Here is a 113,633-nt window from a genome sequence, read left to right on the forward strand (position 1 = left end):
GGTTCCCGAGCAGCAAAGATGCCCTACCTTGCACAGCTTTCTGGGAAACGGCATTTACACCCACTTCTTTTTTCATAATAAATTCCATTTACAAGTAAATATCGGCACGCTGTGTGGGTGTAAGTTTCTCTGCAATCAAACGTTTCCGCACCTGACAGAAATGACAGTCATCCAGAACCTTTCGCGATAAAAAGCATGATTTTATTTAGAGAACGACCAAAAATTGCGACCCTTCAGATTTCTAAAATGCTGATCTAGATAGCAACGGCACGCTGGCGCAGATATACCCAACTACCCCTCGCCGCAAATCAAACCCAAGGGCAAGGTCGGCCCAAAGGCCGCCAAGACAAGCCAAACCCCACAAAGAAATGTTAGCGTGCTTGGCAATCTCAGAAAGAAAGCCAAAGCCGAGCCCAAGCCCAATGAAAAAAACAGTCCTGGCCTTCAGCCGCATCACCCCAGCCATGATCGAACGCCTGCAACAAGAGTTCGACGTCATCGTCCCCAACCCGAAGGCCGGTGACATCAGCGCCCAATTCAACGAAGCCCTGCCCCACGCCCATGGCCTCATCGGCGTCGGCCGCAAACTCGGCAAGGCTCAACTCGAAACCGCCGCCAAACTCGAAGTGGTCTCAAGCGTGTCGGTCGGCTACGACAACTACGACCTCGACTACTTCAACGAACGCGGGATCATGCTCACCAACACCCCGGACGTGCTCACCGAAAGCACCGCCGACCTCGCCTTCACCCTGATCATGAGCAGTGCTCGCCGCGTCGCCGAACTCGACGCCTGGACCAAGGCCGGCCAATGGCAAGCCAGCGTCGGCGCCCCGCTGTTCGGCTGTGACGTCCACGGCAAAACCCTCGGTATCGTCGGCATGGGCAACATCGGCGCCGCCGTCGCCCGCCGGGGTCGGTTCGGTTTCAACATGCCGATCATCTACAGCGGCAACAGCCGCAAGACCGAGCTTGAGCAAGAACTCGGCGCACAATTTCGCAGCCTCGACCAACTCCTGGCCGAAGCCGACTTCGTCTGCCTGGTGGTGCCACTCAGTGACAAGACCCGCCACCTGATCAGCCATCGTGAACTGTCCCTGATGAAGCCGAGCGCGATTCTGGTCAACATTTCCCGTGGCCCGGTGGTCGATGAACCGGCACTGATCGAGGCGCTGCAAAACAACCGCATCCGCGGTGCCGGCCTCGACGTCTACGAAAAAGAACCGCTGGCCGAGTCACCACTGTTCCAGCTGAAAAACGCCGTAACTTTGCCGCACATCGGTTCGGCCACCCATGAAACCCGCGAAGCCATGGCCAATCGCGCCCTCGCCAACCTGCGCAGCGCGCTGCTCGGCGAACGTCCGCAGGATCTGGTGAACCCGCAAGTCTGGCGCGGCTGAAATAACGGGCAAGTGCCGCAGGGTACTTGCCCCCTACTTCCTTACATACACAACTTGAAAATCAACAACAAACCAAATTAAACAGCCGCGTTATAAGCTCCGCATGATTATCGACCTAACGATAAACAAATGGAGAGCAAATACCGTGGACAACTTGAGCACCGAAAAACTTATTCGTTACAGCAAAGTAATATTAATGGCGTACATCAGCATCTTTGGTTTGCTGGTCATGATTCAGAACTTCACAGACTATGAATCCAACTACACCTACGTGGCTCACATCCTCAGTATGGACACCACCACTGCCAGTGAAACCATCAAGTACCGAGCCATTGAATCACCGATGATTCATCACCGAATCTACTGGTTCATCATCAATGGAAGTTACTTACACCGTGCTCTGCCTGATAGGCACCTATCAGCTTTATCGCAACATCAACGCGAGTGCGGAGGAATTCCACGAGTCAAAAAAATTCTCGATCATGGGCATACTGGCGGCAATATTCATTTATTACGTCTGCTTGCAAACGGTGGGCGTCGAATGGTTCGACATGGACACTTCGCAATCATGGAACGCCAAGGACTGGGCACGGCATATTGTTGATTTCATATTCCCGGTGATGATTTACATCACATTGAAAGTCGAGCGCTGAAGATTCAGCGCTCGGTGGTTTCACACCAACTTGCCTTGGCTCGGCATTTCCAATGTCCGGGGTTTACGGAATACCAGCACATTACCCAACATCACCAGAACCAGCCCCACCAGCGCTGGCGCTGTCCATTGATAACCTTCGGCAAAGGCCGAAACATTCAGCGCCACCACCGGGAACAATACCGTGCAATACGCTGCGCGTTCAGGGCCCATGCGCCCGACCAGCGTCAGGTACGCGGTGAAGCCAATGACCGAGCCCGGAATCACCAGATACAGTAGCGAACCGACGTAACGAGGTGACCAGTCCATGTCGAAGGGAATGCCTTTGACCAGACACCACACCGACAGCATCGCGGCACCGTAAGCCATGCCCCAGGCGTTGGTGGTCAGCGGTTTGAGCCCGGCCTTCTGTTGCAGGCTCGAGAGCATGTTACCCGCCGAGAAACACAACGTACCGCACAGTGCCAGGCCAAGACCGAGCAAGGTTTGCGGCGTAGCCTGATGGCCGGCCAGTTCCGGCCAGAACAACAGGCCCAGGCCGAACAACCCCAATCCCCCACCCATCAACACATTGCGGGCAATGCGCTGACCGAAGAACACCCGTGCATTGAGCGCATTCCACAAGGTGGCGGTGGAAAACACCACCGCCACCAGACCGCTGGGAATCCACTGGCTGGCGGTCAAAAAGCACATGAAGTTGACGCAGAACAGACACACGCCCTGCGCCACACAGATCAGGTGCCCGCGCCGGTTCATCGGTTGCAACCGGCGGCTGAGCAGCAACAGCGCAAACAGCACCAGCGCGGCCAGGCCAAAGCGATAGACGATCGACACTGGAATCTCCACCACGCCCAATTGCCATTTCAAGGCAATCCAGGTGGTGCCCCAGATCAGCACGGTCAGCAGATACAACGACAGGTTCATGATGGACACTCCTCAATTGGATTTCAGTGTCCGCTGCGGCCTGAAGACCACGCTTGCATAAACTTGCGCTTTTGTCGGCCGACTGGCTGGCAGCGCGAAGGCGACGGAGTAGGATGCAAGTCGTTGAAGAGAACCGATCATGGCCGCCATCGAAAACCTGCAAGTCTTCCAGGCACTTAACCGCTCGCCGAACGCATGCCTTGTGCACAGCGCCGAGCTCGGTGACGGTTTGTCTGCGGCCCTGTGGACCAATCACCACGACGCCCAGGAATACGAAGCGCCGAGCCATCACACCCTCTCGTGCTATATCGCCGGTGGCACTGGCACGTTTCGTCGCGGTCAGCCGGGCCACAAGGGCGGGCCGGACAAGCTGTGCATCCTGCCGGCGGATCACGAATCAGGCTGGGTGATCAATGGCGATATCCGCCTGGCACACCTGTATTTCAGCGCCGAACAATTTGCCCTCGGTTGCGTGACGTTGCTCGATCGCGAGCCGCGCGAGATGCAACTGCGCGAGCAGACCTTCCTCGAAGATCCGCAGCAAGCGCAGCGCTTTCGGCAATTGCTGAACCTGAACTGGGACGAGCCGGCCGAACGTTTGCTGACCAGCAGCATTGCCCATGAATTGATCAGCCATACCTTGCTCAGTCAGGTCGGTGCGCGGCAGGGTTTACGTTTGAAAGGCGGGCTGGCACCGCACCAACGCCGGCAACTGGTGGACTTCATCGACAGTCAGTTGGCCGAGCCGATCAGCCTCGGGCAACTGGCCGGGTTGTGTGCGTTGTCGGAGTATCACTTTGCGCGAATGTTTCGCGTGAGCTTCGGGCTGCCGCCGCATCAATACGTGCTGGCCCGGCGTTTGAGTCGGGCGCGGGAGTTGTTGCGCGGGACGGCGTTGCCACTGGGAGAGATTGCACTGGCGTGCGGATTTGCCAGTGCGAGTCATTTCACCAATCGTTTCAAGCAGGTGTTGGGTGGGACGCCCGGCGAATATCGGCAGGCGTTTTTGCGTTAGATCAGTGATTTTCGCTGTCTGTCAGGGCCTCATCGCTGGCAAGCCAGCTCCCACAAAGTCTTCAGTCGCTCAAGAAATATGTGCTCGACCCAGATCCTTGTGGGAGCTGGCTTGCCAGCGATGAACGATGACGCGGTTGCGGATCAGAACTCCAGGGTGCTCGACAACGAAACCTGCCGCGAATCCCCCATCGACACAAAGAACCGGCTCGCCGACGAGGTGTAATAAGTGCGGTCGAACAGGTTCTTCACATTGAGCTGAAACTTGACCTTCTGCCCTTCGATTTTGGTGTCGTAAGTGGCGAACGCGTCGGCCACGGTGTAGCTCGGCAGATCGAAATCATTCACCGCATTACCCGCCCGCTCGCCGACGTAGCGCGCCCCGGCGCCAACGCGCAACTGATCGCCGCCGATCACGCTGCCGAAGTCATACACCGCCGACAATGAGCCGCTGTTCTTCGCCACGTTTTGCAAACGCTTGCCCTTGTATTCCGGGTCTTCGGTGACTTCGGCATCGGTGTAGGCGTAGCTGCCGATCATGCTCCAGCGGTCGCTCAACTGACCGGTCATGTCCACTTCCAGACCCCGGGAGCGCACTTCACCGACTGCGCTGTAAATCGTTGTCGGGCCTTCGGAATTGGCCACCAGCACGTTGCGTTTCTTGATGTCGAACAGCGCGATATTGCCGGTGATGCGCCCCGGCATGTCCAGCCGCGCACCCAGCTCCCACGACTTCGCTTCTTCCGGCGCGATGCTGCCGTCGAGCACGGTGCTGCTGCCGCTCAGCGGAGCAATGGTCGAGTTGGGTTTGAACGATTCGGTGTAGCTGCCGTAGAACGACAACTCGTCGGTGTAGCGATACACCAGACCTGCGCGCGGCACCCATTTCTGGCCATTGCTGTCGGTGTTGGCCTTGAACGGCACGCCTTTGCCGGCGTACTGGTCGTACTCTTGAAAACGTCCGCCGGCGACCAGAATCCACTGGTCGTTGAGGTGGATGGAGTCCTGCAAAAAGACCGAGTCGCTGCGCAGTTCATCGGTCTGTGCGCTGTCGGCGGCGCTGACCGTGGAGCCCTCGACTTCACGACCGTACACCGGGTTGGTGTAGCTGAAGGTGCTCAGGCTTTTCTGGCGGATCAGGTCGACGCGGTAGATCTTGCGGTACTCGTCATCGACGCCGAACACCAGGTCATGCTGCATGCCCAGCACGTTGACCTTGCCTTCGAGGCTGGCGGTGGTGAAACGGTCGGTGCTGATCGCGCCGTGGGTGCCGTCCATGTTGCGGGTCAGCGTGCCGTTTTGGGTGTTTATGGCGGTCACGCGGACCTGGCTGGCGTCGTAGGTTTCGCGGTTCCAGCTGTAGCCGAAGTGGGCTTTCCAGTCGTCGTTGAGTTCGTGATCGGCTTCGAAGTGATACAGATCCGAACGCCCTTCCATGTCGTTGAACGGCTCGTCGAGACGTTGCTTGCGCGAGATGTCCAACGGGTGATTGGTGCGCGGATCGATCAGCGTGCCACGGTCGAACGGGGAGAGAAACTCGCGATGTTCATAAGCGAATAACAGCTGGGTACGTTCGCCATACCAGGCCAGCGAAGGGGCGATCAACGTTTCCCGATGAGTGCCGAAATTGCGCCAATAATCTTCGTCGACATGATCCACCACCATGCGATAGGCCAGCCCGGAATCGCCTAGTGCGCCCGTGCTGTCGAAGGTGCCGCCGCTGCCGTTCTTGCCGTCGCCGTAGGTCGACCCGGTGTAGGTCAACGCATTGTATTGCGTCAGTTCAGGTTTCTTGCTGACCAGATTGACCACGCCGCCCGGGTCCTGAATACCGTACAGCAAGGAGGCCGGGCCTTTGAGCACTTCGACGCGATCGACCGTGGCGTTCATGCCACGCCCCTGCACGATCGGCATGCCGTCGCGCATGATCGAGCCGTTGCGGTTATCACCGAAGCCGCGGGTCATCACCGAATCCTGGGTGCTGCCCAGCGTGTTGCCCTGGGTGATGCCGCTGACGTTGGCCAGCGCGTCGTCGAGATTGCGCGGCGCCTGATCGCGAATGACCTGCGCCGGGATGACATTGACGGTCTGCGGGATTTCCTGAAGCGAGGCCGAGGAACGCATCACCGAGCTGGTTGGCGGCGGCTGGTAACTCGTCGACTCATTGCGCATCGAGGTGATGGTGGTGGCGCCCAGATTCAGCGCGCCTTCGGTGGGCTGCGGCTCAAGTGCCAGGGTGTGACTGTCGGTGCGGCGGAAGCTCAGGCCGGAACCGGCAAGCAGGCGTTGCAGCGCTTGTTCTGCATTCATCTGTCCATTGACGGCTGGCGCGGTGAGGCCGTACGGCGCTTCATCGGTGTAGACCACGCTTTGCCCGGTGACGCGGCTGAAGTCGCTCAGGGCTTGCGGCAACGGTTTGGCAACCAATGCGAAATTGAATTGCTTTTGCGCCTGGCTGTTGACGGTTTCAGCGGCGAGCGCGACGCTCATTGGCAACAGCGCCAATGCCGAAAAACTTAATGCCGAAACGCCCAACCATTGTTTGACCGAACCCGATTTTGCCCTGGACTTCATTGCTCAATGACCTGTGTAGAACCGCAACGGATGCGAATGACTCGCAGTTTCAGTCACTACACGGATGGGGCTCGGGTTTACCTCACTATATTTCTGAAATTATTTTTCGAGAGATGTGTGTCTGGTCTGACGCCTTCGCGAGCAGGCTCGCTCCCACAGGGGATCGCATTTCAAAATGTGGGGAGGTGTGTTGTCTGGTCTGACGCCCGCACGAGCAGGCTCGCTCCCACAGGGGATCGCATTTCAAAATGTGGGGAGGTGTGTTGTTTGGTCTGACGCCTTCGCGAGCAGGCTCGCTCCCACAGCGGATCGCATTTCAAAATGTGGGAGCGAGCCTGCTCGCGAAGGGGCCGGCAACGTCAGCGCAAAATAATCATCTGCCCAAAAACCCGATGCTGCTCAAACCCCAAGACTCCTTGCAGGGAATTGAGCACTGCCTGCGGATCCTTGCTCGGAAAACTGCCGCTGACCCTGCGCGCCGCCAGCTCATCGTTGAGCAAGACGATCCGCCCCGGGTAATAGCGGCGAAGATCCTGCACCACATCCGCCAGCGTCGATTTGTAGTAAGTCAGCCAGCCTTTGCGCCAGGCCAGTTGCGCCTCGCTGTCCACGACATGCAGTTTTTCCGCAGTCCCATCACCGTAAGCCACTTGCTGGCCGGCGGTGAGAATCTGCTGCTCGCCCCCTTGATCCGCTGTCACGCCGACGCGCCCGGACAACACCGTCACCTGCGCTCCATGGGGTTGCAGACGCACTTCGAATTGCGTCCCGAGCACCCGCGCCTGGCCCTTCTCGGCCTCGACCACAAAGGGATCGCCCGTGTGCGTGACGCTGAAAAACCCGGCGCCGCGACGCAACTGCACATGGCGCTCGCCCTGGCTGAAATCCACGGCAATGGCACTGTCGGCGTCCAGCGTCACTTGCGATTGATCGGCGAGAGTTACGGTGCGGACTTCGCCCGGTGCAGAAACATAGTCGGCATTGAGATCATCCAGCCAACGCTGCGGTTGCCAGCCCGTTCCGAGGCTGATCATCAGCACCAGACACGCGGCCATCGCCAACCCGCCGGACCAGCGCAAGAGCGGCGGACGACGCGGGCGATCCATGGCGTTGAGATAGCCTTGCAGCGCGAAAGCCTCTTCATCGGCCAACGTTTTCGCCGGGCCTTCACTCAATTCCCAGATTACCTGCGCCTGGGCGTAGGCCTCGGCGTGGGCGGGGTCGGCGCGCAGCCATTGGCTAAACGTGAGTTGATCCCCTGCTCTGGGCCGATCATGCAACAGGCTCAGCCAGGCGAAAGCGGCCTGTTCCTGGGCGGGCGTCGGAGTGACGCGGTCGGTATGCTTCACGTTGCTTTCCCTGGCGTGCGTGGCGCGGGTTCGCGCAGGCTGGCCTTACAGGCCTCGAGGGCGCGCATCATATGTTTTTCCACGGCGCTCTGGGACAGGCCCATGGCTTTGGCGATGTCCGCGTACTTGCGGCCGTGTATTCGATTGAGCAAAAAGATCTGCCGGGTGCGTTCGGGCAAGGCGCGCAACGCCGCTTCGACATGGCGCAGATCATTACCGGCTTCGAGCGCGGCTTGTGGTTCACTGCCGTGGCTGTCCGGCTCGTCGGGTTGCCAGCCTTCGTTGACGCGCACCCGCGTGCCTTCACTGCGCAAATGGTCGATGGCGATGTTGCCGGCGCAGCGCAACAGGTAGGTGCTGAGTTCCTCGACCTGTACCAGCGGCCGACGCCAGAAACGCAGAAACAGATCCTGCACCAGATCCGCCGCCGTCGCCCGGCAGCCAACGCGGCGGCTCACCAGCGCTTCCATCTGTGAACGCTGGGAGAGGAACACCTGAAGAAAATGCGCACGCGCGCCAAGCGGCTCGTCGTCGCGCGATTCCGGGGGATGGCCGATCAGCACGTCAGCACTGCGCCCAGGCTGCGACCGGACTGGCCAACAGACTCAAACCGGCCAGCGCCAAAGCCAGACGCGGGCGATACGGCAGCAACAGCACCAACGCCAAGCCGCTGAGCATCAGCACCGCGAACCAATCGACCAGACCCAGACTCCAGCCGTTGGCTGTGACGGCCGCCCAAAGCGACAAACCCAGCAGCAGCCACCCCGCCAGCTTCAGGGCCTGACCCCGTCGCGTCGACGGTTTATGCCCGAGCAATTCATCGTGGTGCCGAGGCATGGACAAACACAATGCCGTGAACCCGGCGTAGCACAGTAAAAGCGCCAGCAGCATCAGTTTGTCCCTTGCTCGAGCGTGACGGGCCGAGGCATTTCGCGGCGAGTTTTTTTCACGCTGACGGTGTTGCCGACGCGCTGCATTTTCCACGCGGCCCACGCCAGAAAAACGCCTGTCCCCAGACAGGTCAGGTCGAAACCGGCGAGCACCCAATCGCCCTGCGCAAGCGTTACGCCAAGGTTCCACGGCGTGGTCAGCGCATTGATCAAAGGCACCGCAATAAACAGCAAGGCGCCCAACGCCAGCTGTTCAACCCAGGCTTTGCGTCCAGGGCGCAACAACGCATGCGCGACGCTCAAACCCCAGGCGATAAAGAATGCATTCACTTCCCAATCGGCGCGCCCGGCCAGACTCACGGGCAACAGCCGATTGGCCAGGAAGAACACCGCCACCGCCGTCACCAACCCGGCCATGCTGGCAATGTTCAGCACTTCCACCAGCCGCAATTCGAACGGTATGACGCCGCTCTTGGCGTGTTTGAGCTGACGCTTGCCGAGCCAGATCACCAGCCCGGTGCCGATCATCGCCGTGCCGGCCAGACCACAGATGAAATACAGCCAGCGCAATACCGGCCCGGCGAAATGGCCCATGTGCAAACCGTAAAATGCGCCACCGACGGCCATCGCCACAGGTTGCTCCGGCGTGCTGCCGAGCATCTGCCCAGTGACACCGTTGAAGGTCACCGCGCGACCGAAATCGTGCACCACTCGGTCGCCCGCGCGGGACAACACTACCGTGGCATTTGCATTGCCCGGATTGCTCACGGACAGTCGTGCGGTGGTGCCACCCGACCATTGCTCACTGGCCTTGGCCAGCAATGGCGCCATCGGTGCCAGTGCAGCAGGAATGTTGGCCCGTTCCGGGGTTTTCGACGCAGGAAAAACCTCATCGTAGAACTTGCGAACGTCGCCACCATAAGACGCCACGATGCTCGCGGGCATGACCATCGACATGAAAATCACCAGACTGCTGTAGGTGATCATCAAGTGAAACGGCAGCACCAGAACGCCCACCGCGTTATGCCCATCGAGCCAGGAACGCTGGCCTTTGCGCGGGCGGAACGTGAAGAAGTCCTTGAAGATTTTTTTGTGGGTGATGATCCCGGTGATCAGCGCGACAAACATCACCATGGCGGCAATCGTCGCCAGCCAGCGGCCCCATGGATAAGGCATTTGCAGCTGGAAATGGAAGCGGTAGAAGAACTCGCCGCCCATGCTTTCGCGCCCCTGCACCTCGTCACCGGTTTGCGCGTCGAGGGTTTTCGATTCGAAGCGGCCACGCTCGCCGGGTTTGGCTGGCGCCTGTTGCCAACGCACGGTCAGGCCGGGATCACGGGCATTGGGCAAGTCGATCAGCCAACGCGTGGCGCCGGCCGCATGTTGTTGCAGGTAATCCTGCGCCAGCGTCAGGCTCGCCTCGGCATTGATTGGCCATGCGGGAATTTCCGGCTGCATCCAGTGACTGGTTTCGTCGTTGAAGTAAGCCAGGGTTCCGGTCAGGAAAATCGCAAACAGCAACCAGCCGAACACCAGCCCGGTCCAGGTGTGCAGCCATGCCATGGCCTGGCGGAAACCCTCTTTCATGCGAAACCCAACCCCCGCGCCGCGCCGGAAATGGTCGCCAGAATCACACTCGGCACCAGCAAACCGACCCATGCCGACCACGCCGTGCGACAGGCAAAACACCAAAGCACCGCGACCAGATAGACCAGAAAGGAAACGGTCATGCCCGTCACTACGGCTTCGGCGCGGCTCAATGGCAGCCACATCGTCAGGGTGACACTGGCCAGTGCGGCCACCAGATAGCCGCCAAACACCGCCGCCAGCACCCGCGAGGTAACGGCCAGACGATAGGACAGCGGGAGTGTGGCGAGTTTGGCTTTCATGTTTCGACCCTGAAACGAAAAACGTCCGGCCGACAAGCCGGACCAACAGGCGATCGAGTTTAATGATAAATATTCTCATATGCAAAAGCATCTGATTGCCGGCAAGCCACCTGCGCCCCTACAATGCGAACCATTCTTGTTCTCTAACGCATGCTTTCTGCCGCAGAGCGAAAGCGCCCGGAGCACTACCGTTGCCATCCGCCCATCCCGTCGAATCGCTTTATCAGGCTCACCACAGCTGGCTTACCGGCTGGCTGCGGCGCAAGCTCGGCTGCCCGGACAGCGCGGCGGATCTGGCGCAGGACACCTTTATCAAAGTGCTCACCGCGCGCGAGCCACCGGTGATCATCGAACCACGCGCCTTCCTCACCACTCTCGCCAAACGGGTTTTGTTCAATCACTACCGCCGCCAGGATCTGGAGCGCGCCTATCTGGAAACATTGGCGCAGATGCCGGACGTGGTGGCGCCGTCGGAAGAAGACAAAGCAATCATCCTGCAAACCCTGATCGAGCTGGATCAGTTGCTCGATGGTCTGCCACGTCAGGTCAAACGCGCATTTCTATTGGCGCAGATCGATGGCCTGACCTACCCGCAGATCGCCGCCGAACTGGATATTTCCGTGGCCACGGTCAAACGTCATCTGAACAAAGCGGCGCTGCGCTGCTATTTCGCGCTATGAATCAAGCGCCGGATTTTTCCTCGCAAGTGGCTGAGCAAGCGGTGCACTGGCTGATGGAAGTGCAGCAAGGCACGCTGACCGCGCGCCAGCAACTGGCGTTGCAGCAGTGGCTGGATGCCCACAGTGAGCACCGCCGCGCGTGGGAACACATTCAACGAGTCAACCAGCGTTTACGCGGTGTTTCTTCACCGCTGGCGCATGCGGCATTGAACAGGCCGAAGTCCGGCAGCCGACGTCAGGCACTGAAACTGCTGCTGATTCTCGGCGCCGGTTCTGCCGCCACCTGGGGCCTGCGCGAGCACAATCCGCTGCCTCCGCTGCTCGCCGATTACCGCAGCCCGATTGGCCAGCGTCGCAAGATCGGGCTGGGGGCGGACGATCAGTTGCAACTGAACACGGGCAGTGCGGCAGACGTGCGCGTCGATCAACGGTTGATCCGCTTGCTGGAAGGCGAAATCCTCCTGACGGCCGCGCAACCGTTCGAAATACACACCGCGCAGGGCATTCTGAAAACCCGGGGCGCAAGGCTCAATGTGCGGCAATTTGCCGACCGCACACAGGTTGCGCTGTTTGCAGGTCAAGTCGAACTGGCCACCAGCGAACGCGCGCCGATGCTGCTGCCCGTCGCTCGCCAACTGAGTTTCACCACGACTGCCGCCAGCGACGCCAAACCACTGGACGCCAACAGCGGCGCCTGGGCGGACGGCATGTTGGTGGCCGCGCATATGCGCCTCGGCGACTTCCTCGAAGAACTGGGCCGCTACCGGCGCGGGCAGCTCAATTGCGATGCCAAGGTTGCCGGGTTGCTGATCTCCGGGACGTATCCGCTGGACGACAGTGAGCGGATTCTCGATCTGCTGGAAATCAGCTTGCCGGTGAAGGTGAAGCGCTTTACCCGCTATTGGGTCAGCGTCGAGGCGCGGGTGTAACCGCAGGCTGCGATCTTTTGATCTTGAAAATAAATGAGCCGTTTTTCAGATCTGGCGTGACAGAGAAGGAAAGCCCCTTGATTCAACCTTCTCAGGATCATCCACCATGCACCCCACCCGCCTCACGCCACTGGCCCGCTGCCTGCGCAATCTCATCCTCGGCGCCAGCCTGAGCTTCAGCGCCCTGCCCGCTGCAATGGCCAGCGATGCCAAGGCGTTTCACATCGCACCGTCTTCGCTGGAAAACGCCCTTAATCAATTCGGCCGTGAAGCCGGGGTGCTGATTTCTTTCGGTTCGCAAGTCACCAGCGGCGTGCAAAGCCGTGGTCTGGAAGGTAATTACACGACCGAGCAAGGTCTGGATGCATTACTCGAGGGCACCGGTTTGCAAGCCCGCGCCGAGGGCAACAACGCTTTCAGCCTGCAACCGGTCAATGATGCAGCGCTGGAGCTGGACACCTCGAAAGTCGTCGGCGACTGGCTCGGCGACGCCGCGCAGATCAACGTGTTTGAACATCCCGGCGCCCGCGACGTGATCCGCCGCGAAGAGTTCGAACGCCAGGGTGCAACTCAGGCACGCGATGTGCTCAACCGTATCCCCGGCGTCAACGCTCCGGAAAACAACGGCACCGGCAGCCATGACATGGCGCTGAATTTCGGCATCCGTGGTTTGAACCCGCGCTTGGCGGCACGCTCGACCGTGTTGATGGACGGCATCCCGGTGCCGTTCGCGCCTTACGGTCAGCCGCAGTTGTCGTTCGCGCCCATCAGCATGGGCAACATGGACGCCGTGGACGTGGTGCGCGGCGGCGGTGCAGTACGTTACGGCCCGCAGAACGTCGGCGGCGTCGTCAACTTCGTCACTCGCGCGATTCCTGACGAGCCGACGGTCAAGGGGGGCTTTCAGACCGAGACCAGCCCTTCGTCGAGCCACGACGGCTTCAAGACCAGCGCCAATCTGCTGGCCGGCGGCACCAACGCCAACGGTCTGGGCGGCGCCCTTCTGTATTCCGGCACCCGCGGTGGCGACTGGCGCGAACACAGCGACACTGAAATCGACGACCTGATCCTCAAGGGCAAATATCAGCTCGACGATGCCAACAGCTTCAACGCCATGGCCCAGTATTACGAAGGTAAAGCAGACATGCCCGGCGGTTTGAACGTCGCTGATTACGATGCCGATCCGTACCAATCGACGCGCCCGAAAGACCAGTTCTGGGGCCGTCGCACGATGTTCAACTTCGGTTATCGCTATCAGGAAGATCGCCGCGAATTCACCGCCAACACGTTCTTTACCAAAACCCTGCGCAGCGGTTATCTGGATCAGGGCACATTCCTGTCGCTGTCGCCACGCGAGTATTGGGTGCGCGGTTTCGAAACCCGTTTCGCCCAAGGCTTCGACCTCGGCCCGACCAGCCATGAAGTCGGCGTCGGCTACCGCTACATCAACGAGGCCGGCCACGAATTGCGCTATCGCACGCCGATCGCCAGCAACGAATACCCGACCACCAACAGCCGTAACGACCGCGACACTCGGGGCGGCACCGAGGCCAATGCATTCTTCGTCGACGACCGTATCGACATCGGCAAATGGACGATCACCCCGGGCGTGCGCTACGAGATGATCGAATCCCGGCAGACCAACAACCTGACCAACGTCAAATACAAGGGCGACTACAACACCGCACTGCCGGCGTTGAACGTGCTTTATCACCTGACGGATAGCTGGAATCTGTACGCCAACACCGAAGGCTCGTTCGGCAGCGTGCAGTACAGCCAGATGCCCAACCGCGTGACCAGTGGTGAGGTCAAACCCGAGAAGGCCCGCACCTGGGAACTCGGCACTCGCTATGACAACGGCGCATTGCGCGCGGAAATCGGTGCGTTCCTGATCAACTTCGACAACCAGTACGAAAGCAACCAAACCAACGATTCGGTGATCGCCCGTGGTGAAACTCGCCATCAAGGCATCGAGACCAGCATCAATTACGCGCTCGATGACTTGAGCCCGGCACTGGCCGGCTTCGACGTCTATGCCTCCTACGCCTATGTTGACGCGTCCATCCGCGAAGATGGACCGAACAAGGGTAATCGCGTGCCGTTCTCTTCCAAACACAAAGGCACGGTTGGCGTCGGTTATACCGAAGGGCCGTGGAAGTTGAATCTGGACAGCAGCTTCCAAAGCGACCAGTTCGCCGACAACGCCAACACCTCAAAAGAAAGCGCTGACGGCAGCACCGGCAAGATCCCGGGCTACATGCTGTTCAGCAGCCGTGCGGGTTACGACTTCGGGCCGCAACTGTCGGATTTGAATGTGGCGGTGGGCGTGAAGAACATCTTCAACACGCAGTACTTCACGCGGTCGTTCGATGACAACAACAAAGGGAAGTATGTGGGTGAGCCGCGCACGGTTTATGTGCAGACATCTGTGGCGTTCTGATGTTTTGAAAAGCCCCTCACCCTAACCCTCTCCCAGAGGGAGAGGGGACTGATTGGGGGATGCTGCAGAGATACGCCGACCTGATAATGCTTCACCGAATCCGTAATCGACGCGGTATTTCAGGTCGAAGCAATAAACCAGACACCTCGATCGGCCCCCTCTCCCTCCGGGAGAGAGGGCTGATTGGGGGATGCTGCAGACATACGCCGATCTGATAATGCTTCGCCGAATCCGTAATCGACGCGGTATTTCAGGTCGAAGCAATAAACCAGACACCTCGATCGGCCCCCTCTCCCTCCGGGAGAGGGCTGGGGTGAGGGTTTGGAGCCTGAGCCGTGCACAACCTCCAGCAACACCACAAACAAAAACGGGCCTGCATCAGCAGGCCCGTTCTCATTGGGTGACTTGAATAATCAGCGCATCAACTGTTGATCGCTGCCTGTTCGTTCTCTAGAAACTCTTCTTCCAGCAGCGAATCGTTCGCTTTGCTGAACGGCACCACAGCGGCGCGTGGTTTACCTCGCAGTTTGCCAAAAAGGTGTTCCAGCGCGTGCTCGAGTTTTTCGGCAGCGCCATCGATCGCCAGTTCCAGCGAATCGGCTTTATGGGTAACGGAAACCGGTTGATGGCCTTTTGGCCGCGCTTCCAGTTGGCAGCGCAAGTCATGGGGACCTGGTTTGTCACCGTTCTCGTCGCTCAGATGGACTTCGACACGGGTAAGGTCTTCTTCATAACGTTCGAGCGTGCTCTCAATGGTGGTGCGTACCCACTCCTCCAGTCGTTGACTACTTTGAATATGGTTATCGCTGTTGACTTGGATTTGCATAGTTCATCCCTTATTTCAGCTAGCTCGCGAGGGGCCTCGAATTGAATTTCCTGACCCCTTGGTTACAACAATCGGCCCGACCGTCGAACATTTCAACCCCTGAAAAAAGATAAATATTCATTCGCAGAAAAAGCCGGACAACCGGACAAAGCACTGGTAAGGTCGGGAGTTGGGTCGCCATGCCTTCCTGCAAAATCTGCTCACAATTGCCCGTCGTTCAACGGGTGCAAGCTGCGAAAAATCCCTGCCTCCTCTACCAGCCAGTCATGCACTGCACGCACGCCCGGATGACTCAACGCGCCCGGCGCATACAGCAACACGTAACGTTTGTGATTGGGCACCGATAGCCCGAACGGCACGATCAACGCGCCCCGCTCCAGCTCATCATTGAGCAATGTGCGCCGCGCAATCGCGACGCCCATGCCGGCAATTGCCGCTTCGATGGTCAGGTGATTGCGATTGAAGGTATGCCCACGCCGCACGTCGGCGCCTTCGAAGCCGATCGCATTCAAATAAAATTCCCATTCCGCATATTCATAACTGCCGCGCCAGGCGGTGATGTCGTGCAACAAGGGGAAATGCACCAGGTCCACCGGCCCGTGCAGCGGCGGGCGACCGCGCAAGAGGCTTGGCGCGCACACCGGGAAAATCTGCTCATCGAGCAACGCTGTGGATAACAAACCCGGATAACTGCCGTCGTTCAGGTCGATGGCCAAATCGAAATCGCCCTCATGCAACGGCACGCTGCTGTCCTCGGCCACCAGTCGCAACTGGATGTCCGGGTAACGCTGCTGTAAACGCGGCAAACGCGGCGTCAGCCATTTGCTGAGGAACGATGGAATGGAACGCACCCGCAGGATCCCGCTGATCATCCCGGCATCCAGTCGACGCAATTCGGCGTCGATGCTGCCGTACGCCTCATTCACCGTGATCGCCAGCCGCTGGCCTTCCGCACTCAATTCCACGCCCCGCGCACGCCGGTGAAACAGCCGAAAGCCGAGGCGCTCTTCCAGTTGGCGGATTTGCTGGCTGACCGCGCCCGGCGTGATGTGCAGCTCTTCAGCACAACGGGTGAAGGAAAGGTGCCGCGCGGCACAGGAAAACACCTGCAGCCAGACGTAGGTCTGCGCATGCAATTGACGACTCATCGTTTAGTCCTGCTAAAGGCTGTCTTAGGAAGTTTCGTTGGTCACGTCCGACCGAGCGAGGCAGTATCGCCGACATTGCGCTTGTCCGACAAAAAATGGCAGCGATTCCTCCTCCATTGCTTGTAAGGGTTTAGCATGGCTATCAGTGTTTTCGATCTATTCAAAGTGGGCATCGGCCCGTCCAGTTCCCACACCGTCGGCCCGATGCGCGCGGCCGCGACCTTTGCTCAAGCGCTGAGCGATCAACGTCTGCTCAATGATGTGTACCGCGTTGAAATCCGTTTATACGGGTCGCTGTCGGCCACCGGCGTGGGTCACGCCACCGACCGCGCCACGATCATGGGCCTGATGGGCGAATGGCCGGACAGCATCGACCCGACGACCATCGATGCGCGCATCGAGCAACTGCGCCACACCGGGCAACTGCCCCTCGCCGACGGACGGTCGATTGCCTTCGACTGGCAACGCGATCTCCTGCTGCTGGACGAGAGCCTGCCCTACCACCCCAATGCCATGTCGCTGACAGCCTTTGGCGAATCTGCCGAGCTGTTCACGCAGACGTACTACTCGGTCGGCGGCGGCTTCATCATCGAAGCGGCGGAAGCTGAATCAGGTGTCGCGCCGTCGGGTGACGTAGTGTTGCCTTACGATTTTTCCAGCGCCGCCGAGCTGTTGTCGCTGTGCAAGCAGCACAACCTGCGGGTGTCCGAGCTGATGATGGCCAATGAACGTGCCTGGCGCAGCGATGCGGACATCCGTCAGGGTTTGCTGCATATCTGGTCGGTGATGCGCGAGTGCGTCGAGCAGGGCCTGCGCCACGAAGGCATCCTCCCCGGCGGTCTGAAGGTGCCGCGCCGTGCAGCAAAACTGCATCGCAGCCTGCTGGAAATCGGCAAACCGAATGTGATCAGCTCGACGCTGTCGGCGATGGAATGGGTCAACCTGTTCGCCCTCGCCGTCAACGAAGAAAACGCTGCCGGCGGGCGCATGGTCACCGCGCCGACCAACGGCGCGGCGGGGATCATTCCGGCGGTTTTGCACTACTACATGAAATTCAACCCGGACGCGTCTGACGATGACGTCGTCGCTTTCTTCCTGTCCGCGGCCGCCGTCGGCATTCTGTGCAAGAAAAATGCGTCGATCTCTGGTGCCGAAGTCGGTTGTCAGGGCGAAGTCGGCTCGGCCTGCGCCATGGCTGCCGCCGGCCTGGCCGAAATACTCGGCGCCACTCCCGAGCAACTGGAAAACGCAGCCGAAATCGGCCTGGAACACAATCTTGGCCTGACCTGCGACCCGGTCGGCGGCCTCGTGCAAGTGCCGTGCATCGAACGCAATGCGATCGCTGCGGTGAAGGCCATCAATGCCACACAAATGGCCCTGCGTGGCGACGGTAACCACTTCATCTCACTCGACCGGGTGATCCGCACCATGCGCGATACCGGCGCCGACATGCATGACAAATACAAAGAGACTTCACGGGGCGGTCTGGCGGTGAACTGGGTGGAGTGCTGATCCGCCTGACTGCACTGTCTGCGCTCACCTGCCCGAAAATAGACCAGAAATGAACAAGGCGAGCCCAGTGCTCGCCTTGTTCTTGCCGGATTCATTGTTCGACAATTTTCCCGGCATGCACCTTGCTAACGCTACAGGAGCAATTTCGCGAAATGGCCACGGAATGGCCGATGGTCTGGTTGGGAGAACCAACCCGATGACGGCCGGTCAACAACTGCACGTTCAATCAGGCGGTGACGCATCATGGACAATCCTTTTCAGATCATTACCGATGCCTTCGCGCCGGACTATCAGATCAACCTGAGCATTCAGGGCCTGGACGGCAGCATCATGCTGACCCTGTCCAACAGCGGCCGGATCGTGGCCAAGCGGATGATCAGCGCCGAACAGCGCAATGACCCTAAACGCCTCAAGCTGCTGGTGCAAAGCATTCAGTTCGGTATCGCCATCGAACAGGGCCACAGCGCCATGGCGATTCTCGAAGCCATGACCAGCGGCGACGGGCTGACCCCGCCACCGCCACAGATCAAAGGCCAGCCTCGGCCATCGGCCGGTCTTTAGAGTTCGCCCTTCTCGACATCGGGATGCTCACTCGAACCCGTACCGACTTTGCGTTGCGGGTATTCGATCTTCACCGAAGGAAATTGCGACGACGCGTAACGCACCACCAGAATCGAAAATGCCAGCAGCAGAATGCCGCCGCACAGGTAGATGATGCCCATGTCCGGCGGATTGTGGTGCGAGACATTGGAGATCAGCAGTCGCGTCAGCGCAGTGATCGCCACGTAGATCAGGAAGCGCACCGGCATGTGGTTGGTCTTGAAATAAATCCCGACCATCGCCCCCAGTTCCAGATAGATGAACAGCAACAGAATGTCATCGATCTTGATGTGCCCGACTTCGAGCATCCCGAGAAACTCCATCACCGCGGCATACGCGGTCACCGCACCAATGGCGAACAGCGCCAGGTAGTGGAAAGTCTCGACGAACAGGTTGCCCAGGGACTCGGCCAGTTGATGCACTTGTTGCCGCAGTTTCTCGGCCCAGTTGATTTTCACGATGATGTTCCTTAGCCCGATTCGAGCGGATGATGCGTGTTGGACGTGACGGTTTTCTGCACGTGCCTGATTTCATGCAGAAACAGGGCCACGCATCATGGCGATGTGCCGCAAAACCCGCGCTGTGGCGTTTGGTCGCACATGCCCTGCTCAGGTGGGGTGAGCCTGCTTGCGAATCGCAGTCACGCGGCTCGGCTGACAAACCCTGAATTCGGTCTACATTGAAATGCCACTACCCAAAGCGCAGGGATTCGCTTATCCTTTTCGCTGTATATAGATACAGTAGTCGCAAAGACAACTAAATGTGAAGGCATGTGAGGTGGTGAATGGCCGTCGAAGTGGTATACCGCAGCAGCCGAGATCTGGAGCGCTTGTTCATGGATAAAGCCGAAGCTGACCGTCATGACAAAATGCTCGAACTGGCCGAATATCTGGCCGATGTGTTGCAAAAAGCCGTTCCGTCCCTGACTGAACAGCAAGTGGAAGAAGCCGGGATCTACATGGCGAAGAACCGTGATGTATTCGCCCGGGCCTTCAAGAGCCAGCCTGATGCACTGTCGGAGCTGATCAATGCGCCGGCCGAGCCGGTCGAAAAAGCCGAGGCGGAAGAATCTGCCGAAGCGCCGGTCAAGCCAGCCAAAGCGGCGAAAGCTGCAAAGTAGTTGATGCCCGAATTGAATAGGCCCTGAGTCAAATGGCTCAGGGCCTTTTTCATGCCTGCGAAACTCAGCGATACAAAACTCTTTCCGCCAACTCATCCGCCACCCGCGCCGGTGAACGTTTCTCCGCCTGCGCATGGGCAAAAACTTCAGTCAGCCGCGAGCTGATTTTCGACAGGTGCGCGGTAATGGTGGTCAATTCCTCACCGCGATGTTTCAGCGAGACGTAAATCAGCCCACCCGCATTGATCACATAATCCGGCGCATAAAGAATGCCGCGCCGTTCCAGTTGATCGGCCACATCCAGATGCGTCAGCTGATTGTTCGCCGAGCCCGCCACCGCCGCGCAGCGCAGTTGCGCCACCGAATGGCTATTGAGCACACCGCCCAGACCACACGGCGCAAGGATGTCGCACGGCGTGCTGAGCAACGCATCGTTGGCGACAGGGTGAGCATTAAGCTGTTCCATCGCCAGTTGCACCTTGCCGTGGTCGATGTCGCTGACCAGCAACTCGGCGCCGGCGGCGTGCAGTTGCTCGGCCAATGCATAACCGACATTGCCCAGGCCCTGAATCGCCACGCGCAAGCCTTCGAGGTTGTCACTGCCCAGGCGCGCCATCGCCGTGGCACGAATGCCGGCGAACACACCCATCGCCGCGTGCGGCGCCGGATCGCCGGCCGAGGTGGTGCTGGTGACGTGTTGGGTCTGTTGGGCGATGCAATCCATGTCCGCCACCGAAGTGCCGCTGTCGATGGCGGTGATGTAGCGACCGTCGAGCTGGTCGATGCAACGACCGAAGGCTTCGAACAGCGCTGCACGATTTTCAACATGAATCGGGCGCACGATGACCGCAACCCCACCGCCCTGCGGCAAACCCGCCAACGCGGCCTTGTAGCTCATGCCCTGAGCGAGGCGAATGGCGTCCTCGACGGCGGAGTCGTCGTTAGGGTAGGCAAGATAACGACACCCGCCCAAGGCTGGGCCCAGGCGGCTGTTATGGATGGCAATGACCGCCTTCAACCCGCAAACCGGGTCGACGCTAAGGTGCAGCGATTCCAGGCGAGTGCTTTGCATGAGCGCAAACATCGTTGGGCTCCCGAATCACTTCTTGTAGAACGCCAGTATAGGCTTGCGCCTGAAAATTGCTGGAGCGCACCGGAATAAGCAGGCGTGCCGACGAAGGCTTTACGGCATATCTCTCAACCTGTTCACCGAGCCACTGGACGAATGCCACGGACGGGGCTAAAACGAGGCATTCCACGGAGATTTCGATGAGCCCGCGCCAACGCTTTTTCGAGTGCCTGCACCGTTCACCTCCCGCGCTGTTCGAAGCCGCGCTGTGGATGGCCGCCGAGCACGAAAAAGCAGTCGACCCCGAGGCGCTGCTTGTGGAGTTCAAGGATCTGCAACAGCGTGTCAGCTACGGTTTGCCGATGTTGCCAGTCAGCGAGTTGGCGCAGCCGTTATTGCGGCGCATGAATGATCTGGGCTTTGCCATGGATGACTTCACCCCGCTCCGTCCGCAGGCCGCTTTAATACATAAAGTCTTGCAGACCCGTCGCGGGCAGCCGCTGGCGTTGGCATTGATTGCACTGGAACTGGCGCGTGGTCTGGAGATTCCCCTGGTCGGGGTCAACTTCCCCGGGCACTTCCTGTTGCGCGTGCCCGGTGCCGATCATCTGCTCGATCCATGCGGCGGTCGCCGCTTGTACCCCAACGACTGTCGTGAGCTGTTGCAGCGCCAGTACGGGCCCAACATGAAACTCAATGCCGAGCATTTGTTGACTGCCACGCCGGTGCAGATGCTGCAGCGCCTGTCGCGCAATTTGCGCCAGCTTCACCTGACTCAGGATGACTTCATCGCCGCGCTGATTGATGCCGAACGCGTGCTTGAACTGGGCGATGCCGGCGCCGCCGATTATCTGGCCCGGGCCAGCCTGTATCAGCGGCTCGACTGCCCGAACGCCGAGCGGTTTGATCTGGAACACGCGTTGTTGCTCAGCGATGACCCGATCCAACGGCTGCGCCTGACCGAACGACTCGGGCATCTGCCGCCGAACTCAGTCGTCCACTGACAGCAAAAGATCTTCAGCTTTTCAGTGCTTGCTCCACCACCGACTGCCCGACGGTTTCCGAGGGCGAACGCACCTGGATGATCAGCAATGCGGCGATGACGGCCGGAATCGCGCAGAAGAAGAAAATCTGCTGCACCGGAATGTGCATCGCCAGCAACAGGCTGCCGAACAATGGCCCGAGAATCGAACCAAATCGCCCCACACCCAATGCCCAACCAGTGCCGGTGGCGCGCACATGCGCCGGGTAGAAGTTACTGGCGAAAGCGTTCAGCGTCAGTTGCCCGCCAATGATGCAGAACCCGGCGGCACGCAGGCCACCAGATAACGCGGATTGTCGTGGTTAAGCCCCAGCACAATCGTGCACAGCGCAGCGCCTGCAAGCACGCCGGACAACAGTCGCACCTTGCGTTTCAAACGGTCGGCGAACCAGGCCATGCAAATCGCACCCAGGGTGCCGGCGAACAGGAACATCGACGTCACCAGATTGGCTTCGTTAAGTTTCAGGCCACTTTCCAGTAGCAGCGACGGCAACCAACTGATCATGAAGTACAGCAAGATCAGGCTGACGAAGAACGTCGCCCAAATCAGTAAGGTTGGCCGCGCATAACCATTGCGGAACAGTTCGACCACGGTCAGTTTACTGCCCTGCTCGCGTTGATTCTGTTCGACCGAGGCCAGCGGAGGTTGCCAGTCCGGCAACATTCGCCCGGTAACTCTGCGCAGCCGCGCATAAGGTGGCTGATCACGCAGCAGGCGCGGCAAGGATTCGGGCAGCACCCACCAGAGAAACGGAAACAGCAGCAGCGGGGTCACACCGCCGGCGAGGAACACTGCCTGCCAACCGAACTGATCGATGAAACCGGCGGCAACAAAACCACCTGCCGCACCACCAAACGAGAAGCCACAAGCCGCCAGCGTGACCATCAAGGTGCGTAAACGTGGTGGCGAATAATCCGACATCAGCGCCATCGCGCTAGGCATTGCACCGCCCATGCCGATGCCGCAGATAAAGCGAGCGACCATCAGGGAGTTCAGGGAGTCGGCGAACACCATCAGCAGGGTCAAACTGGCGTAGATCAGCACGCAAGCAAGCAGAATTCGCCGCACACCAAAACGGTCGGCCAGCGGTGTCACTGCGAGGGAGCCAATGGTGAGGCCTAGCAGGTTGGCACTGAATACAGGTCCGAAGGCGGATTTTTCCAGCCCCCAATCCTGCGCCAGCGCCGGCACCACGTAGCCCAGCACCTGGGCGTCATAACCATCGGTGACCAGCAACAAGGCGAGCAGGATCAAGAGCAACCACTGATATCGGGACACAGGACGGGCGTCGAGTGCCGCCCGGAAGCTGGCAATCTGGTTGTGCATCGCGAGGTACCTTTTTGTTTTTATGGTTTGGTGGTTCACCGCCGAACCTTGTGGGAGCGAGCCTGCTCGCGAATGCGGCGTGTCAGCTATATGAATGGAGACTGACACTCAGCCTTCGCGAGCAGGCTCGCGCCCACACGGGGGCTTACGGTGTATCTGGCTGGTTTGACGGGTGAGCCTGGATGAACGCTGGATGTTCGGCCGCCAATTCCGAAACACGGCAAATCCGCGGATAAGCCTCAAGCGAAACATTGAAGCGCTCGGCCGCGTACAACTGCGGAATCAGATACACGTCCGCCACGCACGGCCACTCACCGAAACAGAATCCGCTATCGCCAATCAACTGTTCCACCGTCGTCAGCCCCTGGCTGATCCAATGACTGATCCACTCCATGACCTGCGGTTCGTCATGCCCCGACTGCCGCAGTCGATTGAGCACGCTGACGTTGTGCAACGGATGCACATCGCAACCGATCACCGCCGCCACGCCGCGCACATGGGCGCGGGCAGCGAGGTCTTCGGGGAGTAGCGGCACCTGTGGATAACGTTCCTCCAGGTACTCGATGATCGCCGGTGACTGAATAAGCAGCTCGCCGTCATCGGTGCGCAAGGCCGGCACGCGGCCCTGTGGATTGATCGCCAGATACGCCGGCTGCCGATGTTCGCCACCGGGCGCCGCGATCAAGTTGACCGGCAACGCCTGATAGTCGAGACCTTTTAGCGCCAGTGCGATTCGCACCCGATACGACGAGGTCGAGCGGTAATAGGTGTAGAGATCCATGAGCCGCTCCTGTCAGCGCGCCGCCAGCACTTTGCCGCGGCATTCGCCAAAGCCGATCGAGGCGAAACCGTCACGGGCACAACGCGCGCGCAGAATGATTTCGTCGCCATCTTCAAGGAATTTGCGCACTTCGCCGGACGCCAGTTCGATCGGCTTTTTACCACCCTCGGTGATTTCCAGCAGGCTGCCGAACTGACCGTTTTCAGGACCGGACAGCGTGCCCGAACCGAACAGGTCACCGGCCTGCAACTGGCAACCGTTGACGCTGTGATGCGCGACCATTTGCGCGACGGTCCAGTACATGTAGCGGGTGTTGCTCAGGGTCAGGCGATGAGCCGGCAGATTCTGCTCGCGCATGGTTTCGGTGAGCAGCAGCACTTCCAGTTCGATGTCGAATGCACCGCCGTCCTGATCGCGCTTGTCGAACAGATAAGGCAGTGGCTGCGGATCGCCTTGCGGACGTGCCGGTTGTGCGGTGCGGAACGGCTCCAGCGCTTCGGCAGTGACGACCCACGGCGAGACGCTGGTGATGAAACTCTTGGACAAGAACGGCCCCAGCGGCTGGTATTCCCAGGCCTGGATGTCGCGAGCCGACCAGTCGTTGAGCAGGCAGAAACCGGCGATGTGTTCGGCCGCATCACCGATGGCGATCGAGTCGCCCATCTCGTTGCCCTGACCGATCCAGATGCCCAGTTCCAGCTCATAGTCCAGACGCGCGCATGGGCCAAAAGTCGGCTCGGTAGCACCGGCCGGCAGGGTCTGGCCTTTAGGACGACGGACGTCGGTGCCGGACGCACGCACAGTGGACGCGCGACCGTGATAGCCGATTGGCACGTGCTTGTAGTTCGGCAGCAGCGGGTTGTCCGGACGGAACAGTTTGCCGACGTTCTGCGCGTGCTCGATGCCGACGTAGAAGTCGGTGTAATCGCTGATGCGCGCCGGCAGATGCATTTGGCAATCGGCGGCCAATGGCAGCAGCTTCGCACCTTGAGCTTCGATGTCGCCGCGCTGGGTGCTGGTTTCGCTGAACAGTTCCAGCAAACGTTCACGCAGGGCAACCCGCGCCTCACGACCGAGGTCGAAGAAGGCATTCAACTGGCCGCCACGGGTGGCTTCGACAGCGCTGCGAGCGGCGCCATCGAACAGGCCCGCTTCAAGGGCAACATGCAGATCGAAGATGTGGTCGCCAATGGCCACACCGCTGCGCGGTTCTGAACCGTTGATGCTGAACACACCCAGTGGCAGGTTCTGCAGCGGGAAATCGGTGTGGCCGTTGGCCGACGCAACCCAGCTGCGGGTGATGGAATTCTGAGTCATGGGTTATCTCCGGGTCGGGTCGAACGTGGCGGGCAATGTGGCCCAGCAAGCGTCGTAATGGGGTTGCAGTTGTGGGCAGTCGAGGGCGAAGCGGCTAGGGCGCAACACTTGGCTGGTCTCGAACATGAAGGCCATGGTGTTGTCGATTTTCGCGGGTGCAAGCTCGGCGTTGATCGCTTTGGTGCAGGTCTCGCCGTCCGGGCCGTGAGCACTCATGCAGCTGTGCAGCGAGGCGCCGCCGGGCACAAAGCCTTCGGCCTTGGCGTCGTATTCGCCCTGGATCAGGCCCATGAATTCGTTCATCAGATTGCGGTGGAACCACGGTGGACGGAAGGTGTTCTCGGCCACCATCCAGCGTGGCGGGAAGATCACGAAGTCGAGGTTGGCCAGGCCATGCACGCTGGTCGGCGAGGTCAACACGGTGAAGATCGACGGGTCGGGGTGATCAAAACTGACCGTACCGATGGTGTTGAATCGGCGCAGATCATATTTATACGGCACGTTATTACCGTGCCAGGCCACTACGTTCAGCGGCGAATGATTGAGCTCGGTGGCCCACAACTGGCCGAGGAATTTCTGCACCAGCGTGGTGGGTTGTTGCAGGTTTTCGTAGGCGGCGACCGGGGTGAGGAAATCGCGCGGATTGGCCAGACCGTTGCTGCCGATCGGCCCCAGGTCCGGCAGGCGCAGCGGCGCGCCATGGTTCTCGGCAACATAGCCGCGCGCTTGCGGATCGAGCAGTTCGATGCGGAATTTCAGACCCCGTGGCAGCACGGCAATTTCCAGCGGCGAGACTTCCAGCACGCCCAACTCAGTGGCAATGCGCAGACGCCCCAGTTGCGGCACCAGCAGCAGTTCGCCGTCAGCATTGAAAAACACCCGCTCCATCGAGCGGTTGGCCGCGTAGTTATAGATGCTGATGCCCGAAGGTTTCTCGGCGCCGGAATTGGCCGCCATGCTGACCAGTCCATCGATGAAATCGGTCGGTTCGGCCGGCATGTCCAGCGGATTCCAGCGCAGGCGATTGGGGGTTACTTCACCCAAAGGCCCACCGGCCAGTTGCCGCTCCAGTTTGACGAACGCCGGGTGATTGGCCGACGGCTGAATGCGGTACATCCAGGTGCGCCGCGCTTCGCTGCGGGTCATGGTGAACGCGGTGCCGGAAAACAATTCGGTGTACAGGCCGTAGGGGGCTTTTTGCGGGGAGTTCTGGCCGACGGGCAGCGCGCCGGGCAACGCTTCAGTACTGAATTCGTTGCCGAAACCGGACTGATAAACCAGCGTCGACGCGATTGAATCGAGGTTCATGGAGCCTCCTGAACAGGGAGTCGGCAGTGGCCCATCGCTCTGGCTCAGAGGTTTCGGCACGCCGGGGTTGTTATTATCGTAATTCGATTACGCATAACGTAATTTGCTCGCTATCCAGCGTCAAGCTATAAAGACGCCCATTCGTATTGGAACCCGGCCGCACCATGGAAAAAACCAGCGACAGTAACGGCAAACAGAAAGTCCGCTCCGCCGAGGTCGGCACCGACATCCTCAAGGCTTTGGCCGAGTTGTCGCCGTCCACCTCGCTGTCGCGCCTGGCCGAACACGTGCAGATGCCGGCGAGCAAGGTTCACCGCTACTTGCAGGCGTTGATTGCCAGCGGCTTCGCCGAGCAAAACCCGGCGACCAACCACTACGGTCTGGGCCGCGAAGCCCTGCGCGTGGGCCTGGCGGCACTCAACAGTATGGACGTGCTGAAAGTAGCCGCCCTGCCCCTGTCGGAACTGCGCGACGAACTCAACGAAACCTGTTTCCTCGCGGTGTGGGGCAATCAGGGAGCAACCGTGGTGCACATCGAACCGGCGGTGCGAGCAGTGACGGTGGTCACGCAACTGGGTTCGGTGCTGCCGCTGCTCAGTTCCTCGACAGGACTGGTGTTCAGCGCCTACCTGCCGCATCGGGAAACCGACGAATTGCGCGAGCGGGAAATCGCCGTCGCCGAGCATCCGCTGAAGGACGAAACCGCCTACGCGACGTTGTGCGAACAGATCCGCGCGCGCGGCCTGCATCATGTCCACGGCTTGCTGATGCCGGGTGTGGATGCCTTGTCGGCACCGGTGTTCAATGCCGTCGGACAAGTGGCGGCGGTACTGACCATCGTCGGCCCGACCTCGTTGTTCCATGCCGACGAAAACGGCCCGGCGGCGCAGCGGTTGTTGGCTGCGACGCGGGCCGTGAGTTGGCGGATGGGGTTTGACGCCTAGGCGTATTCGTTGATCCGCTAGTCAGCGACTTTCGGATGGGTTACAGCAACACAGTTTTGCTGTCGCCCGCCGCTTGCTCTTCCAGAATCTGTTTAATAACTTCTAGCAAACGTTCATGGCTGAGGGACTGCTGGGTTACCGATGCGACCAGGCCAACAATTGTATTGCCGTCCCCGATCAGTTGAATCAAGGTTTTCTGGGCTTTGGTGGCTTCTTTACCGCCCGGCACCAGAGAGGCTAGACCCAACAGTGCATCCTTGATGCTATTGAACGCCGCTGCTCGATCGCCATATCGATAAGCTGTCGCACCTTCCACCACGTTCTTGGTGATCTGCACCACCGTGAGCGCCAGGCCCACTGGCGGAACAACGAGGCTGACTACGCTAGCAGCCGCTACCACCGCGTCATACACCAACTTGCCGATGATTTCGTTGAGGCTGGTGGTCTGCGCATCAACATCGGAAATGATCCGTTCGATGCGCTCGTCATAGGTCGCCCGCATTGACAACACGCGACTGTTGTTCTCAAGTACAGGGAGTCTTTCGTTTATATTGTTGAACTCAACATTGTTAATGAACGTCCCCATAATTTGCTGATCCATGTACTTCACTCGATCGTAGAAATACTGACCCAGCCCGTTTTCCTTGATCGCATTGAAGAACTGGTTCAACGGACGAAAATGGACGCCATCCGGTGCATTAGGCGTATATAAAATTTCCTTAATGACGCGACCTTGTACAAGTCGAAAAACATAGACCCCTTCAACCATACATCTTTTCACATAAAACTTGAACATAGCACTGTACTGGACACTAGAGGGAGCCTCTCCGAATGGCGGGAAATCTAACGCCGAGTCAATATTATAATTTTCAATCAGAGCAAAAATCTGATCACTCTCACTACTTGCCAATGTGCCCGCGTAAGAACTCATCAAAAGCGCACGTTTCATTTCTGCTTGCTGTGTTTTTAAATGAGCTTCTCGCCTGAGCGCATAATCCTTATGTTGCTTGTTCAAATAAGCGGCGCGAAGCATGGCAATATATTTTTCTCCGGGACGTAGCGCCCGCGACCACGCCGCCAAGTAACGTATATCGAGCATCGGCAGCGCAGGATGCTCCGCAGCCACACTGAAACGCGGATATCCAAGGACGTGCCTCCCCCATTGCTCGGGGACCTCAAACGATGTTTCCTTGATGATGAGCTGGCTGAGCGAAACCTTTTTACCTTCGCTCAGCTCAATGAAAATCTGATCCGGGTTTACCTGCACTGTTTGCCCGAGAGCTTTTAAATGTTCCTCGATTTTTTGCTTTATCAGGTCGTAACTAAAACGCTCATAAGCCAGAATGCTGGTTTCGCGAGTTCCTAAAGTGTAGAGCGCTTTGATTTCGGTGTTCAAGCGAGCGAACTGCTGGTGCGATTCAACACGCGCGTTTCGCCACGCCGTAGGGTGGGCGAGATCTTCCTGCGCCTGATCCCAAGCAATCTGATGAAAAACTGCCTCTCCAAGAATTCCTTCGGGAGCAACAGGCCACTCGGTAAGCGTCGCTCCTTTCCAGGCGCTGGGAAGTTCACGCAACGTGGCGATGTACTTCGCCAAAGTGCCTCGTTCCGCCGGATGCGCCTGCGCAGTCAGGTAGCTGATGCCTTCTACGGTTCTTACCCAACCCGCCACGTGAAATTGCAGTTCGCGGATATTAGGGAATTCAAACCAGTCCTGGCCCTCAGGTGAGCCCGGCGCGTAAAGAACGCAGGCGCCGAACAGATTGGCTTTTTGCTGGTAAACAATCAGATCCCTGAAACCGAAGCGGTAGCCATTCATCACGAAAGCAGACGCCGAAATACTCCTGTCACCCTGCATGAAGCGTTCAACCATCGCCATACTGGATTGACTGAGATGCCCCTGCAAGGTGGCAGCAAACACACTGTAGGCAATGCGCGTTCCGAGAACTTCCAACAGCGCGATTTGCACGTTGTAGTCGTTAAATACCTTACGACGCCCTGCCCAGAAGTCTGCACGGAGGTTAATGTTCGAGAGCCAGCTCTCCACGCGCGACTGAGTCAAGCCCGATGGAACCGGCCCTTCGAAGATCATCTCAAAGCGTTGATTACGATCATGTAATCCGAACAATACCAACTCGGTAAACGTGCGCTTGTCTTCTTGGACTAGTGTACGCTGAGCAATCTTCAACTTATAACGGCATACCAGCTTAATAGTGTCAGGATCAAGCGAAACGCCCAAGGCGCTATTGAGCCACGCTTTAGCACGTGCCGAGGCGAAAGCTTTCAATGATGCCTTATCGCCGAGTAACTGGTCACGCCGAGACTCTTGGGCGACCATGTTTTCCATTAAGCTCTCATGCCGCTGTCGCTGCTGTTGACTGACGCCAGACAACCACGCCGGCACACCGACTTCAGACTCTTTCATAACGCTCATGCTCAACTCCTTGTTTTCAGCATTAATTAAATGACAACTCGTCATTTATCGAATGCAGCGAAGTTATCAAACACAAGCCTTTAATAAAATCGAACTTACGTTACTTTATAAGTAAAAAGACAACCAAACATCTCCGCAAAAAAATCACATAAAACCCGTACCACACCTATAACAAAGCCACTATAGCTCAAGCCCGAGCAACTTGGCACTTGCGACCGCTTGAGTTCTTCGCTCTACGCCCAACTTTCCATGTATCCGCCTGGCATGAGTCTTTACTGTATGCAAAGAAATAAACAGCTCATCTGCAATTTGTTGATTGGAATGGCCCTTGGCAATCAAGCGCAAAACCTCCAGCTCACGCTGACTGAGCAAACCACTGCCGCTCGCCACTTCAACAGTGGCCGGCTCCGAAACCGTGTTTGCCAATAGTTGCGACAGCCCCGGGTGGCGCAGCTGCTGCTCACGCAACGCCTGATGCAGCCCATATTGACGACTCAGCTCCAGACCCTGCTGCAGGCTGGCGCGCGCCGAAGCCTGATCACCCAGGGAAAAGGCAACTTCTGCCATCGCCAGATGCAAGTCGGTTTCCAGAATGAGCATCCTGCAGCGCTGCGCCGTTTCGAGCAGACGCTGTAACCGGCCCATCGGGTTGTGCGCCGATCCTGAACCTACCTCGGCAAGGATCAACAAGTACTCGACGCGGGGTATCAACTCAAGAGTCGCCGGAGGCGCCTGCAAGGCATCCGCTCCTTGGTAGTGCCGTAACAGGCGTGTCATCGCCTCGCACGCCAGCTCATGACGGCCCTGCTGCAGCCAGAACAGACTGCTGACTTGCAACACCACGCCACGATAAACCGTGTCTGGAATCTGCCGCTGTTGCATCAGCCGTTCCGCATCGCGCAGCCACACGAACGCTTTCTCGTAATCCGCCTGATTGGCAGCCAGTTGCGCCAGCCCCAGATAGCCGTAGAGGGCACGCTTGTCATGGTTGCGCCCGCAACCGTCCAGACCGGACTGGAAAAAATTTGCCGCCAATACATCCTGGCCCTGACTCAGCGCAAGACGCCCGCGACGCAGCGCAATCCGTCCCAACAGCGGGGTCAGGCGGATCGGTTGCCGGACGAGTAAATCATGCACGCCTGCCAAAAGACTTTCAGCCCGAGGTGCCGCGCCGCGTTGTTCGAGCAATTGCCCGTGATCAAGCTCCAGCAGAGCTTCGAAAACCAGCGAGCCTTGCGCCCTTGCCAGACACAGTGCCTGGCGATTACGGGCGTGGGCGGCGTCCAGCTCGCCACGCAACAAAGCCTGCTGGGTCAACCCTGACAAACACATCACCCGAGCGATCCAGTTATCGAAATCGAGTGCCTCCAACGCTTGCGAAAAGTATTCGTGAGCGCCCTCCATTCGCCCTTCCAAATGCAGCAACCACCCCTTCAACGTTTGCCAACGCGCAATCAACTGCCGCTCATGAGCTGGCGAAGGCTGCGGCATGAACCGCCCCAAATGCTCGATGCATTGCGCCGCCTGTTCAAAACGACCGGCGAAGAGCAATGCAGCGGTAATCAGACCGACCAGCTGCGGCGTGCTCAGGGTCAGCTCTTCATCCTGATGCTCATGCAATTGCAGTAACAGGACCACGGTTTGCTCTTCAAACAAATGCTCGAAGCTGAAGTGCTGCAACAGGCTGACGGCGATTTCATGTTCTTCGGCGAGCAAGGCTTGCTCGAAGGCCGAACGCCAATCCTGCCGCCAGGAAAACCACTGACACGCCCTTCGATGCCAGGAACGACCTGCGGGCCATTGTTCGTCGCGCATCACCCGCGACAACGGTGGAAAAACCTGCAGCCAGTCGGCCGAGTCGTGCCATGGCTCGATAAAGCAGCCCAGTGTTTGCAACGTGCGCAGGCACTGTGCGCCCTCCCCGGCACCAAACAGATGCTCACACAGCTCGGCATTGAAGCGCGGCAGATGCGCGAGCACGCGCCAGTTCTCGGCCAGCTCCGGTGTGAGGCTATTGAAGAGTTCGTGTTGCAGATAATCCAGCAGCGTATCGACCCGTTGCTGCGGCTGATTACTTTGCGACCAGTCACACTTTTGCAGCAGCGCCATGCGCACCCCGGCGCACCAACCGCCGGTACGCTGGACGATACGTGCAGCAACACTGCCAGCCTGCTCGGGCGACAGATGTCGCAGCGCCTGGGCGATTTCGTCCGGGGTCAGGGCTAGCGTCGGGGATTCGCATTCGTACAGTTCGTCGTCGAGCAACAGCCGCGGCCAGTTGCATTGCGGCCGTCGGCGGGTGCCGATCCACCAGGTGAGCGCCGGACTACTGACCGTCAGCAAGCGGTCGAGCAACGCATCCAGCGCTGGATCCGGCAGCCGACAGTAGTCATCGATAAACAGCCAGGTCGGCAACGACCAGCGACTCAGCGCAGCCACCAGGCCGGACTCCGTTGTGTCTGCCAGTCCCAACGCCCGTGCCAATCGCAGACAAAATTCGTCGACCCTGATTGCGGCACCCGCCAGCGGTAGCCAGCACACTTCGCAGTGTGGCGGCGCCTGAAGCAGGCACTCGGCGAGCAACGCGCTCTTGCCGCTGCCGGCGGGCGCACAAATGAGCCTGACCCGTGCCACCGACTCCAGCAATGGCTCGCTCAATCGCGTGCGTTTCTGGTGATGGGAGGACAGTCTGGGGAGAAAACCAGGGCGATCCAGACAAGCTGTCATGGCGGTCATCGGATGAGCCTTTTTATAGTTGTGAGCTCACCCTAGCCCTCTCCCGACAGCTTGTTGACAAGTATTCAGCACGCTGATTGGCGGCCATAAAAAAGGCGACCATGCGGTCGCCTTTTGTTCAGCCGATGTATCAGAACCGTTACCGCACACCCTCTGTACGCAGGGCCGATGGTGTGTAGTCGGCAGCCTTGGCTTCGAAGCCGAATTCATAGCTGTGCTTCTCTTCGTTCTTCATCCCCAGCGCGATGTAGCGGCCGGCAATAATGTCGTAGAGCGCTTCGAGGGTGTAGGCCTGAGCCTGGTGATCGTAGTAGTACTCAGCGTGACCTTCGGCGACGCGCCACAGTTGCCCGCGACCGTCGTAGTGATCGGCGAGCGCGACTTGCCAGCTGTCCTCGTCGATGTACATGTGGCGCTTGGCGTAGATGTGCCGCTCGTTCGCCTTGACCGTGCCGATCACTTCCCAGACGCGGTGCAGCTCATAACGCGTCAGGTCCTGATTGATGTGCCCGGCCTTGACGATGTCGTCGTACTTGAGCTTCGGCGAGTCGAGTTTGTAGCTGTTGTACGGAATGTACATTTCCTTTTTGCCGACCAGTTTCCAGTCGTAACGATCCGGCGCACCGGAGAACATGTCGAAGTTGTCCGAAGTGCGCAGGCCATCGGCGGCGGTGCCCGGGCCGTCGTAGGCCACTTGCGGCGCGCGACGTACGCGCCGCTGACCGGCGTTGTAAATCCACGCCAGGCGCGGCTCCTTCACCTGATCGAGGGTTTCGTGCACCAGCAGCACGTTACCGGCCAGCCGCGCTGGAGCCGTCACCGACTGCTTGAAGAAGGTCAGCACGTTGGCGGCTTTTTCCGGGTCGATATCTTTCATCAGTTGCGGCACGGCGATCTCTTCTTCGAAGCGGATCGGCGTGTAGCTGCCGTTGGTTTGCGGCGTCACTTGGGTGATGATCCGCTTCACGTTGCCGCCGTGATAACGGGTGATGTGGTTCCACAAGACTTCCACGCCATTCTTCGGAATCGGGAAGGCGTAGTAGCGATTGCCGGTGAAGTTGGCCAGGCCGTTACCGTCGTTGATGGTGGTGACGTTAAGGGCGCTGCGCTTGGCCGATTCGTAGATTTCCGGTGGTGCGGCGACGGTACGATGGGTCGGGTAGACCGGGATCTTGTAGGTCTGCGGATAGCGTTTGAACATCGCCACCTGACCTTCAGACAGTTTGTTCTTGTACTGATCGACGTTGGCGGCGGTGATGGTGAACAGCGGTTTTTCATTGGCGAACGGATCGGCAAGAAAGCCTTTACTGTCTACCGCTCCGGCGTTTTTCGCGAGGCCGCCCGTCCATGCCGGGATCGAGCCGTCGGCGTTGCCGGCCTTCTCGGCGCCGAGCGGGGTCAGGCTGGAGCCTAGTTTGTTCGCCTCATCCGGCGACACCGCCGCCATCACGTTGGCCGCCAACAGACTCAGGGCCAGCACACCGCATTGCAGAATCATTTTGCGCATTGCTTTCATCCTTCTCGGGCAGATCAGAAGTTCACACCGAAGCTCAGAGCGACGAAGTCACGGTCTTCGAGGACGTTGTAGTCGCCACCGAAAAAGTCGGTGTAGCTGAGGCTCGCGGTGTAGGTGTTGCGGTAGTCGGCATCGACGCCGACGCTGATCGCTTTGGCGCCTTCGTTGAACAGGCCGTTGGGGCCATAACCGGCGACGTCGTGCGACCACGACAGGTTGGGTTTGAGGTTGATCCCGCCAATCACGTTGGCGTAATCGAGGATGGCGCGGCCACGGTAGCCCCACGAAGTCGAGGTGACGAAGCCGTCCGTGTCGCCACCAAACCCGTACTGGCCGTACACCGAATCGCGGCCATAACGCAGCTTGCTGCGCGACTCCAGACCACCGACCCGCACCACCGCCGCTTCACCGACCAGGGTCAGGCGTTGGGCGCCCAGCACTTGGTCGAAGAAGTGCGTCAGGGTGCTTTGGATCTGCGTCACTTCCTTGCGACGATATCCTGTGTTGTCCGAACCCGGCGAGGTGGTGATCGGCGAAGCTGCGCCGCCGGCGATCGGGTTGAGCAATGCCAGCGTCAGGTCATTGGTGCTGACTTGCACCGGAGCGTTCGGCCGGTAGCTGATCTCGCCGGTCCATGCGGTGCCGGTGGACAGCGTGGTAGAGAAACTCGCGCCGTACAGGCGAATGTCTTCCGGGTATTCGAGGTAGTAGCCACCGCGCCCGAGCATCACACTTTGCGCCAGGCCCGAACCGCTGCCGGGTGTCAACTGGTTGGCGATGCCGACCATGCCCGGCAATGCCGCGAGCGTCGACAGGCCTGCGGTGGTGGTGCCGACTGTTGGCGTGCGGCTGTGGTAGTTCATGAAATAGAGGCCGTACTCGGTGTCGTCGCCGAGCCAGCGCAACGCCGTGCCCCACTGCCCGGAATCCCGCGCATCGCGGTCGCCGCCACGCGGGATGACCACGCCTTCGCGGGTGACCTGAATGCCCTGGCCAAACGCGGTAGTCAACGGCACCAACGGCGCAATGGCCGGGTTGCCGACGGTATAGCCGCTGGTGCAGCCGTCCGCCACCACGTCGACGCCGAAGAACGTCCCGCAATTGTCGACAACGGTCTGGTCCCACTCCAGTTGATAGAAGCCTTCGATGCTCAACTGGTCAGTCAAGCCCTGAGAGCCGAACAACATGTTCACCGGAATCAAGCCTTCCTTGATCTCCGCACCGGGGCGACGGAATGCCGACACGTCGATCGGGTTGATGCTGTTGATGGAGTTGCCGATGAAAGTACTTTCGCCCCAACTGACCACTTGTTTACCGGCGCGCACGGTGCCCGGCAGATCGCCGATGGAATAGTTGTGATAGACGAACGCATCGAGAATCTGCGCGCCGGACGACTTGGCGCCTTCCTTGCGGCCACTGTCGCTGATCTGCTTGAACTCGCGGTCTTCGTCCTTGAGCTCGAAGTCGTACCAATATTTGCCACGCACGAACACACCGGTATCACCGTACTTGAGTTCGAGGTCGTGAATGCCTTTGACGATTTTCGAGAAGGTCTCGCCCTTCTTGAAGTTCAAACGCCCGTCATCACCGGTCGAGGATTGCCCGGTCCCACCGTTGACCGTACCGACCAGCGACTTGTCGGCATCGCGCATGCCCCAACTCGCACCGACCGACAACGACGAATCGAACGTGCCTTCGATTTCTCCGATATTAAAAGCGACCGCGTGCGCTTGGGCGCAGCAACCCAAAGCCACCGCGGCTGCCAGCGCCTGCGGTGTGAAGATGGCGCGCATTGTTTTTGTTGTCATGCGTCTTCCCCGGTGAGTGACAGAAGGCCTCACCCTACTGCCGCGTGACCGGGTCGATAAGCGCACCAAGGAGGTATTCGCGCTGTCGCTCGAAAGGATGAACGCCCATGCAATACGCGGCTTTGCATCGACCATGGATCGGCTGGATAGAGGATCATCAGTGCCGCGCATGGTGCACATCAGCCTTTGCAGACTGTTGCATGCCCCGTAACAGTGCATGTCTGGAATCGGTATTTTTCCTACAGGGCTGAAACCGTATTCTGAGCGGGCTTTCACGGCATGCGCCGAAAGCCCCCAGCCTTGGCTACTGAGCAATTCAGGCCACTGTTGACAGATTTCAGATGAATCGATGATTCGGTTTATCGCCCCGGTGTTCACTGACGTTGATTTGTAGCTCCTTGATCCAACGTCTTACCTTGGCCGCTGCGTTTGCAGCGGCCTTTTTTATGGCTGTTGAAAAAGGCATCCCTACGAACTGTAAAAATATTCCGAGAAAAGCGTCGGACCTTTCCTGCTGCGCAGAAGAATCCTCCTCACTTCGTTATTAGTCTGCGAAAAACCTCTCAAAACAACGCCTTGTTACTTACGAGCTTCTCGGATTTTGCAACAGCAATTCTGATGTAACTTGAAACACCTCAAATATTCGCCGGTGACACGGAAGTCACTATCGCCCGCGCCTACTTTCCAGCGAGCTGCCACGTAATTCAAAAGGACATGAATATGCAAAGGCCTCCACCCTTGATACTTGATGCAACACATATTAATGCACCCGCCCCTGATCATTACGACCCTTTCAAGGAAAGCAATCAGGGCTATTCCTATAGCGGCATGTTTGGGCCGGCAGGCGCCAACCATAAAACCCGCGAACTAATGTACGAAACTCAAGTCGCTCTGGAACAGGAGTTCAGCGCGAAGTCCATCTCATTGCCTCAATCCATTGAGAATGAACTCGCTGCAACACGGCTGGAACGGTCAACCAGTCCACTACCACCCGCGGCAGCCATAGTCCGCGAACTGGATGTAAGAAATACCCTCATTCAACGCAAGTCCGCTCAACTTCACGAGCAGATCAATATTGCCAATCGTTTTTTTGGAAGTGATCCGCTGGGTAAAAACTTCAATGATTTTCTGAATCAGGCCTCGGCTATCCGGCGAACGAACCGCACAGGCCCGCCCGTGCGAGAGCTATGGAGTCAGTCCTATCGGGCGGCCCATGAAGCGAGGCTGCTAAATCAGACTGTCCAGCTTCTCAATCAACAGCAAATCAATGTGCAGAACTGGCTGTCCGCCGTGCTGGCCAATGATCAGGCGCAAGCGGCTGCCGCTGCGCAAGAAGCCCAGCGATTGGCTGCAGAACATGCGCGGATCGCAGCCGAACAACAACGGCAGAGAGAACTTGCCGAAGCAGTACACCGAGAGCAAGAGCAAGCCCGCGCTCGGGAACAGGCAAGGCTGGCCGCACTCGCAGAGAAACAACGCCGGGATGTTGAACAGGCTCGCCTGGCCGCTGAAGTGGCGCGGATCAATGCCGATGCTGAAGCTCGGGAAAGAGAGCGGATTGCGCAATTGAGGATCGCATTGGCTGAAGCACAAGCCAACGCTGAAACAGCCGCACGGGTGTTCGCCGCTGAGCAGGCTCGCCTTCAAGCGGAAATGGAACTGCGCATTGAGGCGATACAAAAGCAGGTTCAAGCAGATAAAAAGAGCATGGAACTTCGCCACAAAGTCCTTGATACCGCGACCGCCTTAGCCAAACGCCAAGCTCATCTGGCGACATTAGAGAACCAGCAGCAATTGGGAAATGAATCAGGGCTGCACGACATTGAACCGGACTTTACGACTGAGGCTGACGCTCAAAATCTGGGGCACCATTCGCCAGAGATTCAACGTGTTTATGCTGCGTCAGGAGTGGTGGCTTCAACCAGCCCGCATTTCTCCTTTGCTTCGACAGCCATACGTCTTCCACCGGCGACGTCTTCCGCAATTCTCAATGCACTGCGCTCAGGTTTACTGACCGTGAAAGCATCTGGCGCCGCGCTGTTCGGCAGCCCGGTGTTGATAGGTTTCGCGGCTTTATTGATGCCGTCACGCCTGGGAAACGGCGAGCGGTTTGCCATGAGCGTTCCATTTTCCGAGTTGTCGTCGGAGTCTGCGCAGACACTGCGCGATATAGCCGACCGACAAGGCACGCTGGAGATGCCGGTAGGGTTGGGCGTCCGGCCACTCGGCGCTGGCGCGGAAGTATTCGTCGCCTCGACCGATGACTTTCATATTCGCTCGAGCGTGCTGGTTCTGAATGCGGCTTACGACTTGCTGAATGATGTTTACGAGGCCGCGCTCCCGGATTCGCCAACCGACTTCCTGACCTGGACACCCGCCATCTCTCCGGGTAACAGCTCGACCGAATCGCCAATGGTCGAAACCGAGTCGACCGCATATTCCGGCGCACCGATTGTCCCGGTTGAAGGGCGTCTGGATCTGCATCCTATTCTGGTCGAGGGCTGGGAACGATTCATCATTGTGTTTCCGGATGACTCGGGGATTGCGCCGCTTTATGTGGTGTTTAGCTGTCCTTATGCGGGGGCAACCGTCAAGGGTAAATACAGTGGCCGTGATTTCAACCCTGACCAAATCGGGGGGGAAATTTTAGATTTGCAGTGGGTACCGGAAACCATTTCAGCGGAGGGAACAATTATCGTGAAATTACACATTTCGAAATTTCTGCAATCAGACGCCAATGAAATAATGCTTGATCGGCTGGAGCGTATTGCTCGTGGAGAACTTGAAGCCACTGACACTGACAAACGTTTCTACACTCATGAAATAAGAGAGTTCGAACGATTTAAAGCTTTAGGCTTTGGTGATACCGAGAGACCAGATATCGGTTCTCCGATCTGGAATAACGTTCACACTGCGACTTTGGAGGATTTCCAGCTAAAAGATGACCCAACTCTTCTTTATACCCCCGAAGCACTAAATGCTGCACTCGAGCAGGGAGAGCGTAATTATCAAAAACTGTTGAAGGAGATGTGGCAATGAGCACCGTCGAGATGATTGTTAAAAATGAATCCTTGGATGATATCGTCACCGTGTTTGCTTTAATTAAAGCAACACCGCATCTGGACATGATGATAAGAATCCACAATCGCGAACTTCTCAAAGAATATGGTGCGCTTGAAAACGCCTATACGCGGCTGATCAATGCCGGCGTGCTGGCAAACGGGGAAAATGGGCTCGCAGTAAAAGGGCCTAACTGGGCCCCGCCCGCTTATATGACAGAAAGAAGATACGTTTGAAATCGGGAGCCACCAAGCGCGAACGTCTTGGCGGCTCCGTACACTTTCAGAGCGAATACTTCTGCAAATTCGCCATCATTTCCTTCAGCGCTTCAATATTGTCCTTCGGATGCGCCGCCCCTTCGAAATCACAAATCTGCTGCCAATGTGCTGCGACATCTTCCGGCGAGAATCCTTCGCGCGGGTCGAACCCGGCGCCCAGGCTGCGCTCCCAACGCACCTTGCCCATCCAGCCACCGCCGACTTCGAACAACCCGGAAGTCTCCTGGCACTGCTCACTGGCCAGGTACACCACCAACGGGCTGACCAGTTCCGGTTTCAGTTGCTCGAACACTTGCGGCGGAATCAGTCCTTCGGTCATGCGCGTGCCGCCGGTTGGCGCGATGGCGTTGACCAGAATGTTGTTCTTGCGGCCCTCGATGGCCAAGGTGCGGGTCAGGCCGTAGAGGCCGAGTTTCGCCATGCCGTAGTTGGACTGGCCGAAGTTGCCGTAGATGCCGGAGGTCGAGGCGGTGAAGATCACCCGGCCGTAGTTTTGCTCGCGCAAGTGCGGCCACGCGGCGCGGGTGACTTTGTAGGCGCCTTCGACGTGCACGCGGTAGACCAGATCCCAATCGGCGTCGTCCATTTTGTGGAAGGTCTTGTCGCGCAGGATCCCGGCGTTGTTGACCACGACGTCGACGCGACCGAAAACATCCAGCGCGTTCTGCACCAGTTTGTCGCCGTCGGTGACCGAGTCGTGGTTGGCTTCGGCGATGCCGCCGGCTTCGCGAATTTCAGCGACCACGCGGTCGGCGGCGGAAGCGTTGGCACCTTCGCCCTGAGTCGAGCCGCCGAGGTCGTTGACCAGCACCTTGGCGTCCTGTTTGGCGAACAGCAAAGCGTGCGCCCGTCCGAGGCCGCCACCGGCTCCGGTGACAATCACGACTTTATCTTCGAAACGCACAGACTCATTCATCGCGGCAACTCCAGCAGGCCAAGGACAGTGACCCCGAGTGTCAGGCACCGGGCTTTCGGTCACAACGAACACGGCTGGGGCTGAATGGTGCGCGATAAGGCTGGGGGATGATGTGCAGCGCAATCAAAAGATCAAAAGATCGCAGCCCGAACCTGCGGCAGCTCCTACATGGTATGGGTGTAGGAGCTGCCGAATGTTCGGGCCGCGTTCGGACGATCTTTTGATCTGTCAGGAGCACGCCACTTTGCGCGGCGGCAGCGCAAAACGGTCACGAAACGCCAGGTAGTGCTTGAGCACCTGTACCGGCGCTTCGATCTGCGGATAGTGGCCAATATTCGGCAACAGCACGGTGTCGGCATCCGGTATCAACTCCCGGTAGCGCTCGACCATGTGCGCACCCGAGATCGGATCGACTTCACCATCGATCACCCGCATCGGCACTTCGCCGCGCTGCATCGCCGCCACCCAACGATCACGCTGCACTCGCCGTTCGGGGATGTAGTTAATCAGCTTGTGCATGATGCGCGGGCCGTGATTGCTGTCGACCAGGCTCCAGAAATCGTCCAGTTCGCTCTCGGTCGGCCCGGTCTGCGGACCGAAAATCTGGCGAAAGCTTTTCACCAGTGCATCGCGGGTAAAGGCACGGCCGATCATCCAGCCCAACGGGCTGAGCAACAGCTTTTGCATCAGTACCGGACGATGGGTTTCCGGAAACAGACCGCCGTTGAGGAACACGCAACTGGCGACTTCGATCTTGTCTTCGTAGTGCCGGGCTAGCAGCTCCTGCGCGACGCTGTCGCCATAATCGTGAGCGAGGATGTGAACAGGCTGCTCGACCTGCAAATGCGCGAGCAACGCCTGTTGCAGATCGGCCTGCTCAAGCAGGCTGTAGCGGTGATTGGCCGGTTTGGCCGAATCGCCGAAACCCAGCATGTCGCAAGCGATCACCCGATAACGCTGGGCCAGTGGTTGCCACAGGTAATGCCAATCCCAACTGGCGGTCGGGAAGCCATGGATCAGCAGCAGCGGCTCACCCTGCCCCGTCGTCCAGTAGCGGATCGACTGGCCCCGAAAGACAAACGTCTGGCTGCGTTTACGCCAGACACACAGTGGAATCTCGGCAAGAGGCATTAGAGTTTATATCCGGGGTCTTGTTTATCGAGTTTGCGCAGCAGCGCCGGCCAGGCCAGCGCGCCACCCATGCCTTGAGCACTTTTGGTCACGCCGGCAATCATCGCCTTGGCGCCTGCCAGAATCTGCGGTTCGATGGCGATCAGTTCAGCGCCGCCGGTTTGGGCCATCACCTGGATGTCGCAGGCGCGCTGGAAGGTGAACATCATCAGGAAGGTATCGGCGATGGTGCCGCCACAGGTCAGCAGACCGTGGTTATGCAGCATGAGGAAATTGTTCTCGCCGAGGTCGGCCTGCAAGCGCGCCTTCTCTTCGTGGTTCAGCGCCACGCCCTCATAGCCGTGATACGCCAGGCTCGACAGCACGAACAGCGACTGCTGGCTGATCGGCAACACGCCTTGCCTTTGCGCCGACACCGCCACGCCCGAAGCGGTGTGTGTATGCAGCACGCAAACCACATCGTGCCGAACTTCATGCACGGCGCTGTGGATGGTGTAGCCGGCCGGATTGATTTCGTATGGGCTGTCCATGAGTTTGTTGCCGGCCTGATCGACTTTCACCAGGCTCGACGCGGTGATTTCGTGGAACATCAGGCCGAACGGATTGATCAGAAAATCTTCGGTGCCCGGCACCTTGGCAGAAATGTGCGTGAAGATCAGATCGTCCCAGCCATGCGAAGCGACCAGACGATAGCAAGCGGCGAGATCGACGCGGGTCTGCCACTCGGCGGCGCTGACCTGCTCTTTGACATCAAGGGACGACTGGACGGGGGCTACGCTCACTGTGTGCACCTCTGCGTTCTTATTGTTCTGCTCGTGTCAGCAGTCTAGTCGGCGCAGTCGATCGCGTAGTTGCATTGCCAGCCAGCTTGATGACTGAACGGGTCAGCCATGCAAACTCCTTGGATCCATGTCAAAGCAACGACGCCAACAAAGGTGCGGCGAACAGATTGAGCAAGCCGGTCAAGACCATCACCAGCCCCGCCACGGAGCCTTCTTCGCCGCCCACTTCATGGGCCCGGCTGACACCGGCGCCGTGCGCACCGACACCAAACAGCGCGCCGCGCGCCAAGGCACTGCGCAACGGCAGCCACTTCAGCAACACGCCACCGAGCATCGCGCCAAACACGCCAGTGAACATCACGAACACTGCGGTCAGTTCCGGCACGCCCCCCAGATCCTGGGCCATAGGCATGGCAAACGGCGTGGTAATCGAGCGCGGCACCAGTGACATCGTCACCGAACTGTCGAGCGCCAGCGCTTTGGCCAGGCCGAACGAGGTCGCGATCGACGCAGCACTGCCGGCCAGCATGCCCAGCAGCAACGCCGACCAGTGCCGCATCAACAGGCGCCGCTGCTGCCAGATCGGCACGGCGAAGGCGACGGTAACAGGCCCGAGCACCAGCATCAGCCAGTGGGTGTTGCTCGAGTACTCGGCGTAAGCGGTGTGCAGCGGCACGGCGAGCGCCAGCAGCAGCGCCGGCACCAGAATCAGCGGCGACAACAGATAACGCCCGGTGCGGCGATAAATCCAGCGGCTGAACAGGTAAGCCAACAGCGTGAAGGCCAGCCAGAACATCGGCATCAGTTCAAGTTTCATGGGAATGCCTCATGCGCACGGCCAATTCCACGGTGAACGCGGTCACCAACATCACCATCAACGTGCTGGCAGCAATGACCAGCAGGATCCGCCAGCCGTCATTGCGCAGCAAAGTGCCGTAATCAAGCAGACTCATCAGCGCAGGAATGAAAAACAGCAGCATCTCGGCCATCAGCAAGCCAGCGCCCAATTGCAATGCCGCCGGTTTGACCCAACCGAACGCGAAAGCGAGCAGCAACAGCACCATGCCGATCACACCCCCGGGAACGGGCCAGGCCAACCATGCCGCCAGTTGACAGCCGAGCAGGTAAAGACCGAGCAGCACGGCGAGTTCGGTCACCAGGCGGGAAAGGTACTTGAGGGTAGCGGCGTTCATGATCAGCTCCTTACAGAGGCTCATTTTACGAAGCGCTCTACCATCCCTAAAGCGAATTGTTAGACTCACGACCATTCCAAAATGGAATCCGCTTATGGAATTCAAACAGCTGCGCAGTTTTGTCGAAGTCATGCATCAGGGCGGTTTCACTCAGGCCGCAAAAACCTTGCACATCAGCCAGTCGGCCGTGAGCAAACAGGTCGCACAACTGGAGCAAAGCATTGGCACGCCACTGCTTGAGCGCCTTGGCTCACAACTGCGCCTGACGGCCGCCGGCAGCGTGGTATTGCAACGCGCCGAAGGCATGCTGCGCCTGCGTAATGAGTTGCTCAGTGAACTGGATGACCTGAGTCAGCTGGCGCGTGGGGAACTGCGCCTCGGTTTGCCGTTGCTGGGCAGTGATGCGCTGTTCGCCGGAGCATTCGCCGAATACCGACGGCGCTATCCGAACATCAGCATTCAGTTGCTTGAGGGCGGCAGTCGCAACATCGAGCAAGCGGTGTTGAGTGGCGAACTGGAGTTGGGCGGCAGCCTGATGCCGAAGGATGCGCAGTTCGACTGTCAGCCGTTTTGCGACGAAAAACTCGACGCCCTGCTACCAGTGGATCATCCACTGGCGAATCGGGGCGAGATCGGGCTGGAGGAGTTGGCCGACACGCCGTTCCTGCTCTATCAACGCAGCTTCGTGCTCAATGACCGCTTGCTCCAGGCGTGTCAGCAAATGGGCTTTACGCCCAAGGAAGGCGGGCGCAGTGGTCAGGCGGATTTTCTCGCGGCGCTGGTCGCCGCCGGGCAAGGCGTGGTCCTGTTGCCCAGCGTCGTGGCGCGCGGTCTGGTGCGACCAGGCGTCGTACGCCTGGCCTTGCGAGCGCCGGATTATTTGCGCTGGGACATCGCTTTCATCTGGCGCCACGGCGCCTATCTGTCGAAGGCCGCGCAAGCCTGGCTGGCGCTGCTGCGCGAGCGGGCGATCAGCCCTTGAGCGCGCCGATCAGATCCGCCAGCCACGGCTCGGCGTCGGTTTCCGGGGTGACGCTTTCGCTGGCATCGAGGCGCAGCATGTCTTGCACTTCACGCAGGCCGAGCTCGCTGAAAAACAGTTCGCGCATTTGCTCACCGCCACCGCAGAAGGTGTCGCCGTAACTCGCATCGCCCAACGCAATCACCGCACCGGGCAAACCACGCCAGGCGGCCGGCAATTGATCGCGGATCATCGAATACAACGGTTGCAGGTTGTCCGGCAACTCGCCCATGCCGGTGGTCGAGGTCACGGCGAGAAACGCTTCAGGCGCGAAAGCCTGAACCTCGGCCAGGCTGGCGCGTGAGCTGTAGAAGGTTTCAAAGCCAGCGGCTTTCAGCAGGTTCTGGGCGTGGCGGGCGACTTCTTCGGCGGTGCCGTAGACCGAACCGGAGAGGATGGCGACTTTCATCAATCTGATCCTGAAGCTGAAAAAAAGAGCGGCGATAGTAACAGCCTCAGCCGTGAAGTTGCGATTCGCTCTCAATGAGCGCTGATGCCCTATGGACAGGCACCGCCGATCTTCTAGAATGCGTGCCACTGACAGCTCTGAGGGGAATCACGGGATGATCAGCGCCAGTTTGCTGCAAATGATGATCAACGCGTCGAACGACGGGATTACGGTCGCGGAGAGAGAGGGCGAGCAGGACAACATCCTGATTTACGTCAACCCGGCCTTCGAACGCATGACCGGTTACACCAGCGAAGAAGTCCTCTATCAGGACTGCCGCTTTCTTCAGGCCGGAGACCGTGACCAGGAGAGCCTGAAGCTCATCCGCGAAGCATTGCGTACCAACGGCTCGTGCCGGGAGATATTGCGCAACTACCGCAAGGACGGAACGCCGTTCTGGAGTGAATTGTCGCTTTCAACGGTAGAAAATGCCGATGACGGGCAGACGTACTTCATCGGCGTGCAAAAGGATGTGACGATTCAGGTCAGGGCTCAGCAACGTGTCGCGCAGCTTGAAGCCAAGGTCGCTGCCCTGGAAGCAGAACTCGCCGCCTTGAAAGCGACAAACGGTTAAAACAAAACATCGAACTGGTTGTCATTAACTACAATCACCAATGACTTTGTAACTATTCCTTTCGAGTTAGCCATGCAACGCGACGCACTCCTGACCCAGGATGAGCTGGATTTTATCCAGACCATGCAGCACAACCCGCAGCTCAATGTGCGGGATGCGACGTCGAGCCTGCTGGTTAACGGCGGTTCGCAGATCCGTGATTTGCTCACGCGTCTGGCCGCTCACGAGCAAGTGACTATTCAGGCCAACTTCGAAAACCAGCAAATGACGTTTCCGCTGCATCTAGTGGAAGACGAGTTTCATGCGCTGCACCTGCGTCTCGGTGTGCCAAGCATCTACGAAGATGGCCCGATGGTTCGTCCGTGGCGGCTGACACTTGAAGAGCCGGTGGCGCTGGAGAATGCCAAAGGCCAGGCGGGCACGCTGTGGGTTCACGAGGTTTCACATAAAGGTGTATTGCTGGAAGTGCGCAACAAGACCAAACCGCCCAAGCACTTCGCGCTGTGGTTCAGCCCTTCGGGTTATGAGCGGATCGCATTGCGCGGCAGTTTCGAGCGCGAAACCGAAAGTGGTTTCTACGCCTACGAGCTCAGCCAGACAGACAGCGACGAAACCGAGCGTCTTCGACAATTCATCCTGCAGCAACATCGTTTGACACACCCTGCCCTGCACACCTGATTCTCAGGTATCAAGCTTCCCTGCCAGAAACTGCATCATGCGCAGACGCATGTTCGCCCCTTCATTACCCAGGCACGCCACTGATGTTCCGGCCAAGCTCTCTTGCACCAGATCAGACGCATCGCCGGCGAGCATCAGCTGACAATCAAGACTCAAGGCGAGTCGATTCAGACGCCGGGGCAAATCGGCACTCGGGGCGTGGTTGGAAAACAGCACCAGTGCGTCAGGTTTGGTCTTTTCGCAAATGAGGGTCAGCTCATCGAGCGGCTGGCCGGTGGTCAACACCCGAACGCCCGAGTCATTGCCACTCAGAAACAACGCCGCCACCAGCAACTCAAGCTCCCGGCATTGCCCGGCCAGTGCACTGACGATCACCCGTCGCGGTTGCGAGCCACGCAGGGTGATGATCCGATGCAACACACGCGCCCGAAGAAACCCGTCGAAGAACAGCCATTCGCTGGTCTGCCCGAAGCCATCCTGACGCTGCAACAATTGCAGCCACAACGGCATCAGGATGTCTTGAAACACAACGGGCAACGCATAAGAAGAAAAGATCTGACCATAGACCTGGTCCAGTAGCTGATCATCGAAAGAGCTGATCGCTTGCTGGAGTTGCACCTGCCATTGCAGATAGTCGGCTAGCACCAGTTCATCAGGAATGATGTGCGCGAGGACTTTCAGCGGTTCGGTCTTGGCGAGGATCTTGCCGATCTTGCTGACCGCCACACCGCGATCAATCCAGTCGACGATGCTGCGAACACGCTCGATTTCGGTCATCGAATACAGCCGATGCCCACTGTCGGTGCGCACCGGCTGGATCAAGCCATAGCGACGTTCCCAAGCGCGCAGGGTCACAGGGTTGACCCCTGTCAGCCGTGCGACTTCACGGATAGGGAACAGCTCCTCGCTCTGGAGCGCAACAGATGTCTGAGAAACAGCGTGCGCATCTGTCATGACAGGCATTTGGCCTCAACTTCCGGGCTGGTGAATTGGATCCCATTCTAACCCCGATGCCCCGATTGCGTTCAAGTGCAGAAATGCGACGAAAGTCTCTGGTTTGAACACAAAAATCAGGAATAATCCTTGCTTGCTGAAAAGCGCAGGCCTCCACCCCGGCCTTGCGTCAGGCGAAACTCCTACCCGGAGTGACGCAATCGAGATACGGAGATACACAATGTCTACTTCCCCCGTCACGCTGATGGTTGCGCGTCGCGTCGCCGATGGCCGCTATCAGGATCTGATCGCCTGGCTGCGAGAAGGCGAACAACTGGCCACCGATTTCCCCGGTTATCTGGGCTCCGGCGTGCTCGCACCGCCGCCTGGCGATAACGAATTCCAGATTATATTCCGTTTTGTCGATGAACAGACTTTGCATGCCTGGGAGCATTCAGCCTCGCGTACCGCCTGGCTGGATCGTGGCAGCGATCTGTTTGCCCATCCCAAAGAGCATCGTGTCAGTGGCATCGAAGGCTGGTTCGGTACAAGCGTAGTCGGCCAGCGCCCGCCGCGCTGGAAACAGGCGATTGCGATCTGGCTGGCATTCTTCCCGGTGTCGCTGTTGTTCAATTTTGTCGTGGGCCCGTTGCTCGCTGACATGAGCCTTTTGCCGAAAGTGTTGATCAGCACGGCGTGCCTGACGCCGCTGATGGTTTATTTCTTTATCCCGTTGTCGACGCGGTTGCTGGCGAACTGGTTGAACAGCACGCCAGCGCGTCCGTTGCCGGTTACGCCGTCCGCGCAAAACCGCTAAAAGATCGCAGCCTCGTCGCACTCGAGTGCTGCTGCACAGCTGCAACATTGACGCAGTGCAGGAGCTGGCGAAGGCTGCGATCTTTTCAGGCGCGCCGCTGTTATAGTTTTTGCACCCACCGCGACGCGAGCCGTTCATGACTACAAACTCCGCCCCGATCCTGATCACTGGCGCCGGCCAACGCGTCGGTCTGCACTGCGCGCAGCGTTTGCTCGAAGACGGCTACAGCATCATTTTCACCTACCGCAGCGCTCGTCCCGGGGTGCAAACGCTGCGTGATCTGGGCGCCATCGGGGTATTCGCGGACTTTTCCAGCGAAGCCGGCATCCTCGCGTTCATCGCCGAACTGCACACCCACACCGACAGCCTGCGGGCGATCGTGCATAACGCCTCCGACTGGGTCGCGGAAACTCCGGGCAGCGAAGCCGAAGCGTTCAACCGCATGGTCAACATCCACATGCTCGCGCCCTATCTGATCAACCTGCACTGCGCCGACCTGCTCAAGCAGTCGACACCCGCCGACATCATCCACATCAGCGACGATGTCACCCGCAAAGGCAGCAGCAAACACATCGCCTATTGCGCCAGCAAAGCCGGGCTCGACAGCCTGACCCTGTCGTTCGCCGCCCGTTATGCGCCGGCGATCAAGGTCAACGGCATTGCGCCGGCCCTGCTATTGTTCAATCCCGACGACGACGCGGCCTACCGCGCCAAGGCCTTGGCCAAATCCGCGCTGGGCATCGAACCCGGCAGCGAAGTGATCTACCAGAGCCTGCGCTACCTGCTCGACAACCCTTACGTCACCGGCACGACCCTGACCGTCAATGGCGGAAGGCACGTCAAATAACGCTGTCCCGCGAGGATGTTCGATGACCCGCTCCCTGCCCGAGAACTACCGTGAAATCCTCATTGGCCTCGGCGAAGATCCCGACCGTGAAGGATTGCTCGATACGCCGGCTCGGGCGGCCAAGGCCATGCAATACCTGTGTCACGGTTACGAGCAGAGCGTGGACACTATCGTCAATGGCGCGCTGTTTGCCTCTGACAGCGACGAGATGATCATCGTCGCCGACATCGAGTTGTACTCATTATGCGAACATCACCTGCTGCCCTTCATCGGCAAGGCCCATGTGGCTTATATTCCCACTGGCAAAGTGCTGGGGCTGTCGAAGATCGCGCGACTGGTGGACATGTTCGCCAGACGCCTGCAAATTCAGGAAAACCTCACCCGGCAAATTGCCGATGCGGTGCAACAGGTTACCGATGCCGCCGGTGTTGCGGTGGTCATCGAGGCCAGACACATGTGCATGATGATGCGCGGTGTCGAAAAACAGAATTCGACCATGAACACCTCGGTCATGCTCGGCGCCTTCCGCGACTCGAGCAGCACCCGTCAGGAGTTCCTGCAATTGATTGGACGGAGCAAGTAAATGCCACAACTTCAGCCGGGAATGGCGCGTATCCGGGTCAAGGATCTGCGCTTGCGCACCTTTATCGGGATCAACGAGGACGAAATCCTTAACAAGCAGGATGTGCTGATCAACCTGACCATCCTGTACGCCGCGCAAGAAGCGGTGCGTGACAATGACATCGACCACGCGCTCAATTACCGCACCATCACCAAGGCAATCATCGCCCACGTCGAGGGCAATCGTTTTGCCCTGCTCGAGCGCCTGACCCAGGAGTTGCTCGATCTGGTGATGACCAACGCATCGGTGCTTTACGCCGAAGTCGAAGTCGACAAGCCGCACGCGCTGCGATTTGCCGAGTCGGTGTCAATCACGCTTGCAGCGAGCCGCTAGCTTCAAGCTTCAAGCGCCAAGCTGTAAACTTCGTATCACCGCCAACCATCTTGCAGCTTGAAGCTCGTCGCTTGAAGCTGTCTCGCAGAGACTCCCATGAACGAGCAACAACGCCTCGAACTCGAAGCCGCCGCCTTCCGCCGACTGGTCGCGCACCTAGACAGCCGCAAGGACGTGCAAAACATCGACCTGATGAACCTCGCCGGGTTCTGCCGCAACTGCCTGTCGAAGTGGTACAAGGCCGAAGCCGACGAGCGCCAGATCGAGGTCAGCCTCGACGACGCCCGCGAAGTGGTTTACGGCATGCCGTACGCCGAGTGGAAAGCCCAATTTCAGCAAGAAGCCAGCGCTGAGCAACAAGCGGCGTTCGCCAAAGGAAAAACCCATGAGTGACCTGAACACCCTGCGCGCCAGCCTCAAGAGCGGCGAACACGCTTTCGCCGACACCTTGGCTTTCATCGCCGCGGGCTATGACTACCAGCCTCAGGCGTTCAACAACGGTGGCGTGGAAAACGCCGCCGGGCAGAACGAAGGCTCGTGCAAGACCCTGGGTCTGGCGCTGCTGGAAGGCTTGAGTGACGAAGAAGCGCTGCTGGCGTTCGGCGAACATTACCGCTCGGTAGTGGCCACGCCTGAGGGCAGTGATCACGGCAATATTCGTGCACTGATCCAGCATGGCCTGGCCGGCGTGAAATTCACCGCCCAGCCCCTGACCCGCCGCTAACTTCAGCTGCAAACCCAATTCCTGTGGGAGCGAGCCTGCTCGCGAATACGGACTGACATTCGACATTGATGTCGACTGAAGCACCGCATTCGCGAGCAGGCTCGCTCCCACACAGGAACTGTGTTGAACCTGAAACTCGAGCACAAAAAAACCGGCCAATCGGCCGGTTTTTTTATGTCTGCGATTTAGAACGAAGCGTTCTGCAGACCGTCCAGGTAACGCTCGGTGTCCAGTGCCGCCATGCAACCGGCGCCGGCCGAGGTGATGGCCTGACGGTAAACATGGTCGGCCACGTCGCCGGCGGCGAAGATGCCTTCTACGCTGGTCGCAGTGGCGTTGCCGTCGCGGCCGCCCTGCACTACCAGATAACCGTCTTTCAAGGTCAACTGGCCTTCGAACAACGAGGTGTTCGGAGTGTGGCCAATGGCGATGAACACGCCGTCGACGGTGATTTCGTCGAAGCTGCCGTCATTGTTCTTCAGACGTGCACCGGTCACACCCATGTTGTCGCCCAACACTTCGTCGAGGGTGGCGTTGAGCTTGAGGATGATCTTGCCTTCAGCCACGCGAGCGTTGAGCTTGTCGATCAGGATCTTCTCGGCGCGGAAGGTTTCGCGACGGTGGATCAGGGTCACGGTGCTGGCGATGTTGGCCAGGTACAGGGCCTCTTCAACAGCGGTGTTGCCGCCGCCAACCACTGCAACCGGTTTGTTGCGGTAGAAGAAACCGTCGCAGGTCGCGCAGGCCGAAACGCCTTTGCCCATGAACGCTTCTTCCGACGGCAGGCCCAGGTAACGAGCGCTGGCACCGGTGGCGATGATCAGGGCGTCGCAGGTGTAAGTCGCGCTGTCGCCGGTCAGGCTGTAAGGCTTGGAAGCGAAGTCGACGGCATTGATGTGATCGAAAACGATCTCGGTTTCAAAACGCTCGGCGTGCTCGCGCATGCGCTCCATCAGCACCGGACCGGTCAGACCGTGGACGTCGCCCGGCCAGTTGTCGACTTCGGTGGTGGTGGTCAGTTGACCGCCAGCCTGCATGCCGGTGATCAGCAGTGGCTTGAGGTTGGCACGCGCGGCATACACCGCAGCGCTGTAACCGGCAGGGCCGGAACCGAGAATGATCACTCGCGAATGACGGACTTCAGACATGAATCTGCTCCTGTTGACCGGCCAATACTGCTGGCGCGGACGCCGGACTGCCGGCGGAATAAAAAAGGACTGTGGATAACCTTGGGGAAGGCATGAGCTCGACAGTCCTGTAAAAAGTTGGGTGCAGCGTATCGAGGGGGGCAAGATTAAGGAAATACGGTTTAACAATCCAGCTCATAGGTGGTCTCTATGCCGAGACACTGACGAGATGGACGTCTTTGTTACAGTGAATGTCGATCGCTCTGCCGCGCTTTCGGACGTGGTGCAAAGTCGGTAAGGTCGGCGCGTTTTCCCTTGCTCGGAGCACCCTATGCCCGCCCCTGTTCTGTCTGGCCCGCAATACCTGCGCGAAGGCCTCAAACTGGTTCTCAGTCCCGGCCTGCGCCTGTTCGTGTTGCTGCCGCTGGCGATCAACCTTGTGCTGTTCGTCGGATTGATCTATCTGGCCGGCCACCAGTTCAGTCTGTGGGTCGACACGCTGATGCCATCGCTGCCCGAGTGGCTGAGTTTCCTCAGTTATATCCTGTGGCCGCTGTTCGTGGTGCTGGTGGCGTTGATGGTGTTTTTCACGTTCACCATGCTGGCCAATATCATTGCTGCGCCGTTCAACGGTTTCCTCGCGGAAAAAGTCGAAGTGGTGGTGCGTGGCACCGACGACTTCCCGGCCTTCAGCTGGGGTGAGCTGGTCGCCATGGTCCCGCGTACCCTGGCCCGGGAAATGCGCAAACTCGGCTACTTCCTGCCTCGGGCGATCGGCCTGTTCATTCTCTCGTTCATCCCCGTGGTAAACATCATCGCCGCGCCGCTGTGGCTGTTGTTCGGCGTGTGGATGATGGCGATCCAGTACATCGACTACCCGGCAGACAACCACAAACTGGGCTGGAACGAGATGCTCGCCTGGCTGCGCGAGAAGCGCTGGCAGAGCATGAGTTTCGGCGGGATCGTCTATCTGGTGCTGCTGATTCCGGTGGTCAACATCCTGATGATGCCGGCCGCGGTGGCTGGGGCAACGTTGTTCTGGGTACGTGAGCGCGGTGCCGAAAATCTCGTGACTCAGCGCTGAAGCGCTCAAAAACAGCCCGTCACAAATCCATCATCCGAACGTCACAAGCACGACATGGCCTCAGCCGACACTGAGGTCATGACGACAGCTCTACATATCACTCTGATCAGCGAAACTTTCCCACCGGAAATCAACGGCGTGGCCAATACCCTTGGCCGCTTGTGCGATGGACTGCGCGCGCGTGGACATCGGGTCGACCTGATACGCCCACGTCAGGCCGACGATCCGCAGCGTACTGAAGACGATGGCTTGCTCTTGTGCCGGGGCTGGCCGCTGCCGGGCTATCCCGGATTGCAATGGGGCCAGTCGTCGATGCACAAGTTGCTGCGGCGCTGGAAGCACCAGCGTCCGGACGTGCTGTACATCGCCACTGAAGGCCCGCTCGGTCTGTCGGCGTTGCGAGCGGCGCGGCGCCTGGGGATTTCGGTGGTCAGTGGTTTCCATACCAATTTCCAGCAATACACCAGCCAATACGGCCTCGGTTTGTTGACGCGGCTCCTGACGCATTATTTGCGCTGGTTCCACAACCGTTCGGCGCTGACACTGGTGCCGAGTATCAGTCAGCGACTGGAACTGGAGCGGCGGCATTTCGAACGACTGGCGTTGTTGTCCCGAGGTGTGGACAGCCAGTTGTTTCATCCCGCCAAACGCCTGAATGCCCTGCGTGAGCAATGGGGACTGGGCGAGCGCGATATTGCGGTGATTCACGTAGGAAGGCTCGCGCCAGAGAAAAACCTCGGTTTGCTCAAACGCTGCTTTGAAAAGCTGCGCGACACTTATCCACAGCGCACTCTGAAGCTGATCGTGATCGGCGACGGGCCGCAACGCATGGCGCTGGAAAAAGATCTGCCCGAGGCGATTTTCTGCGGGTCGCAGCGCGGTGAAGCGCTGGCCGCGCACTATGCGTCCGGCGATGTGTTTCTGTTTCCGAGCCTGACCGAAACCTTTGGCAATGTCGTGCTCGAAGCGCTGGCGTCAGGGCTTGGTGTGGTGGCCTACGATCAGGCAGCGGCGGCGCAGCATATTCGCCACGGCTACAGCGGCGTGCTGGCGATGCCGGGCGATGAAGAGGCGTTTTGCGATGCGGCGGCGTGGTTGCTGGAGAAGTACGAAACGTTGCGCTGCGTGCGCCTGAATGCGCGCCAGCATGCGAGCCGCCAGGGGTGGGCGGCGATTATCGAGCAGTTTGAAGGGCATTTGCGCGGGGCGTGCGTTGGGGAGCAGATTGTCCCCAATGCACAGACATTGCCATAGATCTTTACTGGTCTTGAAGCCACCTTCGCGAGCAGGCTCGCTCCCACAAGGGATCTCCAGTGAACACAGGATTTGTGAATACCGGAGAAACCTGTGGGAGCGAGCCTGCTCGCGAAGGGGTCAGTAATGGCGCCGCTTAAACCAGCGTCATCAACGCCTCACGGCTGAACGGCAGAATGTCCTGCTCACGCCCTTCGCGCACTTTCAGTGCCCAATCCGGATCGACCAGCAGTGCGCGCCCCACCGCGACCAGATCGAATTCCTCTTTGTTCAGACGCTCGAGCAGGTTCTCCAGACTGGCCGGTTCTGCGACCTTGTCAGTGTTGACCATGAACTGCAGGAACTCGCCATCCAGGCCTACGCTGCCAACGGTGATGGTCGGTTTGCCGGTCAGCTTGCGCGTCCAGCCAGCCAGGTTCAGCTCGGAGCCGTCGAATTCCGGCTCCCAGAAACGCCGCGTCGAGCAGTGGAAAATGTCCACGCCAGCGTCGGACAGCGGCTTGAGGAATTCACCCAAGGCTTCCGGAGTTTGCACCAGCCGTGCGGCGTAATCCTGCTGTTTCCATTGCGAGAAACGGAAGATGATCGGGAAACCCTCGCCGACGGCTGCACGCACAGCCTGAATCAGCTCAATGGCAAAGCGCGAACGGTTGGCCAGACTGCCGCCGTATTCGTCAGTGCGCTGGTTGCTGCCTTCCCAGAAGAACTGGTCGACCAGATAACCATGGGCGCCGTGGATTTCCACGCCGTCCATGCCGATGCCTTGGGCATCCTTGGCCGCTTGGGCGAAGGCGCCGATCACGTCCTGGATGTCCTGCTTGGTCATGCCGTGCACTACGACCTGACCGTCCTTGAGTTTTTCCGACGGGCCATAAGCCGGCACGCTGGCGTCCGGTTCAGTGCCGATGCGGCGCACGCTACCGACGTGCCACAGTTGCGGAACGATCTTGCCGCCCTCGGCATGTACCGCGTCGACGACTTTTTTCCAACCGGCCAAGGGTGCTTCACCAAAGAACTGCGGCACATTCGGGTAACCGTTGGACGCAATATGGCCGACGGTGGTGCCTTCGGTGATGATCAGGCCGACGCCAGCAGCAGCGCGACGACGGTAGTACTCGATGACTTTGGAGTTCGGCACGCCACCCGGAGAAAACGAGCGGGTCATCGGTGCCATGACTACACGCGTCGGCAGTTCGAGAGTGCCGAGGTGGAACGGTTTGAACAAGGCTTGAACCGGCATGGGAAGACTCCGCAGGGAATGACTTTATGACGGCGATAATATTGATCGGAGAGCGCCTTGAACAGCACTATTGATCTGAATGATTAAGGGATAGAAACGAAAAGATCGCAGCCCCAGCAGTCCCTTGCAGGCGCTGCCGAAGGCTCGGGCCGCGATCGGACGATCTCTTGATCGTGATGGGTTAGCCCAGCGCTTTCTCGATTGCAGCAATCACGGTCGGATCATCCGGCACCGTGCGCGGCGAGAACCGGGCCAGCACGCGACCGTCCTTGCCAAGCAGGAACTTCTCGAAATTCCAGGTGATGTCACCAGGAAACTCCGCGCCCTCGCCCGCCAGCAGCCGATAGAGCTGATGACGCTCGTGACCATTGACTTCGAGCTTGCTCGACAAAGGGAACGTCACGCCGTAGTTGAGGCTGCAGAAATCCTGGATTTCCTGTTCGGTGCCTGGCTCCTGACCGGCAAACTGGTTGCACGGCAGGCCCAATACACTGAAGCCTTTACCCTTGAATTGCTGGTAGAGGTTTTCCAGCGCCGCGTACTGAGGGGTCAACCCGCATTTGGAGGCGACGTTGACCACCAGCACCACTTGGCCCTTGAAGGGCGCCAGCGGTAGCTCCTGACCATCCAGGGCTGTCAACTTAAGGTCGTGAAAAGCACTCATGACGAACTCCAGATTCCCGTGTTCTACTCGAAACAGCCACTTGGCGAGACCACCAAGGACAGCCGCGGACTAAAAAAGGCGCCCGCAGGCGCCTCTCCAGTACTCGAAGCTTAGCGCAGAAAATCAGTGCTGATGGCCACCTTCGCCATGGACGTGACCATGAGCGACTTCTTCCTGGCTGGCGTCACGGATAGCAACGATCTTCACTTTGAAGTTCAGGCGCTGACCGGCCAATGGGTGGTTGCCGTCGACAGTGACGTCGTCGCCGTCCAGGTCACGGATGGTGACGATTTGCATCTGGCCGTCCGGCGCCGAAGCGTGGAACTGCATGCCAACTTCCAGCTCGTCAACGCCTTCGAACATGCTGCGGCTCAGGGTGCTGACCAGTTCGGCAGCGTATTCGCCGTAAGCGTCTTCCGGTTCAACGGAAACTTCCAGTTCGTCACCAACAGCTTTGCCATCCAGGGCTTTTTCCAGGCCCGGGATGATGTTGCCTGCGCCTTGCAGGTAGACCAGCGGAGCGCCGCCGGCGGAGCTGTCGATGACCTCACCAGCGTCGTTGGTCAGGGTATAGTCGATGGAGACAGCCTTATTGGCGGCGATCAGCATGGGGCGAGACCTTTTGCAGAAGAATATAGAAAGACCAAGTTTAGCGAAGCAAACGCGCGAAAGCGAACACAACCCGGACAAACGGGATTCGACGATTACCGGCTTCCATCGGGACGAGGACGGTCACTGGGTGGCCGAGCTTTCCTGTGGCCACACTCAGCACCTGCGCCACCAGCCACCGTGGCAATCGCGCGCGTGGGTGCTGGACCCGGCGCAACGTATTGAAAAAATAGGCCAACCCTTTGCCTGCGGTTGGTGCGCTCAAGGCTCGGTTAGCGATAACCTTGGCGACTGAATTTCGGTAGGCAGTCACTTATAGATCGCCACCATTGCCATGCACCCTTAGAGAATTCGCATGCAAACTTTTTTTATCGCACCCACCGATTTTGGTGTGGGTCTGACCTCCATCAGCCTCGGGCTGGTGCGTACGCTGGAGCGGGCCGGGCTGAAAGTCGGTTTCTTCAAACCAATCGCCCAACCGCATCCGGGCGACACCGGCCCTGAGCGCTCCACCGAACTGATGGCGCGCACCCACGGCCTGAAACCACCACAGCCGCTGGGTCTGGCCCATGTCGAGCGGATGCTGGGCGATGGCCAGCTCGATGAGCTGCTCGAAGAAATCATCACCCTGTATCAGCAAGCAGCCGTCGGCAAAGACGTGCTGGTGGTTGAAGGCATGGTGCCGACCCGCAGCGCCAGTTACGCCGCACGGGTCAATCTGCATCTGGCTAAAAGTCTGGACGCCGAAGTGATTCTGGTCTCGGCGCCGGAAAACGAAGTGCTCGCCGAACTCTCCGGCCGCGTCGAATTGCAGGCGCAATTGTTCGGGGGTCCGAAGGACCCGAAAGTCCTCGGCGTGATCCTCAACAAGGTCAAGACCGACGAGAGCATGGAAGCGTTTGCCGCACGTCTGAAGGAGCACTCGCCGTTGCTGCGCAGCGGTGATTTCCGTCTGCTCGGCTGCATCCCGTTCCAGCCTGAACTCAATGCACCGCGGACCCGCGACGTCGCCGACCTGATGGGCGCACAAGTGCTCAACGCCGGCGACTATGAAACCCGCCGGATGACCAAAATCATCATTTGCGCACGCACCATGCGCAACACCGTCGAGCTGCTCAAGCCCGGCGTGCTGGTGGTGACGCCGGGGGATCGTGACGACATCATCCTTGCGGTCAGCCTCGCGGCGATCAACGGCGTACCGCTGGCCGGCCTGTTGCTGACCAGCGACACCCTGCCCGATCCGCGCATCATGGACTTGTGCCGTGGCGCCTTGCAGGCCGGATTGCCGGTGTTGTCGGTGAGCACGGGCTCCTACGACACCGCCAACCTGCTCAACGGCTTGAACAAGGAAATCCCGATTGACGACCGCGAGCGCGCGGAGATCATCACCGATTTCGTCGCCAGCCACCTCGACGCCAACTGGCTGCACCAGCGCTGCGGTACACCACGCGAGATGCGCCTGTCGCCGGCGGTGTTCCGTTATCAACTGATTCAGCGCGCCCAGGCCGCCAACAAACGCATCGTCCTGCCTGAAGGCAGCGAGCCATTCACCGTGCAAGCGGCGGCGATTTGTCAGGAACGCGGGATAGCCCGTTGTGTGTTGCTGGCCAAACCCGAAGACGTCGAAGCGGTCGCCCGCGCCCAAGGCATCGTATTGCCGCCTGGGCTGGAGATTCTCGATCCGGATCTGATCCGCGAGCGCTACGTCGAGCCGATGGTTGCCCTGCGCAAGACCAAAAGCCTCAACGCGCCAATGGCCGAGCAGCAACTGGAAGACACCGTGGTGATCGGCACCATGATGCTCGCGCTGGATGAAGTCGACGGCCTGGTTTCCGGCGTGATCAACACCACCGCCAATACCATCCGTCCGGCCCTGCAACTGATCAAGACCGCGCCGGGCTGCACGCTGGTGTCGTCGGTGTTCTTCATGCTGTTCCCGGAGGAAGTGCTGGTCTACGGCGACTGCGTGATGAACCCGCACCCGAGCGCCACCGAACTGGCAGAGATCGCCCTGCAAAGCGCCGACTCGGCCGCAGCATTCGGCATCACCCCGCGCGTGGCGATGATCAGTTACTCCAGCGGCGAATCGGCCACTGGCGAGGAAGTCGAGAAAGTCCGCGAGGCCACCCTGCTCGCCCACGAACAACAGCACTCGCTGCTGATCGATGGCCCGCTGCAATACGACGCCGCCGCCAACGAAACCGTCGCTCGGCAACTGGCACCGAACAGTCCGGTGGCCGGTCGCGCCACAGTGTTTGTGTTCCCCGATCTGAACACCGGCAACACCACACACAAAGCTGTGCAGCGCAGCGCCGACTGCGTCAGCCTCGGCCCGATGCTCCAAGGCCTGCGCAAACCGGTGAACGACCTGCCGCGCGGCGCGCAAGTCGACGACATCGTCTACACCATCGCCCTCACCGCGATTCAAGCCGCCAACCGACCTATGGATGTGTAAATGCTGGATTTCCTCCCTGCGCCGCTGCGCGGCGTGATCGCCTCACTGTTGTTGGCGCTCAACACGATTCTGCTGTGTTCGTTTCTGTTCTGCGTGGCGCTGATCAAGGCCTTGCCGTTCGCCTTCACCCAGCGCATCGCCGGTTGGCTGATGAGCCACACCCACGAAGCGTGGATCAGCAATAACAAGGGCTGGATGAACCTGGTGCGCCGCACGCGCTGGCACATCAGCGGCCTGCAAGGTCTCGACTACAACCACTCCTATCTGATTACCAGCAACCATCAGAGCTGGGTCGACATTCTGGTGCTGCAATACGTGCTCAACCGTCGCATCCAGCCGCTGAAGTTCTTCCTCAAGCAAGAACTGATCTGGGTGCCGGTGATCGGTCTGGCGTGGTGGGCACTGGGCTTCCCGTTCATGAAGCGCTACTCCAAGGCCTATCTGGAAAAACACCCGGAGAAAAAAGGCAAAGACCTCGAAACCACCCGCAAGACCTGCGCGAAATTTCGCAACAATCCGGTGGGAATCTTCAACTTCGTCGAAGGCACGCGCTTCACCACTGGCAAGCATGCACAGCAACAGTCGCCGTTCAAATACCTGCTCAAGCCGAAGGCTGGTGGCATTGCGTTCGTGCTGGATGCGATGGGCGAACAGTTGGAGTCGATCGTCAACGTGACCATCCACTACCCAGCCGGGCGCCCGGGATTCTGGGATTTACTGTGCGGCAACGTGCGAGACGTAGTGGTGCACTTTGAAGAGCTGAAGATTCCTCGGCAGTTCATCGGCAAGAATTACGATCAGGACGGTGAGTATCGTTTGCAGTTCCAGGGCTGGATCAATCAGCTGTGGCTGGATAAAGACGCGCTGCTCGAACAGATGCATCGCGAGTATCCAGCGAAGTCTTGAAGCGTCTGTTCTGACCTCATCGCTGGCAAGCCAGCTCCCACAGGTTTCTCTGCCTTACACAATATTTGTGTGCGCTGAAAATCCCTGTGGGAGCTGGCTTGCCAGCGATAGCCATCTTAAGGTCAAAAAAAAAGCCCGCCGATGATTGCACATCGGCGGGCTTTTTCTTGCGCTTGAAACTGGAAGCTTGCAGCTGCTTTATCGCTTAAATCGCGCCACGTTGACGCAGCAGATCCAGCACTTGCTTGACGCTCTCTTCCAGCGACAGCGCCTGAGTGTCGATCACCAGGTCAGCATTCAACGGCACGTCATACGGGAAGGACTCACCCGGAATATTATCGCCGCCCGCCGCATACAACCCCTGCGGATCACGCTCTGCACATACCGTCGGCGAAGCCTGCACATAGACCGTCAGCAAACGATCCTTGCCAATCAGGTCCTTGGCCTGCTCGCGCCCTTCAGCACTCGGCGCCACGAACGCCGCCAGAGTCAGCAAACCAGCCTCGTTAAACTGACGCGCCACATGCGCGGCACGACGCCAGTTCTCGGTACGGCCAGCGCGGTCCTGCGGCAGACCTTTATTGAGATCGTGACGCAGATTCTGGCCATCCAGCACAAACACCGCACGACCGAGGTCGAACAACTTGCGCTCGACCGCATAAGCCAGCGTGCTCTTGCCCGCGCCCGACAGACCGCTGAACAGCACGGTGGCCGGTTGCTGACCAAAGCGCTGCGCACGTTCTTCAGTTGCCACATGCGCCAGTTTGCCGTGGTGTGTCGTGGTGCCATGGGAAACAGGCTGAGCGACGATCATGCCAGCGCCAACGGTGCCGTTGGTCAAGCGGTCGATGATGATGAACGCGCCGGTGGTGCGGTTGCTTTCGTAACCGTCCAGGGCAATCGGCGCATCAAGCGCGATCCTGACCTTGCCGATTTCGTTGAGCTGCAAAGCGCTCGCCGGGCCTTCTTCCAGCGTGTTCACGTCGACCTTGTTGATGATGCTGGCAATCGAGCCCGGCACGTAACTGGTCGCCCGTTTGATGTCGTACTTCTTGCCTGGCAGCATCGGCTCTTCAGCCATCCACACCAGCATCGCTTCGAAGCTGTCGGTGACCGGCGGCACGTTGTCGGCATGCACCAACAGGTCGCCGCGAGAGATGTCGATTTCGTCTTCCATGGTCAGCGTGACAGCCTGGCCAGGCCCTGCATGCTCCAGCTCACCTTCGAAGGTGACGATGGATTTCACGCGGCTGCTCTTGCCCGACGGCAGCACCACGACCTCGTCACCCTTCTTGACGATGCCGCTGGCGAGGGTGCCGGCGAAACCGCGGAAGTTCAGGTTTGGACGATTGACGTACTGCACCGGGAAACGCAGATCGGTGAAGTTGCGGTCGCCCGCCACTTCCACGGTCTCGAGAATTTCCATCAGCGACTGACCGGTGTACCAAGGCGAGCGCTCGGATTTGCTCACCACGTTGTCGCCTTTCAGGGCAGACATCGGCACGAAGTGCATGCTGGTCGGCTTCATCTTCAAGCCTTCAGCGAACTTCAGGTAATCAGCCTTGATCGACTCGAACACGCCTTCATCGAAGTCTTTCAAGTCCATCTTGTTGATGGCGACAACGATGTGTTTGATCCCCAGTAAGGACGCGATGAAGCTGTGGCGACGGGTCTGGGTCTGCACACCGTAACGGGCGTCGACCAGGATGATCGCCAGGTCACAGGTGGACGCACCGGTGGCCATGTTGCGGGTGTACTGCTCATGGCCGGGGGTGTCGGCGATGATGAATTTGCGCTTGGCGGTGGAGAAATAGCGGTAGGCGACATCAATGGTGATGCCCTGCTCACGCTCGGCCTGCAGGCCGTCGACCAACAATGCCAGGTCGATGTCATCGCCAGTGGTGCCGACTTTCTTCGAATCGCGAGTGATGGCTTCCAGATGATCTTCGTAGATCATCTTGGAGTCGTGCAGCAGGCGCCCGATCAGGGTGCTCTTGCCGTCATCGACGTTACCGCAGGTCAAAAAGCGCAGCAGCTCTTTACGTTCGTGCTGGCCCAGGTAGGCGAGGATGTCCTCGCTGATCAAATCAGATACGTGCGACATGACAACCCCTTAGAAATAACCCTGACGTTTTTTGTCTTCCATGGAGCCTGCGCCATCGTGGTCGATGACCCGGCCCTGGCGCTCGGAAGTTCGCGTCAGGAGCATTTCCTGAATGATGTCCGTGAGGCTTTCGGCCTCGGACTCCACCGCGCCCGTCAACGGGTAGCAACCAAGGGTACGGAAACGCACTTTCTTTTTGACGATGCGCGCTTTGTCTTCGTCGGACAGGTGTTCAAGGATGCGCTCGTCGTCGATCATGATCAGCGTGCCGTTCTTCTCGATCACTTCACGCTCGGCGGCGAAGTACAGCGGCACAATCGGGATGCCTTCGAGGTAGATGTACTGCCAGATGTCCAGCTCGGTCCAGTTCGACAACGGGAACACACGAATGGATTCGCCCTTGTTGACCTTGCCGTTGTAGACGTTCCACAGCTCCGGGCGCTGATTTTTCGGGTCCCAGCGGTGTTTGCTGTCGCGGAACGAATACACACGCTCTTTGGCGCGGGATTTCTCTTCATCGCGACGTGCGCCGCCGAACGCTGCGTCGAAACCATGCTTGTCGAGCGCCTGTTTCAGGCCCTCGGTTTTCATGATGTCGGTGTGCTTGGCGCTGCCGTGGGTGAACGGGTTGATGTTCTGCGCCACGCCATCCGGGTTGATGTGCGTGATCAGGTCCAGGCCAAGCTCTTCGACCATCTTGTCGCGGAACTTGTACATTTCCTGGAATTTCCAGCGGGTGTCGACGTGCATCACCGGAAACGGCAGTTTGCCCGGGAAGAACGCCTTGCGTGCCAGGTGCAGCATCACGGCGGAGTCTTTACCGATGGAGTACAGCATCACCGGGTTATCGAACTCGGCGGCCACCTCGCGGATGATGTGGATGCTTTCCGCCTCCAGCTGTTTCAGATGCGTCAGTTTGTCGACCATGGCTACTCACGAAAGCTTTCTTATGAACGGCCAGCGGGCCGTGTTCGAGCGAGGAATCCTAGCACAGCGACATCTTCTAATCAGGACGCCAACTAGAACGAAAGGACATATGAATATGCCCACTCGTTTGGGCGAAGGCATTCAATGTGGGAGCGAGCCTGCTCGCGAAAGCGTCGTGTCAGGCAGCGCTGTATTGAAGCGTAAATCGTATTCGCGAGCAGGCCCGCTCCCACCAGGATTTGTGCTGGATTCAAATGGGATTCGGGCAGTCGATGAAGATGTGCTCGAGAGCGAAGCGTTTTGCCAAATAGTCACCCAGAGCCTGCACGCCGTAACGCTCGGTGGCGTGGTGGCCGGCGGCGATAAAGCTGATGTCGTTTTCCCGGGCGCTGTGAAATGTCTGCTCGGAAGCTTCACCGCTGAGAAACAGATCGACACCCGCCGCCACGCCGTGATCGATGTAGCCCTGACCACCGCCAGTGCACCAGCCTACCCGGCGGATCATCCCGCTGCCTTCAACCAGCAGCGGTTCACGGCCCATCACTTCCTGGACCTTGCGGGCGAAATCGCGCGGGGTCATTGGCTCGTTCAGCGAACCGACAAGCCCGACTATTTTCAGATTATCCGGATCCAGCGGCCCTTCAACGGTGATGTCCAACTGACGCGCCAACTGCACGTTGTTGCCGACATCCGGGTGCAGATCCAGCGGCAAGTGATAGGCGAGCAGGCTGATGTCGTGCTTGAGCAACGTCTTCAAACGACGCTGCTTCATGCCCGTGACGCAGGGGTTTTCGCCCTTCCAGAAGTAACCGTGGTGCACCAGCACCAGATCGGCCTCGGCCTCGACGGCGGCATCGAGCAACGCCTGGCTCGCAGTGACGCCGCTGACGATGCGCATCACTTGCGGACGGCCTTCGACCTGCAAGCCGTTGGGGCAATAATCGGCAATTTTTGCACTGGCCAGGTATCGGTCGGCTTCTTCGACGAGGGTGCTGAGGGCAACGGCCATGAAAGACTCCTAAATATCCCGTTCAGAGGCACGCGCGGCCTCGTATAATGCGCGACATTATGGGCGGTCTGACTTCGCCTGCAACTTTTCCAGGACGTGTTTAATGTTCAAGGCGCTGCGTTTTTTTGGCTGGCCATTGTTGGCCGGTGTGCTTATCGCACTGTTGATTATTCAGCGATACCCGCAGTGGGTCGGGTTGCCGAGCCTCGACGTCAACCTGCAACAGGCGCCGCAGACCACCCTCGTGCAACAGGGGCCGGTGTCCTATGCCGACGCGGTGACGATCGCCGCGCCCTCGGTGGTCAACCTGTACACCACCAAAGTCATCAACAAGCCGGCGCATCCTTTATTCGAGGATCCACAGTTCCGCCGTTTCTTTGGTGACAACTCGCCGAAGCAGAAGCGCATGGAGTCGAGCCTCGGTTCCGGCGTGATCATGAGCCCGGAAGGCTACATCCTGACCAACAACCACGTTACCAGCGGCGCCGACCAGATCGTCGTAGCACTCAAGGATGGCCGGGAAACCCTGGCCCGAGTGATCGGCAGCGACCCGGAAACCGATCTCGCCGTCCTGAAAATCGACTTGAAAAACCTGCCAGCGATCACCGTCGGCCGTTCCGACAGCATCCGCATCGGCGATGTTGCGCTGGCCATCGGCAACCCGTTCGGCGTCGGCCAGACGGTGACCATGGGCATCATCAGCGCCACCGGGCGTAATCAGTTGGGCCTGAACAACTACGAAGATTTCATCCAGACCGACGCGGCTATCAACCCGGGTAACTCCGGCGGTGCACTGGTGGATGCCAACGGCAACCTCACCGGCATCAACACGGCGATTTTCTCCAAGTCCGGTGGCTCGCAGGGCATCGGTTTTGCCATCCCGGTGAAACTGGCGATGGAAGTGATGAAGTCGATTATCGAGCACGGGCAGGTAATTCGCGGCTGGCTCGGCATCGAAGTGCAGCCGCTGACTCAGGAACTGGCCGAATCGTTTGGTCTGTCCGGGCGTCCGGGCATTGTCGTCGCCGGGATCTTCCGCGATGGCCCGGCACAGAAGGCCGGCCTGCAATTGGGCGACGTGATTCTCAGCATTGATGGCGAACCGGCCGGCGATGGTCGTCGCTCGATGAACCAGGTCGCGCGCATCAAACCGACCGACAAGGTCACGATTCAAGTGATGCGTAACGGCAAGGAGATCAAGCTCTCGGCGGAAATCGGCCTGCGCCCACCGCCGGCACCGGTGCAGGAAAAACGAGAGTAAAAATTTATTCGCGTCAACGGCGCGAATAAAAGACATTCTCAAAAGGCATGTTATATTGTTTCAATCTGACAATTGGAACAACATAACATGTCGTCTCGAACAAAGGCCTCACTGCTTGGCCTGACTCTCGGTCTACCCCTTGCCTTGCTGGGCGATGCGGCCTTTGCCGAAGAGCCGCCACCGCTCGAACTGGACGCGATCAGCGTCACCTCCGATTACGAATCCCCCACCGGTCCAGTCAAGGGCTACCGTGCCACGCGCTCATCCAGTGCGACTAAAACCGACACGGCGATCCGCGATATTCCTCAGGCAATCAGCGTGGTGCCAGCCAGCGTGCTCAAGGATCTGGGCAGCACCAGCGTCGAGCGCGCGCTGGATTTCGCCGGCGGCGTATCGAAGCAAAACAACTTCGGCGGCCTGACGCTCTACGAATACAGCGTGCGCGGTTTCACCACCTCGGAGTTCTACAAGGACGGCTTCAGCGCCAATCGCGGTTACCCGAGCACACCGGACGCAGCCAATATCGAGCGTATCGAAGTGCTCAAAGGCCCGGCGGCCAGCCTTTATGGCCGTGGCGACCCGGGTGGCACGGTGAACATCGTCACCAAAAAACCACAGCCCGAAGCCTTTACCACGTTGCAGACCAGCGCTGGCAGTTGGGATCGTTACCGCACGGCGCTGGACGTCAACACGCCGCTCGATGAGCAGGGTGACGTGCTCTCGCGGATCAACCTTGCAGTCGAGGACAACCACAGCTTTCGCGATCACGTCGACAGCAAACGCGTATTCGTCGCGCCCTCGATCAGCTGGCAACTGAACCCGGATACGTCGCTGTTGGTGGAAAGCGAAATCGTCCGCCACAGCTCGACGTTCGACCGTGGCATCGTCGCGCCTGGCAATAAATGGAGCGGTGTTTCTCGTTCGACGTTCCTCGGTGAACCCAACGACGGCAACATCGACAACCACAACAATCTGCTTCAGGCGACGCTCGAGCATCATCTTAACGACAGCTGGAAACTGCGTCTGGCCAGCCATTACAAGGAAGGCAAATTGTGGGGCGACGCTTCCGAAAGTCGCCCGCTGAATACTGACGGTCATACCGTCAACCGCCGTTACCGCGAGCGCGATACCAACTGGCACGACAGCATCACCCAACTGGAATTGCGTGGTTTGTTCGACCTCGGCCCATGGCAGCACGAACTGCTGATCGGCACCGAATACGAGAACTTCCGCAAGAACGAGCGCGTCACCACCATCGCCGGCGGCCCCTACGCCATCGACATCTACAAGCCAATCTACGGCCAGCCGAAACCCAACGGCGCACGCTCGGGCACTGACACTTTCGAGCACCTCGAAAGCCACGCGCTGAACCTGCAGGATCAAATCGTCTTTACCGACAAATTGCGCGGGATGATCGGCGCACGCTTCGAACACTTCGAACAAAACATCGATGACCACAGCCGCAACGCCAGCAGCCGCCAGACCCACGACGCCCTCACTCAGCGCGCCGGCCTGCTCTATCAACTGACGCCCGACACCGGCCTGTTCGCCAACGCCTCGACCTCGTTCAAACCAAACAACGGCCTCGATGCGGCCGGCAAATCCTTCGATCCGGAGGAAGGTGTCGGCTACGAAATCGGCATCAAAAACGAACTGTTCGACGAACGTCTGAGCAGCACCCTCGCCTTCTTTCACATCGACAAGGAAAACGTCCTCGCGCTCGACCCTGCCACCGACACCAACCGCGCGATGGGCAAGGCACGCAGTCGCGGCTTCGATCTGCAGGTGACCGGCCAAGTCACCGATGCCCTGCGGGTGATTGGCGCCTTCGCCTACATCGACGCCGAAGTGACTCAGGGTGACGCCGTGATTCCCACCGGCAGCCGCATCCTCGGCGTGGCCAAACGCAGCGGCAGTCTGCTGGGTGTTTATGAATTTCAGGACGGGCATCTGCGCGGCTCGGACGTTGGCGCAGCGTTCACTTACGTCGGTGATCGCTCGGGCGAATCCGGCAGCGATTTCGAATTGCCGGCGTATCACACCGTCGACCTGCTGGCCCATTACAAGGCCAGCGACAACGTCACCGTCGGCCTGAACCTGAACAACGTATTCGACGAAAAATACTACGAGCGCTCTTACAGCAATTACTGGGTCAACCCCGGCGAGCCGCGCAATTTCACCGTCAGCCTGTCACTCAATCTGTAAAAGGAAGTCACCATGCAATACGGCAAAACCCTGCTGGTCATCGCCGCGCTGTTCGCCGGACAAGCCTCGGCCCATGGCCTGTGGACCGAACAACGGCGCGGCAACATCGAAGTGATCTACGGTCACGGCGCCGAAGACAACGCCTTCAAGGCCCAGAAAATCAGTGGCGCGTGGGCTTATGACGCGGGCGGCAAGATGATCCCGGTGAGCGTCGAGCGCCTGCCCGATCACGCCCGTCTCAAGCCGCTGAAAACACCCGCGGTCATGGCCGTGGCGTTGAATAACGGGATGTGGTCGCAAACCGCTGACAAGAAGTGGATCAACGAAGGGCGCAGCAAAGTGCCGGGCGCCGTCGAGGCGACGCAGACGTTCAAGTACAGCCTGGCGATCTATCAACCGGGGGCGAAGTTGCCCAAGCTGGATCAGATCAAGTTGCTGATTCTGCCGGAAGTTGATCCGCTGACGGTCGGGCCGGGCAAGTCATTGCCGGTGCGCGTGTTGCTTGATGGCAAACCGGCGGCGGGCGTCAAGTTGATCGGCGATTACCGCAGCGCACCCAATACCCTGAGCACCGAGACCGACAAGGACGGCCGTGCGCAGGTGCTGGTGCGAAATGAAGGGTTGAATGTGATTGCGGCACAGGTTGAGGTGCCGGTGAAGGACAGCGCTGATGTGGATAGTCGCGGGTTGTTTAGTTCGCTTACGTTTTTGGGTGAACCGCATCACGAATAAAAGCCCCCCTCATCGGAAACGCCGCCCGCCCAGCCCTCTCCCAGAGGGAGAGGGAGCCGACCGAGGTGTCTGGCGCCATACATCGACCTGCAAAACCGGGTCGATCGTGGATTCGGTAAAGAATTCCCCAGGGTCGGTGTAACGCTGAAGCATCCCCCAATCAGTCCCCTCTCCCTCCGGGAGAGGGTTAGGGTGAGGGGCTTTTGCTTTTAGAGATCACCAAGCCCATCGATCAGCGCCTGATTCTGCTCCGGCGTGCCAATCGAAATCCGCAGGAACTGCGCAATCCGCTCTTGCTTGAAGTGCCGCACAATCACGCCCTGCTCGCGCAACTTCGCCGCCAGCCCTGCTGCATCATGTTGCGGGTGACGGGCAAAAATGAAGTTCGCCGCCGACGGCAACACCTCAAAACCCTTGCCCTGCAATTGCGCGACAACCCACTCGCGGCTTTCGATGACCAAACGGCAAGTCTTGTCGAAATACTCACGATCCTCGAATGCCGCCGCCGCGCCGACGTTCGCCAGGCGATCCAGCGGATAAGAGTTGAAGCTGTTCTTGATGCGCTCCAGCGCCTCGATCAAATCCGGATGCCCCACCGCCAAGCCAACCCGCAGGCCTGCCAGAGATCGGGATTTGGACAGGGTCTGCGTCACCAGCAGGTTCGGATAACGATCCACCAGGCTGATCGCCGTTTCACCACCGAAGTCGATGTACGCCTCATCCACCACAACTACCGAGTTCGGGCTGGCGATGAGAATCCGCTCAACCGCATCCAGCGCCAACAGGCAGCCAGTCGGGGCGTTCGGGTTAGGGAAAATGATCCCGCCGTTTGGCTTGGCGTAATCCGCCGGGTTGATCTGGAACTGCGCATCCAGCGGCACCGCGTCGAAATTGATGCCGTACAAACCGCAATACACCGGATAAAAGCTGTAGCTGATGTCCGGGAACAGAATCGGCTGATCGTGTTGCAGCAAACCATGGAAAATGTGCGCGAGCACTTCGTCCGAACCGTTGCCCAGGAACACTTGATTGGTCTGCACGCCGTAATAAGTGGCGACGGCGTTTTTCAGCAAATCGCTGTTCGGGTCCGGGTACAGGCGCAGGTTGTCGTTGAGTTCGGTCTGCATTGCCGCCAAGGCTTTTGGCGACGGGCCGTAAGGGTTTTCGTTGGTGTTGAGCTTGACCAGTCTGGTCAGCTTCGGCTGCTCGCCCGGCACATAAGGCACCAGATCCTTGACGAACGGGCTCCAGAATTTGCTCATGTTCAGTTCCCCTTCGTTTCGTCTTTGATGCGGTATTCGGCGCTACGTGCGTGAGCGCTCAGCGACTCACCACGGGCCAGGACCGAAGCAGTTTTGCCCAGCTCGGACGCACCGGCCTCGGAGCAGAAAATGATCGAGGAACGTTTCTGGAAGTCGTACACACCCAGCGGCGAAGAGAATCGCGCGGTGCCGGAGGTCGGCAGCACGTGGTTCGGGCCTGCGCAGTAATCACCCAGCGCTTCGGAGGTGTGGCGCCCCATGAAGATCGCACCGGCGTGGCGGATCTGCGGCAACCAGGCCTGCGGGTCGGCGACCGACAGCTCAAGGTGTTCTGGCGCAATGCGGTTGGCGACTTCGATGGCCTGGGCCATGTCACGCACGTGAATCAGCGCACCGCGGCCATTGATCGAGGTTTCGATGATGGCTGCGCGATCCATGGTCGGCAGCAGCTTGTCGATGCTCGCGGCGACCTTGTCGAGGAACTCGGCGTCGGGGCTGACCAGAATCGCTTGCGCGTCTTCGTCGTGCTCGGCCTGGGAGAACAGGTCCATGGCGATCCAGTCCGGGTCGGTCTGACCATCGCACACCACGAGGATTTCCGAGGGGCCGGCGATCATGTCGATGCCGACCTGGCCGAACACGTGGCGCTTGGCAGTGGCGACATAGATGTTGCCAGGGCCGACGACCTTGTCCACTTTCGGCACGCTTTCGGTGCCATAGGCCAGCGCGGCAACGGCTTGGGCGCCACCGATGGTGAACACGCGGTCAACGCCGGCAATGCACGCGGCAGCCAGCACCAGCTCGTTGATTTCACCGCGCGGGGTCGGCACGACCATGACCACTTCGGTCACGCCGGCAACCTTGGCCGGAATCGCGTTCATCAGCACCGACGACGGGTACGACGCCTTGCCGCCCGGCACATAAAGACCGGCGCGATCCAGCGGCGTGACCTTCTGGCCCAGCACCGTGCCGTCGGCCTCGGTGTAGCTCCAGGAGTCCTGTTTCTGTTTTTCGTGGTAGCTGCGCACGCGGGCCGCGGCTTTTTCCAGCGCCTCACGTTGCGCTACGGTGATGCGGGTCAGGGCCAGTTCCAGGCGTTCGCGCGGCAGGATCAGGTCCGCCATCGAGGCGACGTCGAGACCGTCGAACTTCTTGGTGAACTCGACCAGCGCCGCGTCGCCACGCTCGCGCACAGCCTTGATGATGTCGAGCACGCGCTGATTGACCGAGTCGTCAGACACACTTTCCCAGCTCAGCAGATGATCCAGATGATGCGCGAAATCCGGGTCAGCAGCGTTGAGTCGGCGAATTGCAGTCGGTGCGGTCATAGCGAGAGCCTCATAGGATTGGCAAAAACTCAGGCGCCCGAAACTACCATTCGATCCGCTTGGGCACCTGAGAATTCTGGCTATGAGGCGGATAGACGGCGCGACCTGAGGTCGCGCAAGTAAATCAGCCGCGGTGTCGCGATTCCACTGCGTTGCGCAGGGTATCGATCAACGCCTGGATACGGGCGTGTTGCATTTTCATCGAAGCCTTGTTGACCACCAGGCGCGAGCTGATCGTGGCGATCAGTTCCTGAGGTTCCAGACCGTTGGCGCGCAGGGTGTTGCCGGTGTCGACCACGTCAATGATCTTGTCGGCCAGGCCAATCAGCGGAGCCAGCTCCATCGAACCGTACAGTTTGATGATGTCGACCTGGCGGCCCTGCTCGGCGTAATAACGCTTGGCAACGTTGACGAACTTGGTCGCCACACGCAGGCGGCCCTTTGGCTCGGCGGCGCCGATCTTGCCTGCGGTCATCAGTTTGCACTGAGCGATCTGCAGGTCCAGTGGCTCGTACAAACCCTGGCCGGTGTATTCCATCAACACGTCTTTACCGGCCACGCCGAGGTCGGCCGCGCCATGCTCGACATAGGTCGGCACGTCGGTGGCGCGCACGATCAGCAGGCGTACGTCTGGCTGCGTCGTGGGGATGATCAGCTTGCGGCTCTTGTCCGGATTCTCGGTCGGCACGATGCCCGCTTCAGCGAGAAGCGGCAGGGTGTCGTCAAGGATGCGGCCCTTGGACAGTGCGATGGTCAACATGGGAAACGTCAGTCCTTATCAAGGTACTCATGTCCGGTCGCAATCGGCGCCGGACACACATCGAGGTTTTCACGGATGAAAACCTCGATTCGAAACGAATTCAACGGACACGTCCCTGTGTCCACATGCAGTTATCAGCCCGGAACGCGACGGATCTTGGCGCCCAGCATCTGCAGTTTTTCTTCGATGCACTCGTAACCACGGTCGATGTGGTAGATGCGGTCGATCAGCGTATCGCCTTCGGCAACCAGTGCCGAGATCACCAGGCTGGCCGAAGCACGCAGGTCGGTTGCCATCACTGGCGCGCCCTTGAGCTTTTCGATACCGGTAACAATGGCCGTGTTGCCTTCAACCTGGATATGCGCGCCCATGCGGTGCAGTTCGTAAACGTGCATGAAACGGTTTTCGAAGATCGTCTCGATCACTGCACCAGTGCCTTCGGCAATGGCGTTGAGCGAGATGAACTGCGCCTGCATGTCGGTCGGGAACGCCGGATACGGCGCAGTGCGCACGTTGACTGCTTTCGGACGCTTGCCGTGCATGTCCAGCTCGATCCAGTCTTCACCGCAGGTGATTTCTGCACCGGCTTCGCGGAGTTTTTCCAGAACGGCTTCGAGGATGGTCGGATCGGTGTCCTTGACCTTGACGCGGCCACCGGTCACGGCAGCGGCGACCAGATAAGTGCCGGTTTCGATACGGTCAGGCATGACTTTGTAGAAAGCCGAACCCAGACGCTCGACGCCATCAATGGTGATGGTGTCGGTGCCGGCGCCGGAAACCTTGGCGCCCATGGCGTTCAGGAAGTTCGCCAGGTCAACCACTTCAGGCTCGCGGGCGGCGTTCTGCAACACGCTGCGGCCCCTGGCCAAAGCGGCGGCCATCATGATGTTTTCGGTACCGGTCACACTGACGGTATCGAAGAAGAAGCTTGCACCGCGCAGACCGCCCTCAGGCGCCTTGGCCTTGATGTAGCCGCCTTCGACGTCGATCACTGCGCCCATGGCTTCGAGGCCACGGATGTGCAGGTCAACCGGACGCGAACCGATCGCGCAACCGCCAGGCAGTGCGACTTCGGCTTCACCGAAGCGCGCAACCATCGGGCCGAGCACCAGGATCGACGCACGCATGGTTTTCACCAGTTCGTACGGAGCGATCAGGGTCTTGATGGTGCGCGGGTCGATTTCGACGCTGAGCTTCTCGTCGATCACCGGCTCGATGCCCATGCGACCGAACAGTTCGATCATGGTGGTGATGTCGTGCAGGTGCGGCAGGTTAGCCACCGTTACCGGGCCATCGCACAACAAGGTGGCGGCCAGGATCGGCAGGGCAGAGTTCTTTGCCCCGGAAATGCGGATCTCGCCATCAAGACGAGCGCCACCGGTAATAATCAATTTATCCATAAGAATCTCGACGCCCTTAGGCTCAGGTGCGCTCGGCCCAGGCCGCGCTGCTGAAAAATTTCATAGTAACCGCATGGATGCTGCCATCGGTGATCCATGGGTTCAAATGGGCATAGATCTGCTGCTGACGCTTCACCGGGCTCAACGCCGCCAGTTCATCGCTAATCACGTTCAGCTGGAAATTGCAGCCTTCGCCCTCAACTTCTACCAACGTTCCGGGCAGCTTTCCTTCTAGGAAGCTCTTCACTTCTACGGCCTGCATGCTCAACCTCAATCGGCGCCCTGTGCGCACGGGTCGGACATCATACAAAAAAGCCCCGCGCCTGCGAACCCCGCATGGCAGGACTCTGACGGGGGGCTTCTTTAATGATGCGGGTTCAGGGTTGCGCCAAGAGTTCGGTCAGCTCACTGACCTGAGCAATTTCGCGCATGTCTTCGGGCATCGCGCGGATGCTGACAGCCTTGCCGGCTGCCTGTGCATCGCGCATGAAACACAGCAGCAACGACAAGCCGACGCTGCTGGATTTCTTTACGGCCGAGCAGTCGATGACCAGCGAAGACGCCTTGCTGGACTTGATCAGCGCCTGACCTTCCTTGCGCAGATCAGGCCCGGTGCGGTAATCCAGCACTCCGCTGAGCAAGAGCTCGTCTACATCACTCATACGAACTGCGGCCTCATTCATTGCGCTGGCTTCTCGGCAGCTTTTTCGGTGGTTTCCTTGGCCTTGGCCACTTCCCCGGCCCAACCGTTGATGGTCGCGTCCAGATTGTTGCCATTGCGCTGCATCGCGTCAGCGAACTGATCACGGAACAGCTTGCCGATGTTGATACCGTTGATGATCACGTTGCGCAGTTTCCACTCGCCGTTGATCTTCTCCAGCGTGTACTGCACAGGGTAGACCGCGCCACTGCTGCCCTTGACGGTCATGTTGACGCTGGTGCGATCGCCCGACTCATCCTTGGCAGGTTCAACGGTGATGCCCTGGTTGTTGTACTCGAGCAAGGCGTTGCCGTAGAACTGGAACAGACCTTTCTTGAAGTTTTCCTGGAAGGTTTGCATCTGCGCCGGCGTGGCCTTGCGCGAATACTTCACCGTCATGATGCTTTTCGAAATGCCCTCGGCATCCACCACCGGCCCGACAATATTGTTGAGCGCCGCGTAGAAGTCGGTCGGATCCTGCTTGTATTTCTCTTTGTTGGCAGCCAGATCGGCCAGCAACCGGGTGGTTGTGTCCTGAACCAGTTCATGGGCCGACGTTGCAGCCACAGCGTTACCCATCAAAGGCAGAGCCGCCAGTAACACCAACAGGCTGCGTCGCAAGATAGAGATCATTCAAAAGCTCCTCATTTGGCGTCTTTGCTAACGGTATTGAGCAGGAATTTACCGATCAGGTCTTCCAGTACCAGAGACGACTGCGTGTCGTGAATGGTTCCACCATCCTTCAGAACGGTGTCTTCCCCGCCTACGCTGATACCGATGTACTTCTCGCCCAGCAGACCAGCGGTCAGGATAGACGCTGTGGAGTCGGTCGGCAGATTGTCGACTTTCTTGTCCACTTGCAGTGTCACCCGACCGGTGAAGCTGTCGCGGTCCAGATCGATTGCCGTGACTTTGCCGATGGTGACACCGGCCATGGTCACTTTGGCTCTGACCGTCAGACCGGCGATATTGTCGAAGTAGGCATACAGCTTATAAGTGTCGGTGGTCGAAGTCGGAGACAGGCCACTGACCCGCAACGCAAGCAGCAACAAGGCCAGGATCCCTGCCAGCAGGAACAGGCCGACACCGATTTCCAGGGTGCGGTTTTGCATCAGAAATCTCCAAACATCAAAGCGGTCAGAATAAAGTCCAGACCCAGTACTGCCAGCGAGGCAAACACTACGGTCTTGGTGGTGGCACGACTGATCCCCTCGGAAGTGGGCTCACAGTCATAGCCTTGGAATACGGCAATCCAGGTGACGACGAAGGCGAAAACAATACTTTTGATGACGCCGTTGAGCACGTCACTGGTGAAGGTCACGCTGTTTTGCATGTTCGACCAGTAAGACCCTTCATAAACACCCAGCCAGTCGACAGCGACCCACGAACCGCCCCAGATGCCCACCACGCTGAAAATCATTGCCAGCACCGGCAGGGAAATGAAACCGGCCCACAGACGCGGGGCAATAATGTATTTGAGCGGGTCGACACCGATCATTTCCAGGCTGGAAAGCTGTTCGGTGGACTTCATGTTGCCGATTTCCGCGGTCAACGCCGAACCGGCGCGCCCGGCAAACAACAGTGCGGTCACCACCGGACCCAGCTCACGCAGCAGTGTCAGCGCAACCATCTGCCCTACCGCCTGCTCCGAACCGTAGCTCGAGAGGATACTGAACCCCTGCAAGGCCAGAACCATGCCGATGAAAACCCCGGAGACCACAATGATCACCAGCGACATGACGCCGACCGAATGCAGTTGCTTGACCAGCAGGCCAAATCCGCCACTGATGCCGCCACGTCCAACCAAAGCGTGAAACAGGAACAGCGTCGCCCGACCGAACACCGCAATGGCGTCGATCGCCGCTTCGCCGAACCGGCGCACGCGTTCTATTAATGAAATTCTGCGCATCAGCGCTTCCCCAGAAGATCTGCGCGGTAGTCCGTCGCTGGAAAATGGTACGGCACCGGGCCATCGGGATTACCGGACATGAACTGACGGATACGCGGCTCATCCGAGTTCATCAACTCGTCCGGCGTACCCTGCCCCAGCACCTGACCGTCACCCACTACATAGATGTAGTCGGCAATGCTCGCGGTTTCAGCCAGATCGTGGGACACCACAATACTGGTGATGCCCAACGCATCATTGAGCAGACGGATCAGACGTACCAATACGCCCATGGCGATCGGGTCCTGACCGACGAACGGCTCGTCGTAAAACAGGATCTGCGGATCCAGCGCAATGGCACGGGCCAGAGCCACGCGACGCTTCATGCCACCGGACAGTTCATCGGGCATCAGCTCGATGGCACCGCGCAACCCCACCGCCTGCAATTTCAGCAAGACGATGTCGCGGATCATTTCTTCCGGCAACTGAGTATGAACGCGCAGGGGAAAAGCGACGTTCTCGAAAACATCGAGATCGGTGAACAGTGCGCCGCTCTGGAACAGCACACCCATATGCTTGCGCGCATCGAACAGATCGCTGCGCGACAGCGTAGGCAGGTTCTGGCCGTTGACCCAGACTTCGCCGCTGGCAGGGCGCAACTGAGCCCCCATCAACCGCAGCAGCGTGGTCTTGCCACACCCGGAAGGTCCCATGATGCCGGTGACCTTGCCGCGCGGGATGCGAATATCGACGTTATTGAAAATGCTGCGCGCACCGCGCTTGAAGGAAACTCCCTTCAGCTCGACCGCGTAGGCGTTATCGGCACTCATCTAAACTCCTTGCGATGCAGCCTCTCACTCGGACGCCTGGCTTTAGTGAAAAAGCACGTACGTCCCGGGCAGGCCGAACTGGCGGCGAACTATATCACTGCAAAGGCCAAGCGCCCAAGGCTTGTGCCGGCCCGTATTCAGCGAGATGACAGGTGCGGAGGCGCTTTTGCCGGGTTTTGGTAACGCGGGATGACAAAGCATGACGAACTTGCGTGAGGCTTTGCTACATAACCGCTATAATCGCCGCCTTTTCATCGGGCTATACGATTTCTGACATGAGCCAATCCAGCGACCTGATTCAATCGGCACAACGCACCATTCGCCTCGAAGTGGAAGCCGTACAAGGCTTGTTACCCCATATCGACGCCGATTTCGTACGCGCCTGCGAGATGATTCTGGCCAGCAAGGGCCGTGTGGTCGTGGTCGGCATGGGCAAATCAGGGCACGTCGGCAACAAGATCGCCGCGACTCTGGCCAGTACCGGCACCCCGGCCTTTTTCGTTCACCCGGCCGAAGCCAGTCATGGCGACATGGGCATGATCACCCGCGACGACGTGATCCTGGCCCTCTCAAACTCCGGCTCGACCAACGAAATCGTCACCCTGCTGCCGTTGATCAAGCGTCTGGGCATCCAGTTGATCAGCGTCACCGGCAATCCGGCCTCGCCGCTGGCCAAAGCCGCCGAAGTGAACCTCAACGTTCACGTCGAGCACGAAGCCTGCCCGCTGAACCTGGCGCCAACCTCGTCGACCACTGCAGCCCTGGTCATGGGCGATGCCCTGGCCGTCGCATTGCTGGAGGCTCGAGGGTTTACTGCTGAAGACTTCGCCTTCTCCCATCCAGGTGGCGCCCTTGGCCGCCGCCTGTTGCTGAAAGTGGAAAACGTCATGCACGCCGGGCAGGAGTTGCCGCAGGTTCAACGCGGCACGCTGCTCAAGGACGCGCTGATGGAAATGACTCGCAAGGGTCTGGGCATGACCGTCATTCTTGAAACCGACGGCAAACTCGCCGGGATCTTCACCGACGGCGATTTGCGCCGCACCCTTGATCGCAGCATCGATATCCGCAGTGCGACCATCGACCAGGTGATGACAGCCCACGGCAAGACCGCCCGGCCCGAGATGCTCGCCGCCGAAGCCCTGAAAATCATGGAAGACCACCGAATCAATGCGCTGGTAGTGGTCGACGAGGAGGATCGCCCGGTCGGCGCCTTCAACCTCTCCGATCTGCTGCGCGCAGGAGTCATGTAAATGAGCACCGATCTGCTGCAACGCGGCAAAGCCATCAAACTGGCAGTTTTCGACGTCGATGGCGTCCTGACTGACGGACGCCTGTACTTTCTTGAAGACGGTAGCGAGTTCAAGACCTTCAACACCCTCGACGGCCAAGGCATCAAGATGCTCATGAACGCCGGCGTGCAGACCGCCATCATCAGCGGCCGCAAGACACCCGTGGTCGAACGCCGGGCGAAAAACCTCGGCATCCCACACCTGTTTCAGGGACGCGAAGACAAATTGGTGGTTCTGGACGGTCTACTTGAGCAACTGGGCCTAAGCTATGAACAAGTCGCCTATCTGGGCGACGATTTGCCTGACCTGCCGGTGATCCGCCGCGTCGGGCTGGGCATGGCCGTCGCCAACGCCGCTGATTTCGTCCGCGAACACGCCCATGGCGTTACCCGCGCCCGAGGCGGTGAAGGTGCTGCCCGCGAATTCTGCGAATTGATCCTGCGCGCCCAGGGCCGCCTCGATGCGGCCAACGCCGCGTACCTGTGAGCCAAACCATGTTTAGCAAAAAATTTCGTAACTTCCTGCTGTTCGGCTGCATCGCTGCACTATTTGCAGCCGTCGGCTACTGGAACATCAGCCCGGAACGCTTCCTCGACAAGCCTCCGACCACGTCCGTGGAAAACCCTATCGACTGGTATGCGACCAACACGCATACCGTGCAATACCTGCCGGATGGCAAAGTGCAGTATGAAATGACATCCGACAAGGCCGAACACGTCAAGGCGACCGATGTCACGCTGGTTACCAAGCCCGACCTGAACATGTACCGCGGAACGGATTTCCCGTGGCACGTGACCAGCGAACGTGGCGAAGTGAATTCGGGCGGCACTGAAGTCGAATTGATCGATTCGGTACGCATCAAGCGCACCGATGAAAAGAACCGCGACACGCTGATCACTTCCACTCGCATGACAGTGTTCCCACAGCGGGAATATGCGCAGACCGAGCAACCCGTTAGAATCGAGGGCGCTGGCGGTGTATCGACTGGCGTAGGAATGAAAGCGTACCTGAAGGAAAGCAGGATACACCTGCAATCGAACGTAAGAGGACAGTATGAGGCTCGTTAAAACCCTCCCTATTTTGCTCAGTCTGGGCGCAGCACTGGGAAGCGTGAGCGCCTGGGCTCTGCCGAACGATCAAGAGCAGCCAATCCGCATTCAGGCCGACGATGCCCAGCTGGACGACAAGAACGGCGTAGCCACCTATAAAGGTGACGTGATCATCACTCAGGGCTCGATGATCGTAAAAGGCAACACCGTGACCATCACCCGCACCTCGACCGGTGATATCGACGTTGTGACGTCGGTCGGCAACCTCGCCTACTTCGAACAACTGCAGACTGCCGGCGACACCAAGCCCGTTCAGGGCTGGGGCGTGACGATTCAGTATCACGCCGCGCAAAATCGCGTCGTACTGATCGACAAGGCCAAGGTTGTCGATAAAGACAGCAACACCACCCAAGGCGAGAAAATCGTCTACGACACCGTGAAGAAACTGGCCAGCGCCGGTCGCGCTACCGGCAGCAAAGTCACCGAAGCGCGTCCGCGCATCGACATGGTGATCCAGCCGAAGAAGAAATCCGAAGAGAAAAACCAGTAATGGCAACTCTGAAAGCTCAGCACCTGGCCAAGGCCTATAAAAGCCGCCAGGTCGTGCGTGACGTCAGCCTGTCGATCGACAGCGGTCAAATCGTCGGCCTGCTCGGCCCCAATGGTGCCGGCAAGACCACATGTTTCTACATGATCGTCGGGCTGGTTCAGGCTGATCAGGGCCGTGTGCTGATCGACGATCTGGACGTCAGCCACCAGCCAATGCACGGTCGTGCAAAGGCCGGTATCGGCTATCTGCCGCAAGAAGCGTCGATCTTCCGCAAACTGTCGGTAGCCGACAACATCATGGCCATCCTCGAGACCCGTCAGGAACTCGACAAGGCCGGTCGTCGCAAGGAGCTGGAAAGCCTGTTGCAGGAGTTCCACATCAGCCACATCCGCGACAACCTCGGCATGAGCCTGTCCGGTGGCGAACGCCGCCGCGTGGAAATCGCTCGCGCGCTGGCGACTGCACCAAAATTCATCCTGCTCGACGAACCGTTCGCCGGTGTCGATCCGATTTCGGTCGGCGACATCAAGCAGATCATCCACCATCTCAAAGCCAAGGGCATCGGTGTTCTGATCACCGACCACAACGTGCGCGAGACGCTGGATATCTGCGAAACCGCTTACATCGTCAACGACGGTCAACTGATCGCCGAAGGTGACTCCGCTACCATCCTGGCCAACGATCTGGTCAAAGAAGTGTATCTGGGCCACGAGTTCCGCCTGTAAGCGCAAAGGTGCCCGGTGAGCCGCCCGGGCGCTGTATCGATTCAAGCAGAATTTAATACGCTTTAATTGTTACAGCGCTCTAGGCAAACACTTCAGTTTCAGGCATATAATTTGCTTAAGTTTGGCGCTTCGGCGCCCTGTAGTGGATGGCGCATCGCGCCGGCGAATAAGGTGTTAAGCCCCTGCCATGAAACCATCGCTAGTCTTGAGAATGGGCCAGCAGCTGACGATGACACCGCAGCTGCAACAGGCTATCCGTCTGCTCCAATTGTCGACCCTGGACCTGCAACAGGAAATTCAGGAGGCTCTGGAATCCAATCCGATGCTCGAACGCCAGGAAGAAGGCGAAGACTTCGACAACACCGATCCCTTGGCTGACAACGCCGAACAGAAGCCCAACACCGATATCCAGGAACCCTCCTACCAGGAAACCGCCCCAACGGTGGATAACCTCGAGGAAAGCGACTGGAGCGAGCGCATCCCCAACGAACTCCCGGTCGACACTGCCTGGGAAGATGTCTACCAGACCAGCGCCAGCAGCCTGCCGAGCAGCGATGATGACGAGTGGGACTTCACCACGCGCACTTCAGTGGGCGAAAGCCTGCAAAGCCACCTGCTGTGGCAACTGAATCTGGCACCCATGTCCGACACCGATCGACTGATCGCCGTGACCCTGATCGATTGCATCAACAATCAGGGCTACCTGGACGAAACCCTCGAAGAAATTCTCGAAGCGTTTGATCCGGAACTGGACATCGAACTGGACGAGATCGAAGCCGTTCTGCACCGCATCCAGCAATTCGAGCCTGCCGGCATCGGCGCCCGCAATCTCAGCGAATGCCTGCTGCTGCAATTGCGCCAGCTATCGGCCAAGACGCCCTGGCTGGCTGAAGCGAAACGTCTGGTCAGCGATTACATCGACTTGCTCGGCAGCCGCGATTACAGCCAGTTGATGCGCCGCATGAAGCTCAAGGAAGATGAGTTGCGCCAGGTCATCGAGCTGGTACAGAGCCTCAATCCACGACCGGGCTCACAGATCGAATCGACGGAAGCCGAATACGTCGTTCCGGACGTCATTGTGCGCAAGGACAATGAACGCTGGCTGGTCGAGCTGAATCAGGAGTCGGTACCTCGTCTGCGAGTCAACGCCCAGTACGCAGGCTTTGTGCGTCGCGCCGATACCAGCGCCGACAATACGTTCATGCGCAATCAGTTGCAGGAAGCCCGCTGGTTCATCAAGAGCCTGCAAAGCCGCAACGAAACCCTGATGAAAGTGGCCACCCAGATCGTCGAGCATCAGCGCGGCTTTCTTGAATATGGCGACGAAGCCATGAAGCCGCTGGTGCTGCATGACATCGCCGAGGCGGTCGGCATGCACGAGTCGACCATCTCCCGGGTGACCACGCAAAAATTCATGCATACCCCGCGCGGTATTTATGAACTGAAATACTTTTTCTCCAGCCACGTCAGCACCTCCGAGGGCGGCGAATGCTCGTCCACGGCGATCCGCGCGATCATCAAAAAACTGGTTGCCGCGGAAAATCAGAAAAAGCCGTTGAGTGACAGCAAGATCGCTGGTTTACTGGAGGCACAAGGCATTCAGGTGGCTCGCCGCACCGTCGCCAAGTACCGCGAATCCCTCGGGATCGCGCCTTCGAGCGAACGCAAGCGGTTGATGTAAGCCACGTTACAGCGTTCCAGTGGCAGGCTTTTCGGCCTGCCGCTTTATGCACTGGCAACGAAGGAGAAGCTGTATGCAAGTCAACATCAGTGGACACCAACTGGAAGTGACCGAACCTCTGCGCGACTACATCAATGAGAAACTTCAACGATTAGAGCGACATTTCGACAAGATCACCAACGTGCAAGTCACGATGTGCGTCGAAAAGCTGAAGCAGAAAATCGAAGCCACCTTGCATATCCCCGGCAGTGAAGTGGTCGCCAACGCAGAACATACCGATATGTATGCCGCGATCGACGCCTTGACCGACAAGCTGGACAAACAACTCAAAAAGCATAAGGAAAAGACCCAGAGCCTGCTCCAGGGCGCGACCGGTCGATAACCCCCTACCCCATGATCCGACTTGAAAGTATCCTGACCCCCGGCCGTTCCCTCGTGAACGTGCCGGGCGGCAGTAAAAAGAAAGCCCTCGAACAGATTGCCAACCTGATCGCCCGCGAAGTGCCGGATCTGGAGATGCAAGATGTCTTCGAGGCTCTGATTGCCCGTGAAAAACTCGGTTCTACCGGTTTTGGTAACGGCATCGCTATTCCTCACTGTCGCCTCAAGGGTTGCCAGTCGCCGATCAGCGCTCTGATGCACCTTGAAGCCCCTATCGATTTCGACGCCATCGACGGTGCGCCGGTTGACCTGCTGTTCGTACTGCTGGTCCCCGAAGCCGCCACCGATGCGCATCTGGAGTTGCTACGCCAGATCGCCAGCATGCTGGATCGCAAAGATGTGCGCGATAAACTGCGCAGCGCTTCAAGCAATGAAGCCTTGTACCAGGTTGTAGTGGACGAGCAGAGCGGGCAGTAATCATGCGCTTGATCATCGTCAGTGGCCGTTCCGGCTCAGGTAAAAGTACCGCGCTGAATGTCCTTGAGGACAACGGTTACTATTGCATCGACAATCTGCCGGCAGGCTTGCTGCCGGAACTCGCTGAGCGCGCACTGATCCACACTGAACTGGCGCAACCGCTGGTGGCGGTGTCGATCGATGCGCGCAACCTGCCAAGTCATCTCTCGCGTTTTCCCGAACTGCTTGAAGAAGTGCGCAGCCGCCATATCCAGTGCGATGTGCTGTATCTGGATGCCGACGAAGAGACCCTGCTCAAGCGTTTTTCGGAAACCCGTCGGCGCCACCCGCTGAGCAACGCCAATCGTTCGCTGGCCGAAGCGATCCAGGATGAAACTGCCCTGTTGGGGCCCATCGCCGACCTGGCCGATCTGAAGATCAATACCACCAATCTGAACCTGTACCAGTTGCGCGACACCATAAAGCTGCGTCTGCTGAGTCAGCCGGAGTCGGGCACGGCATTTCTGGTTGAGTCATTTGGCTTCAAACGCGGCATGCCGGTGGATGCGGATCTGGTGTTTGACGTGCGCTGCCTGCCCAATCCGTACTGGAAGCCTGAGCTGCGTGCGCAATCGGGGCTCGATGAGCCGGTGGCCGAATACCTGGCAGCGCAGCCCGAGATTGAAGAAATGTTCCAGGACATTTTCAGCTACCTGCACAAATGGCTACCGCGCTTCGCCGCGAGCAATCGCGCCTACGTTACTGTTGCCATTGGCTGCACCGGCGGGCACCACCGCTCCGTCTACCTGACCGAACGCCTGGGTCAGACTCTGCAGAAAACACTGAAGAACGTCCAGGTCCGCCACCGCGACCTCACCTAAAGGATTCACACCGCGATGCCTGCTCTGGAAATCGAAATCATCAACAAACTGGGTTTGCATGCCCGAGCGTCGGCGAAGTTTGTCGGGGTTGCCGGTCAGTATTCCGACTGCACGATCAGAGTAGGCCGCACACCAGAGACAACGGTTGATGGCAAAAGCATCATGGCAATGATGATGCTGGCAGCTGGCAAAGGCACCAAAATCTATCTGAGCACCGAAGGCCATCAGGAACAGGAAGCGCTGGATGCGCTGGTGGCGTTGATCAACAACTACTTCGACGAAGGCGGCTGACAGCCAAAATCAAAAGATCGCAGCCTGCGGCAGCTCCTACATTGGAATGCGTTTCCTGTAGGAGCTGCCGCAGGCTGCGATCTTTTGATCTTCAACCCAGCGCCGTATCCATCACCATCATCAAACAGAACCCGATCAGCAAACCAAGGCTGGCCAGCTTGTCATGACCATTGCGTCGCGACTCCGGAATCACTTCGTGGGTCACCACCAGCAACATCGCCCCGGCCGCCAGCGCCAGGCCTAACGGCAACAGCACCTGCGCCAGACTGACCAGCCACGCACACAACAGCGCAAACACCGGTTCGACCAGCCCTGACGCCGCGCCGATCAAGAACGCCTTGACCCGTGACATCCCCGCCCCAGCCAATACCAACGCAATTACCAGTCCTTCCGGTACGTCCTGCAAGGCGATGCCCATGGCCAGACTGTCCGCGTCCGGCATGCCGCCGCCGGCCGATACCCCGACGGCCATTCCCTCAGGGATGTTATGAGCAATGATGGCGAACACGAACAGCCAGATCCGCGGTGGAATCACCGGGTGCTCGACGCTGCCCACGAGCATTTCCGGTGACGCACCGGACACCTTGCGATCCACCAGATACAGGCAGAACGCACCGAGCATGATGCCGAAGCAGATCAGGCCACTCGCCGCCCACGGTGTCAGACCCAGGCTCTCTGCGGCTGCAATGCCCGGGACAATCAGCGAAAACGCCGTCGCCGCCAGCATCACCCCGGCACCAAACCCCAGCAGCGTATCGCTGAGCGCCTGTGGCATGCGCCGAATCACCAACACCGGCACCGCTCCGAGCGCGGTGCCGAGCGCGCAGAGTGCGCCACCCTGCAACGCCCGCGACAGCCTCGGTTCCAGATTCAGCCATTCCAGTCCGTGAGCTGCCAGTAAGGTCATGCCCGCCAGCAGCAACAGCGATCCCACTGCGTAACGAAACATACGCCCGCTTCCGACCGCCAGTGTCTCAGTGCCCATAGTCAGCCTTGAATTGTTTTTTTAGAAGACTTAAACCAGTGCAGCCTGATAGCGCGCAGCCACTTCAGGCCAATTGATCACGTTGTAGAACGCGTTGATGTATTCCGGCCGACGGTTCTGGTAGCGCAGGTAGTAGGCGTGCTCCCAAACGTCGAGGCCGAGAATCGGTGTGTTGCCGTTCATCAACGGACTGTCCTGATTACCGCTGCTTTCCACGACCAGTTTTTTCTCCGGGGTCACGCTCAGCCAGGCCCAGCCACTGCCGAACCGGGTCAGCGCAGCTTTGGTGAATGCCTCTTTGAAACTGTCGAGGCCACCCAGCTGTTCGTCGATGGCCTCGGCCAGCGCCCCGTCCGGTTTGCCGCCGCCGTTGGGTACCATGACTTCCCAGAACAGCGAGTGGTTGGCATGGCCGCCGCCCTGATTGATCACCGCCGCGCGAAGTTTTTCCGGCAACTGTTGAACGCTGGCCACCAGTTTTTCTACTGGCCATCCGGCATATTCAGTGCCTTCCACCGCAGCGTTGAGGTTGTTGATGTAGGTCTGGTGATGCTTGGTGTAATGGATTTCCATGGTCTGCGCATCGATGTGCGGCTCCAGGGCATCGTAGGCATAAGGCAAGGCAGGCAAGGTAAAAGCCATTTCAATGGACTCCATGGTGATGTGGGGCTGGTGCGCGGCGCGCATTGCCGGTATCCGGACGCAACAGACGCTGGGTGCGTGGGTATTCGCCGTGGTCGCTGATGAAATTCAGCAGCTCGACGTACGTTTTGCTGCTCTGACGCAACGCCGCTTCACGCAGCGCGAGGCGCTGACGTTCGTCCTGCATCGTCTGCAACAGCCGTTGATGAATGGCGCAAAGGTATTCGGCGCTTTCTTCCGGCTGATTCAGGCGCAAGTGCAGATCCGCCAGGTTGTGATGGGAGATGACGCAGGCCGCCACCGCTTCGTCGGCATCGGCCCAGCGTTCGAACAGCACTTGCGCCAGGGCCAGCGCCTGCAGATAAGCCTCACGGGCATCGATCAGCTCGCCCAACATGAAGCAGCGATTGGCCCGTTCGATCGTGCGTTTCCAGTGCTCCATGGTGAGCCTCCAAAGCGGTTGCGGGGATTACACGCCGCCAGCGGTGAGTTTCTCGGGGTTGAGCAACTCTTCCAGCTGACTGCGCGACAGGTCGGTGTGCTCCAGCGCAACGTCGATCACCGGGCGACCCTGTTTGTAGGCCTGCTTGGCGATTTCGGCGGCTTTCTGGTAACCGATGATCGGGTTGAGTGCGGTGACCAGAATCGGATTGCGCGACAGCGCTTCCTTGAGCCGCGACTCGTTGACCTTGAAGCTGGCGATGGCTTTGTCAGCCAACAGGCGACTGGAGTTGGCCAGCAACTCGATGCTGCTCAACAGGTTCTGGGCAATGATTGGTAGCATCACGTTCAGCTCGAAATTGCCCGACTGGCCGGCGATGGTGATCACCGAATCGTTGCCGATCACTTGGGCGGCGACCATGGCGGTCGCTTCCGGGATCACCGGGTTGACCTTGCCCGGCATGATCGACGAACCCGGCTGCAGGGCTTCGAGTTCGATTTCGCCGAGACCGGCCAAGGGCCCTGAGTTCATCCAGCGCAGGTCATTGGCGATTTTCATCAGCGACACAGCGATGGCCTTGAGCTGTCCGGAGACCGCTACGGCGGTGTCTTGCGAGCCGATCAGCGCGAACAGGTCTTTGCCTTGGGTGAACTGCACATGGGTCAACTGGCTGAGTTGACGGCTGAACCGCGCGGCGAACTCCGGATGTGCGTTGATTCCGGTACCGACCGCCGTCCCGCCCTGCGCGAGGGATTGCAGGCTTGGCAGCAGGTCCTGCAAATGACCGATGTTGGCCTTCAGTTGTTGCGCCCAGCCGTTGAGCACCTGGCTCATACGCACCGGCATCGCATCCATCAAATGCGTACGCCCGGTTTTGACGTGGTGATGCACTTGCTCGGCTTTGTGCTCGATGACCTGCACCAGGTGCAACATCGCCGGCAGCAGTTGTTCGTGCAGGGCCAGCGCAGCACTGACGTGGATGGTGGTCGGGATGATGTCGTTGCTGCTCTGGCCACAGTTGACGTGATCGTTGGCATTGACCGGCTCGCCAAGCAGGCGGCTGGCCAGGGTGGCGATCACCTCGTTGGCGTTCATGTTGGAACTGGTGCCAGAGCCGGTCTGGAAAATATCCACCGGGAAATGCCGCATGAAATCGCCTTCAAGCAAGCCTTGCGCGGCGTCGCTGATGGCTTTGCCCTGAGCGGCGCTGATCTGGTTGAGTTCGACGTTGGCCCGGGCTGCGGCGGCTTTGGCCAGGATCAATGCGCGGATGAATTGCGTCGGCATCGGTTTGCCGCTGATCGGGAAGTTATCCACTGCGCGCTGGGTTTGCGCGCCGTAGAGAGCGTCCACCGGCACCTGCAATTCGCCCATGCTGTCGCGCTCAATACGAGTGTTAGGGTCTGCCATCAGTAAATCCTTGGACTAATTCAATAAGTGGAATCGAGGGTTGCAACTCGCAGGTCGCCAGTTGCCAGGTGTAGCGTTGCCAGCGTTTAAGCCGGCATTTGCACAGCGACAGGCGCTCCATTTCACGCAAGGGACGCCAGGCTTGATCGAGACAGAGGCTGCGCCAGTGCCACGGCAACGCGATGTCGGTGGCCGTGTCGAGCAGCAATCGGAAGGAAGTTTCAGCGACGGTCCAGGGCGAGGTCGCCGTGCAACAGGACAGATACCGGCCCTCGGCCAGGTAATGTTCGATCAGGCGCGGTTCGTCAGGATCCATCGCGCATCGGATCTGACGACTCATCCAGCGCCAGCTTTCGAGGTACGGCTGCTCGTGCAAGGCAGAACTCATGATCCACGGCTCATTCGATAATGAGATTTATTATTAGATGATAATGAGAACCAACACAAGAGCGCTCTTTGTAGGGGCTGCCGCAGGCTGCGATCTTTTGATTTTGATTTTTAGAAACAAGATCGATCAGTCACAGCCATCGGCAGCGCCTACAAAAGCAGGCATAAAAAAGGCGCGCCACCCGATGGGGTGGCGCGCCTTTTTGCGTAGCAGATGGACGTTTAGCTGCCCGCCACCGTCATTCGCTCGATCAACACCGAGCCAGTGCGGATGTTGCTGCGCAGTTCCAGATCATTACCCACTGCGACGATCTGCTTGAACATGTCGCGCATGTTGCCGGCGATGGTCACTTCCTGCACCGCGAACTGAATTTCGCCATTCTCGACCCAGAAACCCGCCGCCCCGCGCGAATAGTCGCCGGTGACCATGTTCAATCCATGGCCCATCAACTCGGTGACCAACAACCCGCGACCCATGCGCCGCAACAATGCCGCTTGGTCTTCGTCGCCATGGGTGACGAACAGGTTGTGCACGCCGCCAGCGTTGGCGGTGCTCGGCATGCCGAGTTTACGGCCGGAGTAAGTACCGAGGATGTACGACACCAACTCGCCTTTCTCGACGAACGGTTTGGCGTAGGTCGCCAGACCATCACCATCGTAGGAGGCGCTGCCCATGGCGCGCATCAGGTGAGGACGCTCATCGATGGTCAGCCACTCCGGGAACAGTTTCTGGCCCAGCGTGCCTTCCAGGAACGACGATTTTCGATACAGGCTGCCACCGGAAACCGCCGAGAGGAAACTGCCGAACAACCCGCCCGCCAGTTCGGCGGAAAACAGCACCGGCACTTCACAGGTCGGCACCGGACGCGCGCCCAAGCGACCCGCCGCCCGCTGCGCGGCACGTTGGCCGATGCTCACCGGGTCGGCCAGCAACTCGCCCTGACGGCTCACGTCGTACCAGTAATCGCGCTGCATCTGGCCATCGGCTTCGGCGATCATCACGCAACTCAGGCTGTGTCGTGTCGACGCATAGCCACCGATGAAACCGTGGCTGTTGCCATACACGCGGCAGCCCTGGTGGGTGCTGAGTGTGGTGCCGTCGGCGTTTTTGATCCGCGCATCGGCATCGAAAGCGGCCGCTTCACAGAGCAACGCTTTCTCGATGGCCTGTTCCGGGGTGATGTCCCATTCGTGGAACAAGTCGAAATCCTGCTGATCCCTGGCCATCAACGCCGCATCGGCCAAGCCTGAGGCTTCATCCTCGGATGTGTGCCTGGCGATCGCCAGTGCGGCAGCCACCGTCTCGCGAATCGCATCCGGCCCGGTGGCGGAGGTGCTGGCAGAGCCTTTGCGCTGGCCGACATACAACGTGATGCCAAAGCCCTGATCGCGGTTGAACTCGACTGTTTCGACCTCGCGCTGACGCACGGATGTCGACAGGCCCTGCTCCAGCGACACCGCGACTTCACAGGCACTGGCGCCCTGGCGCTTGGCTTCGGCGATGATCTGCTCGACTTGTTCCTGCAGTGCCGGCAATGCCTGCGGGCCGACGCTTTGAACTGCACTCATGCTCATCTCCACTCAAATTCTGCTTTCGGCTGGGGTCATCGAGCGACCGGGCCGGACAAGCGGCCCCCGACTGGTTATCATGGCGGCGTTTCTTTGCGGACTGCCACCATGGTTGATTCTTACGACGACTCCCTCGATACGGGAGAAAAAAGCAAATCTCAGGTCAAACGCGAGCTGCATGCTCTGGTTGACCTTGGCGAGCGCCTTACAACACTCAAGCCTGACTTGGTGGCAAAACTGCCACTGACCGACGCGATGCGCCGTGCCTTGGCCGATGCGCCGAAGCACACCGCGAATATTGCGCGGAAACGGCATTTGCAGTTCATCGGCAAACTGATGCGCGATCAGGACACTGACGCGATCCTCATTTTGCTCGATCAACTCGATGCCTCCACTCGTCAGTACAACGAGCGTTTCCACAATCTCGAACGCTGGCGTGACCGCCTGATCGCCGGTGATGATGCCGTGCTGGAGAAATTCGTCCTGGAGTACCCGGACGCCGATCGCCAGCAACTGCGTTCCCTGATCCGTCAGGCTCAGCATGAGGTTGCGCAAAACAAAGCGCCTGCCTCAAGCCGTAAAATCTTCAAGTACATCCGTGAGCTGGACGAGACTCAACGCGGTCTGCGTTGATATTCGCCACCGGGTGGCCGCCCTGCGCGCCACCCGAAGCTCCATCCCTTCCTATGCGCCCGTGCCACTCACGGTGATCGCATCGATTTTCAGCGTCGGCTGGCCAACACCCACTGGTACCGACTGCCCATCCTTGCCACACGTTCCCACACCGCTATCGAGCGAAAGATCGTTACCGACCATCGACACCCGGCTCATCGCCTCAGGGCCGTTGCCGATCAACGTCGCACCTTTGACCGGCGCGGTGATCTTGCCGTCTTCGATCAGATACGCCTCGCTGGTGGAGAACACGAATTTGCCGCTGGTAATGTCGACCTGACCGCCGCCAAGGTTGGCGCAGTAGATGCCTTTCTTCACCGAGGCGATGATTTCGGCCGGATCGCTTTCGCCGCCAAGCATGTAGGTGTTGGTCATCCGCGGCATCGGCAGGTGTGCATAGGATTCACGACGACCGTTGCCGGTACGGGCTACGCCCATCAAGCGCGCGTTGAGCTTGTCCTGCATGTAGCCCTTGAGCACGCCGTTTTCGATCAGCGTGGTGCACTCGGTCGGGGTGCCTTCGTCGTCGACGCTCAGCGAGCCGCGACGGCCGCTCAAGGTGCCGTCATCGACGATGGTGCAGAGCTTGGAAGCAACCATTTCGCCCATACGGCCGCTGTAGGCGGAGCTGCCCTTGCGGTTGAAGTCGCCTTCCAGACCGTGGCCAACCGCTTCATGCAGCAGCACACCGGACCAGCCCGAACCCAGCACCACCGGCAGCGTCCCGGCCGGTGCCGGAATCGCTTCCAGGTTCACCAGCGCCTGACGCAGCGCTTCACGGGCATAACCCATGGCGCGGTCTTCAGCGAGGAAATAACGGTAGTCGGTACGCCCGCCGCCGCCATGGCCGCCGCGCTCACGACGACCGTTCTGCTCGACAATAACGCTGACATTGAAACGCACCAGCGGTCGAACATCCGCCGCCAGACCGCCGTCGGTGGAAGCCACCAGAATGCGCTCCCAGACCCCGGCCATGCTCACGCTGACTTGCTGGATACGCGGATCGAGCGCGCGCGTGGCGACGTCGATACGCTTGAGCAGTTCGACTTTCTCGGCACGGCTCATTACTTCCAGCGGATTGTCCGGCGCATACAACTGGGCGACGTCCTGAGTGGTGAACGCCTGCACCGTGCCGTTCTGCCCGGCTCGGGAAATCGAACGGGCCGCACGCGCCGCCGCACCCAGGGCTTCAAGGGTGATCGCGTTGCTGTAGGCGAAACCGGTTTTCTCACCGGACTGCGCACGCACACCGACACCTTGGTCGAGATTGAAACTGCCTTCCTTGACGATGCCGTCTTCCAGCGCCCAGGACTCGGAGATCTGGCCCTGGAAATACAGGTCGGCAGCATCGATGCCCGGGCCCGCCAGATCGCCGAGTACGCTTTGCAGGCTCTCGATCGTCACGCCGCCGGGCGCCAAAAGGTGATCACTGACTGAGGACAACAACTCGCTCATGGTTTAGGCCTTAAATTCGTGTTCTGAAGCAGGTCGCTGTGCGCCCTGCGAGAAAAACCGCCGATGACTCGTCACCGGCATCCGCGCCCTGATGGACGCTTGTTCATTACTATCGCGTTCGGCCAGCAACACCGCTTCGCCTTGATCCTGACTCGCCAGCACTCGGCCCCATGGGTCGATGATCGCCGCGTGCCCGAAAGTTTCTCGCGGTCCCGGATGGGTTCCGCCCTGCGCAGCCGCCAGCACATAACACTGTGTTTCGATGGCCCGCGCACGAATCAATACGTCCCAATGCGCCGCGCCGGTCACGGCGGTAAAGGCCGATGGGGCGGTAATCAACTCGGCACCGGCAGCGCGCAATTCGCTGTACAGCTCCGGAAAGCGCAGGTCGTAACATACGGTCAGGCCCACTTTGCCGACCGGTGTCTGCGCAACCACCACACCACTGCCATAAGCATAGTCATCGGATTCGCGGTAACGGCCTCGATTGTCCGCTACATCCACATCAAACAGATGCAACTTGTCATACCGTGCAACGGTTTCGCCCTGATCGTCGACCAGCAGCGAACACGCGTGTGATTTGCCCGTCGGTTGATCAACCGGAGGCAACGGCAATGTGCCGGCCACTATCCATAACTTGAGGTCGCGGGCGGTCTGTTTCAACCATGGCAGGATCGGTCCTTCGCCAAGGGCTTCAGCGCGGCCGATATCGGCGATGTCGCGACGGCCCATGGCGGCGAAGTTTTCCGGCAGTACCGCCAGCTTCGCGCCACCGGCCGCTGCCTGCTCAAGCAAGCGCCGGGCCTGGGCCAGATTGGCCAGCACGTCACTCTGGCTGACCATTTGAATCACCGCTAAAGACATGGCCGCTCCTGGCTGGAATGAATGACGACCTGTAGGAGCTGCCGCAGGCTGCGATCTTTTGATCTGGCTCTTATAAAACAAAAGCAAAGATCGCAGCCTTCGGCAGCGCCTACACGGGCGCTTGCCTCATGCTACTCAAAAAGGCTTGTCGAAAGTGATTTTCGGCTCTTTCCACGGACCTTTGACGGTGTATTTCACACTGGCAAAGCGTGACACACGGTCGCCGATGAGCTTGTCGATCAGGAACAGCGCCCCGCCGACCGCCGGAGCACCCACAAGCAACGCGGCAATCGGCAGGTTATTGGTCACCGGCAGCGTCACCAGCAACTTGGCGTCGACCTGTTCAGCCACCAGGTCCAACTTGCCGTTGAGCTCAATATTACTCGATGGCCCGGTCAGGCGAATTGGCTCTTTGGTATCGTAAACACCGTTCGTCGCCACCAGCAGGCCTTTGACCCGGTCATAGCTCAGCCCTTTGCCGAACAGGTCGGAAAAGTCCAGGCGCAAACGGCGGCCAATGGAGTTGAAATTGAGCAGGCCGAACACTCGCAAAGCCTGCGCGCCACCTTCCACCTCGACAAACTGGCCCTTGTTCAGCGACGCATCGAGGGTGCCGGAGAAACGCTTGGTCGCCAGCCACGCCGGCGAACCCGGCCAGCGACCATCGACATCCATGTGGAATTCTTCGCTGGTCACACTCGGTGCGAAGCCCCAGCCTTTGAGGACATCGGCGAGGTTCTTGCCGCCGATCCGGCCCTTGAACCAGCTAGTGCTGGAACCCGGTGCACCTTCCCAGCCGCCATTGCCCTGCAACAGGATGCCTTTGAGCCCCATGTCGAGATTGTTCATGGCGATCCCATTGCTGGTCGGGCGGATCTTCAGCGACCAGCCACCGACCAGATCCTGGCCCAGGAACAGTTGATTGATGATGATATCCAGCGCCGGGATTTTCGTCGGGTCGACAGACGCCAACGGATCAGGTGAATTCTCGTCAGCCTGCACCGTCGGATCCGGCGCCGGCAGTCGCACGTATTGCAGGTTCACCGCAATCGGCGCGTTTTTGGCGTCTGGCAGGCCAGCAGTGCCTTTGGCCTGCTGACTGTCGAGCGCCAGATTCCACGCCCCCGGTTTGCGGTTCAGCTGAACCGAGGCCTGATCCAGCGTCGTGCCGAATGCCGTCAGTTTGCCAATCTTGAAATCGGCACTGCTCAACAGTTGCTTGGCATTGCCACCCGGATCCTGTCCGGCGTATTTGCCAACCAGATCCTGCCAAGGTGCGACGTCCAGCTCCGACAGCACACCGCGAACCCGCAAACCCTTGGCGCCCGGCAATACGGCTTCGCCCGCCCCGAGGAACAACTCACCGCGCCCCTGGGCAAAATCAGTCGGCGGCGCAGCAAAGGTAAAACTGGCCAGTTGACCGTAACTGACCCAATAACGCCGCTCCTGCCCTTGCAGGGTCATGCGGAAAACGGTGTCTCGACCGACATCCGCCGTCATGCCAAACGGTGCTGGCAGATCGATCGCCACACCTTTGAGATTGGAGCTGACCATCAACTGGCTGTCGTTACCGTCCAGGTTCAGTTGCAACTGATAGGGAATCGTCCCGGACGCTGGCAACGGTTGGGTGACGCCGAGCCAGTCAGTCAGTTTCTTGACTTCGACCTGCCCCGACGCAGCGACACGGGTCTTGAGCTGGTTGGCGCTGCCATCAGCGAAAATCTGCGCAGTAACCGGCTTGTCGAACGCTCGGGCAGCGATATTCTGCCCGCTGAGACCCTTGGCGCTGTCGAAGCGGAAATCACCCTTGAGTTGCGTCAGCTCCAGTTTCGGCTCCGCCAGTTTCAGCCGCGCGTTGGCGGTCTTGAAGTCGACGACGATTTTCGGCTGATCGCCGCCCTTGTCCAGCGGCACGTCGAGCTTGAGCTTGCCTTGCAGATCGCCCGCGCCTTCCCAACCGGCAAAGGTTTCACCGGTACCGATCGGTGCAGCCTGAAGAATCTTCAAACCGTCACCCAGACCACCCGCAAACGCGCCGTCGAGGTACATATGGGTATGTTGTCCGGCCGGGACATGGGGAATGTTGACGAAGACGTTGCTGACCTGGGTGTCGAGCAATTGGCCTTTGCTGGCCCAGATCCGCACGCCGCTGTCCTCGATGAACACGTCGCCACTGACCTTGCTCACATGCGGCCAACCCGGCTGGAAAGCCAGTTCGGCGTCATGCACCTTGAAGAACAGACTGATGCTGCGATCAGCCTCCCCGGCGTTCTTGCTCAGCGAGCCTTGATACTGGAAGAAACCCTGATCCACCGCGCCCTTGAGAATTGCCGTACGCAGCCATTCATCCAGCGCCGGGCTCAACACTTCGGGCAAGTACTTGGCGGTATATCGGCCGTCGCCATCAACCAGACCGACCCGCAGGTCCATGTAGTCTTCCTGGCTGTGATCGAAATGCAGGCGAATCAGGAAGTCACCGGCAATCTTGCCCTCTTCGCCCAGCACCTTCAGGTACGGTGCGATCAGGGTGAAGCCATCCTTATCAAGCTTCCATGTGAGGCGGGCGTTGGCCTGAATGTACTGCCATGGCTTGGCGAAAATCGGATCGAGGTGCAGGACGAAATCCTTGCTGTCCATGCGCAACTCACCCCCATCGAGGTTGCCGCTGAGGCTACCGCTGACATTCCGCGCCGCCGGAGCGCCGTGATAGGCATCAAAACCTACGGAATCGAGGTTGGCAGCAAAGCCGAATTTGGTTCCGTCCGTGGCATTCGGGCGGAAATCCAGCAGGACATTGCGCAGGCCGCCGGTGACCTTCAGGCGCTCCACGGCTGTGGCGACACCCTGCGGCAATGGCCCCAACGCGTTGAGCAATGGGGTGATGGGGGTCAGGTCGAGGCGATCAGCCTGTAAGTGCCAGAGCTCCTCGACCTTGTCAGTGGCGCGGGTCTGCTGCACTTGCACTCGCGATTCCCAGCGGGTTTCACCGAAATTCATCGCCAGCGAATCGAAAGTGACCGTCGCGCCTTTGGCACTGGTTTCGTAATAGGCGTTGAGCGCCAGATTGTTGATCTGGATCGGCTTGCGCTCGGCGTAAGCACCGGTCAGTTGCGGGGCATTCAAACGAATCGCGGCACTTTGCAAAGTGCCCTCGGCCCAGTTCACCCATAGCTCGCCGCCGGCTTTGATCTCGGAGAAATTCCACTGCTGGGTCAGGCGCTCCGGCAGCCACTTCGACCAGTCGCTTTGCGGCAGGCTGGCGTAGCCCTCCACCGTGCTGTCGCGTAACTGACTGGGGCGAATCCGCGTGCGCAGGCTCAACGCGACAGGTTGGCCGTCAGGCAAGGTCAAGCGTGCATCAAGGCGTTGCCGACTGGCACCGGTCTTCAGATTGAGGCCGACATAGGTGAGCGTCATCGGCGGGTGATCCAGCGGCTGCAAGGTCACCTGGCTTTCGAGCACCGACAATTGCTGAATCATCTGCGAACGGTTGAACAGTTGCTCGGGATCCAGCGGTTGATCCTTCTGCACCGGCAAACCTTCCAGCGCCCAGGTGCCGTCCTCGGCTTCCTTGAGGCTGATTTTCAGGCCATTGAGTTCCAGATGAGCGATGCGCACTTGGCGGGCCAACAGGCTGGCCCAAAGATCGGGCACTGCCCGCACACGATCGAGGCGCAAGGCATTGGCGCCGTCGCCGACCATCACATCGTGGGCCAACAGGATTGGCGCAAAACCGCTCCAGCTGCCTTCCAGTTCGCCAATCTGCAACGGCATGCCGAGGGCGGCGCTGGCCTTGTCTTCGATGTCGGCTCGATATTCGGCCACCAACGGCGTCAGTTCGCGGCCGAGACTGACGTACAACGCCATCAACACCAGAACCAACGCGCACAGGCCCAGCCCCCAACGGGTGAGTGCGGCCAAAATGCGTGTCAGACGGTCCATGTCAGTTGGCTCCCATGGCAAAAATACTGCGAAAAGCTGAGGCCAGCCGCTGTGAAAAAAGGGTGATGCAGGGGTTCAGAGCAGCACCACGTCATATTGTTCCTGGGAATACATGGTTTCCACCTGGAAGCGTATGGTGCGGCCGATGAACCCTTCAAGTTCGGCGACATTACCGGATTCTTCATCAAGCAGCCGGTCCACCACTTTCTGGTTCGCCAGCACCCGATAACCCTCGGCCTGATAGGCCCGGGCCTCACGAAGGATCTCGCGGAAGATCTCGTAACAGATGGTTTCCGCAGTCTTCAATTTGCCGCGCCCCTGACAGCAACTGCACGGTTCGCACAGCACTTGCTCAAGGCTTTCGCGGGTGCGCTTGCGGGTCATCTGCACCAGGCCCAACTCGGTAATACCGATGATGTTGGTCTTGGCGTGATCGCGCTCCAGCTGTTTTTCCAGGGTTCGCAGAACCTGGCGCCGGTGTTCCTCATCTTCCATGTCGATGAAGTCGATGATGATGATCCCGCCCAGATTGCGCAGGCGCATCTGCCGGGCTATCGCGGTCGCCGCTTCGAGGTTGGTCTTGAAGATGGTTTCTTCGAGATTGCGATGACCAACGAAAGCGCCGGTGTTGACGTCAATGGTGGTCATGGCTTCGGCCGGATCAACCACCAGATAGCCACCGGATTTCAGCGGCACTTTGCGCTCGAGCGCTCTCTGGATTTCGTCCTCGACACCGTACAGATCGAAAATCGGCCGCTCGCCCGGATAATGTTCCAGTCGATCGGCGATTTCCGGCATCAGTTCGGCGACAAACTGCGTGGTTTTCTGGAAAGTTTCCCGGGAATCGATGCGGATCTTCTCGATTTTCGGATTGACCAGATCACGCAACGTGCGCAAGGCCAGGCCAAGGTCTTCGTAGATCACGCTCGGCGCGGCGATGGTTTTGATCTGTTCGTTGATCTGGTCCCACAGGCGCCGCAGGTAGCGGATGTCCATGAGGATCTCATCGGCCCCGGCACCTTCGGCGGCGGTCCGCAGAATGAAGCCGCCGGCCTCCTTGATGCCTTCTTTGGCGACACAATCGGTGACCACCTGCTTGAGGCGCTCGCGCTCGGCTTCGTCTTCGATTTTCAGGGAAATGCCAACGTGGGCGGTGCGCGGCATGTACACCAGATAGCGCGATGGAATCGACAATTGCGTCGTCAATCGCGCACCTTTGGAGCCGATCGGATCCTTGGTGACTTGCACTACCAGGCTCTGGCCTTCGTGCACCAGCGAGCTGATGCTTTCCACCGCCGGGCCTTCGCGCAGAGAGATTTCGGCGGCATGAATGAACGCCGCACGATCGAGGCCGATGTCGACGAAGGCTGCCTGCATACCCGGCAGTACCCGGACAATCTTGCCCTTATAGATGTTGCCGACGATCCCGCGCTTTTGCGTGCGCTCGACGTGGACTTCTTGCAGCACACCGTTTTCGACCACCGCCACGCGCGATTCCATCGGCGTTATGTTGATCAGAATCTCTTCACTCATGGCAGGATCTCGTTCAGGCGTGTTCACGATAATGGCCGCATCTTGTTCGTACGACGCTTATTGCGCGTTCAGGTTTTGCCAACAGGGTATGCCGAAATGGCCCAACAGTTCTGCGGTTTCGCAAACAGGCAGCCCGACCACCGCCGAATAGCTGCCATTGAGCCCCGCGACAAACACCGCGCCGAGCCCTTGAATGCCATAACCACCGGCCTTGTCCCGGGGTTCACCGCTGGCCCAGTAGGCAGCGGCCTCCTCGCGGCTGATCGGCCGGAACCGTACCAGACTGCGCACCACCCGCGACTCGCAGCGCTCGCCTTCGAGCACAGCGATGGCGGTCAGCACTTCATGTTCTTTGCCGGACAACATCATCAGCATGGCGCATGCATCGGCTTCGTCCACCGGTTTGCCAAGAATTTTGCCATCGAGCACCACCGCAGTGTCGGCGCCCAGAACGCAAAACGGCGCAGCCGATACAAGCGTGCGCCGCCCCGCCTCGGCCTTGCCGCGCGCGAGGCGTTCGACGTAAGCCGCAGGTGATTCTTCGGGGAATGGCGTTTCATCGATGTCCGCGCTGATGGCGGAAAAAGGAACGCCGATCTGCGTGAGTAACTCACGTCGACGCGGCGATCCGGAGGCGAGGTAAAGCAGTTTCATCAAAACATCCCCTGTTCAGTGCCCTGCTTCACCGGCTCAATTGATTTTGTAGCGGCGGCGTAATCCACGCAAAGCGAAGCTGATCCAGGGCCAGAGCAAGGCACTGGTCAGTGCCGGCAGCACCAGCGCCAGGGTCGGCTGACGGTTACCGGTCAAGGCACTGAGCCACAACTGCACCAGTTGCGCGAGCCCGAAAATCACCAGAATCACCAGGCACTGTTGCCACATCGGGAACATGCGCAGGCGCTGCTGCAATGACAGCACCAGGAAAGTAATCAATGTAAGAACGAGCGCGTTCTGCCCAAACAGATCGCCTTGCAACACGTCTTCGGCCAGGCCCAGGCAGAATGCCGTGACCATACCGACCGCGTGCGGCATGTAGAGCGCCCAGAACGTCAGCAGCAAGGCCAGCCACAGCGGACGCAGGATTTCCATGAAGATCGGTAACGGCGAAACGCTGAGCAATAGACCGACAACGAAGGTCAGCCAGATGATCCAGCCATTTCGGGAAGCTTTGACACCGACCATTATTCTCGTCCCCCAGTGGTGGCTGGCGCGGTTGCCGGCGGTTTGGCAGGTGGTTTGCTGGCGGCAGGAGAAGACGCCGGGGGTTTGGTCGCCGCCGGTGCGGCCGCAGGCGGCTTGCTCGCGGCAGGTTTGACCGGGGTCGCAGCAGGCGTCGTAGCCGCCGGCACTGGCTCGGTAGCCGGAGCAGCAGGCGCCGGCATGACCAACGGTCGGGAAACCACTGAGGCCGGCATCGGACCGCCGCCATGGGCATCCAGCTCTTCTTGAGCTTGCGCGGCGTCGTTGGCGCGCTCCTCGGCGGTGCGCGAGTCGCTGAACACCAGCAGCAGGTAGCGGCTGCGGTTCAAAGCAGCAGTCGGCACGGCACGGACGATCGCGAACGGTTGGCCCGAGTCATGGATCACTTCCTTGACCGTCGCCACCGGGTAACCGGCCGGGAAGCGCTGGCCAAGACCGGAGCTGACCAGCAAATCGCCTTCCTTGATATCCGCCGTGTCGGCGACATGCCGCAGTTCCAGGCGTTCAGGGTTGCCGGTGCCGCTGGCAATCGCCCGCAGACCGTTACGATTCACCTGCACAGGAATGCTGTGAGTGGTGTCGGTCAGCAGCAGTACACGGGAGGTGTAAGGCATCAACTCGACCACCTGCCCCATCAAACCGCGCGCATCGAGCACCGGTTGACCGAGCACCACGCCGTCGCGCTCACCTTTATTGATGATGATGCGATGGGTGAAAGGGTTGGGGTCCATGCCGATCAACTCGGCCACTTCGACCTTTTCGTTGACCAGCGCAGAAGAATTGAGCAACTCGCGCAGCCGAACGTTCTGCTCGGTCAGCGCGGCAAGCTTTTGCATGCGGCCCTGATACAGCAGGTTTTCGGTCTTGAGTTTTTCGTTTTCGGCGACAAGCTCGGTGCGACTGCCGAACTGACTGGCGATACCGTCCCACAGCCGTCCGGGCAGGTCGGTGATCCAGTAGGCGTCCATCAACACCAGCGACGCTTGTTTGCGCGCGGGCTTGAGCAGGTCGAAGCGGGCATCGACCACCATCAGTGCGACCGACAGCACGGCCAGCACCAGCAGGCGCACACCCAGCGAAGGGCCTTTGGCGAAAAGCGGTTTAATAAGCCGCTCCTCCCAGGCAAATGTTCTGTTTATTCATACGGCATCAAACCGGCCTGGATGAAGACTGACAGAAGATAAACGCCAACAGGCAGCACTGCAAAGTGCTGCCTGTGCGCTCACCCACGTATTGCCTCAGCGACTTATTCGCTCGAGAGCAGATCCATGGTGTGCTTATCCATCATTTCCAATGCACGGCCACCGCCGCGAGCAACACAGGTCAGCGGATCTTCGGCAACGATCACCGGCAGACCGGTTTCCTGGGCCAGCAACTTGTCGAGGTCACGCAACAGCGCGCCACCACCGGTCAGCACCAAACCACGCTCGGCGATGTCGGAAGCCAGTTCCGGCGGCGATTGCTCCAGAGCACTCTTCACTGCCTGAACGATGGTGGCCAGGGACTCTTGCAGAGCCTCCAGCACTTCGTTGGAGTTCAGGGTGAATGCGCGTGGAACGCCTTCGGCCAGGTTACGACCGCGAACGTCGACTTCGCGAACTTCGCCGCCCGGGTAAGCCGTACCGATTTCCTGCTTGATGCGCTCTGCGGTGGATTCACCGATCAGGCTGCCGTAGTTACGGCGCACATAAGTGATGATCGCTTCGTCGAAGCGGTCGCCACCCACGCGCACGGATTCGGCGTAGACCACACCGTTCAGGGAGATCAGGGCGATTTCAGTGGTACCACCACCGATATCGACGACCATCGAACCGCGCGCCTCTTCTACCGGAAGGCCGGCACCGATCGCTGCAGCCATCGGCTCTTCGATCAGGAACACTTCACGGGCACCGGCACCGAGGGCCGATTCACGGATGGCACGACGCTCAACCTGGGTGGATTTGCATGGAACGCAGATCAGCACACGAGGGCTAGGCTGCAGAAAGCTGTTTTCGTGAACCTTGTTGATGAAGTATTGCAGCATCTTTTCGCAGACGCTGAAGTCGGCGATCACGCCGTCTTTCATCGGACGAATGGCAGCAATATTGCCCGGCGTACGACCGAGCATGCGCTTGGCCTCGGTGCCGACAGCAACGACACTTTTCTGATTACCGTGTGTCCGAATGGCCACAACCGATGGCTCATTCAGAACGATACCGCGCTCGCGCACGTAAATAAGGGTGTTGGCAGTGCCCAGGTCAATGGAAAGATCGCTGGAAAACATGCCACGCAGTTTCTTGAACATGGGAAAGGGACCCTAGGCAACGCGTGGGTAAAAAAGTGCGGCAAACTCTAACAACGACAGGGATTTTGGGCAAGGCGCCAATATGTTAAATTGGCCGCTTTTCTGTGCACCAAGCCCCACAATCGCGGCCTTATGACCGTAGAAGTGCGGTAGTGTTCCGACAATCTAACACACGGACGCCGTCCGTTCTGTTTTCCACTGGAGAATCCCGATGGCACTAGAACGCTCCGACGTGGAAAAAATCGCGCATTTGGCCTGCCTTGGCCTTAATGATGCCGATCTTCCGCACATCACCTCGGCCCTCAACAGCATTCTCGGTCTGGTCGACGAAATGCAGGCTGTTAATACCGACGGTATCGAGCCATTGGCCCACCCGCTGGAAGCCAGTCAGCGCCTGCGCGCCGATGTCGTGACCGAAACCAATCACCGCGAGGCCTACCAGTCCATCGCACCAGCGGTCGAAAACGGCCTGTATCTGGTTCCGAAAGTCATCGACTAAAGGGAATGAGCCTGCAATGCATCAAATGACTCTGGCCGAGATCGCTCGTGGTCTTGCCGATAAAAAGTTTTCCTCCGAAGAGCTGACCAAAGTCCTGCTGGCGCGTATTTCCCAGCTCGATCCGCAGCTCAACAGTTTCATCAGCCTCACCGAAGAGCTGGCCCTCGAGCAGGCGAAAGCCGCTGATGCACGCCGGGCCAATGGTGAGAGCGGCGCCCTGCTGGGCGCGCCGATCGCCCACAAAGACCTGTTCTGCACCCAGGGCATTCGCACCAGTTGCGGCTCGAAGATGCTCGACAACTTCAAGGCTCCGTACGACGCCACCGTGGTCGCCAAACTGGCCGCTGCCGGCGCCGTGACCCTGGGCAAGACCAACATGGACGAGTTCGCCATGGGTTCGGCCAACGAGTCGAGCTGGTACGGCGCGGTAAAAAACCCGTGGAATCTGGAACACGTGCCGGGCGGCTCGTCCGGTGGTTCGGCGGCGGCCGTTGCCGCTCGTCTGTTGCCAGCGGCCACCGCCACTGACACCGGTGGCTCGATCCGTCAGCCAGCCGCGTTCACCAACCTCACCGGCCTGAAACCGACGTACGGTCGTGTTTCGCGCTGGGGCATGATCGCCTACGCCTCCAGCCTCGATCAGGGCGGGCCGTTGGCGCGCACTGCCGAAGACTGCGCAATTATGTTGCAAGGTATGGCCGGCTTCGATCAGAACGACTCCACCAGCATCGATGAGCCCGTGCCGGATTACTCCGCCAGCCTGAACGAATCGCTGCAAGGCTTGCGCATCGGTGTGCCGAAGGAATACTTCAGCGCCGGTCTCGACCCGCGCATTGCCGAGCTGATCCAGAACAGCATCAAAGAGCTGCAGAAGCTCGGTGCCGTGATCAAGGAAATCAGCCTGCCGAACATGCAGCACGCGATTCCTGCGTACTACGTGATCGCGCCGGCAGAAGCCTCCTCGAACCTGTCGCGTTTCGACGGCGTGCGTTTCGGCCATCGCTGCGAGAACCCGGAAAACCTCATCGATCTGTACAAGCGCTCCCGTGGCGAAGGCTTCGGGCCTGAAGTACAGCGCCGGATCATGGTCGGTGCCTACGCGCTGTCCGCCGGTTACTACGATGCCTACTACCTCAAGGCGCAGAAGATTCGCCGCTTGGTGAAGAACGATTTCATGACTGCCTTTAATGAAGTCGACATCATCCTCGGCCCAACCACGCCGAACCCGGCCTGGAAACTCGGCGCCAAGAACAGCGACCCGGTCGCTGCCTATCTGGAAGACGTCTACACCATCACCGCCAACCTCGCGGGCCTGCCGGGCCTGTCGATGCCGGCCGGTTTTGTCGACGGTCTGCCGGTCGGCGTGCAGCTGCTCGCTCCGTATTTCCAGGAAGGCCGTTTGCTCAACGTTGCGCATCAGTACCAGTTGAACACCGACTGGCACACCCGCACCCCAACCGGCTTCTGAGGAGACACACATGCAATGGGAAGTCGTGATCGGGCTGGAGATTCATACCCAGCTCACCACCCGGTCGAAAATCTTTTCCGGTAGTTCGACCACGTTCGGCTCCGAGCCGAACACTCAGGCGAGCCTGATCGATCTGGGCATGCCCGGCGTATTGCCGGTGCTGAACCAGGAAGCAGTGCGCATGGCGGTGATGTTCGGTCTGGCGATTGACGCCGAGATCGGTCAGCACAACGTGTTCGCGCGTAAAAACTACTTCTACCCGGATCTGCCGAAGGGCTACCAGATCAGCCAGATGGAATTGCCGATCGTCGGCAAGGGCCACCTGGACATCGCGCTGGAAGACGGCACGGTCAAACGTGTCGGCATCACCCGCGCGCACCTGGAAGAAGACGCCGGCAAGAGCCTGCACGAAGAATTCAACGGTGCCACCGGCATCGACCTGAACCGTGCCGGCACGCCGCTGCTGGAAATCGTTTCCGAGCCGGACATGCGCAGCGCCAAGGAAGCCGTGGCTTACGTCAAGGCAATCCACGCGCTGGTCCGTTATCTGGGCATCTGCGACGGCAACATGGCCGAAGGTTCGCTGCGTTGCGACTGCAACGTGTCGATCCGTCCGAAAGGCCAGGTTGAATTCGGCACGCGCTGCGAAATCAAGAACGTCAACTCGTTCCGTTTCATCGAGAAGGCGATCAACTCCGAGATCCAGCGTCAGATCGAGCTGATCGAAGACGGCGGCAAAGTGATCCAGCAGACCCGTCTGTACGATCCGAACAAGGACGAAACCCGTCCGATGCGTTCCAAAGAGGAAGCCAACGACTACCGTTACTTCCCCGATCCGGACCTGCTGCCAGTGGTCATCGAAGAGTCGTTCCTCGGCGAGGTGCGCGCCACCCTGCCGGAACTGCCTCCACAGAAACGCGAGCGCTTCCAGGAGCAATTCGGTCTGTCGGTCTATGACGCCAGCGTCTTGGCCACCAGCCGCGAACAAGCTGATTACTTCGAGAAAGTCGCCACCATCGGCGGCGACGCCAAACTGGCGGCGAACTGGGTGATGGTCGAGTTGGGCAGCCTGCTCAACAAGCAAGGCCTGGACATCGACGAGTCACCGGTTTCGGCCGAGCAATTGGGCGGCATGCTGCAGCGCATCAAAGACAACACCATCTCTGGCAAGATCGCCAAGGTTGTGTTCGAAGCGATGGCCAACGGTGAAGGCAGCGCAGACGAGATCATCGAAAAGCGTGGCCTGAAGCAAGTCACCGACAGCGGCGCGATCTCGGCGGTGCTGGACGAAATGCTCGCGGCCAACGCCGAGCAGGTCGAGCAATACCGCTCGGCAGACGAAGCCAAACGCGGCAAGATGTTCGGCTTCTTCGTCGGTCAGGCCATGAAAGCCTCCAAAGGCAAGGCCAACCCGCAGCAAGTGAACGAACTGCTGAAAAGCAAGCTCGAAGGCTGACCACAATGGAGCCAGAGCCAAAGTCTGGCTCCGATCCCTGTGGGGGCGAGCCTGCTCGCGAAAGCGTCATGACATCCGATAGAGATATTGAATGTGATGGCCTCTTCGCGAGCAGGCTCGCTCCCACATTGTTAATTGGGAGCTTTCGAATGAAACACCTGCTAGGCGCCTGCGCCCTGCTCTCCTTACTCGCCGGTTGCGCCAGCACTGACATCATCGACCCGCACGGTTACGACAAGACCGGCGTCGCCTCCTATTACGGAGCCAAACACCACGGTAAACGCACCGCCAGTGGCGAAGCGTTCAACCAGAATGCCCTGACTGCCGCCCATCGCCAGCTACCCTTCGGTACCCGGGTGAAAGTCACCAACCTGAAAAACGATGAATCCGTCGTGGTCCGTATCAACGATCGCGGCCCACACACCCGTGGACGCTTGATCGATGTGTCCCGCAAAGCCGCCGAACAACTCGGTATGCTGCGCAGCGGCACTGCACGGGTTCGCGTGCAGGCCCTCGACTGATGGAGCGCCGACCATTTTTGCCCTAGCCGATTTGCCGCTGATCAGCCTTATCGAATTGTTCGCCGGGCTGTGCCTGCTGATCTTCGGTGCAGAACTGATGGTACGCGCGGCAGTGCGCCTGGCTGCTCGCCTGCATGTGCGGCCGCTGATCATCGGCCTCACCGTGGTCGCGTTTGGCAGCAGTGCGCCGCAAATGGCCGTCAGCCTGCAAGCGGCACAGGCGCATACCCCGGACATCGCGGTCGGCAGTGTGATCGGCAGCAGTATCTTCAATATTCTGGTGACCCTCGGCCTGTCGGCGCTGATCATTCCGTTGCGGGTGTCGCGGCAGTTGGTGCGCCTCGACATTCCGCTGATGATCGGCGCCAGTCTGCTAGTGTTCTTGCTGGCCTGGAATAAAGAGCTCGGGCGCCTCGACGGCATTCTGTTGCTGAGCGCACTGGCGCTGTACCTCGGTTTGCTGCTGCGCCAGTCGCGGCATTCGGCACGACCGCATGCGGAACACCCTGAAACTGCGCCGGCATCGTGGTTCGTCAGTGCGCTGATGATCATTGTCGGCCTGGCCATGCTGGTGTTCGCTGGACGTCTGTTACTGGGCGCCGCCGTCGTGGTGGCCACTGACCTTGGATTCTCCGAGCGAGTGATCGGCCTGACCGTCGTTGCTGTCGGCACTTCGCTGCCAGAACTCGCGACGTCGCTGATTGCGGCTCTGCGCGGGCAGCGGGACATCGCCGTGGGCAACGTGATCGGCGCCAATCTGTTCAATCTGCTTGGGGTGCTTGGGCTTACTGCACTGATCGCACCGATGCCTTTGTCTGTCTCGCCCAATGCGCTGGATTTCGACCTGCCGGTGATGCTCGGTGTCGCCGTGTTGTGCCTGCCAGTGTTCTATTCCGGCTACCGCGTGACCCGCGTCGAAGGTCTGCTGCTGCTCGGTTTGTATCTGGTGTATGGGCTGCACGTGGTGTCGTTCACCACCGGCATGCCGCTGGCCGGCAAACTGGAACAGCTGATGCTGTTTTATGTTCTGCCGCCGCTGCTGGCGTTTCTGCTGTTCACGTCCGTACGCGCCTGGCGCCGCCAACACCACAAGAGGGATATGCCATGACCGAATCGAAGAAGTCCGGGGTTGAAGTCCGCCGTCAGGTAATGGGCGATGTGTTCGTTGATCGCGCCTTGGGCAATGCCACCGAATTCACCCAGCCGTTGCAGGATTTCGTCAACGAACATGCCTGGGGTGGTGTGTGGAATCGCGAAGGTCTGCCGCTGAAAACCCGCAGCCTGATTACCCTCGCCGCGCTGACTGCGTTGAAGTGCCCGCAAGAGCTGAAGGGACATGTGCGCGGTGCACTGAACAATGGCTGCACCGTGGAAGAGATTCGCGAAGCGCTGCTGCATTGCGCGGTGTACGCCGGGGTCCCGGCGGCGATTGATGCGTTTCGGGCGGCGCAGGAAGTGATCGACAGTTACCAGAAAAGCTAAAAGCTCGCAGCCTTCGGCAGCTCCTACAGTGAAATGCGCTCCCCTGTAGGAGCTGCCGAAGGCTGCGATCCTTTGATCTTGCCCTTCAGATCCACCCACCCCACTGCAAAATGAAGATCCCGAGATTGGTGGTGATCGCCGCCATCAACGTGGTCAGCACAATAATCGCCGCCGCCAGTTCATGATTACCCTGCGCCGCCCGGGCCATGACAAAACTGGCTGCCGCCGTCGGGCTGCCGAAGTACAGAAACAGAATTCCCAGTTCCGCCCCGCGAAAACCACATAACCATGCGCCAAGGGTCGCGAGCACCGGCAAGCCGATCATCTTCACCAGACTTGAGCTGAGCGCCATGTTGCCGCTCTTGCGCAGCGCCGCCAGCGACAGCGTGCCGCCAATGCAGATCAACGCCAGCGGCAAGGTGGTTTGCGCCAGATACTGGCCAGAGGTTTCCAGCCATCCCGGCAGACTGATCTTGAAGTAGGCAAACGGCGCCGCCGCAATCACGCTGATGATCAGCGGATTGCTGAACACACTTTTGCAGATGCTCCACGGGTCGGATTTGATCACCGGGCTGTAGACCGCCAGCACAATGGTCGAGAGCGTGTTGTAGAACAGGATCACCAGCGCCGCGAGAATCGCCCCAAGCGAAATGCCGTAATCGCCATACATGCTCGCGGCGAGCGCCAGGCCGATCACCCCGTTATTGCCGCGAAACGCGCCTTGGGTATAGATGCCGCGATCTTCGCGCGGACACTTGAAAATCGCCCAGCCCCACGCGACGGCGAAACTCACCAGCGTGGCAATCGAGAAGTAGATCAGCAGCGCCGGTTGCAACGCGGCGTGCAGGTCGGCATGCAGAATGCCGAGGAACAGCAGCGCCGGCATGGTGACGTTGAACACCAGCGACGATGCCGTGTGGATAAAGTTGTCGTTGATCCAGTCGATGCGCTTGAGCAGCACACCGAGAAACAGCATGGCAAACACCGGCGCGGTAATGTTCAGGGTTTCGAGGAAGATTGCCAGCATGCCGGGGAGCCTTGGGTGAGCGTCGTTAGGGGCCTAATGATAAGCCACAAGTCCCCCGGCGTCTGTGGGATCGCCTTCGCGAGCAGGCTCGCTCCCACACTAGATCGGCGATCGAATGTGGGAGCGAGCCTGCTCGCGAAGAACGATAACCCGGTCTCAGGTAATCGGCGCCGGATTAAACAACGTAATGTCGTTATGCAGCTTGTGCTTCTCAGCCCACGTCTGCTGTTTGCCGCTGGCAACATCCAGGTAGTAGTGGAACAACTCCCAACCCAGCTCCTCGATAGTCGCCCTTCCGGTCGCAATCCGCCCGGCATCGATATCGATCAGATCAGGCCAGCGCTGCGCCAGCTCAGTACGTGTCGACACCTTCACCACCGGCGCCATCGCCAGCCCGTAAGGCGTGCCGCGCCCGGTCGTGAACACATGCAGGTTCATCCCCGCCGCCAGTTGCAACGTGCCGCAGACAAAATCACTGGCTGGGGTCGCGCAGAAAATCAAACCCTTCTGCTTGAAACGCTCGCCCGGACCAAGGACACCATTGATCGCGCTGCTGCCGGATTTAACGATCGAACCCAGCGACTTCTCGACGATGTTCGACAACCCGCCCTTCTTGTTGCCTGGCGTGGTGTTGGCACTGCGATCCGCTTCACCCTTGGCCAGATAGCGGTCGTACCAATCCATTTCGCGCACCAGTTCCTCGGCGACGGTTTTGGTTTGCGCCCGAGAGGTCAGCAGATAAATCGCGTCGCGCACTTCGGTGACTTCGGAAAACATCACCGTTGCCCCCGCCCGCAACAGCAGGTCCGAGGCATAACCCAGCGCCGGATTAGCGGTGATCCCGGAAAACGCATCACTGCCGCCGCACTGCATCCCCAGGATCAGTTCAGAAGCCGGCACGGTTTCGCGGCGGCGCTGGTCGAGTTTCTTCAAACGCACCTCCGCCAACGCCATGATCTGCTCGATCATCTCGGTAAAACCGTGACTGGAATCCTGCAAGCGATACAGCCACGGATCGCTGAGATCGACCGAGGCATCGTCCTCGTGCATCACCTGCCCGGCCTGCAATTTCTCGCAGCCCAGACTGATCACCAGCGCCTCGCCGCCCAGATTCGGGTTGCGCGCCAGATTGCGCACGGTACGGATCGGGATGTAGGCGTCGGTGGCAGTGATCGCCACACCACAGCCGTAACTGTGGGTCAGCGCCACCACGTCATCGACGTGCGGATACTTCGGCAGCAGCTCGTCCTTGATGCGTTTTACCGCGTGATCGAGCACGCCAGTCACGCACTGCACGGTGGTAGTAATGCCGAGAATGTTGCGCGTGCCGACGGTGCCGTCGGCGTTGCGGTAACCCTCGAAGGTGAAACCTTCCAGCGGCGCCTGCGCCTCTGGCACCTCGGTGGACAATGGCAAGCTGTCCAGCGGTGGCGCGGTCGGCATGCGCAGTTGATCTTCCTTGACCCAACTGCCACGGGGAATCGGCTGCAACGCGTAGCCGATGGTCTGACCGTAGCGAATCACCTGGCCGCCCTCGGGAATCTCCTCGAGGGTGACCTTATGGCTCTGCGGCACAAAATCCACGGTCACCAGACCGTCCGGGAACTCGGTGCCGGCCGGTACGCCCTGGTCGTTGACCACAATTACTACGTTGTCCCGCTCGTGCAGGCGGATGTAGCGCGGCGAGTCGGAATGTTCAATCAACTGCATGACACCGCTCCTCAGGAATGCGCTTGAGACAATTTACCGCTGGCTTCAACACCGCCAGTGGTTGGCGGCTCTTTGAGCACCACACGTTTGATCGGGCCGACGATCACCAGATAGCTGAACACCGCTACCAGTGCGTTGGCACCCACGAACACCAGCGCCCATTTGAACGAACCGGTGGAGCTGATGATGTAGCCAATCACGATCGGCGTGGTGATCGAAGCGATGTTGCCGAAAGTGTTGAACAGGCCACCGCTCAGACCGGCGATCTGTTTTGGCGACGTGTCGGAAACCACTGCCCAGCCCAATGCGCCAACGCCTTTGCCGAAGAAAGCCAGCGCCATGAAGCCCACGACCATCCACTCAACATCAACATAGTTGCAGGCGACGATGCTGCTGGAAACCAGCAGGCCCGCGATGATCGGTGCCTTGCGGGCGAAGGTCAGCGAGTGGCCCTTGCGCAGCAGGTAATCGGAAATCACCCCGCCGAGGACACCACCGATAAAGCCGCAGATCGCCGGCAACGAAGCGATGAAACCAGCCTTGAGGATGGTCATGCCACGTTCCTGCACCAGGTAAACCGGGAACCAGGTCAGGAAGAAGTAGGTGATGCCGTTGATGCAGTACTGGCCCAGATACACGCCGAGCATCATGCGGTTGGTCAGCAACTGGCGGATGTAGTCCCACTTCGGGCCGTCGGATTTTTTGCCGCGCTGGTCCATGTCGACCATCCCGCCGTTATCAGCGATGTGCTTGAACTCGGCATCGTTGATGCTCGGGTGTTCCCGCGGGCTGTGGATAACCTTCAGCCAGATCAGCGAGAAGACGATGCCGAGGATACCCATGACGATGAACACGTGTTCCCAGCCGAAGCTGTAGACGATCCAGCCCATCAGCGGTGCGAACAACACAGTGGCGAAATATTGCGCCGAGTTGAAGATCGCCGAAGCGGTGCCGCGTTCAGCGGTCGGGAACCAGGCCGCGACGATGCGTGCGTTGCCGGGGAAGGACGGCGCCTCGGCCAGGCCCACCAGAAAGCGCAGCATGAACAGCGCAACAATCGCCGTGGACATGCCGAACTCACCGACAAAGCCTTGCAGCACGGTGAACAGCGACCAGGTGAAAATGCTCAGGGCATAGACTTTTTTCGAGCCGAAGCGATCAAGCAGCCAGCCACCGGGAATTTGCCCGGCCACGTAGGCCCAACCGAATGCGGAGAAGATATAGCCGAGGGTGACCGCGTCGATACCGAGGTCTTTTTGCAGGCTGGAACCGGCGATCGCAATGGTCGCGCGGTCGGCATAGTTGATCGTGGTCACCAGAAACAGCATGAGCAGGATCAAATAGCGGACGTGAGTCGGCTTTTGAGTCGGTTGCATGTAGATGTACTCCCACTGATTATTTTTATGCGCGGGTGAATCTTCTTTGGTCTGGCTTTTGTGGGAGCTGGCTTGCCAGCGATGCAGGCGACGTGGTGTATCAGTCACTCCGCGATGATGCTATCGCTGGCAAGCCAGCTCCCACAGGTATTGCTGGATCAGGAGCCGATGTAGCTGGTTTTCACGACCGTGTAGAACTCCTGCGCATAGCGACCTTGCTCACGTGATCCATAGGACGAACCCTTACGGCCACCGAACGGAACGTGGTAATCCACGCCGGCAGTCGGCAGGTTGACCATCACCATCCCGGCCTGGGAATGACGTTTGAAGTGGTTGGCGTACTTCAGCGACGTGGTGGCGATACCGGCCGACAGGCCGAACTCGGTGTCGTTGGCCATGGACAGCGCAGCGTCGTAATCGGCCACGCGGACGATGTTGGCCACCGGGCCGAAAATCTCTTCGCGGCTGATGCGCATCGATGCTTCGCTGTCGGCAAACAGCGTTGGCGCGAGGAAGTAGCCCTCGGTGTCACAGGTCACCAGACCACCGCCGCTGACCAGACGCGCACCTTCGGACTGGCCGATGTCGATGTACTTCATGTCCTGTTCAAGCTGTGCCTGCGATACCACCGGACCGATATCGGTGCCGGATTTCAGCGCGTGGCCGACCTTGATCGACTTCATACGCTCGGCCATGGCTTCGACGAATTTGTCGTGAATCCCGGCGGTGACGATCAAGCGGCTCGACGCTGTGCAGCGCTGGCCGGTGGAGTAGAACGCACTTTGCACCGACAACTCGACCGCTTGCTTGAGGTCGGCGTCGTCGAGAATGATCTGCGGATTCTTGCCGCCCATTTCCAGCTGGACCTTGGCCTGACGCGACACACAGTTGACCGCGATCTGACGGCCAACACCGACAGAACCCGTGAAGCTGATGCCATCGACTTTCGGGCTGTTGACCAATGCTTCGCCGACCACACGGCCGCTGCCCATCACCAGGTTGAACACGCCGGCCGGGAAGCCTGCGCGGGAGATGATTTCGGCCAGCGCCCAAGCGCAGCCCGGTACCAGATCGGCAGGTTTCAAAACCACGCAGTTGCCGTAGGCCAGGGCCGGAGCGATCTTCCACGATGGAATGGCAATCGGGAAATTCCACGGGGTGATCAGACCGACCACGCCCAGTGCTTCGCGAGTAACTTCGACGTTAACGCCCGGGCGCACCGACGGCACGTAATCGCCGGACAAACGCAGGCACTCCCCCGCGAAGAACTTGAAGATGTTACCGGCGCGGGTCACTTCGCCGATGGCTTCGGGCAGGGTCTTGCCCTCTTCCCGGGCCAGCAACGTACCGAGCTCTTCGCGACGAGCGAGAATTTCCGAGCCGACCTTATCCAGCGAATCGTGACGAGCCTGAATACCCGAAGTCGACCAGGCCGGGAACGCTGCGCGCGCAGCGTCGATGGCGGCGTTGACCTGAGCCAGATCTGCCTTGGCGTAGTCGCCGATGGTGTCACTCAACTCGGACGGGTTGATGTTGGCCGAGTAATCGGAACCGGCGACCCATTCACCGTTGATGTAGTTGTCGTAGCGTTTTGAATCAGTCACTGAAGTCGCTCCTCACGCAAAAGGCCGCTGATTGCTCGGCGGCCTCGGTTTTATCGGGTGTTATTGCGCGCCTTGCTTGTCGATCAGCGCGGCGAGCATTTCGTACTCTTCGCCAGTCAGATCGGTCAGCGGCGCCCGCACCGGGCCCGCGTCATAGCCGGCGATTTTTGCGCCTGCCTTGACGATGCTCACGGCGTAACCGGCCTTGCGGTTACGGATGTCGAGGTATGGCAGGAAGAAGTCGTCGATGATCTTGCCGACAGTGGCGTGATCTTCGCGGGCAATGGCGTGGTAGAAATCCATCGCGGTTTTCGGAATGAAGTTGAACACCGCCGAGGAGTAAACCGGCACGCCCAGCGCCTTGTAGGCGGCGGCGTAGACTTCGGCGGTCGGCAACCCCCCCAGGTAGCTGAAGCGATCACCGAGGCGGCGACGAATCGACACCATCAACTCGATATCACCCAGGCCATCCTTGTAACCGATCAGGTTCGGGCAGCGCTCGGCCAGACGCTCCAGCAGCGGCGCGGTCAGACGGCAGACATTACGGTTGTAGACCACCACGCCGATCTTCACCGATTTGCACACGGCTTCAACGTGAGCGGCGACACCGTCCTGGCTGGCTTCGGTCAGGTAATGCGGCAGCAGCAACAGACCTTTGGCACCCAGACGCTCGGCTTCCTGTGCGTATTCGATGGCTTGACGAGTCGAACCGCCCACGCCCGCCAGAATCGGCACGCTGGTTTCGCAGGTGTCGACGGCAGTCTTGATGATTTCCGAGTATTCGCTGGCGGCCAGGGAGAAGAACTCACCGGTGCCACCGGCGGCGAACAGGGCCGAAGCGCCATACGGGGCCAGCCATTCCAGACGCTTGATATAGCCCGCGCGGTTGAAATCGCCTTGCGCGTTGAAATCGGTCACCGGGAAAGACAGCAGGCCGGCAGAGAGGATGGACTTCAGTTCTTGTGGATTCATTATTCGAACACCCTGGTAGCAACGTTTTTTGTGATTGGATCGTTCAGCTATTCGCCGAGGTTGTAGGTCATCGTACAACTTAAAAAATAACCGTCAACTGCATTTCATCGTTGTGAGGGCTTTTTTGTCGGACAAGATTGTTTTCGATAGCTCCTACAGGTGGCTTTGCAATGAATGGAAATAGACGGTTTAAAACGAGACAGGCGGGATTTTCGTACCGTGCCAACCCGCCGTGAATGGATCACGGCAAACCTCGCATGGAGAGCGCCCCGATGGATTTTGCCCCACCCGAACTCCCGCAATTTCTGCCTCATTCGCCTGAAACGGCAACCGTGAACCTGTCGGCATTAAGCGACGAACTGATCGTGCAAGTGCCCGATTCCAGCGATTTCGCGGCGAATTGGAGCGTCTACGCGATTCTGGGCGATGACCCCGAGGAGCCCGAATGGGCGAGCGAAGAAGTCAACACTGGCACCTGGGAAGACGCCGAGGACGAGATGGA

At 59.3% G+C, this 113,633-nt stretch carries 108 protein-coding genes and 3 pseudogenes (2 of these 111 cut by a window edge); 48 read left to right on the top strand and 63 right to left on the bottom strand.

The features are described 5' to 3' along the window. Positions 1 to 76, bottom strand: the 5' end (the start) of a protein-coding gene (locus IEQ42_RS03475; protein ID WP_210702557.1) for a hypothetical protein. It extends 407 nt beyond the left edge of the window; only the first 76 of its 483 coding nucleotides appear in the window; it begins with the start codon at positions 74 to 76; its stop codon lies off the left edge, out of view. A gap of 346 nt (positions 77 to 422) precedes the next feature. Here IEQ42_RS03475 and IEQ42_RS03480 point away from each other — a divergent pair, with 346 nt between their 5' ends. Both IEQ42_RS03480 and IEQ42_RS03485 read left to right on the top strand, forming a co-directional pair. After that, positions 423 to 1,397, top strand: coding sequence for a 2-hydroxyacid dehydrogenase (locus tag IEQ42_RS03480; RefSeq protein WP_210702558.1), 975 nt, complete (start codon positions 423 to 425; stop codon positions 1,395 to 1,397). A 103-nt stretch (positions 1,398 to 1,500) separates the two neighbouring features. Next, positions 1,501 to 2,050: pseudogene (locus tag IEQ42_RS03485) on the top strand (DUF2165 family protein). Between the two features lie 20 nt (positions 2,051 to 2,070). Here the strand turns inward: IEQ42_RS03485 and IEQ42_RS03490 are convergent. Beyond that, positions 2,071 to 2,973, bottom strand: a complete 903-nt coding sequence (locus tag IEQ42_RS03490) for a DMT family transporter (protein WP_210702559.1) — start codon at positions 2,971 to 2,973, stop codon at positions 2,071 to 2,073. A 139-nt stretch (positions 2,974 to 3,112) separates the two neighbouring features. Here IEQ42_RS03490 and IEQ42_RS03495 point away from each other — a divergent pair, with 139 nt between their 5' ends. Continuing rightward, positions 3,113 to 3,988: an AraC family transcriptional regulator gene (locus IEQ42_RS03495; RefSeq protein ID WP_210702560.1), complete on the top strand. Its 876-nt coding sequence runs from the start codon at positions 3,113 to 3,115 to the stop codon at positions 3,986 to 3,988. A gap of 143 nt (positions 3,989 to 4,131) precedes the next feature. Here the strand turns inward: IEQ42_RS03495 and IEQ42_RS03500 are convergent, their stop codons facing one another. The 6 genes from IEQ42_RS03500 to IEQ42_RS03525 all read right to left on the bottom strand — a co-directional run bounded on the left by IEQ42_RS03500 (position 4,132) and on the right by IEQ42_RS03525 (position 10,689). Next, positions 4,132 to 6,561 carry a TonB-dependent siderophore receptor gene (locus tag IEQ42_RS03500; RefSeq protein ID WP_210702561.1) on the bottom strand — a complete coding sequence of 810 codons (2,430 nt, stop codon included), beginning with the start codon at positions 6,559 to 6,561 and terminating at the stop codon, positions 4,132 to 4,134. A 359-nt stretch (positions 6,562 to 6,920) separates the two neighbouring features. Continuing rightward, positions 6,921 to 7,910, bottom strand: coding sequence for a FecR family protein (locus IEQ42_RS03505; RefSeq protein WP_210702562.1), 990 nt, complete (start codon positions 7,908 to 7,910; stop codon positions 6,921 to 6,923). Continuing rightward, positions 7,907 to 8,473, bottom strand: a complete 567-nt coding sequence (locus IEQ42_RS03510) for an RNA polymerase sigma factor (protein WP_210702563.1) — start codon at positions 8,471 to 8,473, stop codon at positions 7,907 to 7,909. The genes IEQ42_RS03505 and IEQ42_RS03510 overlap by 4 nt, the downstream gene beginning before the upstream one ends. 1 nt (position 8,474) lies before the next feature. Next, entirely contained in the window at positions 8,475 to 8,801 is a 327-nt protein-coding gene (locus IEQ42_RS03515; RefSeq protein ID WP_210702564.1) for a DUF3325 domain-containing protein, read from the bottom strand. Further along, complete coding sequence (locus IEQ42_RS03520) at positions 8,801 to 10,387, bottom strand: PepSY-associated TM helix domain-containing protein (protein WP_210702565.1); 1,587 nt, start codon at positions 10,385 to 10,387, stop codon at positions 8,801 to 8,803. The genes IEQ42_RS03515 and IEQ42_RS03520 overlap by 1 nt, the downstream gene beginning before the upstream one ends. Further along, a complete protein-coding gene (locus IEQ42_RS03525) occupies positions 10,384 to 10,689 on the bottom strand; it encodes a DUF3649 domain-containing protein (RefSeq protein ID WP_210702566.1) in 306 nt (101 codons plus the stop codon). The genes IEQ42_RS03520 and IEQ42_RS03525 overlap by 4 nt, the downstream gene beginning before the upstream one ends. Before the next feature lie 191 nt (positions 10,690 to 10,880). Between IEQ42_RS03525 and IEQ42_RS03530 the strand changes: the two genes are divergently transcribed. From IEQ42_RS03530 to fecA, 3 genes are all read left to right on the top strand, one after another. Then, positions 10,881 to 11,369 (top strand): sigma-70 family RNA polymerase sigma factor, encoded by a 489-nt coding sequence (locus IEQ42_RS03530; RefSeq protein ID WP_210702567.1) that lies wholly within the window; start codon positions 10,881 to 10,883, stop codon positions 11,367 to 11,369. Next, positions 11,366 to 12,298: a DUF4880 domain-containing protein gene (locus IEQ42_RS03535; RefSeq protein WP_210702568.1), complete on the top strand. Its 933-nt coding sequence runs from the start codon at positions 11,366 to 11,368 to the stop codon at positions 12,296 to 12,298. Before IEQ42_RS03530 ends, IEQ42_RS03535 begins: the two co-directional genes overlap by 4 nt. A gap of 106 nt (positions 12,299 to 12,404) precedes the next feature. Further along, the gene (gene fecA / locus IEQ42_RS03540) at positions 12,405 to 14,738 is read left to right on the top strand and encodes a TonB-dependent Fe(3+) dicitrate receptor FecA (protein ID WP_210702569.1); all 2,334 of its coding nucleotides are present in this window, start codon (positions 12,405 to 12,407) and stop codon (positions 14,736 to 14,738) included. Between the two features lie 421 nt (positions 14,739 to 15,159). On the opposite strand, the gene IEQ42_RS03545 is transcribed toward fecA, so the two are convergent. Beyond that, entirely contained in the window at positions 15,160 to 15,564 is a 405-nt protein-coding gene (locus tag IEQ42_RS03545) for an HPF/RaiA family ribosome-associated protein (RefSeq protein WP_150594995.1), read from the bottom strand. Between the two features lie 200 nt (positions 15,565 to 15,764). Next, complete coding sequence (locus IEQ42_RS03550) at positions 15,765 to 16,712, bottom strand: LysR substrate-binding domain-containing protein (RefSeq protein ID WP_210702570.1); 948 nt, start codon at positions 16,710 to 16,712, stop codon at positions 15,765 to 15,767. Between the two features lie 135 nt (positions 16,713 to 16,847). Here IEQ42_RS03550 and IEQ42_RS03555 point away from each other — a divergent pair, with 135 nt between their 5' ends. Both IEQ42_RS03555 and IEQ42_RS03560 read left to right on the top strand, forming a co-directional pair. Beyond that, positions 16,848 to 18,224: an L-serine ammonia-lyase gene (locus IEQ42_RS03555; RefSeq protein WP_210702571.1), complete on the top strand. Its 1,377-nt coding sequence runs from the start codon at positions 16,848 to 16,850 to the stop codon at positions 18,222 to 18,224. A gap of 243 nt (positions 18,225 to 18,467) precedes the next feature. Then, positions 18,468 to 18,785 (top strand): DUF3509 domain-containing protein, encoded by a 318-nt coding sequence (locus IEQ42_RS03560; protein ID WP_047299804.1) that lies wholly within the window; start codon positions 18,468 to 18,470, stop codon positions 18,783 to 18,785. On the opposite strand, the gene IEQ42_RS03565 is transcribed toward IEQ42_RS03560, so the two are convergent. After that, entirely contained in the window at positions 18,782 to 19,282 is a 501-nt protein-coding gene (locus IEQ42_RS03565; protein WP_042557718.1) for a phosphate-starvation-inducible protein PsiE, read from the bottom strand. The two genes, IEQ42_RS03560 and IEQ42_RS03565, sit on opposite strands and share 4 nt — an antisense overlap. A gap of 326 nt (positions 19,283 to 19,608) precedes the next feature. Here IEQ42_RS03565 and IEQ42_RS03570 point away from each other — a divergent pair. Then, a pseudogene (locus tag IEQ42_RS03570) lies at positions 19,609 to 19,863 on the top strand (YebG family protein); the annotation flags it as partial. A 145-nt stretch (positions 19,864 to 20,008) separates the two neighbouring features. Here the strand turns inward: IEQ42_RS03570 and IEQ42_RS03575 are convergent. Next, complete coding sequence (locus IEQ42_RS03575; protein ID WP_210702573.1) at positions 20,009 to 21,028, bottom strand: Leu/Phe/Val dehydrogenase; 1,020 nt, start codon at positions 21,026 to 21,028, stop codon at positions 20,009 to 20,011. A 185-nt stretch (positions 21,029 to 21,213) separates the two neighbouring features. Here IEQ42_RS03575 and IEQ42_RS03580 point away from each other — a divergent pair, with 185 nt between their 5' ends. Next, positions 21,214 to 22,017, top strand: coding sequence for a SirB1 family protein (locus IEQ42_RS03580; protein WP_042557715.1), 804 nt, complete (start codon positions 21,214 to 21,216; stop codon positions 22,015 to 22,017). 13 nt (positions 22,018 to 22,030) lie between these two features. Here the strand turns inward: IEQ42_RS03580 and IEQ42_RS03585 are convergent. The 4 genes and pseudogenes from IEQ42_RS03585 to hmgA form a co-directional block, all read right to left on the bottom strand. Next, positions 22,031 to 23,382 (bottom strand): annotated as a pseudogene (locus tag IEQ42_RS03585) (MFS transporter). A 145-nt stretch (positions 23,383 to 23,527) separates the two neighbouring features. Then, a complete protein-coding gene (maiA, locus tag IEQ42_RS03590) occupies positions 23,528 to 24,163 on the bottom strand; it encodes a maleylacetoacetate isomerase (protein WP_115147438.1) in 636 nt (211 codons plus the stop codon). 12 nt (positions 24,164 to 24,175) lie between these two features. Further along, the gene (gene fahA, locus IEQ42_RS03595; RefSeq protein WP_210702574.1) at positions 24,176 to 25,480 is read right to left on the bottom strand and encodes a fumarylacetoacetase; all 1,305 of its coding nucleotides are present in this window, start codon (positions 25,478 to 25,480) and stop codon (positions 24,176 to 24,178) included. A 3-nt stretch (positions 25,481 to 25,483) separates the two neighbouring features. Beyond that, on the bottom strand, positions 25,484 to 26,788 hold the full coding sequence (gene hmgA / locus IEQ42_RS03600; RefSeq protein ID WP_210702575.1) for a homogentisate 1,2-dioxygenase: 1,305 nt from the start codon (positions 26,786 to 26,788) through the stop codon (positions 25,484 to 25,486). 164 nt (positions 26,789 to 26,952) lie between these two features. Between hmgA and IEQ42_RS03605 the strand changes: the two genes are divergently transcribed. Beyond that, the gene (locus IEQ42_RS03605; RefSeq protein ID WP_047299800.1) at positions 26,953 to 27,732 is read left to right on the top strand and encodes an IclR family transcriptional regulator; all 780 of its coding nucleotides are present in this window, start codon (positions 26,953 to 26,955) and stop codon (positions 27,730 to 27,732) included. Between the two features lie 40 nt (positions 27,733 to 27,772). On the opposite strand, the gene IEQ42_RS03610 is transcribed toward IEQ42_RS03605, so the two are convergent. From IEQ42_RS03610 to IEQ42_RS03625, 4 genes are all read right to left on the bottom strand, one after another. Further along, positions 27,773 to 30,166 carry a dermonecrotic toxin domain-containing protein gene (locus IEQ42_RS03610; RefSeq protein WP_210702576.1) on the bottom strand — a complete coding sequence of 798 codons (2,394 nt, stop codon included), beginning with the start codon at positions 30,164 to 30,166 and terminating at the stop codon, positions 27,773 to 27,775. Between the two features lie 180 nt (positions 30,167 to 30,346). Beyond that, entirely contained in the window at positions 30,347 to 32,902 is a 2,556-nt protein-coding gene (locus tag IEQ42_RS03615; protein WP_210702577.1) for a LuxR C-terminal-related transcriptional regulator, read from the bottom strand. Between the two features lie 139 nt (positions 32,903 to 33,041). Then, complete coding sequence (locus IEQ42_RS03620; protein WP_210702578.1) at positions 33,042 to 34,409, bottom strand: DUF1329 domain-containing protein; 1,368 nt, start codon at positions 34,407 to 34,409, stop codon at positions 33,042 to 33,044. Between the two features lie 23 nt (positions 34,410 to 34,432). Then, the gene (locus tag IEQ42_RS03625; protein ID WP_210702579.1) at positions 34,433 to 36,226 is read right to left on the bottom strand and encodes a DUF1302 domain-containing protein; all 1,794 of its coding nucleotides are present in this window, start codon (positions 36,224 to 36,226) and stop codon (positions 34,433 to 34,435) included. Positions 36,227 to 36,946: 720 nt separating this feature from the next. Here IEQ42_RS03625 and IEQ42_RS03630 point away from each other — a divergent pair. Continuing rightward, positions 36,947 to 39,265: an S-type pyocin domain-containing protein gene (locus IEQ42_RS03630; protein ID WP_210702580.1), complete on the top strand. Its 2,319-nt coding sequence runs from the start codon at positions 36,947 to 36,949 to the stop codon at positions 39,263 to 39,265. Continuing rightward, positions 39,262 to 39,522 carry a hypothetical protein gene (locus tag IEQ42_RS03635; RefSeq protein ID WP_150617164.1) on the top strand — a complete coding sequence of 87 codons (261 nt, stop codon included), beginning with the start codon at positions 39,262 to 39,264 and terminating at the stop codon, positions 39,520 to 39,522. Before IEQ42_RS03630 ends, IEQ42_RS03635 begins: the two co-directional genes overlap by 4 nt. A gap of 46 nt (positions 39,523 to 39,568) precedes the next feature. Here IEQ42_RS03635 and IEQ42_RS03640 read toward each other — a convergent pair whose 3' ends face one another. The 5 genes from IEQ42_RS03640 to IEQ42_RS03660 form a co-directional block, all read right to left on the bottom strand. Then, a complete protein-coding gene (locus tag IEQ42_RS03640; RefSeq protein ID WP_210702581.1) occupies positions 39,569 to 40,480 on the bottom strand; it encodes an SDR family oxidoreductase in 912 nt (303 codons plus the stop codon). 228 nt (positions 40,481 to 40,708) lie between these two features. After that, positions 40,709 to 41,611, bottom strand: coding sequence for an alpha/beta fold hydrolase (locus IEQ42_RS03645; RefSeq protein ID WP_210702582.1), 903 nt, complete (start codon positions 41,609 to 41,611; stop codon positions 40,709 to 40,711). Next, entirely contained in the window at positions 41,611 to 42,393 is a 783-nt protein-coding gene (locus IEQ42_RS03650; protein ID WP_210702583.1) for a class II aldolase/adducin family protein, read from the bottom strand. Before IEQ42_RS03650 ends, IEQ42_RS03645 begins: the two co-directional genes overlap by 1 nt. 130 nt (positions 42,394 to 42,523) lie before the next feature. Beyond that, positions 42,524 to 43,210, bottom strand: coding sequence for an LrgB family protein (locus IEQ42_RS03655; protein ID WP_200611115.1), 687 nt, complete (start codon positions 43,208 to 43,210; stop codon positions 42,524 to 42,526). Beyond that, positions 43,200 to 43,586, bottom strand: a complete 387-nt coding sequence (locus tag IEQ42_RS03660; RefSeq protein ID WP_210702584.1) for a CidA/LrgA family protein — start codon at positions 43,584 to 43,586, stop codon at positions 43,200 to 43,202. Before IEQ42_RS03660 ends, IEQ42_RS03655 begins: the two co-directional genes overlap by 11 nt. A gap of 94 nt (positions 43,587 to 43,680) precedes the next feature. Between IEQ42_RS03660 and IEQ42_RS03665 the strand changes: the two genes are divergently transcribed. Next, positions 43,681 to 44,568 carry a LysR family transcriptional regulator gene (locus tag IEQ42_RS03665; RefSeq protein ID WP_047299793.1) on the top strand — a complete coding sequence of 296 codons (888 nt, stop codon included), beginning with the start codon at positions 43,681 to 43,683 and terminating at the stop codon, positions 44,566 to 44,568. Here IEQ42_RS03665 and IEQ42_RS03670 read toward each other — a convergent pair. Beyond that, positions 44,558 to 45,016, bottom strand: a complete 459-nt coding sequence (locus IEQ42_RS03670) for a flavodoxin (protein ID WP_042557701.1) — start codon at positions 45,014 to 45,016, stop codon at positions 44,558 to 44,560. The genes IEQ42_RS03665 and IEQ42_RS03670 overlap by 11 nt on opposite strands. Before the next feature lie 154 nt (positions 45,017 to 45,170). Between IEQ42_RS03670 and IEQ42_RS03675 the strand changes: the two genes are divergently transcribed. Then, a complete protein-coding gene (locus IEQ42_RS03675) occupies positions 45,171 to 45,629 on the top strand; it encodes a PAS domain-containing protein (RefSeq protein ID WP_210702585.1) in 459 nt (152 codons plus the stop codon). A gap of 72 nt (positions 45,630 to 45,701) precedes the next feature. Next, a complete protein-coding gene (locus IEQ42_RS03680) occupies positions 45,702 to 46,307 on the top strand; it encodes a hypothetical protein (protein WP_210702586.1) in 606 nt (201 codons plus the stop codon). 3 nt (positions 46,308 to 46,310) lie between these two features. Here the strand turns inward: IEQ42_RS03680 and IEQ42_RS03685 are convergent, their stop codons facing one another. Beyond that, a complete protein-coding gene (locus tag IEQ42_RS03685) occupies positions 46,311 to 47,270 on the bottom strand; it encodes a MerR family transcriptional regulator (protein WP_210702587.1) in 960 nt (319 codons plus the stop codon). Positions 47,271 to 47,481: 211 nt separating this feature from the next. Here IEQ42_RS03685 and IEQ42_RS03690 point away from each other — a divergent pair, with 211 nt between their 5' ends. From IEQ42_RS03690 to IEQ42_RS03715, 6 genes are all read left to right on the top strand, one after another. Continuing rightward, complete coding sequence (locus IEQ42_RS03690; protein WP_042557697.1) at positions 47,482 to 48,057, top strand: antibiotic biosynthesis monooxygenase; 576 nt, start codon at positions 47,482 to 47,484, stop codon at positions 48,055 to 48,057. A gap of 136 nt (positions 48,058 to 48,193) precedes the next feature. Then, entirely contained in the window at positions 48,194 to 48,904 is a 711-nt protein-coding gene (gene folM, locus IEQ42_RS03695; RefSeq protein ID WP_210702588.1) for a dihydromonapterin reductase, read from the top strand. Positions 48,905 to 48,926: 22 nt separating this feature from the next. Continuing rightward, positions 48,927 to 49,487 (top strand): GTP cyclohydrolase I FolE, encoded by a 561-nt coding sequence (folE, locus tag IEQ42_RS03700; protein WP_210702589.1) that lies wholly within the window; start codon positions 48,927 to 48,929, stop codon positions 49,485 to 49,487. Beyond that, positions 49,488 to 49,859 (top strand): dihydroneopterin triphosphate 2'-epimerase, encoded by a 372-nt coding sequence (folX, locus tag IEQ42_RS03705; RefSeq protein ID WP_016771653.1) that lies wholly within the window; start codon positions 49,488 to 49,490, stop codon positions 49,857 to 49,859. Between the two features lie 96 nt (positions 49,860 to 49,955). Then, positions 49,956 to 50,252 (top strand): DUF1244 domain-containing protein, encoded by a 297-nt coding sequence (locus tag IEQ42_RS03710; RefSeq protein ID WP_042557694.1) that lies wholly within the window; start codon positions 49,956 to 49,958, stop codon positions 50,250 to 50,252. Beyond that, positions 50,245 to 50,583 (top strand): HopJ type III effector protein, encoded by a 339-nt coding sequence (locus IEQ42_RS03715; RefSeq protein ID WP_047299789.1) that lies wholly within the window; start codon positions 50,245 to 50,247, stop codon positions 50,581 to 50,583. Before IEQ42_RS03710 ends, IEQ42_RS03715 begins: the two co-directional genes overlap by 8 nt. A 185-nt stretch (positions 50,584 to 50,768) precedes the next feature. Here IEQ42_RS03715 and trxB read toward each other — a convergent pair whose 3' ends face one another. Beyond that, the gene (gene trxB, locus IEQ42_RS03720) at positions 50,769 to 51,731 is read right to left on the bottom strand and encodes a thioredoxin-disulfide reductase (protein ID WP_042557693.1); all 963 of its coding nucleotides are present in this window, start codon (positions 51,729 to 51,731) and stop codon (positions 50,769 to 50,771) included. A gap of 310 nt (positions 51,732 to 52,041) precedes the next feature. On the opposite strand from trxB, the gene cysZ reads away from it, so the two are divergent. Together cysZ and IEQ42_RS03730 are read left to right on the top strand one after the other, a co-directional pair. Further along, the gene (gene cysZ / locus IEQ42_RS03725; protein WP_042557692.1) at positions 52,042 to 52,794 is read left to right on the top strand and encodes a sulfate transporter CysZ; all 753 of its coding nucleotides are present in this window, start codon (positions 52,042 to 52,044) and stop codon (positions 52,792 to 52,794) included. A gap of 54 nt (positions 52,795 to 52,848) precedes the next feature. Next, positions 52,849 to 54,048: a glycosyltransferase family 4 protein gene (locus tag IEQ42_RS03730; RefSeq protein ID WP_210702590.1), complete on the top strand. Its 1,200-nt coding sequence runs from the start codon at positions 52,849 to 52,851 to the stop codon at positions 54,046 to 54,048. Positions 54,049 to 54,184: 136 nt separating this feature from the next. Here IEQ42_RS03730 and IEQ42_RS03735 read toward each other — a convergent pair whose 3' ends face one another. The 3 genes from IEQ42_RS03735 to IEQ42_RS03745 all read right to left on the bottom strand — a co-directional run bounded on the left by IEQ42_RS03735 (position 54,185) and on the right by IEQ42_RS03745 (position 56,561). Next, positions 54,185 to 55,288 carry an NADH:flavin oxidoreductase gene (locus IEQ42_RS03735; RefSeq protein ID WP_210702591.1) on the bottom strand — a complete coding sequence of 368 codons (1,104 nt, stop codon included), beginning with the start codon at positions 55,286 to 55,288 and terminating at the stop codon, positions 54,185 to 54,187. A gap of 181 nt (positions 55,289 to 55,469) precedes the next feature. Then, positions 55,470 to 55,952 carry a glutathione peroxidase gene (locus IEQ42_RS03740; protein ID WP_210702592.1) on the bottom strand — a complete coding sequence of 161 codons (483 nt, stop codon included), beginning with the start codon at positions 55,950 to 55,952 and terminating at the stop codon, positions 55,470 to 55,472. Positions 55,953 to 56,075: 123 nt separating this feature from the next. Continuing rightward, positions 56,076 to 56,561, bottom strand: coding sequence for an FKBP-type peptidyl-prolyl cis-trans isomerase (locus IEQ42_RS03745; protein WP_042557688.1), 486 nt, complete (start codon positions 56,559 to 56,561; stop codon positions 56,076 to 56,078). Between IEQ42_RS03745 and IEQ42_RS03750 the strand changes: the two genes are divergently transcribed. Genes IEQ42_RS03750 through IEQ42_RS03760 form a run of 3 tightly spaced genes read left to right on the top strand, consistent with a single transcriptional unit; the run spans position 56,530 to position 59,922 of the window. Further along, complete coding sequence (locus IEQ42_RS03750; RefSeq protein ID WP_210702593.1) at positions 56,530 to 56,856, top strand: DUF3565 domain-containing protein; 327 nt, start codon at positions 56,530 to 56,532, stop codon at positions 56,854 to 56,856. The genes IEQ42_RS03745 and IEQ42_RS03750 overlap by 32 nt on opposite strands. A gap of 60 nt (positions 56,857 to 56,916) precedes the next feature. Beyond that, entirely contained in the window at positions 56,917 to 59,016 is a 2,100-nt protein-coding gene (gene pta, locus IEQ42_RS03755) for a phosphate acetyltransferase (protein ID WP_042557686.1), read from the top strand. Further along, positions 59,017 to 59,922 (top strand): acyltransferase, encoded by a 906-nt coding sequence (locus IEQ42_RS03760; protein WP_210702594.1) that lies wholly within the window; start codon positions 59,017 to 59,019, stop codon positions 59,920 to 59,922. Between the two features lie 205 nt (positions 59,923 to 60,127). Here IEQ42_RS03760 and cysN read toward each other — a convergent pair whose 3' ends face one another. From cysN to IEQ42_RS03775, 3 genes are all read right to left on the bottom strand, one after another. Further along, positions 60,128 to 62,026 carry a sulfate adenylyltransferase subunit CysN gene (gene cysN, locus IEQ42_RS03765; RefSeq protein WP_210702595.1) on the bottom strand — a complete coding sequence of 633 codons (1,899 nt, stop codon included), beginning with the start codon at positions 62,024 to 62,026 and terminating at the stop codon, positions 60,128 to 60,130. A 9-nt stretch (positions 62,027 to 62,035) separates the two neighbouring features. Further along, positions 62,036 to 62,953, bottom strand: coding sequence for a sulfate adenylyltransferase subunit CysD (gene cysD, locus IEQ42_RS03770; RefSeq protein WP_007912374.1), 918 nt, complete (start codon positions 62,951 to 62,953; stop codon positions 62,036 to 62,038). A gap of 250 nt (positions 62,954 to 63,203) precedes the next feature. Then, positions 63,204 to 63,962, bottom strand: a complete 759-nt coding sequence (locus IEQ42_RS03775; RefSeq protein ID WP_042557683.1) for a Nif3-like dinuclear metal center hexameric protein — start codon at positions 63,960 to 63,962, stop codon at positions 63,204 to 63,206. Positions 63,963 to 64,065: 103 nt separating this feature from the next. Between IEQ42_RS03775 and algW the strand changes: the two genes are divergently transcribed. The 3 genes from algW to IEQ42_RS03790 all read left to right on the top strand — a co-directional run bounded on the left by algW (position 64,066) and on the right by IEQ42_RS03790 (position 68,160). Then, a complete protein-coding gene (gene algW / locus IEQ42_RS03780; protein ID WP_042557682.1) occupies positions 64,066 to 65,223 on the top strand; it encodes a Do family serine endopeptidase AlgW in 1,158 nt (385 codons plus the stop codon). Positions 65,224 to 65,310: 87 nt separating this feature from the next. Then, entirely contained in the window at positions 65,311 to 67,428 is a 2,118-nt protein-coding gene (locus IEQ42_RS03785; protein ID WP_210702596.1) for a TonB-dependent siderophore receptor, read from the top strand. A 12-nt stretch (positions 67,429 to 67,440) separates the two neighbouring features. Then, positions 67,441 to 68,160 carry a DUF4198 domain-containing protein gene (locus tag IEQ42_RS03790; RefSeq protein ID WP_210702597.1) on the top strand — a complete coding sequence of 240 codons (720 nt, stop codon included), beginning with the start codon at positions 67,441 to 67,443 and terminating at the stop codon, positions 68,158 to 68,160. Between the two features lie 209 nt (positions 68,161 to 68,369). Here IEQ42_RS03790 and hisC read toward each other — a convergent pair whose 3' ends face one another. From hisC to IEQ42_RS03840, 10 genes are all read right to left on the bottom strand, one after another. Then, positions 68,370 to 69,422 (bottom strand): histidinol-phosphate transaminase, encoded by a 1,053-nt coding sequence (gene hisC, locus IEQ42_RS03795; protein ID WP_210702598.1) that lies wholly within the window; start codon positions 69,420 to 69,422, stop codon positions 68,370 to 68,372. 2 nt (positions 69,423 to 69,424) lie between these two features. Next, a complete protein-coding gene (gene hisD / locus IEQ42_RS03800) occupies positions 69,425 to 70,750 on the bottom strand; it encodes a histidinol dehydrogenase (protein ID WP_042557678.1) in 1,326 nt (441 codons plus the stop codon). Positions 70,751 to 70,874: 124 nt separating this feature from the next. Continuing rightward, positions 70,875 to 71,510, bottom strand: coding sequence for an ATP phosphoribosyltransferase (gene hisG / locus IEQ42_RS03805; protein WP_008085048.1), 636 nt, complete (start codon positions 71,508 to 71,510; stop codon positions 70,875 to 70,877). A 134-nt stretch (positions 71,511 to 71,644) separates the two neighbouring features. After that, positions 71,645 to 72,910: a UDP-N-acetylglucosamine 1-carboxyvinyltransferase gene (gene murA, locus IEQ42_RS03810; RefSeq protein ID WP_210702599.1), complete on the bottom strand. Its 1,266-nt coding sequence runs from the start codon at positions 72,908 to 72,910 to the stop codon at positions 71,645 to 71,647. Between the two features lie 22 nt (positions 72,911 to 72,932). Next, complete coding sequence (locus IEQ42_RS03815) at positions 72,933 to 73,172, bottom strand: BolA family protein (RefSeq protein WP_007912386.1); 240 nt, start codon at positions 73,170 to 73,172, stop codon at positions 72,933 to 72,935. Positions 73,173 to 73,287: 115 nt separating this feature from the next. Next, on the bottom strand, positions 73,288 to 73,593 hold the full coding sequence (locus IEQ42_RS03820) for an STAS domain-containing protein (protein ID WP_042557676.1): 306 nt from the start codon (positions 73,591 to 73,593) through the stop codon (positions 73,288 to 73,290). After that, positions 73,590 to 74,243, bottom strand: coding sequence for an MlaC/ttg2D family ABC transporter substrate-binding protein (locus tag IEQ42_RS03825; protein ID WP_210702600.1), 654 nt, complete (start codon positions 74,241 to 74,243; stop codon positions 73,590 to 73,592). Before IEQ42_RS03825 ends, IEQ42_RS03820 begins: the two co-directional genes overlap by 4 nt. An 11-nt stretch (positions 74,244 to 74,254) precedes the next feature. Further along, a complete protein-coding gene (gene mlaD / locus IEQ42_RS03830) occupies positions 74,255 to 74,722 on the bottom strand; it encodes an outer membrane lipid asymmetry maintenance protein MlaD (protein WP_210702601.1) in 468 nt (155 codons plus the stop codon). Then, positions 74,722 to 75,519, bottom strand: coding sequence for a lipid asymmetry maintenance ABC transporter permease subunit MlaE (mlaE, locus tag IEQ42_RS03835; protein WP_042557673.1), 798 nt, complete (start codon positions 75,517 to 75,519; stop codon positions 74,722 to 74,724). The genes mlaD and mlaE overlap by 1 nt, the downstream gene beginning before the upstream one ends. Next, positions 75,519 to 76,328, bottom strand: a complete 810-nt coding sequence (locus IEQ42_RS03840) for an ATP-binding cassette domain-containing protein (protein ID WP_210702602.1) — start codon at positions 76,326 to 76,328, stop codon at positions 75,519 to 75,521. Before IEQ42_RS03840 ends, mlaE begins: the two co-directional genes overlap by 1 nt. A 275-nt stretch (positions 76,329 to 76,603) precedes the next feature. Between IEQ42_RS03840 and IEQ42_RS03845 the strand changes: the two genes are divergently transcribed. The 10 genes from IEQ42_RS03845 to IEQ42_RS03890 all read left to right on the top strand — a co-directional run bounded on the left by IEQ42_RS03845 (position 76,604) and on the right by IEQ42_RS03890 (position 83,631). After that, positions 76,604 to 77,578, top strand: coding sequence for a KpsF/GutQ family sugar-phosphate isomerase (locus IEQ42_RS03845; RefSeq protein WP_210702603.1), 975 nt, complete (start codon positions 76,604 to 76,606; stop codon positions 77,576 to 77,578). After that, positions 77,579 to 78,103 (top strand): KdsC family phosphatase, encoded by a 525-nt coding sequence (locus IEQ42_RS03850; protein WP_042557670.1) that lies wholly within the window; start codon positions 77,579 to 77,581, stop codon positions 78,101 to 78,103. An 8-nt stretch (positions 78,104 to 78,111) separates the two neighbouring features. Next, the gene (gene lptC, locus IEQ42_RS03855; protein ID WP_210702604.1) at positions 78,112 to 78,684 is read left to right on the top strand and encodes an LPS export ABC transporter periplasmic protein LptC; all 573 of its coding nucleotides are present in this window, start codon (positions 78,112 to 78,114) and stop codon (positions 78,682 to 78,684) included. Continuing rightward, positions 78,671 to 79,216, top strand: coding sequence for a lipopolysaccharide transport periplasmic protein LptA (gene lptA / locus IEQ42_RS03860; RefSeq protein ID WP_150595041.1), 546 nt, complete (start codon positions 78,671 to 78,673; stop codon positions 79,214 to 79,216). Before lptC ends, lptA begins: the two co-directional genes overlap by 14 nt. Next, positions 79,216 to 79,941, top strand: a complete 726-nt coding sequence (lptB, locus tag IEQ42_RS03865; protein WP_007953572.1) for an LPS export ABC transporter ATP-binding protein — start codon at positions 79,216 to 79,218, stop codon at positions 79,939 to 79,941. The genes lptA and lptB overlap by 1 nt, the downstream gene beginning before the upstream one ends. Before the next feature lie 187 nt (positions 79,942 to 80,128). Next, positions 80,129 to 81,622, top strand: a complete 1,494-nt coding sequence (locus tag IEQ42_RS03870; protein ID WP_210702605.1) for an RNA polymerase factor sigma-54 — start codon at positions 80,129 to 80,131, stop codon at positions 81,620 to 81,622. Between the two features lie 73 nt (positions 81,623 to 81,695). Then, entirely contained in the window at positions 81,696 to 82,004 is a 309-nt protein-coding gene (gene hpf / locus IEQ42_RS03875; RefSeq protein ID WP_047299778.1) for a ribosome hibernation-promoting factor, HPF/YfiA family, read from the top strand. 11 nt (positions 82,005 to 82,015) lie between these two features. Beyond that, a complete protein-coding gene (ptsN, locus tag IEQ42_RS03880) occupies positions 82,016 to 82,480 on the top strand; it encodes a PTS IIA-like nitrogen regulatory protein PtsN (RefSeq protein WP_042557664.1) in 465 nt (154 codons plus the stop codon). Positions 82,481 to 82,482: 2 nt separating this feature from the next. Further along, entirely contained in the window at positions 82,483 to 83,340 is an 858-nt protein-coding gene (gene rapZ / locus IEQ42_RS03885; protein ID WP_210702606.1) for an RNase adapter RapZ, read from the top strand. A gap of 15 nt (positions 83,341 to 83,355) precedes the next feature. Continuing rightward, complete coding sequence (locus tag IEQ42_RS03890) at positions 83,356 to 83,631, top strand: HPr family phosphocarrier protein (RefSeq protein WP_210702607.1); 276 nt, start codon at positions 83,356 to 83,358, stop codon at positions 83,629 to 83,631. 91 nt (positions 83,632 to 83,722) lie between these two features. Here IEQ42_RS03890 and IEQ42_RS03895 read toward each other — a convergent pair whose 3' ends face one another. From IEQ42_RS03895 to pmbA, 6 genes are all read right to left on the bottom strand, one after another. Beyond that, positions 83,723 to 84,616, bottom strand: a complete 894-nt coding sequence (locus IEQ42_RS03895) for a ZIP family metal transporter (protein ID WP_210702608.1) — start codon at positions 84,614 to 84,616, stop codon at positions 83,723 to 83,725. Between the two features lie 30 nt (positions 84,617 to 84,646). Next, positions 84,647 to 85,258 carry a superoxide dismutase gene (locus IEQ42_RS03900; protein WP_210702609.1) on the bottom strand — a complete coding sequence of 204 codons (612 nt, stop codon included), beginning with the start codon at positions 85,256 to 85,258 and terminating at the stop codon, positions 84,647 to 84,649. A 1-nt stretch (position 85,259) separates the two neighbouring features. Next, a complete protein-coding gene (locus tag IEQ42_RS03905; RefSeq protein ID WP_210702610.1) occupies positions 85,260 to 85,700 on the bottom strand; it encodes a hypothetical protein in 441 nt (146 codons plus the stop codon). Positions 85,701 to 85,727: 27 nt separating this feature from the next. Then, entirely contained in the window at positions 85,728 to 87,110 is a 1,383-nt protein-coding gene (locus IEQ42_RS03910) for a class II fumarate hydratase (protein WP_210702611.1), read from the bottom strand. Further along, complete coding sequence (locus IEQ42_RS03915; protein WP_042557658.1) at positions 87,097 to 87,498, bottom strand: hypothetical protein; 402 nt, start codon at positions 87,496 to 87,498, stop codon at positions 87,097 to 87,099. Before IEQ42_RS03915 ends, IEQ42_RS03910 begins: the two co-directional genes overlap by 14 nt. A 221-nt stretch (positions 87,499 to 87,719) precedes the next feature. Then, positions 87,720 to 89,066, bottom strand: a complete 1,347-nt coding sequence (gene pmbA, locus IEQ42_RS03920) for a metalloprotease PmbA (RefSeq protein WP_395593392.1) — start codon at positions 89,064 to 89,066, stop codon at positions 87,720 to 87,722. A 108-nt stretch (positions 89,067 to 89,174) separates the two neighbouring features. Between pmbA and yjgA the strand changes: the two genes are divergently transcribed. Continuing rightward, the gene (yjgA, locus tag IEQ42_RS03925; RefSeq protein WP_042557656.1) at positions 89,175 to 89,699 is read left to right on the top strand and encodes a ribosome biogenesis factor YjgA; all 525 of its coding nucleotides are present in this window, start codon (positions 89,175 to 89,177) and stop codon (positions 89,697 to 89,699) included. Between the two features lie 51 nt (positions 89,700 to 89,750). Here the strand turns inward: yjgA and tldD are convergent, their stop codons facing one another. The 8 genes from tldD to mreB form a co-directional block, all read right to left on the bottom strand. Further along, positions 89,751 to 91,193, bottom strand: coding sequence for a metalloprotease TldD (gene tldD / locus IEQ42_RS03930; RefSeq protein WP_210702613.1), 1,443 nt, complete (start codon positions 91,191 to 91,193; stop codon positions 89,751 to 89,753). Between the two features lie 3 nt (positions 91,194 to 91,196). Beyond that, positions 91,197 to 92,057 carry a carbon-nitrogen hydrolase family protein gene (locus tag IEQ42_RS03935; protein WP_210702614.1) on the bottom strand — a complete coding sequence of 287 codons (861 nt, stop codon included), beginning with the start codon at positions 92,055 to 92,057 and terminating at the stop codon, positions 91,197 to 91,199. Between the two features lie 135 nt (positions 92,058 to 92,192). Next, positions 92,193 to 95,999 (bottom strand): YhdP family protein, encoded by a 3,807-nt coding sequence (locus IEQ42_RS03940; protein ID WP_210702615.1) that lies wholly within the window; start codon positions 95,997 to 95,999, stop codon positions 92,193 to 92,195. A 75-nt stretch (positions 96,000 to 96,074) separates the two neighbouring features. Next, a complete protein-coding gene (gene rng, locus IEQ42_RS03945; protein ID WP_210702616.1) occupies positions 96,075 to 97,532 on the bottom strand; it encodes a ribonuclease G in 1,458 nt (485 codons plus the stop codon). Positions 97,533 to 97,589: 57 nt separating this feature from the next. After that, the gene (locus IEQ42_RS03950; protein ID WP_210624760.1) at positions 97,590 to 98,186 is read right to left on the bottom strand and encodes a Maf family protein; all 597 of its coding nucleotides are present in this window, start codon (positions 98,184 to 98,186) and stop codon (positions 97,590 to 97,592) included. 36 nt (positions 98,187 to 98,222) lie between these two features. Continuing rightward, positions 98,223 to 98,714: a rod shape-determining protein MreD gene (gene mreD / locus IEQ42_RS03955; RefSeq protein WP_210702617.1), complete on the bottom strand. Its 492-nt coding sequence runs from the start codon at positions 98,712 to 98,714 to the stop codon at positions 98,223 to 98,225. Continuing rightward, positions 98,714 to 99,838, bottom strand: coding sequence for a rod shape-determining protein MreC (gene mreC, locus IEQ42_RS03960; RefSeq protein ID WP_210702744.1), 1,125 nt, complete (start codon positions 99,836 to 99,838; stop codon positions 98,714 to 98,716). Before mreC ends, mreD begins: the two co-directional genes overlap by 1 nt. A gap of 140 nt (positions 99,839 to 99,978) precedes the next feature. Then, positions 99,979 to 101,016 carry a rod shape-determining protein MreB gene (mreB, locus tag IEQ42_RS03965; protein WP_002555108.1) on the bottom strand — a complete coding sequence of 346 codons (1,038 nt, stop codon included), beginning with the start codon at positions 101,014 to 101,016 and terminating at the stop codon, positions 99,979 to 99,981. Between the two features lie 211 nt (positions 101,017 to 101,227). Between mreB and gatC the strand changes: the two genes are divergently transcribed. From gatC to IEQ42_RS03995, 6 genes are all read left to right on the top strand, one after another. Beyond that, positions 101,228 to 101,515, top strand: coding sequence for an Asp-tRNA(Asn)/Glu-tRNA(Gln) amidotransferase subunit GatC (gatC, locus tag IEQ42_RS03970; RefSeq protein WP_007901429.1), 288 nt, complete (start codon positions 101,228 to 101,230; stop codon positions 101,513 to 101,515). Between the two features lie 16 nt (positions 101,516 to 101,531). Further along, on the top strand, positions 101,532 to 102,983 hold the full coding sequence (gatA, locus tag IEQ42_RS03975; RefSeq protein WP_047299769.1) for an Asp-tRNA(Asn)/Glu-tRNA(Gln) amidotransferase subunit GatA: 1,452 nt from the start codon (positions 101,532 to 101,534) through the stop codon (positions 102,981 to 102,983). A gap of 10 nt (positions 102,984 to 102,993) precedes the next feature. Continuing rightward, the gene (gatB, locus tag IEQ42_RS03980; protein WP_210702618.1) at positions 102,994 to 104,439 is read left to right on the top strand and encodes an Asp-tRNA(Asn)/Glu-tRNA(Gln) amidotransferase subunit GatB; all 1,446 of its coding nucleotides are present in this window, start codon (positions 102,994 to 102,996) and stop codon (positions 104,437 to 104,439) included. 149 nt (positions 104,440 to 104,588) lie between these two features. Then, positions 104,589 to 104,960 carry a septal ring lytic transglycosylase RlpA family protein gene (locus tag IEQ42_RS03985; RefSeq protein ID WP_210702619.1) on the top strand — a complete coding sequence of 124 codons (372 nt, stop codon included), beginning with the start codon at positions 104,589 to 104,591 and terminating at the stop codon, positions 104,958 to 104,960. Positions 104,961 to 104,991: 31 nt separating this feature from the next. Further along, on the top strand, positions 104,992 to 106,068 hold the full coding sequence (locus IEQ42_RS03990; protein WP_269756002.1) for a calcium/sodium antiporter: 1,077 nt from the start codon (positions 104,992 to 104,994) through the stop codon (positions 106,066 to 106,068). Next, positions 106,065 to 106,442 (top strand): carboxymuconolactone decarboxylase family protein, encoded by a 378-nt coding sequence (locus IEQ42_RS03995; protein ID WP_042557645.1) that lies wholly within the window; start codon positions 106,065 to 106,067, stop codon positions 106,440 to 106,442. Before IEQ42_RS03990 ends, IEQ42_RS03995 begins: the two co-directional genes overlap by 4 nt. Before the next feature lie 85 nt (positions 106,443 to 106,527). Here IEQ42_RS03995 and IEQ42_RS04000 read toward each other — a convergent pair whose 3' ends face one another. The 5 genes from IEQ42_RS04000 to kdgD form a co-directional block, all read right to left on the bottom strand. Beyond that, entirely contained in the window at positions 106,528 to 107,469 is a 942-nt protein-coding gene (locus tag IEQ42_RS04000; RefSeq protein WP_210624761.1) for an AEC family transporter, read from the bottom strand. Positions 107,470 to 107,625: 156 nt separating this feature from the next. Next, the gene (gene garD, locus IEQ42_RS04005) at positions 107,626 to 109,179 is read right to left on the bottom strand and encodes a galactarate dehydratase (protein ID WP_210702620.1); all 1,554 of its coding nucleotides are present in this window, start codon (positions 109,177 to 109,179) and stop codon (positions 107,626 to 107,628) included. Positions 109,180 to 109,190: 11 nt separating this feature from the next. Further along, positions 109,191 to 110,663, bottom strand: coding sequence for an MFS transporter (locus tag IEQ42_RS04010; protein WP_155418713.1), 1,473 nt, complete (start codon positions 110,661 to 110,663; stop codon positions 109,191 to 109,193). 50 nt (positions 110,664 to 110,713) lie between these two features. Next, complete coding sequence (locus tag IEQ42_RS04015; RefSeq protein WP_210702621.1) at positions 110,714 to 112,159, bottom strand: aldehyde dehydrogenase family protein; 1,446 nt, start codon at positions 112,157 to 112,159, stop codon at positions 110,714 to 110,716. A gap of 60 nt (positions 112,160 to 112,219) precedes the next feature. Further along, positions 112,220 to 113,131 carry a 5-dehydro-4-deoxyglucarate dehydratase gene (gene kdgD, locus IEQ42_RS04020; RefSeq protein WP_042557640.1) on the bottom strand — a complete coding sequence of 304 codons (912 nt, stop codon included), beginning with the start codon at positions 113,129 to 113,131 and terminating at the stop codon, positions 112,220 to 112,222. Between the two features lie 272 nt (positions 113,132 to 113,403). On the opposite strand from kdgD, the gene IEQ42_RS04025 reads away from it, so the two are divergent. Next, positions 113,404 to 113,633, top strand: partial view of a hypothetical protein gene (locus tag IEQ42_RS04025; RefSeq protein WP_228731926.1) — the start only. The gene runs 307 nt beyond the window's last position; 230 of the gene's 537 nt are visible here — the first part of the coding sequence; the start codon lies at positions 113,404 to 113,406; the stop codon falls past the right edge of the window.

This window comes from Pseudomonas iridis, assembly GCF_017980685.1.
Lineage (GTDB): Bacteria > Pseudomonadota > Gammaproteobacteria > Pseudomonadales > Pseudomonadaceae > Aquipseudomonas > Aquipseudomonas iridis.

Excerpts from the sequence above, each read along its gene's own strand:
- IEQ42_RS03480 (WP_210702558.1), top strand. The coding sequence starts at position 423 with ATGAAAAAAACAGTCCTGGCCTTCAGCCGCATCACCCCAGCCATGATC.
- IEQ42_RS03490 (WP_210702559.1), bottom strand. The coding sequence starts at position 2,973 with ATGAACCTGTCGTTGTATCTGCTGACCGTGCTGATCTGGGGCACCACC.
- IEQ42_RS03495 (WP_210702560.1), top strand. The coding sequence starts at position 3,113 with ATGGCCGCCATCGAAAACCTGCAAGTCTTCCAGGCACTTAACCGCTCG.
- IEQ42_RS03500 (WP_210702561.1), bottom strand. The coding sequence starts at position 6,561 with ATGAAGTCCAGGGCAAAATCGGGTTCGGTCAAACAATGGTTGGGCGTT.
- IEQ42_RS03515 (WP_210702564.1), bottom strand. The coding sequence starts at position 8,801 with ATGCTGCTGGCGCTTTTACTGTGCTACGCCGGGTTCACGGCATTGTGT.
- IEQ42_RS03520 (WP_210702565.1), bottom strand. The coding sequence starts at position 10,387 with ATGAAAGAGGGTTTCCGCCAGGCCATGGCATGGCTGCACACCTGGACC.
- IEQ42_RS03525 (WP_210702566.1), bottom strand. The coding sequence starts at position 10,689 with ATGAAAGCCAAACTCGCCACACTCCCGCTGTCCTATCGTCTGGCCGTT.
- IEQ42_RS03535 (WP_210702568.1), top strand. The coding sequence starts at position 11,366 with ATGAATCAAGCGCCGGATTTTTCCTCGCAAGTGGCTGAGCAAGCGGTG.
- fecA (WP_210702569.1), top strand. The coding sequence starts at position 12,405 with ATGCACCCCACCCGCCTCACGCCACTGGCCCGCTGCCTGCGCAATCTC.
- IEQ42_RS03545 (WP_150594995.1), bottom strand. The coding sequence starts at position 15,564 with ATGCAAATCCAAGTCAACAGCGATAACCATATTCAAAGTAGTCAACGA.
- IEQ42_RS03550 (WP_210702570.1), bottom strand. The coding sequence starts at position 16,712 with ATGAGTCGTCAATTGCATGCGCAGACCTACGTCTGGCTGCAGGTGTTT.
- IEQ42_RS03555 (WP_210702571.1), top strand. The coding sequence starts at position 16,848 with ATGGCTATCAGTGTTTTCGATCTATTCAAAGTGGGCATCGGCCCGTCC.
- IEQ42_RS03560 (WP_047299804.1), top strand. The coding sequence starts at position 18,468 with ATGGACAATCCTTTTCAGATCATTACCGATGCCTTCGCGCCGGACTAT.
- IEQ42_RS03575 (WP_210702573.1), bottom strand. The coding sequence starts at position 21,028 with ATGTTTGCGCTCATGCAAAGCACTCGCCTGGAATCGCTGCACCTTAGC.
- IEQ42_RS03580 (WP_042557715.1), top strand. The coding sequence starts at position 21,214 with ATGAGCCCGCGCCAACGCTTTTTCGAGTGCCTGCACCGTTCACCTCCC.
- maiA (WP_115147438.1), bottom strand. The coding sequence starts at position 24,163 with ATGGATCTCTACACCTATTACCGCTCGACCTCGTCGTATCGGGTGCGA.
- fahA (WP_210702574.1), bottom strand. The coding sequence starts at position 25,480 with ATGACTCAGAATTCCATCACCCGCAGCTGGGTTGCGTCGGCCAACGGC.
- hmgA (WP_210702575.1), bottom strand. The coding sequence starts at position 26,788 with ATGAACCTCGATTCAATCGCGTCGACGCTGGTTTATCAGTCCGGTTTC.
- IEQ42_RS03605 (WP_047299800.1), top strand. The coding sequence starts at position 26,953 with ATGGAAAAAACCAGCGACAGTAACGGCAAACAGAAAGTCCGCTCCGCC.
- IEQ42_RS03610 (WP_210702576.1), bottom strand. The coding sequence starts at position 30,166 with ATGAGCGTTATGAAAGAGTCTGAAGTCGGTGTGCCGGCGTGGTTGTCT.
- IEQ42_RS03615 (WP_210702577.1), bottom strand. The coding sequence starts at position 32,902 with ATGACCGCCATGACAGCTTGTCTGGATCGCCCTGGTTTTCTCCCCAGA.
- IEQ42_RS03620 (WP_210702578.1), bottom strand. The coding sequence starts at position 34,409 with ATGCGCAAAATGATTCTGCAATGCGGTGTGCTGGCCCTGAGTCTGTTG.
- IEQ42_RS03625 (WP_210702579.1), bottom strand. The coding sequence starts at position 36,226 with ATGACAACAAAAACAATGCGCGCCATCTTCACACCGCAGGCGCTGGCA.
- IEQ42_RS03630 (WP_210702580.1), top strand. The coding sequence starts at position 36,947 with ATGCAAAGGCCTCCACCCTTGATACTTGATGCAACACATATTAATGCA.
- IEQ42_RS03635 (WP_150617164.1), top strand. The coding sequence starts at position 39,262 with ATGAGCACCGTCGAGATGATTGTTAAAAATGAATCCTTGGATGATATC.
- IEQ42_RS03640 (WP_210702581.1), bottom strand. The coding sequence starts at position 40,480 with ATGAATGAGTCTGTGCGTTTCGAAGATAAAGTCGTGATTGTCACCGGA.
- IEQ42_RS03645 (WP_210702582.1), bottom strand. The coding sequence starts at position 41,611 with ATGCCTCTTGCCGAGATTCCACTGTGTGTCTGGCGTAAACGCAGCCAG.
- IEQ42_RS03655 (WP_200611115.1), bottom strand. The coding sequence starts at position 43,210 with ATGAAACTTGAACTGATGCCGATGTTCTGGCTGGCCTTCACGCTGTTG.
- IEQ42_RS03660 (WP_210702584.1), bottom strand. The coding sequence starts at position 43,586 with ATGAACGCCGCTACCCTCAAGTACCTTTCCCGCCTGGTGACCGAACTC.
- IEQ42_RS03665 (WP_047299793.1), top strand. The coding sequence starts at position 43,681 with ATGGAATTCAAACAGCTGCGCAGTTTTGTCGAAGTCATGCATCAGGGC.
- IEQ42_RS03670 (WP_042557701.1), bottom strand. The coding sequence starts at position 45,016 with ATGAAAGTCGCCATCCTCTCCGGTTCGGTCTACGGCACCGCCGAAGAA.
- IEQ42_RS03675 (WP_210702585.1), top strand. The coding sequence starts at position 45,171 with ATGATCAGCGCCAGTTTGCTGCAAATGATGATCAACGCGTCGAACGAC.
- IEQ42_RS03680 (WP_210702586.1), top strand. The coding sequence starts at position 45,702 with ATGCAACGCGACGCACTCCTGACCCAGGATGAGCTGGATTTTATCCAG.
- IEQ42_RS03685 (WP_210702587.1), bottom strand. The coding sequence starts at position 47,270 with ATGCCTGTCATGACAGATGCGCACGCTGTTTCTCAGACATCTGTTGCG.
- IEQ42_RS03690 (WP_042557697.1), top strand. The coding sequence starts at position 47,482 with ATGTCTACTTCCCCCGTCACGCTGATGGTTGCGCGTCGCGTCGCCGAT.
- folM (WP_210702588.1), top strand. The coding sequence starts at position 48,194 with ATGACTACAAACTCCGCCCCGATCCTGATCACTGGCGCCGGCCAACGC.
- folE (WP_210702589.1), top strand. The coding sequence starts at position 48,927 with ATGACCCGCTCCCTGCCCGAGAACTACCGTGAAATCCTCATTGGCCTC.
- folX (WP_016771653.1), top strand. The coding sequence starts at position 49,488 with ATGCCACAACTTCAGCCGGGAATGGCGCGTATCCGGGTCAAGGATCTG.
- IEQ42_RS03710 (WP_042557694.1), top strand. The coding sequence starts at position 49,956 with ATGAACGAGCAACAACGCCTCGAACTCGAAGCCGCCGCCTTCCGCCGA.
- IEQ42_RS03715 (WP_047299789.1), top strand. The coding sequence starts at position 50,245 with ATGAGTGACCTGAACACCCTGCGCGCCAGCCTCAAGAGCGGCGAACAC.
- trxB (WP_042557693.1), bottom strand. The coding sequence starts at position 51,731 with ATGTCTGAAGTCCGTCATTCGCGAGTGATCATTCTCGGTTCCGGCCCT.
- cysZ (WP_042557692.1), top strand. The coding sequence starts at position 52,042 with ATGCCCGCCCCTGTTCTGTCTGGCCCGCAATACCTGCGCGAAGGCCTC.
- IEQ42_RS03730 (WP_210702590.1), top strand. The coding sequence starts at position 52,849 with ATGGCCTCAGCCGACACTGAGGTCATGACGACAGCTCTACATATCACT.
- IEQ42_RS03735 (WP_210702591.1), bottom strand. The coding sequence starts at position 55,288 with ATGCCGGTTCAAGCCTTGTTCAAACCGTTCCACCTCGGCACTCTCGAA.
- IEQ42_RS03740 (WP_210702592.1), bottom strand. The coding sequence starts at position 55,952 with ATGAGTGCTTTTCACGACCTTAAGTTGACAGCCCTGGATGGTCAGGAG.
- IEQ42_RS03750 (WP_210702593.1), top strand. The coding sequence starts at position 56,530 with ATGGAGACAGCCTTATTGGCGGCGATCAGCATGGGGCGAGACCTTTTG.
- IEQ42_RS03745 (WP_042557688.1), bottom strand. The coding sequence starts at position 56,561 with ATGCTGATCGCCGCCAATAAGGCTGTCTCCATCGACTATACCCTGACC.
- pta (WP_042557686.1), top strand. The coding sequence starts at position 56,917 with ATGCAAACTTTTTTTATCGCACCCACCGATTTTGGTGTGGGTCTGACC.
- IEQ42_RS03760 (WP_210702594.1), top strand. The coding sequence starts at position 59,017 with ATGCTGGATTTCCTCCCTGCGCCGCTGCGCGGCGTGATCGCCTCACTG.
- cysN (WP_210702595.1), bottom strand. The coding sequence starts at position 62,026 with ATGTCGCACGTATCTGATTTGATCAGCGAGGACATCCTCGCCTACCTG.
- cysD (WP_007912374.1), bottom strand. The coding sequence starts at position 62,953 with ATGGTCGACAAACTGACGCATCTGAAACAGCTGGAGGCGGAAAGCATC.
- IEQ42_RS03775 (WP_042557683.1), bottom strand. The coding sequence starts at position 63,962 with ATGGCCGTTGCCCTCAGCACCCTCGTCGAAGAAGCCGACCGATACCTG.
- algW (WP_042557682.1), top strand. The coding sequence starts at position 64,066 with ATGTTCAAGGCGCTGCGTTTTTTTGGCTGGCCATTGTTGGCCGGTGTG.
- IEQ42_RS03785 (WP_210702596.1), top strand. The coding sequence starts at position 65,311 with ATGTCGTCTCGAACAAAGGCCTCACTGCTTGGCCTGACTCTCGGTCTA.
- IEQ42_RS03790 (WP_210702597.1), top strand. The coding sequence starts at position 67,441 with ATGCAATACGGCAAAACCCTGCTGGTCATCGCCGCGCTGTTCGCCGGA.
- hisC (WP_210702598.1), bottom strand. The coding sequence starts at position 69,422 with ATGAGCAAATTCTGGAGCCCGTTCGTCAAGGATCTGGTGCCTTATGTG.
- hisD (WP_042557678.1), bottom strand. The coding sequence starts at position 70,750 with ATGACCGCACCGACTGCAATTCGCCGACTCAACGCTGCTGACCCGGAT.
- hisG (WP_008085048.1), bottom strand. The coding sequence starts at position 71,510 with ATGTTGACCATCGCACTGTCCAAGGGCCGCATCCTTGACGACACCCTG.
- murA (WP_210702599.1), bottom strand. The coding sequence starts at position 72,910 with ATGGATAAATTGATTATTACCGGTGGCGCTCGTCTTGATGGCGAGATC.
- IEQ42_RS03815 (WP_007912386.1), bottom strand. The coding sequence starts at position 73,172 with ATGCAGGCCGTAGAAGTGAAGAGCTTCCTAGAAGGAAAGCTGCCCGGA.
- IEQ42_RS03820 (WP_042557676.1), bottom strand. The coding sequence starts at position 73,593 with ATGAATGAGGCCGCAGTTCGTATGAGTGATGTAGACGAGCTCTTGCTC.
- IEQ42_RS03825 (WP_210702600.1), bottom strand. The coding sequence starts at position 74,243 with ATGATCTCTATCTTGCGACGCAGCCTGTTGGTGTTACTGGCGGCTCTG.
- mlaD (WP_210702601.1), bottom strand. The coding sequence starts at position 74,722 with ATGCAAAACCGCACCCTGGAAATCGGTGTCGGCCTGTTCCTGCTGGCA.
- mlaE (WP_042557673.1), bottom strand. The coding sequence starts at position 75,519 with ATGCGCAGAATTTCATTAATAGAACGCGTGCGCCGGTTCGGCGAAGCG.
- IEQ42_RS03840 (WP_210702602.1), bottom strand. The coding sequence starts at position 76,328 with ATGAGTGCCGATAACGCCTACGCGGTCGAGCTGAAGGGAGTTTCCTTC.
- IEQ42_RS03845 (WP_210702603.1), top strand. The coding sequence starts at position 76,604 with ATGAGCCAATCCAGCGACCTGATTCAATCGGCACAACGCACCATTCGC.
- IEQ42_RS03850 (WP_042557670.1), top strand. The coding sequence starts at position 77,579 with ATGAGCACCGATCTGCTGCAACGCGGCAAAGCCATCAAACTGGCAGTT.
- lptC (WP_210702604.1), top strand. The coding sequence starts at position 78,112 with ATGTTTAGCAAAAAATTTCGTAACTTCCTGCTGTTCGGCTGCATCGCT.
- lptA (WP_150595041.1), top strand. The coding sequence starts at position 78,671 with ATGAGGCTCGTTAAAACCCTCCCTATTTTGCTCAGTCTGGGCGCAGCA.
- lptB (WP_007953572.1), top strand. The coding sequence starts at position 79,216 with ATGGCAACTCTGAAAGCTCAGCACCTGGCCAAGGCCTATAAAAGCCGC.
- IEQ42_RS03870 (WP_210702605.1), top strand. The coding sequence starts at position 80,129 with ATGAAACCATCGCTAGTCTTGAGAATGGGCCAGCAGCTGACGATGACA.
- hpf (WP_047299778.1), top strand. The coding sequence starts at position 81,696 with ATGCAAGTCAACATCAGTGGACACCAACTGGAAGTGACCGAACCTCTG.
- ptsN (WP_042557664.1), top strand. The coding sequence starts at position 82,016 with ATGATCCGACTTGAAAGTATCCTGACCCCCGGCCGTTCCCTCGTGAAC.
- rapZ (WP_210702606.1), top strand. The coding sequence starts at position 82,483 with ATGCGCTTGATCATCGTCAGTGGCCGTTCCGGCTCAGGTAAAAGTACC.
- IEQ42_RS03890 (WP_210702607.1), top strand. The coding sequence starts at position 83,356 with ATGCCTGCTCTGGAAATCGAAATCATCAACAAACTGGGTTTGCATGCC.
- IEQ42_RS03895 (WP_210702608.1), bottom strand. The coding sequence starts at position 84,616 with ATGGGCACTGAGACACTGGCGGTCGGAAGCGGGCGTATGTTTCGTTAC.
- IEQ42_RS03900 (WP_210702609.1), bottom strand. The coding sequence starts at position 85,258 with ATGGCTTTTACCTTGCCTGCCTTGCCTTATGCCTACGATGCCCTGGAG.
- IEQ42_RS03905 (WP_210702610.1), bottom strand. The coding sequence starts at position 85,700 with ATGGAGCACTGGAAACGCACGATCGAACGGGCCAATCGCTGCTTCATG.
- IEQ42_RS03910 (WP_210702611.1), bottom strand. The coding sequence starts at position 87,110 with ATGGCAGACCCTAACACTCGTATTGAGCGCGACAGCATGGGCGAATTG.
- IEQ42_RS03915 (WP_042557658.1), bottom strand. The coding sequence starts at position 87,498 with ATGAGTTCTGCCTTGCACGAGCAGCCGTACCTCGAAAGCTGGCGCTGG.
- pmbA (WP_395593392.1), bottom strand. The coding sequence starts at position 89,066 with ATGAGTGCAGTTCAAAGCGTCGGCCCGCAGGCATTGCCGGCACTGCAG.
- yjgA (WP_042557656.1), top strand. The coding sequence starts at position 89,175 with ATGGTTGATTCTTACGACGACTCCCTCGATACGGGAGAAAAAAGCAAA.
- tldD (WP_210702613.1), bottom strand. The coding sequence starts at position 91,193 with ATGAGCGAGTTGTTGTCCTCAGTCAGTGATCACCTTTTGGCGCCCGGC.
- IEQ42_RS03935 (WP_210702614.1), bottom strand. The coding sequence starts at position 92,057 with ATGTCTTTAGCGGTGATTCAAATGGTCAGCCAGAGTGACGTGCTGGCC.
- IEQ42_RS03940 (WP_210702615.1), bottom strand. The coding sequence starts at position 95,999 with ATGGACCGTCTGACACGCATTTTGGCCGCACTCACCCGTTGGGGGCTG.
- rng (WP_210702616.1), bottom strand. The coding sequence starts at position 97,532 with ATGAGTGAAGAGATTCTGATCAACATAACGCCGATGGAATCGCGCGTG.
- IEQ42_RS03950 (WP_210624760.1), bottom strand. The coding sequence starts at position 98,186 with ATGAAACTGCTTTACCTCGCCTCCGGATCGCCGCGTCGACGTGAGTTA.
- mreD (WP_210702617.1), bottom strand. The coding sequence starts at position 98,714 with ATGGTCGGTGTCAAAGCTTCCCGAAATGGCTGGATCATCTGGCTGACC.
- mreB (WP_002555108.1), bottom strand. The coding sequence starts at position 101,016 with ATGTTCAAGAAACTGCGTGGCATGTTTTCCAGCGATCTTTCCATTGAC.
- gatC (WP_007901429.1), top strand. The coding sequence starts at position 101,228 with ATGGCACTAGAACGCTCCGACGTGGAAAAAATCGCGCATTTGGCCTGC.
- gatA (WP_047299769.1), top strand. The coding sequence starts at position 101,532 with ATGCATCAAATGACTCTGGCCGAGATCGCTCGTGGTCTTGCCGATAAA.
- gatB (WP_210702618.1), top strand. The coding sequence starts at position 102,994 with ATGCAATGGGAAGTCGTGATCGGGCTGGAGATTCATACCCAGCTCACC.
- IEQ42_RS03985 (WP_210702619.1), top strand. The coding sequence starts at position 104,589 with ATGAAACACCTGCTAGGCGCCTGCGCCCTGCTCTCCTTACTCGCCGGT.
- IEQ42_RS03995 (WP_042557645.1), top strand. The coding sequence starts at position 106,065 with ATGACCGAATCGAAGAAGTCCGGGGTTGAAGTCCGCCGTCAGGTAATG.
- IEQ42_RS04000 (WP_210624761.1), bottom strand. The coding sequence starts at position 107,469 with ATGCTGGCAATCTTCCTCGAAACCCTGAACATTACCGCGCCGGTGTTT.
- garD (WP_210702620.1), bottom strand. The coding sequence starts at position 109,179 with ATGCAGTTGATTGAACATTCCGACTCGCCGCGCTACATCCGCCTGCAC.
- kdgD (WP_042557640.1), bottom strand. The coding sequence starts at position 113,131 with ATGAATCCACAAGAACTGAAGTCCATCCTCTCTGCCGGCCTGCTGTCT.